The following is a 115,343-nucleotide window of genomic DNA, read 5'->3' as shown; positions in this document are numbered from 1 at the left end:
TCTGGAAAAAGAAGCGCCGCGCCTGGAAAACTGGTTAAATAAGAACCATCATGGCGCAATGGGCTATATGGCCAATCATTTCGATAAGCGCCTCGATCCCCGTAAACTCGTTGACGGTGCCAAAAGTGTTATCTCCGTTCTGCTCAATTACTATCCCGAAAACAAGCTGCCGGAAGGTCCGGAAGATCTTAAAATCTCCAAATATGCTTACGGGACGGATTATCATTTTGTATTAAAAGAAAAACTGGGCGCACTTTTGCAATCCATCCAGGAAGAGATCGGGGAGGTGAGCGGAAGAATATTTGTGGATTCTGCGCCGGTAATGGATAAAGTGTGGGCTGCAAAAAGCGGATTAGGCTGGGTAGGGAAGCATTCTAACCTGCTGAACCGGGATATGGGCAGTTTTTTCTTTATCGGGGAAATTATCTGTGACCTTGACCTGGCGTATGACGGCGCCGTTCAGGATTATTGCGGAACGTGTACAAGATGCCTCGATGCTTGTCCGACGGATGCAATCACCGAACCATTTGTTGTTGACGGCAGCAAATGCATCAGTTATTATACGATTGAATTAAAAGAGGCCATTCCGCAGGAAGCGCAGGGTAAGTTTGATAACTGGATGTTCGGCTGCGATATCTGCCAGGATGTGTGCCCATGGAACCGTTTTTCCAAGCCGCACACTACCAAGGAATTCACGTTGCCTGAAAGTCTGGCAGGTTTCACAAACAACGATTGGCAGGAAATTACAGAAGAGGTTTTTCGCGAGCTCTTCCGCCGTTCACCCATCAAACGCACAAAATTCGATGGTTTGAAGCGTAATATAGAATTTGTCATATCATCTAAATAAAAAGCACAACTAATTCCGAAACACCCTATATTTGAAATCGGGGGAGCTGCCCGGAGTTCCTGCCCTGGGGTGACCCCATGACTGAATAAAAGACTCAAACAAATGAGAAAACAATCTGTCAATCTTTGGGCCGTGCTTGTATGTGTGGTGTTAGGTCAAATTATACCGGCTTTGTGGTATGCCGCTTTTTCGGACCGCTGGATGGCTTTGAACGGCTTTACCGCGGAGCAGATCAAAGGGAATACGAGTCCCATTCCTTATCTCGTCAGCATCGTTTCATCTTCTTTTGTGGCTTATACGATGGCATGGGTTTTCACCAAGATTCCTGTTAAATCCTTGCCCTCAGGTTTGTTTACCGGCTTGCTTTTCGGCGTGGTTTTTGTGCTTTTTGAAATCATTGTTAAAGACATGTTCTCCATGCGGCCGCTCGCGCTGTCGCTGATCGATGGCGGCGTGCGTGTGCTCGTGTACGCAATTACGGGTTCCATTCTCGGTGCCTGGCGGAAGTACGATTAATTCTTCCTGTCAACAGCCTAATCCTTCTTGCAATAATACTAGTTCCGATGTACACCATCGGAGCTGGCAATGCTATACGCTCATTGCAAACGCTGCTTTCCTTCCCATCCATCTGATCCATAAATTCGGGATTTGACAAATTTCCAAAAACCGCCTCTGCTGCATTGTGTTTCGAGCACGCAAAAAAAACGCAGCAATATTAATAAATGTTAATCCGACAAATAATATTTCTTATTGAGCCGATATTGTCACTTTTATCACTTAGGATATGGAAAATGGCCGAATATTAGTTTAGTGCAATTAAATTTTGCCAAATAAATTGTTTGTGTTCTTTATTAATTATACATTTCATAAAAAATCAATAAACCCAAAGCTCAACCTATGAAAAGAGGTCTACAATACCTGCTGCTCACATTGCTCGTGGCGGCATTCTTTGTTTCACCATCCTATGCCCAGAACCGGCAAATAACCGGTAAGGTGAGTGATGAGAACGGCGCGGGGTTGCCCGGCGCCAATGTGCTGATAAAAGGGACTACGCGCGGGACCACTTCCGATGCCGACGGTGGTTTTTCTATCGGAGTTTCCGCCGGAGAATCCACCCTGATCATATCTTCCGTTGGCTACATGCCAAAAGAAGTAAGCATTACGCCTACAATGACAACATTGCAGATTAGTCTGGAACCGGACGTGAAAAATCTGGGTGAAGTGGTGGTAACTGCCCTTGGTATCGAAAGAAGCGCCAAGTCACTTACCTATGCAACGCAGCAAATCAGCGGGAAGCAGCTCACAGACGTCCGTGATGCCAACTTTGTTAATACACTATCAGGTAAAGTGGCTGGTATTGTAGTCACACAGGGTTCAAGCGGCCCGGGTTCTGCAACTCGTGTAGTGCTTCGCGGTAACCGTTCTATCAGTGGGAATAACAATGCATTGTTTGTGGTAGACGGTGTGCCTATTGATAACACGGTACAGGGCCAGGTTGGCAATGACTTTGGCGGAACAAACGGCAGTGACGGTGCGTCCAACATTAACCCGGACGATATCGAATCGATGAACGTATTGAAAGGCGCAGCTGCATCGGCACTTTACGGTAGCCGTGCTGCCAATGGTGTGGTAATGATTACTACTAAAAAAGGTAAAGCGGGTGCTGTGACTGCGAACATCAATTCAGGCGTTGTGGTTGAAAATCCTTTTCTTCTACCGGAGTTCCAAAATACCTATGGACAAGGCGCTGGTGGCGCTACTTCTACCGCTTATGGTAGCTGGGGCCCTGCTACAACCACTTTTCCTGATAATGTGAAGAATTTCTTCCGTACAGGTGTGTCCACCAATAACTCTTTCGGTATATCTGCCGGAACTGACAAAGTTCAGACTTATACCTCTTATGCTTACAATGCTGTACAGGGTATTATTCCAAATAACAGCTTGCAGCGCCACACATTCAATGTGCGCATCGGTACTCAGCTGACGAAACGTTTTTCAACAGATGCTAAAATCACTTATGTAAATCAGGATATTAAAAACAAGCCTAAATCGGGTGAGGAAAGTGGTCTTGTGATGAACGTATATAAGGTTCCGAGAAGTGTTGATCTGGACACTTACAAGACCTATGAGAATGAAGCAGGAGAGCCTGTTTACTGGACTTCCTCTTCCATCTACATGAATCCTTACTGGACCATGAACAAAACTTCGGACGACGAAAAACGTAACCGGATCACTGCGCTTGGTTCTGCAAAATACAATCTGACAGACTGGCTTAATGTTCAAGGCCGCATCAGTTACGACCGTTACGATGACCGTGTAAACAGAAGCTGGGCTAACCGTACATTGCTTTTCGCCGGCCCCGGTGGATCATACCAGGATTTCTCCGTTGCGATTCTTGAAAAAAACCTTGACGTAATCGTTTCAGGTAATAACAAAATCGGCGAGAACTTTGCCTTGACCTACAACTTCGGAGCGGGACAAACCTACAAGCGTTATTCACAAGTAGGTGCCAATGCAAATGGTTTGCTGGTTCCTAACAAGTTTGACCTTTCTTTTGCAGCAAGCTTGTCGCAGATTGCCAACTTTAACGAGAAAGAGCTGCATTACGTGTTCGGAACTGCTTCATTCTCATACAAGGATTTCTTCACAGTGGATGCAGCTGCAAGAAATGACTGGTCGTCTACATTGCCAAAGCCCTACTCCTTCTTCTATCCGTCATTCGGTGCTAACCTGATCCTTACCGAGGCATTCCAATTGCCGAATTTCATCAGTTTTGCTAAAATCCGCGGGTCGTGGGCGCAGGTGGGTAATGATACTGATCCTTATCTGTTGTCGCAAACGTATACATTCACCCAGGGCGGCACAGGAGGTTATGTTTATCGTGACCCAACTCAGCCTGCTACTAACCTGAAACCGGAGATTTCGTCTTCCACGGAATTCGGACTTGACCTTCGTATGTTCGGCGGTAAGCTTGGGCTTGACCTTACTTACTACAACTCAAATACCGTAAACCAATTACTTTCACTTTCACTGGCACCCGCTTCCGGGTTCTCTCAGCAGTTTATTAATGCAGGAAAGATCAATAATAAAGGATTTGAGCTTTCTGTTACCGCTAAGGCTGCGAAAACTGACAATTTCAGCTGGGACGTAACGTTGAATCTGGCCAGAAACAAAAACACAATTGTAAGACTTGATCCTAATGTAAAACGTGCATTCCTGGGCGGCGGATTTGGCCGGACAGCAACGCCGATCGTAGAGGAAGGCGGTTCTTACGGTGATATGATCGCGCAGCGCTGGATGAGAGATGATCAGGGAAGATTTGTAGTAACGACACCGGATTCGGCGGGCAACAATGGTGGAAAGCCTGTGGTAAGCAAGGAATTTGAGCACATCGGAAATTTCAACCCTAAGTTCACTGCAGGTTTGAACAACTCGTTCTCGTACAAACGCTTCACAGCGAGCTTCCTGATCGACGGCCGTTTTGGTGGCGTGATGACTTCCGGAACAGCTGCCAACCTTGCATTTGACGGAACAGGCGACTTCACTACGGATCACCGCGAAGGTGGCTGGGTGCTACCGGGTGTAACTTCAACCGGAGAGGCTAACACGACACCGATCAATGCGGAAACGTTCTGGACAACAGTATCAGGCGGACGTTATTCATGGGGTGAGTTCTTTACTTACTCAGCGACTAATGTTCGTTTAAGAGAGCTGAGCGTCGGTTACGACATTCCCACGGGACAAGGTTTCTTCATTAAGTCAGCAAGATTGTCTTTCATCGCACGTAACCTGTTCTTTATTTACAGAGGTTCGTCAACGCTTGACATTCCTGGCGAGAAAAAACGCAAGCTGCCATTTGACCCGGATGTGAATTTGGGTGCAGGTAACTTTCAGGGTATTGAGTATGGAAACCTTCCTTCTACAAGGACAGTTGGATTGAATCTTAAACTAGGATTTTAGTAAAAACCACTTCTTTCGATAAAAAAATGAGCATTTTAAATAAATATAGAAAATTTGCCTTAGCGGGTATGGTACTCGGCTCAGCGGGTCTTATGCAGGCTTGTACCGGTGATTTCGAGGAGATGAACACGAGCAAGACCAAGCTCACCACGCTTACAGCTGCCGAGTTGCCGTTCCTCTTTTCCCGCGCTCAGCAGCAGGCATCGTACCAGAGCGGAACTTACCAGGTTGCGCAAAATCTTTTCGCTGACCTTTTCGCTCAGTATTTTGCGACTTCGGTTGCATACTTTCCCACGGACCGCTTTTTTATGCGTGACGACTGGTTGGTCAATCACTGGAACCCGATTTACACGCAGGTTGTGCCTCAGTTAAAAACAATTTTAGAACAAACTGAAGCGAACACCGCCGAAAACGCGCTGGCCAATGTAATGTGGGTTTATGCATTTCACAGGTTAACGGATTACTATGGTCCTGTTCCGTATTCTGATGCAGGTATTCCGGCCATCAGCGTAAAATATGATTCTCAGGAATCCATCTATCGCGACTTTTTTGTTCGTCTGGATGCAGCTAACACCGTTTTGAAGGCTAATGCAGCTGCAAAGCCTTATGGTACTTTTGATTTGATCTATGCAGGTGATGTTAACAAATGGATCAAGTTTACCAACACATTACGTCTGCGTCTGGCATTGCGTATTTCAAAAGTGGATCCTGCCGAAGCTAAAAAACAGGCTGAGGCTGCTGTTGCAGCTGGTGTGATGACAGAAGTTGCTGACGATGCCTACATGGTTAAAAAACTTGTCGGTGATGATGGAAATGGATTAGCGCGTATCGCGGTATGGAATGAGTTCCGCATGAGTGCTTCTATGGAGTCTGTATTAAAGGGTTATTCGGATCCGCGGATCGGGATTTACTATCAGCCGGCAACAAATACCAAAACGTACGATGGTTTGCGTAACGGACTTACTCCTACACAATTGGGTCTGCCTAAGAATTCAAGTGATGACAACTCAAATGTTGGAACGCGCTGGGTAACCGGATCGGGAGCTGCGTGGAATACCAACTTTGAAACACCACAGGATATCATGCATACAGCCGAAGCATATTTCCTGCGTGCAGAAGGTGCCTTGAACGGTTGGAACATGGGTGGTACTGCAAAGGATTTGTATGAAAAAGGGATCACAGCATCGATGGCCCAATGGGGTCTGACAGGGGCGGCGGTGACTACATACATTAACAGTTCAGCAAAACCTGTTGCTCCCGGCGATCAGCAGAACTCACCTGCATTGTCTGACGTATCCATCAAATGGGAGGAAGGCGCGACAGACGCGCAGAAACGCGAAAAGATTGGTACGCAGAAATGGCTTGCATTATATCCTGACGGTATGGAAGCCTGGGCGGAATACAGAAGAACACGTCTTCCTAAGCTTTATCCGGTAGTAAACTCTGATAATGCAGCTGTGCCTGCAGGAAAAGTTTTAAGGCGGATCCCATTCATTCTTTCAGAAAAAGAAACAAACGGAGCAGCCGTTGACGAAGCTGTCAAATTATTGGGCGGACCTGACAACGCTGCAACGCCATTATGGTGGGATAAAAACTAATCCGACAAATGTGTTAATATGAAGCAAAGAGGCGGGCGATATGCCTGCCTCTTTGTTATAGAAAAGTAATCCTTTCTTTTGTAATCCAATCAGTATGAATTATTAATGAAAAATAGCTGCGCCTTCCTCTTTCTGATATTGCTGATGGCCTCATGCCAATCAAGAGACACGCTATTCACTTTACTTAAATCAGGTGAAACGGGGATCGACTTTAATAATTTTATTGACGAGGACTCTACCAATAATGTGCTCGAATATGGTTATTTCTACAATGGCGGCGGCGTTGCAGCGGCGGATTTCAATAACGATGGCCTCGTTGATCTGTACTTTACCGGAAACATGGTAGCCAATAAATTATATCTTAATAAGGGAGATTTTGAGTTTGACGATATTTCCGAAAAGTCAGGAACAGCCCTGAACGAGGGCTGGAAAACGGGAGTTTCGGTTGTGGACATTAACGACGACGGATGGATCGACATCTTTGTATCACGCGCCGGCGCGCAGGATCCGCGGCTAAGGAGCAAGTTGCTTTACATTAATAATGGTAAAACTGCCGACGGCATTCCAACATTTACCGAAAAGGCAGCTGAGTATGGGCTGGACGACAAATCTTACACAACCCAAACAGTATTTTTTGACTACGACCGCGATGGCGACACAGATTGTTTTTTGTTAAATCACTCTGTTCAGAAATACGCAGGTTTTAGTAATCTTCTTGCCAGTTACCGTGCGCAGCGCAACGATGCATATGGCAATAAACTGCTCCGCAACGACGGTGGCAGGTTTAGCAATGTAACGGATTCGTCCGGCATTATTTCAAATGTTCTGAGCTTTGGATTGGGGGTGAATGTGTCTGATTTTGACAATGACGGCTGGCAGGATATATACATTTCCAATGATTACAATGAGAACGACTATTTGTATCTCAATCAAAAAAACGGAACATTCAAGGAGGTGATCAGGGAGGCAACGGGTCATGTTTCACTTTATTCGATGGGGACCGATGCGGCCGATCTGAACAACGACGGCCTTACTGACCTGCTCACACTCGACATGCTGCCTGCATCCAACGAACGCATTAAGCTGACGTCAGGCGATGACAATTACGATAAATATCAGCAGCTGCTCAATGCTGGCTTCCATGACCAGACCATGCGTAACATGCTCCAAATCAACAACGGCGTGAACACGAACGGCGTGCCCGTTTTCAGCGAAATAGGCCAGTTAGCAGGCGTTTCGAACACCGATTGGAGCTGGGCGGCGCTTATGGGCGATTTCGATAATGATGGCTGGAAGGACATTTTCGTGTCCAATGGCTATGCCCGCGATTATACCAATATGGAGTTTCTGAAATACTCAACGGATGTGCAGGTGAAGGCAGTGCAAGGCGGAAAGACGCCCACACAAATGGAAATTATCGCTGAAATGCCTCCTATTGACGAACCAGACTATATTTTCCAGAATCAGAAAGGATTGACATTCACCAAAAAAATCAAGGAATGGGGTTTTGAAAAGGCAAATCAATCCAACGGCGCAATCTACGCGGACCTGGATAATGACGGTGACCTGGACATTGTCACAAATAATGTGAACCAACCGGCATTTGTTTATAAAAACAATGCAGAAACCAAGCTAAAATCCAACTATCTCAAAGTAAAACTGGAATCGCCCAGGTACGCATTCCTGGCCGGGACAAAACTGACGCTCTATTCCGATTCACTCACACAAACACAACATTTCATGCCCGTCCGCGGCTTCCAGTCTGCGCAATGGGATCAGGTACATTTTGGTCTAAGAAATGAAAGCAGGGTCGATTCGCTGGTTATAGCCTGGGCAGACGGCAGTAGGCAGACATTGAAAAATCCGGCAGCGAACAAGTCCTTGATTGTGAAGTATAGCGATGCTAAAAAGCTTCCCGAGGCGCCAGTTGTCAGACCATTCACTTACTGGGAGCCGGTTGACGGAGTTGACTTCACACACATGGAGGATGCGAGAAATGATTTCCGGATACAGACTTTGCTGCCGAATATGCTCAGTTACCAGGGCCCGAAAATCGCTCAAAAGGACATTAACGGCGACGGAACAGATGATTTTTACATTGGCGGCGCAAGAGGGCAGGGCGGAAGTTTGTTCATCAGTAAAAATGGAAAATTCGTCCAGTCGCCACAGCCTGAATTTGCAGGCAGGGAAGGATATGAGGATGCCGAAGCCGTATTTTTGGACGCAGACCGGGATGGAGATCAGGATTTGTTGGTTGTGAGTGCAGGTTATGAACTTAATCGGGAGGATAGAATGGCTATGCCCCGGTTGTATACCAATGTAAACGGCACATTTGTAAGGACTTACTTCCCAAACCTCGCAGGCAATGCCGGGACGATAGCCGTTTCGGATATCGATAGCGACGGCGATCTGGATGTTTTTGTGGGCGTCCGCGTTACGCCCGGAAGGTTTCCTGAAAGTGCAGGTGGTTTCCTGTATACGAACAATGGAAAAGGCTATTTCACAGATCAAACAGAGCTTCTGGCGCCTCAGCTCGCGAGAGCGGGTATGGTAACCGATGCTGTTTTTGAAGATCTGAACAAAGATGGCTATCCCGAGCTGATCCTCACCGCCGACTGGAAACCGATCCAGGTTTTCAGCAACAAAGCCGGCCGGTTAACTGACGCCAGCACAATGTACGGAACCGCTGGCACAAACGGTTGCTGGAATGTCATCAAGCCAGCGGACCTCGATAATGACGGCGACATGGATTTTGTGGTTGGCAATATGGGGACAAACTGGCAATGGAACCTCACTTCCCCCGACAGCCTATCTTTATATGCAGCTGATTACGATAATTTGCAACGGATTGTCCCGGTCATCACCGTCACGCAGGACGGTCGGGAAGCGCCTTATGCGAGCCGGGATGAATTATTGGATCAGATCCCGTCGCTGAAAAAGAAATACACCGACTACGTTTCCTATTCCAAAGCCAGCCTCTCGGACATGCTGCCAGCAGAAAAATTAAAAAATGCACAAAAGCTGACGGCAAAGATTTATAAGAGCGGCATTCTCGAAAACAAAAACGGAAAGCTGGTTTTCCATCCCCTGCCCATTGAAGCACAGTTTTCTCCTGTTTATGCCATTTCACTTTTTGATATGAATGCGGATGGCAAGTCGGACATCATCCTGGGTGGTAACCTCAAACAAACGCGTGTCCGGATCGGGAAAAGCGACGCCAGTTACATTCAGGTTTTTCTTAACAAAGGCAATCTTTCTTTTCAATATCTTCCCCAATACCAGAGCGGATTTTTCACAACCGGCGAAGTCCGTGACCTGGCGCTTGTCTCGTCCGGGCAGGAAACCCGGCTACTGGCAGCTTTGAATAATGCGAAGCTGGTTACTTATCAACTCCGCAAGCCAGCCTCAAAAAAATAATTGGTTTTGCTTCCCAACCCAGCATACTTACGGGCACCTACACTTATGACAAAAGAGTTATTAAAATGTATCATTTCAACATTAACTTAACATTAAAAAAATAAAAATCTATTAATGCTTTCTTAAAATTATTTAATTAGCTTAGAACTTAGGATATTTGCCGAATGATGAGACCGAGCGTTTAATCTTCGGCCGATACATGTTTTAACCTAATTTTGGTCTATTAATTTATCCTAACTATGAAAGAAAAGCTATTAAAAAGTTGTTCAGGGGGATTTATTCCACTTGTCGTTTTTTTACTTTTTGCTTCATTATCTGTCTTCGCACAAGGAAGAACGGTAACGGGCAAGGTGACTGACGAGAAAGATGGGGGGCTTCCCGGAGCATCTGTGACGGTAAAGGGTTCCACGAGGGGAACGAACTCGGATGCAGAAGGAAACTTCTCCATTTCGGGCGTGCAGGATACGGACGTGTTGGTTTTTAGCTCCATTGGTTTTTTGAAGCAAGAGATCAGCATCGGTAACAAATCCGTAGTGGATGTGAAAATGACACCTGACGTGGCGAACCTGGAAGAAGTGGTTGTGACGGCTTTGGGTATTTCCAAAGAAGCCAGAAAACTGGGCTATTCAGTAACAACGATCGGTGGCGAAGTGATGACAAGAGCTCGTGAAACGAACGTAGCCAACTCACTGGCAGGACGTGTGGCCGGTTTGAACGTAAAAGGAACAAGCGGCGGCCCCGGTGGAACAGCTAAAATCCTTATGCGCGGTATGCCAAGTATGAACTCGGGTGGTTCACCATTGATCGTCATCAACGGCGTTCCGATGGATAACACGCAGCGTGGAAGTGCAGGAGAATGGGGTGGTGCTGACGGCGGAGACGGAATTGGTAACCTTAACCCGGACGATATCGAGTCAATGACCGTTCTGAAAGGTCAGGCTGCATCCGCTTTGTTTGGTGCGCGCGCGTCCAACGGGGTTATTTTGGTTAAAACAAAAGCAGGGAAAAAAGGCGATTTCTCCGTGGATTACAATTTGAACTATTCCATGGATGAGCCCCGCAACATGACTGATTTTCAATATGAATTCGGTCAGGGAGATGCAGGTATGAAACCGACTACTGCTGTGGCAGCGCAGCAAACTGCACGCCAGGCATGGGGTGCAAGACTGGATGGCTCACAAGCGATCCAGTTTGACGGTAAAAACTATGCTTACTCTGCTCAGAAAGACAATATCAAGAATTTCTATCGCATGGGTTCCAACTTCACAAACAGTGTTGCAGTAACCAAAGGCGGCGATAACGGATCATTCCGTTTATCACTTGCAAATCTTGATACGAAATCAATCATTGAAAACAGCGGATTGGGCAGAAAAACGATCAACCTTACAGCTGATCAGAACATTACCAAGAGGCTGAGCATTAATGTAATGGCCAATTACATTGACGAAAAAATCAAAGGCAAGCCTGTATTGAGCGATGGTCCGATGAATGCCAACAACGGTATTTTCCTTGCACCAAACATTGATCAGCGTATTCTTGCGCCGGGCTTCAATCCTGAAACTGGAAAAGAGATCGTTTTCAGTGATGACGAATATGTTACAAACCCATATTTTGTTGTTAACCAGTTTGTTAATGACGTAAAACGGAAACGTTTGATCTCTGCTGTTGCAGTGAAATATCAGTTCGCTGACTGGATCTATGCACAGGGAAGAGTTGGTTATGACAATGCGAATGACCGTATTTTCAAAGTAACTCCTTGGGGAACAGGTTTTTCTCAGAATGGTAAAGGTGCACTGGATGAGCTTTCCAATGCACAGCGTACAGAAATCAACGTAGATGGATTGTTGGGCGTTACCAAAAGCTTCGGCGAAGATTTCACCGTAGACGCGATCCTGGGTGCTAACCTTCGTAAAAATCAGTACGAGAAAGTGCAGATCGGCGGTGGCCCGTTTGTTCTTCCTTATTTGTACAGCTGGAACAACGTGGTGAATTTCAACAGGAACTATGAAGTTCAGAACAGCGAAGTTCAGTCGGCTTATTACAGTGTTGATCTTGGATACAAAGGCATCCTGAATTTGAGCACAACCGGCCGGTATGACTCTTACTCAACCCTGCCAAACAGTGCAAGAAGCATTTTTACACCTTCTGTGACAGGTTCATTCATTTTTACGGATCTTCTGAACTCATCTGCACTTAGCTTCGGTAAGGTTCGCGCTTCTTACGCCCGTACGAGCGGAGAGCCTGCAACGCCTTATGGAACAGCTATTTACTATGGTGTAGGAAACTCCTTCAATGGCGTTCCGACAGGTAATTTCAGCGATGAGCTTCCAAACTTATTCCTGAAACCATTTACCAAAAGCGAAGTTGAAGTAGGGCTTGAAATGAAATTCTTCGGAAGCCGTCTTGGATTGGATGTTTCTTACTACGATCAGAAAACGAAAAACGAAATCATGCCCGCAACATACAGCAGCGCAACAGGTTACGTAAGAGGTGTGGTAGGAACAGGTTCAGTTCAAAACAGAGGTCTGGAAGTAATGTTGACAGGCTCGCCTGTAAGAACTTCGAAATTCGAATGGAATGTATCTTTCAACCTGACATCAGTTAAAAACAAAATCCTGAGCACAGACCAGGACAACCTGGACATTAACCTGGGTTCCAACCGTGCAACATTGGGTAATGCAGTAACGGCGTTCGTAGTAGGAGAGGCTGGTCCGCAGATCCGTGCATATGATTACAAGTATCACGCAAATGGCCAGATCATTGTAGATGCTTCGGGTTTGCCTGTTCGCGATGACAAGTTGACGAGCTTCGGATCGGTGTTGCCAACATTGTATGGCGGACTTAACAACGACATCCGGTTGGGCGACTTCAATTTTGGTGTTTTGGTTGATTACAACTATGGCAACAAAATCCTTTCTGCAACAGAAAACTACACTTACAGAAACGGTTTGAACAAAGCGACTCTGGTAGGCCGCGAAGGCGGTGTGACAACAGGCGTTACGGAAACAGGTGCACCTAACACGGTTACAGCCACTGCAAAAGCTTATTACACAGCCCTTGCAAACAATGTGACGGGAATAAGCGTTGTAGATGGTGACTTTATCAAACTTCGCCAGCTTACATTAGGTTACAACCTGCCCGCGAAAATGGTAGAAAAATGGCCATTGATCCGTGCCGTGAACATTTCCCTGGTTGGTCGGAATTTGCTGTATTTCTCAAGAGAAACCAAAAACATCGATCCGGAAGCTACTTTCGGTGCTAACCTGAGATACGCGGGTATCGAAGGAACCAGTTTACCTGCAACGCGCAATTATGGTGTGAACGTAAACTTCAAGTTTAAATGAAAATCGACATGAAAAAGAGTATTATAAGTATGATCATTCTGGCAGGGCTGCTTCCTTTGTCCTGTACAGATAGCTTTGACGAGCTGAACACCGACCCGACAAAAGCAACCGGCGAATCCTTCGATGCCAACCTGCTGCTGCCATCGGTTCAGTATAATTATGTGAATGCCACGGCAGGTTATAATGGCGGGATCCTGTTCCAGAGCATGTGGGTGCAGGTTCTTGCATCAACAACTTCCGGCGCAGCCAACTATTATTCCAACGGTGACAAATACGGGATTTCGAGTAACACCAACTCCTACCTGTCAAGCACATGGAACACGGGTTTCCGTGCAGCCAGCCTTGCCTATGAAATGGAGCAGCTTTCGAAAGACAAGCCTGCACTCGTGAACTTGATGAACATTGCGATCATTATGCAGGTGCAGAGCATTGCAACAATCTCCGACACTTACGGAGATGTGCCTTACACAGAGGCTTTGCAAGCAAAAACCGGCATTACATTGCCAGCATATGACACGCAGGAAGCGGTTTACAAGTCATTGCTGACCAAACTGGAAACAGCTTTGGGTGCTTTGAATGCAGATGCAGCCATTCCAACCAACGATTCTTTCGAGGGTTATGAAGGAAGCATTGTTAAATGGAAAAAGTATGGTTACTCGCTGATGTTGAAACTGGCGATGCGTTTGACAAAGGCAGATCCGGCAACAGCGAAGACTTATGCAGAGAAAGCAGCCGCCGGCGGCACGTTCGCAAGCGTTGCGGATGATGCCTATATCATTATGGACGAAGCCAATGGCTATAACAATGGTAACGGAGCAGCATTGTCTACACCAGCTGACATTTATCAGGTAAGATGGAGCAAGACAATGATTGATTATCTGAAAGCCACAAATGATCCGCGCTTAGGCCGGATTGCAGAAGTTCCTGCGGCTGGATTGACGGCTAATCAGGCACTGACTTCCTCTGGCAGCAGCGCTCCCGAAGTTCAGTTGGGTCTTCCAAATGGTTATGACCTGAATGGCGGCGCAACCGATATCTCTAAAAGCGCAGGTTATCCTGGCGGCACCGGAGCAGGCGCAAACGTAACGCCAATCGGCCGTTATTCCCGTCCTACTTCCATTTATCGGACCAGAAGTGCACCGCTTTTCGTACTTACTTATGCAGAAACAGAATTGTTGCTGGCAGAGGCTGTAACAAGAGGTTATGCAGTTGGCGGAACGGCAGCAGCGCATTATAAAAATGGCGTATCTGCCGGTATTCAGTCGCTTGGCAAATATGGCGAAGGTGCTGTGATCACGGCTGCGGTAGCTGATGCTTACGCAACGGCTCACCCGCTTGTGCCTGCCAATGCTTTGAAGCAGATCAATGAGCAGATATGGGCTACAACCGGTATTTTGTTCAACTTTACAGAATCATGGAACAACTGGAAGCGTTCCGGTTTCCCTGAGTTGAAACCTGTAAATTATGTAGGTAACTTCTCAGGAGGAGCAATTCCAAGAAGACAGCCTTACCCAACTACGGAGGCTGCTCAGAACGGAGCTAATTATAGCGAAGCAGTAGGCAGACTTTTCAGCGGAGACAACTGGGTTTCACGCATCTGGTGGGATAAGTAATAAATAAAATTAAAGCGGTAAGAAATGTAAATTTTCTTACCGCTTTCCAAAAATTGATTGCACTAAGTTTTAACTTCAACCTTTCGTTGAAGTTTTTTATTTTACAACATATCTTCCTCTTTTTAAACAGTCACAATAGATTAATGCATACAAAAAGGCTCCATCGTTACCTGATTTTTGCATTGTTTCTGACTCTTCATTTTGCTGCGGTCAGAGCGCAGCAGCCTTTGTTCCAATTGCTTCCTGCCAAACAAACCGGCATCAACTTCATCAACACCATTACCGAGGATGAAGGCCAGAATGTGATGTCGTACGAATATTTTTACAATGGCGGCGGCGTGGCAGTCGGCGACATTAATAACGATGGTTTCGAAGATCTTTTCTTTACCTCAAACATGGGGCCGAACAAGCTTTACCTCAATCTTGGCGCGACGAAAGGGCAGGCTTTAAAATTCAAGGACATTACCAATGCAGCAGGAAAAGGTTTGGAAGGCCGTAAAGACGGCTGGAAAACGGGTGTTACCATGGCCGATGTGAACGGCGACGGCCTGCTGGACATTTACATTTGCTACTCAGGTAAAGTGGCCGATGAAAAACGAAAAAATCAGCTTTTCATCAATCAGGGAAATCTTAAATTCCTCGAACAGGCCGCTCAATATGGCCTGGATAATATCAGTTATAGCACACAAGCAGCATTTTTTGACTACGACAACGACGGTGACCTGGATATGATGCTTTTGAACCATAGCATCAAGAAAATCGACAATATGGAGCTTGCGAAGGCCAAGCAAGAAACAGACATGCTCGCAGGAAATAAGTTATTTGAAAATCAGAAAAATCAATTCAAAGAAGTTACGCAAAAAGCTGGCATTCATCAGTATCCGCTCACATTCGGACTGGGTATGGCCATTGCAGACGTGAACCAGGACGGCTGGCAGGATATTTACGTGACCAACGATTACAACGAGTCGGATTATTTATATATCAACAATCAGGACGGGACATTCTCGGATGTTACCCAGCAGTATTTCAGGCATTTAGCTCAATTCTCTATGGGAATTGACATTGCTGATCTCAACAATGACGGCTTGCCTGATGTGATGTCGCTGGATATGCTTCCGGAAGATAATCAGCGTCAGAAACTATTGCAGTTACAGGAAAATTACGAAGCTTTTGAGCTTATGATGAACCAGAAGCTGCACAAGCAGTATATGCGAAACATGTTGCAGCTCAACAATGGCGACGGCACATTCAGCGAGATAGCCCAGTTCTCCGGCGTTTCCAATACAGACTGGAGCTGGAGCCCGCTGCTGGCGGATTTTGACAATGACGGTTACAAGGATCTTTTCGTTTCCAATGGCTATTTAAGGGATTACACCAATAAAGATTTTCTCAAATACTGGGGCGATTACAAGGTCAGAAGGGCCGTAGACAAGGAGCCTTTCTTGCTGATGGACCTGATCCGGGCGATGCCTTCGACCAAGCTGGCCAACTATATTTTTAAGAATAATAAGGATCTGACATTCAGTAAAATGCAGGAGCCGTGGGGACTGGCGCAGCCTGCGGTTTCCAGCGGTGCGGTTTATGCGGATCTGGACAATGATGGCGACCTGGACCTGGTTGTGAACAACATTAATGATCCGGCATTTGTATACCAGAATATGCAACAGGAGCAAACCGGCAACGCCTGGTTTCAGGTTAAGCTCAAAGACAATGCTGCCAACAAAAATGCGGTAGGAGCGAAAGTTTACATTTATACAAAAGGCACACAACAATATCAGGAAGTAAATCCCAACCGGGGTTATCTGTCGTGCACACCCACCCGGCTGCATTTTGGGTTAGGGGAAACGACCACCATTGATTCTGTGAAAGTGATCTGGCCTGGCGGAGCTGTTGAGTTATTACAAAACGTAAAAGCAAACCAATTACTGGTTATCGAGAAGGCGGGCAAAGCCAATGCAAAGCCATTAGCGGCTAAAACCAATGCGCCTGTTTTTCAAAAACAAAACAGCAGCATTACATATCAGCACGAAGGTTTTAATGAAAATGATTTCAAGCGTCAGCCATTAATGTTATCCATGTATTCCCAAACCGGCCCGATTGTGGCGAAGGGGGATCTGAATAAGGATGGTTTGGACGATGTTTTTGTAAGTGGCGATCAGAATAAGCAGGCGAAAATCTGGTTGCAGCAAAAAGACGGAACATTCAGTGAAATGCCTGATTTTGCCGTTGGCGACGAGAATATTTCCGCAGCCACTTCCGCCATCTTCTTTGATGCGAACGGCGATGGTTTTGACGATCTGTATGTGGCCAAAGGCGGCTATTCCATGTTTGAGCCGAACACGATTTCCTTACAGGATGAAATGTATCTCAATGACGGGAAAGGCAAGCTCAACCTGTCGGTTTTATCACTGCCCAACCTCAAATCCAGCAGTAAATCCTGCGTTCGCGCATTTGATTTTGATAAAGATGGTGATCAGGACCTTTTCGTCGGCGGCCGCATCATTCCGGGCCGCTATCCCGAAACGCCGGTTTCCTACTTGCTGATCAATGACGGAAAGGGCAATTACAAAGTCAAAGATTCGCCGTTTTTCAAAATAGGCATGGTTACCGACGCGCAATGGGCGGATCTGGACGCGGACGGAAATGTTGAGCTCGTTATTTGCGGCGAAATGATGGCAATAAAAGTCTTTTCTTTCAGTAATAATGATTTCACAGACAATACATTAAAGTTCTTCAAACGGGAGGAATCCGGATTCTGGTCATCGCTTTTCATCGGCGATCTGGATCAGGATGGTAAGCTGGACATTGTGGCTGGCAATATGGGCCTTAACACGCAGATCAAAGCATCCGAAAAGGAACCGGCAGAACTCTATTATGCGGATTTTGACAAAAACGGCTCCATCGATCCCTTTTTCAGTTTTTATGTTCAGGGTAAATCCTATCCCTTCGTCAGCCGCGATGAACTGAATGATCAGATTTATCCTATGCGTAAGAAATTTCCTTACTATAAAGATTATGCAAATGCTTCCATCACCAATGTGTTTTCGAATGAGGAACTTAGCAACGCAACCAGGCTGGAAGCAACGGAAATGCGTTCCGTGTGCTTTTTGAATAAGAACGGAACATTTGAAAAACAACCTTTGCCCGTGCAGGCGCAGTTTGCACCTGTGACCATGATCGCATCCGGTGATTATAACCAGGATGGGAAGACAGACCTGCTTTTAATGGGGAACAAGACCGATAACCGGCTGAAAATCGGCAGTATGGATGCAAATTACGGCTGTCTGCTAGTAGGGGACGGCAAAGGTGGTTTCGCTTACATTCCACAGCCGCTTTCGGGTTTATCGGTGACGGGCGACGTGAAATCCTGCATTCAAATTGACATTAATAAAGCGCCTTGTCTGGTTGTGGGTGCATTTAATGAGTCATTACAATTTTACAAAAGAACAAAGTGATCCGGGTATTTTTCATATTGGCATTACTGGTGAGCCAGGCCGCAGTGGCACAAAAGACAAAAGCTGAGCTACGGACACACTTGCAGCCTGCCGTTTTTTCGGTCACAATGGTGATGATCCATGATGTGGTTAACCCGCCGGCGGCGAGCCGTTTTTACACTTATTGCCTCATGGGCGCTTATGACATTGTAGCGCAGCACAACAAGCAGATCGTGCCGCCCACCAAATTCATCCCGGGCATTCAACCCGCGAGCATTACGGCCGCACCTGGCTATAATTACCAGATCGCCGCGCTTTACTGCATTCTCGAAACAGGCAGGCTTATTCTTCCATCGGGTTATATGCTGGAAGAGAACCAGAAAAAGCTCATTATAGCGTTGCTCCGGCAGGGACATGCTCAAAAAACCATTGATCAGGCAATTGCCGTTGCCCAGGAAGTAGCCAAACAAACCGTTGCCTACGCCAACACAGATGGTTATTTGAAATTAAGCACCAGGCTGCGCTACCGTCCGAAAAAAGGCGAGGCATACTGGTATCCGACGCCCCCGGGATATATGGAAGGCATCGAGCCGCACTGGAAAACCATCCGCACGATGATGATCGACTCGTGCAATCAGTTTTTGCCAAAGCCGCCGGTTGCGTTCAGTAAGGATAGCACCAGTGAATTTTACCGGCTTTCCAAAGAAGTGTATGACGTAGGCCGGAACATGACCGAAAAAGAGCGTTTTATCGCTTCCTATTGGGATTGTAACCCGTTCGCGATCAACACTTCGGGTCATATGTCCATTGGTTTTAAAAAAATAAGCCCGGGCGGGCACTGGATGAACATTACGAGCATTGCCACCACAAAAGCAGGTCTGGATCTGGATAAAGGCATTATGGTGCATGCATTGACGGCGGCGACGCTGCTGGATTCTTTCATCAGCTGCTGGGACGAAAAATACCGGAGCAGCCGCGTCCGCCCCGAAACCGTGATCACCCGCTACATCGACCAGAAGTGGCAACCGCTGCTGCAAACGCCGCCTTTTCCCGAATACACAAGCGGCCACAGCGTAATTTCCACAGCCGTGGCGGAAACATTAACCTATCTTTTGGGTGATAATTTTTCTTTCAGGGACGATACAGAAGTGATTTTTGACCTGCCCACACGTGATTTCAGATCATTCAGGCAAGCTGCCGAGGAAGCGGCCATTTCCAGGTTGTACGGCGGCATACATTACCGCGATGCGATTGAAAACGGCCAGAGCCAGGGCAAAGCGATTGGCGATTTTATTGTGGATAAATTAAAAGCAAACGGCATAAAACCCGCCATTTGACAAATATCAGAATCCCAACCTCCCGACTTTCCTGCTAAATCAGTAGTTTTGGGAACTGTGTTTCAGGTCTACTCACGTAATGAAAAACATAACAATCATTTTGCTGCTGCTCATTTGCCTACCCTGTATGCCTCTCTGTGCGCAGGAAACGGTGAAAAATGAGGTAGAGACAGCGGACAGCAAATGGAAGTTTGGTGTCAATGGCGGTTATGGACAACGCGTTTTCCGATCCCGGCCCATTTTCGACAACGACCGGAAGCGTTACGTGAAAGATTTCAAATCCGGTATTTCCTATGGGGGCGAAGTGGCTTACTTTCCCTGGAAAAAGGTGGGTTTTGGTGTTAAATACGACCGTTACCAAAGCAAAGCCAGCCAAGGCAATGTCATGACAGAAGATGTTGCAATCCAGTTTCTGGGCGGTGAAGTCATTCATAAGGCGATCATGAAAAACCCCAAAAATGCCATCTTAACCTCATTATTACTTGGTTACCAGCCATATCGCAACCATACCCAGGTTGGAGACAATGCATTTACATTCAACGGCAAAACAATGGGCTGGGGCGTGAGTGTAGGGGCGGAGCATCGTTTCAGCCGGAAATTTGCGCTCAACCTCACCGGTTCTGCCATGATGGGCGCAGTGTTCCGTCTGCAGCGCAAGACGGACATTAATACAGAGACACTTCATTTGTCAAAAGACGACAGCGTGGACCTTTCCAGGTTCTCTGTTTCACTGGGATTCAGCTTTTTTTAAAGTTGTATGAAAAAGTAAGGGAAAAATTGGATGAAACAGTCTTCATTAGAAAGACAGTAGTTTCTTCCGTATTTTACGTTATATCCTGACAGTCCCACTTTGATCCTAAAACTCTTTACCATGAATGTACGTAAGCGTTGCTTCGTTCTCTGCGCTTTGTTGTTTGGCGTTTTGCTGCACATTAACACAACATTTGCCCAATCCACTACTAAAAATAGAAAGCCGGTTGTCGTGTTTGTAACAGGCGACCATGAGTACAGCGGCGAAGAAACGCTGCCGATCATTGCCGCCGAACTTGAAAAGAACTACGGTATGAAAGCCATTGTCCTCAAAGCTTATCCCGGGCCCAACAGTGAGAATGACATTCCAGGCCTGGAAGCGTTGAAGGATGCCGATCTTGCCGTTTTTTATCTTCGCTGGCGGCAGCTTCCCAAAGAACAACTGGCGCACATTGATGCCTATCTCAAATCGAAAAAGCCATTAATGGGCTTCCGGACAACCACCCATGCATTTAATTATCCTAAGGGAAATGAAAATGAGAAGTGGAATGCATTCGGGGAGTTTGCGCTGAATTCGCCTCCGGGCTGGGGCGGCGCTGCCAAGCATACCCATTACGGCCATAATAGCAGCACGGATGTAACAACCATTCCGGATCAGGCCAAGAATCCGATTTTAACAGGTGTTACAACACCATTTCACGCAAGATCCTGGTTGTACAGGGTCCTTCCTGATTATCCTACCAAAGGTTCAACATTGCTTTTAATGGGCAAATCTGTTGACCCGGATAAGGAAGCAATTGAAAATCCGGTTGCCTGGACCGGGACCAATTCATTTGGTGCAAAGATCTTCATGACCACATTAGGCCATCCCGACGATTTTAAGATTGAATCTTTCCAAAGGCTGGTTATTAACGCCATACATTGGGAATTAGGCATGAAAATCCCAAAATGGAAAGGTAAAATGGACATTAATGTGCAGTATAGAGAAGCAAAATAATTGAAATAATACATCCTAAATCCCCACTTAAAGCTTATCAACCGAAATGTCTAAACCCAAAAGAATCAGTATATACACATCGCTCATTGTGTTCGGACTGATCATTATCGCATTTAGTGCCTTTCAATTCAATAGATCAGCATCATTAACCATTAAAAAGGGCTCCCGCATTGTATTGCTGGGGAACAACCTGGGTTCGCGGATGATGAATTACGATAATTTCGAAACGGAGCTGCACGTGCGGTATCCCGAGGAAATGCTCTACATCCGCAATATGTGCGATGGTGGCGACACCCCTGGTTTCCGGCCGCACGCAAGCCGTAACCTGCCATGGGCCTTTCCGGGAGCTGAAAAGTTCCAGACTGAACTGGCCAACCCATCGCAAAGTGAGGGACATCTGGACACGCCGGATCAGTGGCTCACGCGCCTGAGACCGGACGTGATCATTGCATTCTTTGGCTATAACGAGTCATTTCAGGGAAAAGAGGGACTTGAAAATTACAAGGCTGAGCTGGACGCATTTATCAAACATACATTAAGCCAGAAATACAACGGAGCCGCAGCGCCTCAGCTGGCCATCGTCTCGCCGATCGCTTTCGAAGATCTTTCAGCCAAATTCGACCTTCCTAATGGCAAAAAGGAAAATGAGAACCTGGCGCTTTATGCAAAAGGAATGAAGGAAATCGCGGCAAAAAACAATGTGCTTTTTGTTGACGCATTTGCGCCTTCGAAGCAATGGTATGCCGATAGCAAAGAGGATCTGACCATTGACGGCTCGCAATTGAATGAGGCTGGCTATAAAAAACTGGGTGTCCTGCTTGCAGACCAGGTTTTTGGCAAAGCATCACCAAAAGCAGAGGCCAACCGGAAAATGGTGAAGGACGCTGTGGATGAGAAGAACTGGATGTGGCACAATGATTTCAAGATCCCGAATGGTGTCCACGTTTATGGCCGTCGTTACAATCCTTTCGGTCCTGATAATTATCCTGCTGAAATAGAGAAAATCCGTGAAATGACGGATATCCGGGACAAGGCGATCTGGCTGGCAGCATCGAAAGGCCAGAAAACGGACCTTGCGGCGGCAGATAAAAACACGAAACCCCTGCCTCCGGTCAAAACGAATTTTAATCCTGAGAAAAACGGAAGCCTTCAATATTTGTATGGGAAAGATGCTCTTGCCAAGCTGAAAGTGCCGGAAGGGTATAAAATCGAGCTTTTCGCTTCGGAAGAGGAATTTCCGGATCTGGCAAAGCCTATGCAGATGTCATTTGACAACAAAGGCCGTCTGTGGATCGCGACCATGCCAAGTTACCCGCATTACAAGCCGGGCGATTCAAAACCGAATGACAAGATCATTATCCTGGAAGATACCAATGGCGACGGAAAAGCGGATAAGCAAACCGTTTTTGCAGATGGGCTGCATTTGCCGCTTGGTTTTGAGATCGCTCCGGAAGGCGTCTACATTTCGCAGGGAACAAATCTGAAATTGTACACAGATACGAATGGCGACGACAAAGCGGATAAAAGTGAAATCCTGCTCAGCGGATTCGACGATCACGATACGCACCATAACAGCCACGCTTTTACGGTTGACCCTTCGGGCGCTATTTATTCAGGTGAAGGGGTGTTTTTGCATACCAATGTTGAAACTTCTTACGGGCCGGTGCGGGCGACGAATGGTGGATTTTACAGATATGCGCCGCAACTAAGGAAACTGGAACGCACCGCGCAGCTTTCGATCCCAAATCCCTGGGGCATTGCATTTGATGACTGGGGACAGCCGTTTTTCGCTGAAACTTCCAGTCCGGATGTGCGATGGATGTTGCCGGGCTCCATTTTGCCCCGCTACGGAGAAGCCAACCATAAATCGGTTCAGCTGATAGAAGAAAAACACAGGGTAAGGCCCACTTCAGGTCTGGAATTCGTTTCCAGCCGCCATTTCCCGGATGAATTGCAAGGCGACTTTCTGATCAATAACACGATTGGTTTTTTGGGGACAAAAGAGCATACATTAAAGGACGATGGCACGGGATACAAAAGCACGCACCGCATGGACCTGATCGTAAGCGAAGACCGCAATTTCCGTCCGGTGGACATGGAATTCGCCCCCGACGGCTCCCTTTACCTTATCGACTGGCACAATATCCTCATCGGTCACATGCAGCACAATGCCCGCGATCCTTTGCGCGATCACTCGCACGGCCGCGTTTACCGTGTTACGTATCCTTCGCGCCCGTTGGTAACGCCAGCAAAAGTGGATGGCGCCAGCATTGATGAGCTTTTGGAAAACCTGAAATTGCCAGAATACCGCACGCGATACAGGACCAGACGTGAACTCAGAGGCCGTAATGCTTCGGAAGTGCTGCCAAAAATTACCAAGTGGGTTGCCGGACTGGATAAAAATGATCCAAGATACGAACACCACCTGCTGGAAGGATTATGGGTAACATGGGGCCTTAATAAAGTGGATCAGAAGCTGTTGAAGCAGGTTTTGAAGGCAAAGGATTATCATGCAAGGGCCGCGGCCGTACAAGTTGTGCGTTACACGGGCCATCAGGTGCCGGATCAGGCCGACCTGCTGATGCAGGCTGCACGGGACGAAAACAGCCGGGTTAGGCTTGTGGCCATTGTCGCTGCTTCCTGGATCGAAAAAGAGAAAGGGCTTGCTGTGCTGGCAGAGGCGAAAAAGTTGCCGCTCGATGACTGGACGATCCATGCATACGAAGGCGCGCTCGCCCACCTTAATGGTGAGAACATGAAAAAAGAAAAGCAGGAAGTGACGCAAACGGCACTGAAAGGCAAAGCGCTCGAATTGTATACATTAGGCAAAACTATTTATGCAAAAGAAGGATATTGTGCAACTTGCCATCAGCCTGACGGAAAGGGGCTTACAGCGTCCGGGTTCCCGCCATTGGCAGGCACCCCTTGGGTGCTGGGCAGCGATGAGCGGTTGATCAAGCTGGCTTTGAAAGGATTGCTGGGGCCGATTGAGGTCAATGGACAGAAATATCCTGGTCAGGTGCCTATGACGCCATTTGCCGGCTTGCTGAATGATGATGAAATGGCTGCCGTGCTTACTTACGTCAGGAATTCATTTGGAAACAAAGGCCCCGCCATCATGCCTGAAAAAGTGAAGCAGGTAAGGGCCGCAACGGAGAGCAAAAAAGACTTTTATTCTCCTGACCAGTTGCTGAAAGAGCATCCGCTGGAAAAAATGTAGACTACATTGCTTTATACAAAAAGGCTATTTTCCGAAGGGGAAATAGCCTTTTTTTTGGTTTACGAATTCATCTGCGTTTCGTTTGTAACTCGGCGGTTATAGTATTATTTCATTTAATATTATTTAAAAATGAATAAAAAGCGATGCTATTTTGTAGAATTTCTTACATTTGAAAATCGAATAATTTGTAAATGTGGTGTTTGAAAATATGAGAAAACGTATATTCGTAAAATGGCAGGCTAGTACTCTTTTCTTCTCTCTTTCCCTTTTTGTTTCCCCGCTCGACTTATCAGCTCAGCAGCCCCGCTACTTCGCAGTTTCCATGGTCAATGAAAATGACAATGCGTCTTTGCCAACCATTCAGGCGGCGAAGGACATTGGATTCAATGCTGTGGCACTTACGGTGCAATGGGGAACTATTGAAGGAAAAATTTCCAGGATTCTGAAAGCCGAGAAAGGAGCCGATTACAATGTTTGGAAGCAGTATGATGACCAGATTTCCCTGGCCACTTCGCTGGGGATGAAAATAGCGCTTAACATTGCTGTCAGCACCGGCGATGATGTTACAAACAGCATTTCCGACCGCTATGGTGTGGATACGGGTGATGGATGGAAAAAAGAAGAGCGCATGCTGGTGGTTAACTATGAAGGGCAGGAAGCCGTTTTTCAAAAGCAAGGCGGTCCGATAAGGCCTAACATCAACCTGCAATTTGTAATGACTTCGCTTGCTGCGCAATCCACGCGTGACCGCATTTCCGGATTTGCAGCAAAGGTTATGCAGCGTTACAAATATTTGCAGGATCAGAACAATCTGCTGTATGTGAACCTGATATACTCACGCCAGGGTGAAGGTGAGTTTGATATGGGTTCTACAAAATATCACTATGAGCAGCAGCTCGATATGGTCAATGCGCTGACGGATTACTCGCAGCCCATGACCAATGCATACAGGAACTGGCTGAAAGGAAAATATGGACATATCGAATATCTGAATGCTGCCTGGGGCACGAATCATTCGTCATTCGACCAGGTTTCGCCAAAGCGGCCTTCCGGTTCCACATTCACCGGCCCCGACGGAACCGACTGGTTTACATTTCGGACGCTGATTTTAAAAGAGACTAATAATCTGTTCAAGAACGCGGTCAAAGGTGTAAGTCCTAATACAAAAGTGATCACGCACCACGGATCGGTTTACGATAAGATTGCTCGGTCGAGGGGCACGCTTCATTTTAACGAGATCGGTGCAGACCTGGATGGTATCAAGATCAATGATGAAGTATATTATGATCACCGTTTTGCGATAGATCTGGTGCGGTCCAATCTGCCGGGGAAACTCTACGTGAACGAAGCGGCCTATGTGACGGGAATGGAATCGGTGGAAAGCATTACAACGGAAAGTTTTACACACGGCGCCCATGTGGTAACCATGTTCTATCTCGAAAATGCCCTGAAGTCTCCCAGTGCGGTTAATGCATTGAAAACGCTCGCTTCCAATTGGGTAACCAACAAGACTGTGATCAATCCTGCACCCAGCAATTCAAACACCTTCACATTGTCCAGCATGATCGACAGTGATGGCTGCCGTACAGTACGCGATACTTACTGGAACGACTGCGACGCTTACATCCGGTGGAGAAACACTTTTGACAATGGTGGCGGAAGGCCCATCAACTTCACAATGCAAAATGATGTGGTGAAGCCGGGCTGCTTTTATAAAGATCTTTCACTTGCCGGCAACGGACAGCAGTCAGCCTCCATCATTCCGGACGGGAAATTCGTGCATATGACGGATGCAAACTGCAAGTTGATCTCCACCGTTAAAGGTTCCGGCCTCACGAACGGCACCAATAACTTTACAGCGAAAGTTGACATTGATAACCAGGTGAACTCGCACGACGGACAGCCTTATGTGCAACGCCATTTCAAACTGACTCCGGGCGGCACTAACCCAACAAGTGCCAACATTACGTTATATGTCAGCCAGGAAGAGCTTACGGCTTTCAATGCCATGAGTACAGTAAAGCTGCCTGAGAATGCAATGGATTCCGACCGGTTCCGGGCTAACCTCAGGATCCTGCAATGGCACGGCGACATGAAACCCGGCAACCCGGATTTTACGATCGACCCGAACGACGATGACATTCAGTGGGATGGCATACTCAATCTCTGGAGGATAAGATTTAACGTAAACGGATTTTCAACATTCTATATCTCAGCCGTTAATGCAGCACCACTGCCCGTGAACCTCATTAATTTCAATGGGAAGAAAGAAGAAAACGCGGTTTCGCTTCACTGGCAGACTTCCGAAGAAACCAACAGCGATCATTTTGAGATCCAGCATGGCGTGGACGGAAAGCAGTGGACAAAGATAGGAGAAGTGGACGCAGCGGCAGAAAGCAAGGTTTTGAAAAGCTACCATTTTGTCCATTCGTTTCCGGTGAATGGCAAAAACCTGTATCGCCTGAAAATGGTGGATCAGGACGACACGTTTGCTTATTCGCGGATCATTTCAGCCGCATTTGAAAATGCTGAGAAGCTAACGCTATATCCGAACCCTGTCACTTCGGGCACCATTTTTCTGCAATATTCCGGTGCGGCACCCACGGTGACGCTCACCGATATTACCGGCAGGACCGTTCCCGTAACCACCGAAAAAACCAGCCCGGATCAGCTGAATGTGAAGGCAAAAACGCGGTTAATACCCGGCTTGTACATTCTCAATGCAGATTATGGCACCAAGCAGGTTCGGCATAAAGTGGTTGTGGATTAATGCAAAAGAAACATTTGGAATCACTTGGAGCGGGCGTTATGCCCGCTCTTTTTTGTATTGCGCCAATCCGGTTTCCGCATTCGCCCGCGAGTAAAAAAGGCGTTGAAATTTAAGAATCCGGTTATAATGGTTTAGTTTTGAATTGATAAATGCTGGGTTTAAATAAATCAGGGCTACAAAATTCAATTCACTTTCCGGTTCATATGAAGTCACGATTTCTCTCGGGTGTCGTTATATGCTTGGTCATTCTTGTATACTTATTTTACAATTTTTATTATTCCGTCAACTTCCCCTACCAGGACGATTTTCTCTTAATCCAATTCATTGAAGTGGTTTCCCAGGGCGGGCTAGGTGTTCTTGGCCTGATCACGGAGCTCTTCCGAACATTCAATGACCATAAGGCAGTGGTGCCGAGGCTTATCGCCCTTATCGAATACACCATCACCGGGCATCTCAACTTCCGGTTTTATATCTTGCTTGTTTCGATTAATGTAACATTCATTTTCTATTTCATTTACCTGCAATACAAGAAGACCAGGCTGCCGCTTTATTATTTCATTCCTGCCGCTTTCCTGTATTTCCAGCCGCTTTATTACGATGTCTCTGGCTGGGCACTGAACGGAATGCAGCATTCGTTCCTGACGGCATTCACGGTCAGCGCTATTATACTGGCTTCCCGCCGCACCAATCTGTCGCTGTACGGCGCGATGCTTTGCTGCTTTCTGGCCACTTTTACACATGGGAACGGAATCTTATCTTTTCCTGCGATCATATTCTATTTCCTGTGTTTCAAGGACTTCAAGCGGGCCATTATTTCAGGCGGATTCATGATCCTTTGCCTGGTGATCTACCTGGCGGGTTACGAATCAGGGCAGGCCGTCAGCCTTCCTAAGGACCTGGGGGTGTTTTTCTCATCGCTTTTCGGATTTATTGGTTCGGCCATGTCGCTATGGGCGTTTCCGGAGCTATTGTCGGCAATTTGGGGCGCAGTTATCATTGCGTTTATGGTATACATTGTTTGGCGCGTGGCCGCAATCTATTTCAACAAGCCCGTCAATGTTAAACCCGGGACGGCTGAGCTGCTGGCGTTGTTCGCATTCATTTTTATAACAAGTCTGGTGATTGCGCTTTTCCGTTCGTGGGCGGGCAGCACCATAGCAAGCCGGTTCCAGATCTATGCGTCGCTGTCGACCGTGATGTTTTATATTCTGTTGCTGGATTACAGCTCATTCTTTCGCAGGAAAGCGGTTTTTTATACCATTACAGCGCTGAGCGTGTTCTATTGCGTTTATTCCTATTACAAATTTACAGGCACGGTTGCGATCAAAAGAACGACTTATCTCGCTGATGTATACAACTGGAAAACAAACCGCAATATGTTTTCGGTTGAAAAGACCATCATCAGGAATGGCAGCTTTTATCTGATACCAGGCTACGAAAAAGGATTTTTCCACTTGCCGGAAGCCGTCGTTCAGCGCGACGAGCTGGATTCCATGTTTAACGCGAACGCCACGGCTGCCAGAAATTACGCGCTTTATGTGGAGGACTGGGATATTGAAAGGGTCGTGCGGCAGGGCGTCGAACACCTTACCGCTTACTTCGTGGCAAGCAATGCTGCTCCCGGAGGAAAAGGCCTCGCCGGTGATCGCTTTTTGGTTTTGAGAGACCAGAAAACGCGTGTGATACATCTCTTGAATGCCAATCCGAAAATAGATTCGAGAAAGGAAATCATCACTAAAATGCACTATTACAAAGCAGGGTTCAACACTTTCCTGAGAGAGGACGACCTCGTTCCCGGAACTTATGACATGGGGATTCTGGACGTAAGCAACAACGGCCAAAAGACGTTTTACAAATTAGATAAATCCCTTTTTGCATCTGGCTCCGCATACAGCCTGAAATAGTATTTCGGATGTGATCCCAATGTTTTTTGTGCTAGGTTAAGCGGTAAAAAAATCGTATCTTTACGGGCTTAAAAAGCCTGAAAATGGTTCTTTTTATCCAAGTGTAAAACAAACTATATGTCAAACGAAGCAGTGATTGAAGTAAATAGTTATTCAGCCGAAAACATCCAGGTTCTTGAAGGTTTAGAGGCCGTTCGTAAGCGTCCGGCCATGTATATTGGTGACACTGGTTTTAAGGGGGTTCACCATTTGATTTGGGAGGTTGTCGACAACTCCATTGATGAAGCGATGGCTGGCTATTGCGACACCATCAATGTTACAATTGAGAAAAATAACTCCATTACTGTTCAGGACAATGGCCGGGGAATTCCAACCGGAATGCATACAAAAGAGAAAAGATCCGCGCTGGAAGTCGTTTTGACGGTTCTTCACGCCGGTGGTAAGTTTGATAAAGATACGTATAAGGTTTCCGGTGGTTTGCATGGTGTAGGGGTTTCCTGCGTAAATGCACTTTCAATTCATTTGAGAGCAGAGATCCATCGCGAAGGAAAAATATTCGAGCAGGAATACAGCGAAGGCAAGCCGCTTTACCCGGTTAGAGTGATCGGTGAATCCGAAAAAACAGGGACATTTATTCACTTCCTGCCGGATGCAACCATTTTCACAGTTACAGAATACAAATACGAAACCGTAGCAACACGTCTCCGGGAATTATCCTATTTGAATAAAAGAATCCGGATCACCCTGGAAGACAAACGTGAGGAAGATGAGGACGGCAAATTCAGAGGTGAAGAGTTCTATTCCGAGATCGGTCTGAACGAATTTGTGACTTACCTGGATGCAACCCGTCAGCCCTTGATTCCTGCGCCGATCCACATGGAAACGCTGAAAGGAACTGTTCCGGTGGAAGTGGCGATGATGTATAATACGTCTTACAGCGAGAATGTATTTTCTTATGTAAACAACATTAACACCATTGAAGGAGGAACGCACGTTTCCGGTTTCCGGGCGGCCTTGACAAGAACATTGAAAAATTACGCTGAGAAATCAGGGGTTCTTGCCAAAGAAAAAATCGAGATCAGTGGGGACGACTTCCGGGAAGGCTTAACTGCCGTAATCTCGATCAAAGTTCAGGAGCCTCAGTTTGAGGGCCAGACTAAAACGAAGCTTGGAAACTCTGAGGTGACCGGTGTAGTAAGTCAGGTGGTGTCGGAAATGCTTGATACATATCTGGACGAACATCCGAAAGAAGCACGTGTTATCATTGATAAGGTTATCCTGGCCGCCAAAGCACGTATCGCTGCTAAAAAAGCACGCGAAATGGTGCAGCGGAAAAATATCCTGACAGGAACCGGCTTACCTGGTAAGCTGTCCGACTGCTCCGAAACAGATCCGAATGTTTGCGAGTTGTACCTGGTCGAAGGGGACTCTGCGGGCGGAACTGCAAAACAAGGCCGTAACCGCGCATACCAGGCGATTTTGCCACTTCGTGGTAAGATCCTGAACGTGGAGAAAGCACAGGAATACCGGATTTACGAAAACGAGGAGATTAAAAATATGTTCACCGCAATGGGTGTGCAGATCGGAAAAGACGGAGATGAAAGAGCTTTGAACATTGACAAGCTTCGTTATCACAAGATCGTCATCATGACGGATGCGGATATTGACGGTAGCCACATTCGCACATTGATCCTGACCTTCTTCTTCCGCTATATGAAGATCCTGATCGACCACGGCTACATTTACATTGCGCAGCCGCCGCTTTACCTCGTGAAAAAAGGACGTGAAGAGCGTTATTGCTGGACAGAGGCACAAAGAGAGACTGCTATCCGGGAGATCGGTGCAGGTCGTGAGGAATCGGTTAACGTACAGCGTTACAAAGGTTTGGGAGAAATGAATGCGGAACAATTATGGGAAACAACCATGAATCCGGATAAAAGAAGCCTTAAACAGGTTTCCATTGAGTCAGCAGCAGAAGCAGATCATTTATTTTCTATGCTGATGGGCGACGAAGTGGCTCCTAGGCGTGATTTTATTGAGAAAAATGCCAAATATGCACGTGTGGACGTGTAGCTTTTGACCCCTATAAGTTTTGGAAACGGATGGCTGTCAATCGCAGCCATCCGTTTCTGTTTTTCGGACTAAGATTTAACAGAAACTTCATGTTAGGAGAAACATTAGATTCTTAGATTCGTTGAATTTTTAATAGCCATTTATAACACAACCCTTAAAGAATTCAAATATGTCCGGCTCAACCGATCCTATATATAGCAACGGAAAAAAGGGCAGATTAAATAATCTGTTTGCTTTTTTTAAAAGTACCAAAGGCACAGCTTCCCCCGAAGACAATAAGATCATCAGCCCGCCTACTGAAAAGACCAACACGCTGGTTCAGCAGAGTGACCTGATCAGCCGGGATCTGAGCTGGCTGAAATTCAATGACCGCGTGCTTGATCAGGCAACCAATGAGGAACGAAACCTTTTTGACCGCCTGAAATTTTTGGCTATCACATCTTCCAACCTGGACGAGTTTTTCACGATCCGCGTCGGGAGCCTTTATAATTATCTTGATTTTGGAAAAGAGCGGCTTGATTATTCCGGTCTGAGGGAAATCCCGTTCCGGAAGGTGCTCATGCGAGAAGCGCACGAGTTTGTCAGGAAGCAGAATGATTGTTATAAAAATCAGCTTTTACCGCTGTTTGAGCAACACGGTTTCAAGATCATCAAGCTGGATGCAGTCCATGACGACGAAAAAGCCGCTGTGGAAGAATATTTCGAGCGGACGGTATATCCGATGTTAACCCCGATGCTTTTTGATTATACCCACGCATTCCCGGTTTTACTCGCGAAAGTGCTTATTCTGGGTGTGATCACGCAGGTGAAAGGAACCAGCTCCGAGGAGGATCGGAAACTTTCATTTGTGCAGTTGCCGCTTAATCTGCCTCGTTTCTATGTGATCGATCGCGAGGATGAGCTGTTGTTCTTGCCTATTGAGGACATTGTCAGGGAATACATTCACAAGCTTTACCGCAATGTGGACATTGTTTCCACCAATCTGTTCAGGATCATCCGCAACGGTGATTTTTCACTGGAAGAAAGTGACGATGTAGAGTCGGATTTTATTGATGAAATCAAGCAAAAGATAAAAAGCAGGCGTCTGGGACGTGTTGTGCAGGTTTCCATCGAGCATGATACCAATCCTGATTTGCTGAATTTGTTCAAAAAGCGTTGGGAAATAGACGATTATAACATTTTCCCGATCGATGGTTTTATCGATTACACATCATTCTGGGGCATTATCAAGCATCCCGAATTCAAAGACCAGATTCCGGCGATCCACCCGCCTGTGCCTCCGCTTGGGCTGGACAGGGAACGTATTCCGGACATTTTTGAAGTAATGCGTGAGCGGGATATCTTGTTACACCACCCTTACAACAACTTTGAGCCGGTATTGCAGCTTTTGGAACAAGCAGCCGAGGATCCGAAGGTTTTGTCTATCAAACTGACCATTTACAGGTTAGCCAAAAATTCCAGAGTTACAGAAGCATTACTGCATGCGGCCGAAAATGGTAAGCACGTAGCCGTTCTGTTTGAGGTTAAGGCGCGTTTTGATGAAGAAAACAACATCAGGGAGGCGCAAAGGCTGCAAAAAGCGGGTTGCTTCGTAATCTACGGCATTGGCTTACTCAAAACCCATACAAAACTGCTGCTGATCGTTCGTAATGAGGGAAACCGCGTATTGCGTTACGCGCATTTGTCGAGCGGGAACTACAATGAGGACACTTCGAGGCTGTATACGGACACGGGTTTACTGACCTCCAATGAAAAATATACGGAAGATATTTCTGAGTTTTTCAATGTTATCACCGGACATTCGATTCCATCGGAATATCAGAACCTGATCACCGCGCCGCGTTATATGCGCGATAAGCTGGTGGAATTGATCCAGCAGGAAGCCAAGAATGCGCAGGCAGGCTTGAAAAGCGGTATTTGCATCAAGATCAACTCGCTGGAAGACAGGACAACCATTCTGGAACTTTACAAGGCATCCGAAGCAGGCGTTCCGATCAAGTTAATTGTGCGTGGAATGTGCTGCTTGCGTCCGCAAAGGGTGGGGTTGAGTGAGAATATCACGGTCAGGTCGCTGGTAGGGGACTTTTTGGAGCATTCGAGAATATTTTATTTCCATCAGAATGGCGATCCGGTGGTTTACGGCGGAAGCGCTGACGCTATGGTGCGCAGTTTCGACAAGCGCATTGAATCCCTCTTCAAGCTCGTGGACCCGCGCGTACGCCAGGAAGCGATCCACATTCTGTATTATAGCTTGCACGACAATGTGAATGCTTACGAAATGCAGGAAGACGGTAGTTATATCAAATGCGAAATTGAAGAAGGAACAGAGCCTCTTAACGTGCACGAGGCATTCTATACCGTAACGCTCGACCAGGTTATGGCCACGCATTTGTTTGAGGATGAGCCGGTTCGCCCATCCCGGCCGGAAGTCCCCGAAGCCATCGCAACAGGGGAGTTGACAGAAACGCCAGACGAAACGCAGGTTTAGTTATTCTTTATAAAAAACCCTTTTAACACGGTCCCCGATTCCTGTCAGGATTTCATAAGGGATCGTGTTTATTTGTTTGGAGAGTTCGATAATCGGCATTTCTTTTCCAAAAATAATCACTTCGTCGCCCTCGTTGACAGTGGCTCCCGTGACATCGATCATGGTCATATCCATGCAAATGTTGCCAATTGTAGGGCATAGCGTGCCATTTACCCACACTTTTCCTGCTCCATTTCCTAATCCGCGGTCATAGCCATCCGCATAGCCAATGGCCAGCGTGGCAATGGCGGCGTCGTGGTCCAGATGCCCGCGCCGGCTGTAACCGACTGTTTCACCTGCCGACAAATATTTGATTTGCGAGACAACTGTTTTCAATGTGCCCACCGACTGCAAGGCCTGCTGCTCCTGCCCGGTTGCTTCCACGCCATAAAGACCGATGCCCAAACGCACCATATCCAGCTTATAATCCGGAAAACGAACAATTCCAGCTGAATTCAGCATGTGCTTAATTGCAGTATAACCGAGTGCTGTTTCAATTTGCTGTGCGCCTTCATGGAAAAGCTCGAACTGCTGTTTTGAAAAAGCATTGTGAACACCTTCGTCCGCGCCGACAAGGTGGGAGAAAATAGAGGCGACCTTCATGTGGGGATTTGCCTTCAACATTTCAATCAGCCATTCCAGGTCATCTTTTACAAAACCCAGGCGGTGCATGCCTGTATCAAGCTTCAAATGCATTGCTGGGATCTCGGCGGTGAACTTATTCTTGTTTACAAATGCGATCCACTCGGTAAAAATGCGCTGGCTGTAAATTTCAGGTTCAAGTCTGTATTGCAGCAGCAGATCAAATGCCTGGGAAGTAGCATTCATCACCATAATCGGCAATGTAATGCCGCTTTGCCTTAATGCAACACCTTCGTCCGCATAGGCAACGCCCAGGTAATCCACGCGGTGAAATTGCAGGAGAGAAGCCACTTCGGAACTGCCGGTTCCATACGCAAATGCCTTCACCATCGCCATGATCTTGGTTTGCGCCCCGACTTTTGACCTGTAAAAATTCAAATTATGGGATAATGCATCCAGATTGATCTCTAAGACCGTCCCATGCGCTTTTTGCTGCAACCGCTGAACGATTTTTTCAAATGAGAATGGTCTGGCTCCTTTGATCAGTACAAGGCTGTCTGATAAGGAGTTGAAAGGAAATTCGTGCAGGAATGTGGCCGTATCGGCAAAAAAGTGGGTCATCTTAACGTCAAACAATGAAGCCTGACTCCCGATTTCGGGCCCTATGCCGATCAATTGATCAATTACCTTCTCTTTCAGAAGCCTGGCAACCGTTTTGTAAAGCTCTGCGGGCGTTTGTCCCGTTTGTAATACATCGGATAAAATGACCGTCTTTTTCTGGCGCTGTTCCTGCTGGGCGAGAAAGTTCAGTGCCATGGAAAGTCCCTGCAAATCATTGTTATAGGCATCATCAATAATGTAATTGTGATTGATGCCTTCTTTCAGTTCCAAACGCATGGAAACCGGTTTCAGCAGCCGGATGCCTTCCTGGATTGACGTATTTGAAAAACCAAAATCCAACAAAAACACGATGCAATGCGTGAGATTTTCAAGCGAAGCGTCATCGGTAAATGTGGTCTCAAACTTCTGGTTGCCGAATTTGCCAGTCAGTGAAATGGCCGTTTTGACTTTGTCTTTTTGATACGAAACAATGATATCGGCACCGGATGCCGGTTTTCCCCAGCTGATCGTCTGCAAAAAGGAGTTTACGGGTTTTAATATCAGGTTGATTTCTTCGTCGAGCTCCGTATAATCCTTGCGGTAAATGAGTTTTCTGACCTTCGTAAAAAGCCGGAGCTTTTCGGTGATCTTTTGCTTACGGCTTTTGAAACCATCGTCATGCGCAGGGCCGATATTGGTAAAAATGCCAATCGTTGGCTGCATAACCGGTTGCAGATATTCCATTTCGTGCGCGCGTGAAATGCCCGCTTCGAAAATGCCTAATGTATGTTGTTTTCCAATGTTCCAAACGGATAATGGAACACCGATCTGGGAGTTATAACTTTTCGGACTCGCCACGATGGTCGCCTGCGGAGAAGCAAGCTGGACGAGCCATTCCTTTACAATTGTTTTGCCATTACTGCCTGCTATGCCTACCACGGGAAGGTTGTACCGACGCCTTCTTTCCGCCACCAGCGACTGCAAAGCACGAATGCTGGAAGGCACAATCCATATGATGGCATCGTGCCAAACCGCTGTCTGCCAACGCAAAGACTCTGAATAAGCAGCTTCTTCAACCACAAATTCGCGCACACCGCTTGCATACAACGCCGGTAAAAACTGGTGACCATCATGACGGTCGCCCTTAATCGCGAAAAAGATACTCTGGCCAGGAAATGAGATCTGGCGGCTGTCCGTAAGCAGGTAAGCAGCGTCGGTAGTGATTGTTTGAAAGCTGTTTGCAGTAATGTTCATTCCAATGCGGTTTTCAGGCCACAAAGGTATCAAACCTTACATCCATTTCTTGGATTTGAAATAAAATATCAGCCCTGTCGTGACCGCGATCATCAATCCCCAAACATAATAATAACCGTTGTGCGCCCTCAGTTCGGGCATATTTTCGAAGTTCATGCCGTAAACGCCAACGATAAAGGTCAGGGGCATAAACACAGCAGAGAAGATGGTCAATGTTTTCATCACCGAATTCATCCGGTTGCTGATCGTAGACAAATGCACATCTGCAAGGCTGGCCACAAGTTCGCGGTAGGAGTCAATGGTGTCCAGAACCTGCATCACATGGTCGTAAAGATCTCGCAGATAAGGAATTGTATCTTTATTAATGAGCGGATTATCTTCACGGATCAACTGGTTGATCATGTCACGCAGCGGCCAGATGACCCTTCTGGCAATGGTTAGCTCCCGTTTCAGGGAATAGAGTTCTTTGAGCGACAACTCCTCTGTGCCCCGGATCACCTGATCTTCAACCGTATCCAGGCTGTCGCCCAGTTTTTCAAGCACGATGAAGTAATTGTCAATGACAATGTCCATTAAGGCAAACATCAGGTAATCAGCGCCGTTCCTGCGCGTTTTCCCAACGGATGCTTGCAAACGATCCAGCACCGGGGAAAAAATATCATTGGTTAGCTCTTCCTGAAAAGACACCAGGTAATTTTCCCCCAAAACAAAACTGACATGTTCCGAAGACAGGCAAATAGGCGATTCCGAATCAATATGCAGCATTTTCAATGTCAGGAACAGGTGGCCGCTGTCATATATTTCCAGTTTGGGCTTGTGTTCCGTATTCACCACATCTTCCAGCAGGAGCGGATGCAGCTTATATAGTTTGCCAAGTTTGGCGATCAATGCGGTTTCGTGAATGCCGTCGACGTCGAGCCAGGTGACGGCCTTTTCCGTCGCCGTGCCCGGGCTGCATTCCAGCAGAGATTTTACCTGTTCATCCTTGAAAATCTGATCATTATACACAATCTTCCTGATCTTGGTCTTTAACTCAACATCAGGGCCAATGTACGTGAGTGTGCCGGGAGAGGTGAGCAGATTTTTCTTGTATCGCTTCGGCTTCCTGTTGCGTGAAATCAGATGTTCAGGCTGAAAAGCCCTTGTATTCTCTGCCTTTTCCAATGTTTTTTATTTAAGGTGAAAAACGAGCAGCGGCACGTGAGTATCGATGATCAGCTTACGGGTAACGCTCGGATTGATCAAAAATTCTTCAATAAATGACCGCTCCCGCGCCGACATGATCAACAGATCCGCACCCACTTCGTCACAATAATCCTCTATGCCATCCAGCACGTGCCGGGCCTCGCGAAACACGATCGCATCTTCCGCAATGGCGAAGTTGGATTTGATTTCATCGATATACTGATGATCAGCCTGAATGTTTGGCTGTGAACCTGATTTGATTTTTAATAAGGTGAGATTAGCACCTAGGTGGTTCATTAGCACGTAAACTTCGCGGAGAATGTCAGTCTCATCATATTCAAACTGCGTGGCGTAAACGACTTTCTGGAATTTTTTCGGTGTGCTTTGCGGCGGGATCACGAGCACCGGGCAATTGGAATTTAAGCCAATACTTGTGGCCGAGCTGCCGATCAGCTTATCCAGAAACCCGCCTGTTCCGGTCCTTCCGATTATGACCAGATTTGGATTATGCGCTTCAATGGCTTCCGACACAGTGGATTGAACGCTGCCAATGGCCCAGATCGCTTCCGCCTGATAACCTTCCGCAATCACATCATCCACATACCTTTCCAGCCTTTTCTGATATTCTACTTCCAGCTCGCTGCTCATGGAGAGAAAATCGCTGCCGTCGATGCCGGGCAACACATTGCCGGGTGTTATGTTAACATCCGCTATATAAGGCTGATACGCATGCAGCACGAGCAACTTTGTAGCTTCTTTGTCCGCTATGATTTTTGCCGCAGCCAATGCATGTTCCGCGTTTTCAGAAAAGTCAATCGGGATAAGGATCTTGTTCATTGTCAGGGCTTGTTTTGAATGGAATGATGTAATTTCCGAACATATCAAATTTACAGACTCCAAACAAGGATTTCCGCCGCTTTTAAAACAAAGATAATCTATGGACTAATGTCACTTTGTCTGTGGCCTGGTGGTAAGGGATTTCAAATTTTCCAGACGGTTTTAAAAACCCGTCAAACCAATAATTATTTTATAAAGCGAGTGTTGTTTAGTACAATCATTAAATAATATTGTCCAATACATATAATTAATTTTGTGTTAGGGTTCAAATGCGGCTGTCCGGATAGTTGGCCTTAAATTGATTTTTTATATGTTTACCGTCGAAAAGAATTCCTCATTCCAATTTCCCGTATGAAGAGCAAAATTACCATCATCAACATTGTCCTAGTTACCATTGCTGCGATAGCCACCGTGCTGGATGCATACGATATTATCTCCATACCCGCCACTGTTTTAATGAGCCTTCGCTGGGCCGCTCTTGCCGGGCTGATCATTTTTGCGATCCTCAAAAAGAATCTGACCACATCTATCCTGATCTCCATGTTGGTAGGAACGGAAATCGGTTATGATTTTCCGAAAATGGGCACGGAGCTGCATTTCTTGCGGCAGATATTTTTACAAATGATTAAAACGGTGATTGCACCTTTGCTTTTTGCAACGCTTGTAACCGGGATAGCCGGGCATTCTGATTTGAAACAAGTGGGCAGAATGGGCTGGAAATCATTGCTTTACTTCGAAGTAGTAACCACATTCGCATTGCTCATCGGGCTGTTTTTTGCCAACTGGTTTAAACCCGGCGTCGGCATTATTCCTCCCGAGACATTGAATGCAACGTTGCCGAAAGTGGCTGAACAAACGTGGCAGGACATTGTTCTGCATTCATTCCCGGAGAACATTGCCAAGTCTATTTATCATGGAGAAGTGCTTCAAATCGTTGTTTTCAGCGTTTTGTTCGGGATAAGCCTTGCTTTGCTGCCAACCGTTAAGAAAGAGAAATTCGTCCATGGCGTGGAATTGCTGGCTGAGGTCATGTTTAAGCTTACCAAGATCATCATGCTTTTTGCGCCGATTGGCGTAGGTGCGGCCATTGCTGAAACGGTAGGGCATATGGGAATCGACGTGCTGAGGAACCTGGCATTGCTGCTTGCAACATTATACTGCGCACTGATTGTTTTTGTCCTCATCGTTTTTATCCCCATTGCATGGTTCGCAAGAATTCCAGTTGTGAAGTTTGCAAAGGCTATTTTTGAGCCGGTTTCCATTGCATTTGCCACTACAAGCTCCGAATCCGCGCTGCCAAAGGCGATGGAGAAAATGGAGAAATTTGGCGTCCCGCGGCAGATCGTTTCTTTCGTTATGCCCACCGGTTATAGTTTCAACCTCGATGGTTCGACTTTGTATCTGGCCTTGGCAACCGTTTTTGTGGCGCAGGCTACCGGAACAGAAATGTCTATCGGACAGCAGCTTACCATGGTTTTACTATTAATGTTGACCAGTAAAGGCGTTGCAGGGATCCCTAGGGCAACATTGGTAATCCTGCTGGGCGCCATCGCCAACTTTGGCATGCCGGAATGGCCCGTACTGCTCATTATGGGCATCGATGAGCTGATGGATATGGCCCGGACCTCGGTTAATGTAACAGGAAACTGCCTTGCAACGGCCGTTATCGCGCGCTGGGAAGGAGAATTGGATGATCTGAAAATGCACAATTCAGATCTCATCACGGAGGAGCCGGTGATAACAAAAAGTTAGATTTTATTGGTTAAATTATTTTTATGTTGACGGTTTACGGAATTCCCAATTGCGATACGGTAAAAAAAACGCGCACCTGGCTGGAAAAGCATCACATTGCATATACTTTTCATAACTACAAAACAGAGGGCATCAGCAACAACAAGATCAAGGCCTGGTTTAAAACGCTTCCCTGGGATAAGGTGGTCAATAAGGCAAGCACAACCTGGAAAGCACTTTCAGATGAAGAAAAAGCGCTGATAACTGACGAAAAAGCCGCTGCCAGGCTGATGATGGCGCACACGTCGGTCATAAAAAGACCGCTGATCGAAGACGCATCGGGCAGGGCAGTGACTATTGGCTTTTCGGAGAAGGAATATGAAGAGAAGTTCCTTTAAGACTCTGGTTTTACGGTAATTACAACTGCTTTCAGTTTATTGGAGAATGTGGTGGCGAAGAGATAATATTTGCCACCATCTTTCAACTTCCATTTCTTTCTCAATTCTTCGCTTTTGCCCGGGAAGTTGCGGACTGTCAAATGCGCCTTGTCGCCCTCCATGTGCTGCATAATTTCGCGAATGTCCGGCTTGCAAATCGCAACCACTTCAAAAGCACGGCCCGGAAAATCGGTTATCAGCTTTTCAGACGTATATAACTGACTGTTAATGGACAATTTGGCAAGCGCATAAGCACTGCATACGGTTCGGAAAGCACCCGCTTTAAGGATGGCAGCATGCGGTTCATACAGATATTTCAACGGTCGCGAGTAATCCACGCCGGTCAACCGCTCGGATTCACGGGTCAGGTCCAGCTGGCTGATCACCTTACCGGAGCCGTTGATAATGCGCACTTTTATGTCAAATGTGTCGGATATCCAGTCTTTTTTAAGCACAAAAAGCAGCTCTTTACATTCCCCTTCGTAACCGATTACGTGCACTTCTTTGACATTAACAAGCGTTTTCGCAGCAAGGTCGATGTCCAGGAGTGGTGACGTTTTGAGCAGAATATTGGGTGAACTTTCAAATAAAACGGACAGATTTTCGACGATATCGGGTGTGCAATCGGAAAGCAGCACCACTTTTTCCTGTCTGTCATTGCGTCTGGCGGGATCGGCGTAGATCCAGTCGGCATAGCCTTGCTCCGTTTTAAGCGTTTCAATTGAGTCCAGCACCTGCACTTCAATGTTGGTGACGCCCAGTTGCTTAAAGTTGAATTTTGCCGTTTCGGCCACCTCGGGCTGCTGCTCAAAATACCGCACATTTTTGAAATTCGGGTGCATATAGTAGCAATCCACACCCATGCCGCCCGTAATGTCAATCAGTTCATCGCCAGACATTAACGTTGCTTTATACCGCGCCGTAGCCTCGGAAGAACATTGTTCAACAGACAGGGCAGGCGGGAATATGAGGTTGGGATTAGCGGACCAGTCAGGCAGTTTCTTTGACGCCTTTTGCCTGGATTGAATTTGCGCCCCTAATTTCCGGACGTTAACGTTCTTGAAATGCTTGGCCCGTAACATGAGCTTGCTCACATCATCCCGCAAATGTTCCTGGATGAATTCGGTTTCTGCGTCGGTGAAAAACGTTTCAGCGGCAATGCGTTGTGATGTGATTTTATCCATGTGTATGTGATCGTTTATAATTTAACTTTTCGAAAATACGTCTTTTTGATCGTCTGTCACAGTTTTACGATGCTTTACGGTCAGCATTGCAGAATCTTGAAAAACCTGCTTATCAACATTGGACGGCTGGGCATTGATTATCAGCGTCATGCACATTCAGGGCTATTTTTTCTGCATTGTAATAAGTAGGACTAACCAAATGAAAATTATAAATTGTCCCCCTATATCCCTTAATCCTAAGTCTAACCTTTATTTATCATGAAAATTAAGACCTTTGAAGCGTATCAGGCTGCCTACAAACAAAGTGTAGACGATCCCGAAGGTTTCTGGGCAGAAGTGGCCCAACAGTTTCAATGGCGTAAACCATGGAAAAAAGTCCTGAGCTGGGACTTCAACGAAGCGAATATCAAGTGGTTTGAAGGCGGCGAGCTCAACATTACCGAAAATGCACTGGACAGGCATCTTGCCGAGCGCGGCGATCAGCCTGCCATTATTTGGGAATCCAATGATCCCGAGGACAAATCCGTAACCATTACTTACCGCGTTTTATACGACCGCGTCTGCCGTTTTGCCAATGTCCTGAAAAAGCATGGCGTGAAAAAGGGAGATCGTGTTTGTATTTATCTGCCCATGGTCCCCGAGCTGACGGTGGCCGTGCTGGCCTGCGCACGCATAGGAGCCATTCATTCGGTTGTTTTTGGTGGTTTTTCAGCCAAATCCATAGCCGACCGTATCAATGATGCTGAGTGTAATATGGTCATTACTTCCGACGGCGCATTCCGCGGCTCGAAAGTGATCCCGATGAAAGAAACGGTTGATGCCGCATTGGATCAATGCCATAGTGTAAAGCATGTGATCGTGATGACGCGCACGCGGACGCCGGTTTCCATGCTGAAAGGCAGGGATTTGTGGTGGGAAGAAGAAGTAAAACACGTCGATTCCGTATGTCCCGCCGAGCCCATGGATGCCGAGGATACATTGTTTATCCTTTACACTTCGGGTTCAACGGGCAAGCCCAAAGGCGTGGTGCACACCTGCGGCGGTTACATGGTTTATGCGACCTATACTTTTGCCAATGTGTTCCAGTATGAGCCGGGAGAAGTTCATTTCTGCACGGCTGACATCGGCTGGATCACGGGTCACAGCTACATTGTTTACGGTCCGCTTTGCTATGGAGCCACTTCGGTGATCTTCGAAGGCGTCCCGACTTATCCGGATGCAGGCCGTTTCTGGGAAATCGTTGCCAAGCATAAGGTTAACATTCTTTATACAGCACCAACCGCCATTCGCTCGCTTATGAGCTTTGGTTTGGATTTTGTTAAAAATCATGATCTTTCATCGCTTACCAAACTGGGTTCAGTAGGAGAGCCTATCAATGAAGAGGCGTGGCACTGGTTTAAAACCAACATTGGCCATGACCATTGTCCTTTGGTGGACACCTGGTGGCAGACCGAAACAGGCGGAATTATGATTTCCCCGCTGGCCGGCATCACGCCTGAAAAACCAACCTTTGCAACATTGCCATTACCCGGCATTCAGCCGGTGTTGGTGGATGAAAACGGCAAGGAACTGGAAGGGAATGGTGTCAGCGGTAACTTGTGCATCAAATTTCCCTGGCCGGGCATTGTCCGGACCACATATGGCGATCATGAACGTGCAAAACAAACCTATTTCTCAGCCTATCCGGGCATGTATTTTACCGGTGATGGATGTTTGCGCGATGAAGATGGTTATTACCGCATTACCGGCCGCGTGGATGATGTATTGAATGTTTCCGGTCACAGAATTGGCACCGCGGAAGTCGAAAATGCCATTAACATGCATTTGGGCGTGGTTGAATCGGCTGTTGTAGGTTATGCGCACGACATTAAGGGCCAGGGAATTTACGCTTACGTGATCGCGGAAAGTGAACCGGACGATCCTGAAATGTTCCGAAAAGACATTGCAGCCACCGTTTCCAGGATCATCGGCCCGATCGCTAAGCCGGATAAGGTTCAGTTCGTGACAGGATTGCCCAAGACGCGTTCCGGGAAGATCATGAGACGGATTTTGAGAAAGATTTCAGAAGGAGATATGAATAATTTAGGAGACACGTCCACATTGTTGGACCCGGCGGTTGTCGAGGACATCAAGAAGGGAGCGTTGTAGAATATAATGCTGATAAAAGAAAACGGGGAGCTCCAATTGGGCTCCCCGTTTTTATGCCTTAATGTTGTATATCATTGGTTTTTGGCAGTCATCGCTTTATCCGTTGCGCAACCGCACCCTTTCGCACATCCGCCGGCATTACGCTTGTCAAATGCCTTCCAGACGCGCCAGCCCATGAAACCGACTGCGGCAAGGAAAAGGATTAATATGATGATCTGTTGTCCCATGGTTTAGTAACAGCCGGTTTTTACCAATTGTTCCTGGCCGCGAGCTGAAATGCGTGCTGGTAATGATGTTCGCTGTGCCATGCGTAATTGGCGATGACTTCGTCGAGTCGGAACACGCGGCCGGTTGCGGGATGCGTGTAAGTTCTTGCCAAATCATTTTCATCCATTGAATTGAGCAGCAGCACCCAACGCAAGTGAACATAGCGAAGCAGCTGAATGGACAATTCAACCTGCGCCATTTTTGCATCCGGCAGCTCAGCCCAAAGTTGTTCTTCATACGGCTTTATCACCGGGTTATCCTCCGTCATCGCAAGCCTGCAACGCACGTAAGCATTCATATGGCTGTCGGCCACGTGGTGTACGAGCTGTCGCACGGTCCAGCCGTCGGGCCGGTAAGGTGTGTTGTATTTATCATCGTCCCAGCCGCCCAAAAGGTTAATAAATTTGGATGGTAATGCGCTGATGATCTGAATGTTGGATTTAACTTCTGCGGGTGTATAAAGCTCCTGGTGCTGAAATTTTCCGATCGGGTATTTGAGTTGTTCGATGTCCATTCTTAATGATTGAATGACTGAATGAGTAAATGAGTGAATGAGCGGGCTACGCTGCGATGAGTAAGCGTTGTTAACTAGAAGTTCTCTCTGATTACTTCAACTAGCTCTTTATGGCCTCCTGAGGCTGCAATGATGTCACCTCCAAAAAGATAGTTGTCGCCGCCATTGAAGTCGGTTACCTTTCCTCCGGCTTCTTTGATCATGAGCACGCCTGCTGCCATGTCCCAGGAATTGAGGTTATATTCGTAAAAACCGTCAAATCTTCCTGCTGCAACGTAAGCAAGGTCCACCGCTGCTGCGCCCATTCTCCGGATGCCGTGCGTTCTTTGCATGAGCAGTTCCAGAATGTACATATAGCGCTTTTGCTTCTCGAATTTATAATAAGGGAAACCCGTTGCGATGAGACTGTCGGCCAGTGATTCCACATTGGAAACCTTCATCGGCTTTCCATTGCACCAGGCACCGCCGCCTTGCCATGCGTAAAACATTTCGTTCAGGCTCGGCTCGTGGATCACGCCGACGAGCAGTTCCTTTCCTCTCGCTAGTCCTACGCTGACGCAGTAAACCGGGATTCCGTGGATGAAATTTGTCGTTCCATCGAGGGGGTCAATGATCCAGTTCAATGCGGTTGGATCGGGTTCCTGGCCGGTTGTGCCTTCTTCGGTGATGAAGCTTGCTTCGGGAAGCAGTGCATTAAGCCCTGCCACCAGCAGTTTTTCTGCTTCCTTATCGACGTAAGAAACCAGATTGTTCAGGTCTTTATATTCAATTTTGTCGCGTGAAAATAATGCCGCTTCCTGCTGAATGAAGGATGAAGCCTTTCTTACGATTTCTATGGTTTGTTGCGTGAGCTGTTCGAGATCCATTACTATACTATCCTTTCTCAGGAATTTTAGAGAGTGAATTATTCATGTAGTAAACCCGGATGACCAATGTCAAAATGATCGGGATCACAACGAAATTATGTTTTAACAGATTACCTGTTGCGCAAAGTAAGAGAAATCCGTAAAATATCAACAAGAACGAGAACCACGATGGTTTCTTCTTTTTAGAAATCTGAAAAATCAGCGGCATCCACAGTGGGAAGGCCCAAAGAATGTCGTAATTCCATTTGGTATCATTGTGCTCGGTAGCGAACCATAGCAGAGCGAGCAGCCAGCCTGCGAGACCTACAACTGAGAAAAGAATTTTGTCCAGAAGAAAATTAAGCTTCTCCTTCTTGATCTGCCAGTAAGTAATGGCTAATGTGATCACAGCAAGAGCCCAGAAAACGTTCATAGGGGTGAAAATGCCGGTGTAATTGCGCGGTTCGGCTTTGAAATACTCATTTGTACTCTTTACCAGCGGCATTAGCCCGGAAGCCGTTTTTACTTTTGCATCAGTAAATGCAATGGCCAGGTTATCAGGCAGGAAAGTAGCTTGCTCAGGCGTGGCAATCTCATCAGCAGGAGTTCCCAGGGCAAGGTCCATGCCAAAATCCGCCCAGGGATTCTGCTTGAATGCATAGCGGTCGATCCATTGCCTGAAACTCAGTTTTTCATGCGTATAACCTTTGTAAACCAGGCTGTCGCCGCAGGCTTCTTTCAAAGCAACGGCAAGTCGGCTCGCGCAGTTGTCGTAAAAAAATTTGTAGGAATAAACCCTGTTTTGCGGCAGATAATTGTTTTCCAGGTAATTATAAAGTTTCTGTTTTTGCGGGATGCTCAGGTTTAAGACCTGCTCGGAAATAGACCGGTTTTCGGCGCGGTAATATTCCAGTTGGGGCCCCAGCGGATGCACCGAAATGCTGTATGGCAGATAGCCGCGCATGAAATTGATGTAAAAATTACCCTGGTCAAAACTGAATGTGCCGTAACTGTAAGCATTGTCAATGTTCAGAACGGGGTCATACACCCATAGCACGCTGTGTCCGAAACCGGAGTATAGTTCGTCGCCGGGGCCGAATGTAACGAGGCTCACCTTCGCTTCGGGGCTTAATGTGGCAAATTGGGCGCTTGCGGTTGTTTTTGCCAGTAAAAAAATCGCTACAAATGCAATGAACCTGAAAATGCTAATCCTCATATTTATCTGATTTCTTTTTTTCTTCTGCTTTGCCTGCCAGGATGATCACGATTTCACCTTTGATGGTTTTCTCTGAAAAATAAGCGATGACTTCTTCCAGCGTCCCGCGAACATTTTCTTCATAAATTTTAGTCAGCTCCCGCGCAACAGAAACTTGTCTGTCGGCCCCAAAAAACTCAACGAATTGCTGCAATGCCTTGATCAAACGATGCGGCGATTCATAAAATATCATCGTCCTTTCTTCTGAAGCAAGATTTTGCAGACGCGTCTGACGGCCTTTTTTATGGGGTAAAAAACCTTCAAATGTGAACCGGTCACTCGGCAAGCCCGAGTTCACCAGCGCTGGCACAAAAGCAGTAGGCCCGGGCAGACATTCAACCTGAATGCCTTGCTTAATGCACTCCCTAACAAGCAGAAATCCGGGGTCAGACACAGCGGGCGTCCCGGCATCTGAAACGAGCGCCATACTTTCCCCTTTCAGGATCCGTTCCACCACCCGCGTAACCGTTTGGTGCTCATTATGAATATGGTAACTGTGCATGGGCTTGGAAATGCCCAGGTGTTTCAGCAGCGATCCCGATGTGCGGGTGTCTTCTGCCAGAACTACGTCCACACTTTTCAAAACATTGATGGCGCGAAGTGTAATATCTTCCAGGTTGCCGATGGGCGTGGGGACTATGTAAAGTTTCATTGAATGCAAATGGGCGCAAATGGGCCGGCCACACAGTTATTTTTTAGTTTTTTCAAAAATTTCGTCAATCGCAGCTGCGAGCTTCCGGTCTTTCTCGGTAACAATGTCGCCTGCGTCGTGGGTGTTTAATTCAAATGTCACTTTGTTATAAGTGTTGGTCCAGAACGGATGATGGTCCATTTCGTCCACGGTTTCCGCGATCTCGGTCATGAAGGCAAATGCCTCTTTGAAATCCTTGAAAGTGAAGCTTTTTTTGAGCTTATTATCGTCCTCTTTCCACATATCGTTTCGCGTTTATTTTATTAAAAACCTTTAAAACGGCATAATAAAACGAATATACGAGGTTTATGTATCTTTTTAAATTATTCGGTTAAATAGCCGAATCGGGTTTGATGGAGTATATTTGAACTTTGATCCGGTTCATATCCTTATTAAAGTATAACGGTCGGCAGCACATTACAAATCACTTGCGAAAGCAGTTTTTGCTGGCCTTGTGAACATTTACATTTAACCCAAGCTCCGCTTACAATCAGGAGTATTATTATGAAAGTAGAACTCGTTCGTGTTGATGATGCCTTTCATTTTGAAGGCAGTGGTTCCTCAGAAGTGAAAGTGCATACCGACGGCTCCCCGGAAATCGGCGGAAGCAACCAAGGTGTGCGGCCTATGGAATTATTATTGATGGGACTGGCCAGCTGCAGCGCCATCGACGTGGTACTGATCCTCAAAAAGCAACGCCAGGATATCACCGATTTTCGCGTTATCGCCGACGGCGACCGCACACAGGAAGAAGACACGCAGCGCAAGCCATTTACCAAGATACATCTGACATTCAAATTTGCTGGCAATCAGTTGGATGAAAGCAAAATCAACCGTGCTATCGGCTTGTCGATGGAAAAATATTGCTCGGCAACAGCCCAGCTGGAAGCGCTTGCAACGATCACTTATGACGTTGAGATCGCAACCGTTTAATTCAACATTACCTTCTTTTACAACGCATTAATTATATCGCAATGCAGCAATATCAGGATTTGTTACGCCATGTACTCAAACACGGAGTTCGTAAAACCGACCGAACCGGCACAGGAACGGTCAGTGTTTTTGGTTATCAAATGCGCTTCAACCTGAAAGACGGATTTCCTTTGGTTACCACCAAAAAAGTGCATACAAAATCGATCATTCACGAGCTTTTGTGGTTTCTGAAAGGCGATACCAACATTCAGTATCTGAAAGAGAACGGCGTCTCGATCTGGGACGAATGGGCGGATGAAAATGGCGATCTGGGTCCGGTGTACGGCAAGCAGTGGAGGAGTTGGGAGGGGCCTGACGGCAAGACTGTGGACCAGTTGCAGGAGGTGTTGAAGCAATTGAAAACTTCGCCGGATTCGCGCCGGATCATGGTTTCGGCATGGAATCCGTCGCAATTATCGGAAATGAAATTGCAGCCTTGTCATGCATTGTTCCAGTTTTACGTGGCACCTCCGGATGAAGATTCAGGTGAAACACGTGGGAAATTGTCTTGCCAGCTTTACCAGCGCAGCGCGGATGTTTTCCTGGGCGTGCCATTTAACATTGCCAGTTATGCGTTGCTTACCATGATGATCGCGCAGGAATGTGATCTCGATCTGGGTGATTTCATCTGGACCGGCGGCGATACGCACATTTACCTGAACCATTTGGAGCAAGTTGGCTTGCAACTGAGCCGCGAACCGCGTGCCCTTCCAAAAATGGTCATCAATCCGGATGTTAAGAGTGTTTTTGATTTCAAATTTGAAGATTTTGAATTGCAGGATTACAGTCCCTGGCCGGGCATCAAGGCCCCGGTTGCGGTTTAGCAATTTCGTGGGATGAGCATTCAGTATATTTTAGAGATCATCGGCACATTCGCTTTTGCTATTTCCGGCGCGCTGGCTGTGAAAGATCAGAAGCACCAGGACTGGTTTGGAGCGAGTTTCACGGCTTTTATTTCGTCCATTGGCGGAGGAACATTGCGCGACATTCTGCTGGGCAGTTACCCGCTCGTCTGGATCAGTGATATCACGATCATTTACGCCATTATGGCGGGGATTCTGGCTACATTTATTTTTTACAAATTCCTGCTCAGGCTTCGTAAAACGCTTTTTTTGTTCGATACTTTTGGGATAGCATTATTCACCATTATCGGCACAGAAAAAGCGTTGCATCTGGGCGTCCGGCCTGAGATAGCCGTCATTATGGGCATCTTCACAGCCACCATGGGCGGTGTAATCCGCGACATGATGACCAATGAGATTCCGATCATTTATCGGAAGGAAGTGTATGCAACCGCTTGTTTTGCAGGTGCTTGCAGTTATTTGCTGCTGGATAGCGTTGGGGCCGGGCGCAATGTTGCGTTTATTTCCGCCTCGCTCGTCATCATAGCCATCCGCATTCTAGCGGTAAAATACGGCTGGACCGTCCCGCGTTTTTTCCGCTAACGTGGGTTCCAGGGTGGCGTTACGAATGTTATTACATGCTCCGGCATTAAAATTCAACATTCTCGTATCCATTGCTACCAATATTATATGCCTCCGGCATTTGCTGGCAATATTGCGTTGCTACCAATATTTCATGCCTCCGGCATTTTGCTACCAATATTGCGCGTTGCTACCATGGGTTCCGGGGTGGCGCTACGAATGTCATTACATGCCTCCGGCATTAAAATTCAATATTCGCATATCCATTGCTACCAATATTATATGCCTCTGGCATTTGCTGGCGACATTGCGTCGCTACCACTATTACATGCCTCCGGCATTTGCTACCAATATTGCGTTGCTACCATGGGTTCCAGGGTGGCGTTACGAATGTCATTACATGCCTCCGGCATTAAAATTCAACATTCGCATATCCATTGCTACCAATATTATATGCCTCCGGCATTTGCTGGCAATGTTACGTCGCTACCAATATTTTATACCTCTGGCATTTGCTGGCAATATTGCGTTGCTACCAATATTTCATGTCTCTGGCATTTGCTGGCAATATTACGTCGCTACCTATATTTTATGCCTCTGGCATTTGCTGCGATATTACGTCGCTACCAATATTTCATGCCTCTGGCATTTATTACCAATATTGCGTCGCTACCAATATTTCATGCCTCTGGCATTTGCTGGCAATATTACGTCGCTACCTATATTTTATGCCTCTGGCATTTGCTGCGATATTACGTCGCTACCAATATTTCATGCCTCTGGCATTTATTACCAATATTGCGTCGCTACCGATATTTTATGCCTCCAGCGTTTGTTACCAATATTGCGTCGCTACCGATATTTCATGCCTCCGGCATTGTTACCAATATTGCGTCGCTCCGCGACTTGGCGTTGTTGCCAGCAAATGCCGGAGGCATGTAATATTGGTAGCAACGTGCGTGTGGGGATCTGAATCCCGGAGGGATGTAACGACTTCCAAAATGCAAAAAAAAGGATGCGACGAAATCTGCCGCATCCCATACTATCTGAACATTCTCTGTTAACTCTTCTTTTTCTTGCCTTTTACTGCCGGGGAAGCCTGCTTGGGCGCGGTCGAAACTTTGGATTGGATTTGCTTGATCCCGCTTTCGATTTGTCCTTTATAAAAACTTGAAAAAGCGACATCATTCGCAGCAGCTCCCAATGTCAATGCTTTCTGGGCAACCGGCAATGCTTCTGCATTCTTGCCCAGCTTACTTAAAATCTGGGCTTTGAGCCATAAATTGGAGTAAGATTCTTTCAGTGCGATCGCCTTATCAGCCAGCGAAAGCGCCACTTGCAGATCTCTGCCTTTGGACAACAAGTAACCTGCCGTGCTCTGTAAAGCCGCAACGTCCTCCGGTTTTTCTGCAACTGCCTTATTGAGGCCAGCCATCGTGAGTGACTCCGTATTTACAGCCAACGGAACAGGCACATTAACGGACGACCAGGCAATGTTCAGGAAGCCCGTGCTATCCGAGGTAGGTTCGATGCTGATCTTGAAGTTTTCGGTAAATTCAGCGGATGTAGGAACGACCATGACTCTTGCCACGTCTTCCGCTTCTTTATAATCCTGCGTTCCGCCCTGGTTGAAGTTTTTATTCAAAATCACAGTCCAGGAAGCGCCGGATGGGATGGAAAACAATGCGTATTTTCCTGCGGGGACTTTTTTGCCTCCGAATGAGAAATCTGTTCCGGCTTCTAATATGGTGGCCATGTTAGCGCCTGTGCGCCAGACCTGGTTATAGGGAGCCAATGCGGAGCTGTCGGCAAATACTTTTCTTCCTTTAAGGGCTGGACGTGAATATTTTAGAGTGAAATCGGTTACTCCAATGCTTTGCATTACCGTAGCGGCCTGACTGGCCTGTGGCGTGCGTTGACCGATGGCGGTTGTAGCCAATAATGCGGCAAGGGAAACCGATAATAAATACTTTTTCATTTCTTAATAAGGTGGTTTATTTCTTGAAGTATTAAACTTGTGGTGAAATTAGAATGAAAAAATCACATAGCCTACATGAAGCGGAATAGTTTGCTTACCCTCCTTGATGCATATACGCCGGAAGATGGAATTGAAAGAGAAATGTATCAGGACACGATTGCATTTGTGAAAATGCACCCGGATTGTTTCGAACGGTCACTGGAAATCGGGCATGTAACGGCTTCGGGACTAGTTCTTTCTACGGACGAGCAATCAGTCCTGCTCATGCATCATCAGAAACTGGGACGGTGGTTACAGCCAGGCGGACATTGTGATGGCGACTCTGACACAGAACGGGTTGCGCGTAAAGAAGTATGGGAAGAAACAGGGATCCAACATTTGGATCTGTATAAAAGCGGAATTTTTGATGTCGATATTCATCTGATTCCCGAGCGAAAAGGCCTTCCTGCACATAACCATTATGACATTCGGTTTGCTTTTAAGGCTGCGCCCGGCCAGGAAATCGTTGTGAATGATGAATCGCTGGATGTGCAGTGGATTCCGTTGCAGGAAGTGCAAAAGCTGAACGATTCCGAATCCGTGGTGCGGATGATCCGGAAGATTACTGCTTGATGAATTTAAGTGCTTTTTCGTGATTATCCACCCGGATGTTAACAAGATAAAGGCCTGCTGCCAATTGGTTTGTAGCGATGGGCTGTGTGCTGGTCAGTCTTGACTCTGAGATACTTAATGCCTTTCCATTTAATCCATATATACTAAGCGTAGCTTTTTTGCCGATCAAATGTGGCGGGATAGAAAGGCTTGCATTCTCCTGGACAGGGTTGGGCAACAGCACAATGGCTGTAAGCAGATCGTCCTCTGTACCAAGCGGCATAAATTCATCTTGAATGATCTGTTCAGCCTTAACCGTGCTTGGAACACCGTAGCCTAGCAAGTTATCAGGCGCGCTGGCCTGATGTCCCGATTTTTTGATTACATAAATGAGCTGCTGCGCGGTCAGATTAGGATAAGCCTGCCACAAAATGGTCGAAAAGCCAGCGATCAAAGGCGATGAAAATGATGTTCCGTTGCTGCTCGCCACATTACCCGACGTGTTACCGATCACCGAGCCCAGGCCCACGGCAGCAACATCCGGCTTTTGCTGGCCTGCCGCATTTGGCCCTACTGAACTTAATGCTGCATAAGCCCGCTCGTAATTGGTCGCGCCGACGGTTAAGACAGAATCCACATCCGCGGGAGCAGTGACATAGTGCCACGGCTTATTCCCTTCGTTACCGGCTGAGCACACCACCAGCATGCCGGTGCGGGTTGCATAGCGCGCGGCACGGCTTATAATGGTGGTTTTTCCATCCATATCTTCGTAGGTGTAATTGTATTCGGGTTTGTTAAATTCCGCGTCAAACTGGCTGTAACCCAAAGAGGAATTGATCACGTCCGCGCCCACGCTGTCTGCGCGTTCAGCTGCCATTAACCAGGCAATTTCTTCGTAGGGTGATTCCAGAAAGTCATTTTCTGTGCGATACAGGGCATAATTGGCTCTAAACGCAGCGCCTATCATCGTTCCTGGCTGGTTCGCCGCCATTGTGGACATTACGTGCAAACCGTGCGATCCATCATTATAAACATTGCTTTCGCGGCCCATGAAATCATAAGTATCCATGATTCTTTTTTCATCGCGGAGCGGTTTCAAAAAGCCGACTTGATCGGCATTCAAAAAGCCATTGTCGAGGATCGCGATCAGCATATTTTCTCCATGGAAACCCTTGGTTTGCAGCTGCGGGACGTCCATTAATGCAAGCTGCGCATTCATATTTCCATAGTTGAGATCTTCCTCCGCTTCCAGTTTCCGGTTCAATGCGCCCACGCGCTCTACGCCGGGGGATTGTCCGTTAATGTTGGCAACGGGCAGGTCGAATTCAATGCTTTTGTAAAATGCCAGCTTTTTAATGTTCGCCAACTGAGCAGCATTGGCTTCTACCACGGCGCCATTGAACCAGCGGGAAGTAAAAATGACCGACGCGCCCAGCTGTTTTATTGCAGCGGTGTAAGTTTGATTCACAGGGAAGTCACGCGTGGTAACCGGGATATTCTGCCGCTTCCTTCTTTCGATAGACCGGGCTGACAGAAACTCTGCCGGTTTGTCCGCGGAGAATGTTGTGTTGGTTTTATCCTTAAAAAGAACAAAATATCGTGGGTTGCTTTGTGCGAAACAAAGGTTCAGGCAAAAGAATGAAGCAATGAGTGTGGTTTGTATAGTTTTTATCATGTTCCTAAAAGGTTAAACCGTCTTTTCACCTGGAATCTTTCTGCCTCCCAGATGCGGACAATCGAGGAGCTCGCGAATGCCGGAATAGGGGACAATGGTTTTCATATAACCATAATTGTCTGCCAAAGTAATGGTTTTATTGAGATCGCCCATTGAAATATCAATATCATTCATTCCAAACTGGCAAGGATGCTCATAGCCCGTGGCGTGTGTGATTTCGATGATCTCTTTGGCCAGCGTGCTCATATAACTGTTGAAGCGCTCACTCTTTAATGTTGGATCAATGCCCGCTTCGAGCCATTTGTTGTTGGTGGCGATGCCGGTAGGGCAGCGGTTGGTATGACAGGTTTGTGCCTGAATGCAGCCGATTGACATCATTGCCTCGCGTGCCACATTGATGATGTCCGCACCCATAGAAAAAGCCATCACTGCCTGTGCCGGAAGGCCCAGCTTGCCCGAAGCAATAAACGTGATCTTGTCTGTTAGATTTCTCTTTTGAAATATTTTATAAACTGTGCTGAAAGCAAAAACCAAGGGCAACGAAACGTGATCGGCAAAAGACGGCGGTGCTGCACCCGTTCCGCCTTCACCGCCGTCAATGGCGATAAAGTCTGGGCCTTTGCCGGTTTCGACCATAATATCTGCTAATTCTTCCCACATATCGGTTTTCCCGACGGCTGATTTCAGCCCGACCGGCAAGCCCGTCGCGTCCGCCATGGCCTCGATAAAATCCACCATTTCCTTTACATTCGAAAATGCGCTGTGATAGGGTGGGGAAACCACGTCTTTGCCGATGGGTACGCCGCGGATCTCGGCAATCTCTGCCGTGATTTTACTCGCAGGAAGCACGCCGCCTTTTCCCGGTTTTGCACCTTGTGAAAGTTTAAGCTCGATCAATCGCACGAACGGGTTCTGCTGTGTCATTTTCACAAGCTTTTCCATCACAAAATTACCGTCATCATCCCGGACGCCGAAATAGGAGGTGCCCATGTTAAAAACCACATCTGCGCCAAACTTGTGGTAAGGAGACAGACCGCCTTCGCCGGTGTTATGGTAATTGCCAAATTGATACGAACCTTTATTCAATGATTCAATGGCCCGCGAGGAAAGCGAACCAAAGCTCATCGCGCTTACATTCACAATGGAGCGCGGGCGATAAGGGCGTTTCCGGTTATGGGATTGACCGATTACTTTGGCCGAAGGAATAGTATAATGATGCGGATCATTGCCATTCTTGATGTGATGGCTATGTGTAGTATCCAGCCGAAAAGGAAGCATTGCTGGTTTAATGAGCACATAACCAGGCTCTTGCATATTCTGGTCTGTGCCAAAACCCTGGTAATTATTTTCTTTTTTGGAAGAAGCGTAAATCCACGAACGCTGGCGCCTGTTAAAGGGCAGCTCTTCACGGTTGTTGGCCACAATATACTGCCGCAATTCCGGTCCGATCGTTTCCAGCATATAGCGGAAATGGCCTACCAATGGAAAATTATGCTGGATCGTATGCTTTCGCTGCAAAATGTCCCTGACGGCAATGATAACGGGAATCAGGATCAGGTATGCCCATATAGGGACAGCAGCAAAGAACGACGCAACGTTTTCCATGAATTGATGGGTTTAGTGAACGGAAGGTCAGACCTCTTCCCAGGTGGTTACCACCGCGAGATCCTTCCAGTAACCAGGATACGATTTTACGACCACACCCGGTTCTTCGATAATAATTGGCGAAACCATTCCGGCTGGCGCAAAAGCCATAGCCATTCGGTGGTCGTCATACGTGTGGATGGATGGCGTTTCTGCGGACTCAAAACCCGGAATCCGGGCGACTTCGTAGAGGTGGTCTTTTTCTATTTCCTTTAATGTGGCGCCCAGCTTCTGCAATTCCTGCTGTAAGGCAAAAACACGGTCTGTTTCCTTGATTTTGAGGCTTTCGATGCCGGTAAGGGACAAGGTGATGCCTTTAACGGCGCAACAAACTGCGACGGTTTGGGCAAGATCCGGGCAAGCGGTAAAATCCCAGCCTATGGATGCGGCAGGGGGAATTTTAGTTAAAAGAACCCCTCTTTCCGTGAAAACACTCTCGACGCCCAAATGACGCATAATGTCGACAATGGCGCTATCACCTTGCAAAGAATCTTTTTTCAGGCCCAGCAATTCCACTTCGGCATCATCAGCAAGCGCCACAATGCTATACCAGTAACTCGCTCCCGACCAGTCTGATTCGATGGCATAGGGATGCGGCTGATACTTGAACGGAGGAATTATAATGGTGTTTGTGTGCCAGTCTGCATGATAGTTGATACCAAAATGAGCCATTTGATTTAATGTCATTTCAATATAAGGCTTCGAACCAACTTCACCTTCCAGCTGTATTTTCAACCCACTGGGCAATCCCGGCGCTATTAACAGCAATGCTGAAATATACTGGCTGCTGACATCGCCGCGCATGTTGATTTCATTCTGACCGGAATAAGTGAAACCATTCAGTTTTAATGGCGGGTAACCTGTTTCTTTCTGATATTCAATGTCTGCACCTAAAATCCTTAACGCATCTACCAAAATGCCAATGGGTCTTTCACACATCCGCGGCGTGCCGGTCATGATTTTCGACTGACCCGTTACAGCAAAATAAGCCGTCAAAAAACGCATGGTCGTTCCCGCATCGATCACATCGGCAATGGGATCATTGGAGTTGAGCAATCTAAGCATGGTTTGTGAGTCCCTTGCTTCCGAAATGTTGGTGAGCTCGCATTCAAAACCGGTTAAGGCATTAATGATCAAAGCACGGTTGCATTCGCTTTTGGATGCTGCAAGCCGTATTTCTGCGCGTATGGATTTCTGGGGTGGGTGGACTAGAATGGATTTCACTATAAAGAATCAGATTAAGGAAAAATTGAAGGCATCGGCCTTCGGGTAATTCGGTAAGTATTAATATGTTTCCAGGACTTTCAGCTTATTCCTGCCGTTTATTTTGAGCGAGGAGAAAGTCAGTTTGTAGCAAACAAAACCTGCGGCAATGAACGCACCGCCCACAACAAGCGAAGATGCATCGGTTGTGAATCTTTTGTCATCAACGCCTTTGTTAAAAAAATCGGCACCCACATAAAGGAGGCCGGCCAGAGGCAGTAACGGTGCCAGCTGAGAAATGAACGGGATCCGTCGCGAAACCTTCATCAAACGAATATCTTTTAACAGGATTTCCTGATAATCCATCCTGCCAACTGCCTCATTGATAATGGCAATGCTAAAAGAGGAATCGCTGACGCTGGCTATGGTTTCGTTGAAACGGATGGTTTCATTGCGCATCCTGAACTTAATGTTGTCGCCGGGGAAAAAGCGGTATCTGTGAAAACCGCCGATTACCGGAGATGCATCCAGGACCAGATATTTTTGTCCGGGTGTGGCAATTACGCGGCTTGTATTGCCTTGTTTGATAAAAAGTTCTTCGCTTGAAAGTGCTTTTCTGGCATCATAATGGTCCTGCGACCATGCATGAAGACTCCCTGTGAGTAGAAAAATTGCGATAACGAAAAGCTGTCTCATAGCGTTAAAAGAATGTTTCAAATATAGGGAATCATTCTCTGAAACGGGCAAAAGTGTTGCATTGTTGCGCACATTTTAAGCGTAAACTAATCTTCGCCAGCGGTTTAAAATGCATTAATCTGCCCGTCTTACAGCACAGCTGAACAGATTTCCATGAAATATTGGACGATGCGAATTGAATTAGGATATTTGCGGACTTGAAAAGAAGTTCACTCATTTGACGTATATGTATCAGGCCAGTTATTTAAAACATTTCACGGAAGAAGTTTTTCTTGCCATCGGATGCTCGCCGGAAGAGGCGAAACTGGCTTCAACGGTTTTGGTAAGCGCCGATTTGCGTGGTGTTGACTCCCACGGCATTGCGCGTCTGGCAGGTTATGTGCGACTGTATGATCACGGAAGGCTTAATCCCACACCGGATGTAAAAGTTGTTTATGAAACCCCAAGCACAGCCGTTGTGGACGGCGATAGAGGCTTAGGTCTCGTTGTGGCCCCGAAAGCGATGGAAATTGCCATGGAAAAGGCCGAAAAAGTGGGTTCAGGCTGGGTTTCTGTCCGGAATTCAAACCACTTTGGCATTGCCGGATATCATGCGATGCTGGCTTTGGAAAAAGACATGATAGGCTGGACAATGACGAATGCTGCGCCGTTGGTAACGCCTACTTTTTCTTTGGATAAATTATTGGGGACCAATCCCATAGCCGTTGCTGTGCCTGCTCTGACGGAACCTGCATTTGTAGCAGATTTTGCTTCAACGGCCGTTGCTTACGGAAAATTTGAAATATTGCAGCGCAAAGGATTGCCTGCTCCGCTTGGTTGGGCGCAGGATGCGGAGGGGAACGCCACGACGGATTCCAATGCCGTGAAAAGTGGGGGCGGCTTGCTTCCGCTGGGCTCCGACCGCGAGCATGGAAGTCATAAAGGTTACGGACTTGGAGCCATTGTCGATATATTTTCGGGCGTGCTTTCGGGTGCTAATTTCGGCCCCTGGGTTCCGCCATTTGCAACTGCCGGATTCATGACTGCGCAGCAGGGTGTTGGTTTGGGAACCGGACATTTCCTGGGCGCCATGCGCGTGGATGGTTTCCGTCCTGCGGAGGAATTCAAGCACGATATGGACAAATGGATTAAAGCATTTCGCGGCGCCCGGGCTGTGGATGGACAAAAAGTGCTCATTCCCGGTGACCCTGAGCGTGAAAGTGAAGCGGAACGCAGCGTGAATGGCATTCATTTACTCGAACCCGTCGTTTTGTCATTACAGGAGTTGGCCAAAAGATTTGGCATACCCTTTGAAATCAATTTATAACATTAAACACAAAAGCCGACGGCCGCCTGCCGGAAGCCGATAGCCATATCACTTATGTCGCGTAATTTCAAAGTAGGGTTGTTTGTAACAATTGCCATTCTGACTACAACATTCACGTTTTATTTCTGGCAGATATTCAAAACGCCAAACCTGCAAGCGGATAAAGAGACAAGCTTTGCATTGCTTATTCCTGAAAACGGGACTTATAAAGGCGTGCTTGATTCGCTGAATAAGCATGACGTTATTAATGATCACATTTCATTTCAGTTTCTGGCAAAGCTTCTGAACTATCCTGACAAGGTAAAGCCGGGAAGATATGTCATTAAGCCGAAGTCAAGTAACTATACAGTGGTTAAAAAGCTTGCGGCGGGAAACCAGGATGCCGTGAAGTTGACTTTCAACAATATCAGGCTGAAAGAGGATCTTATCAAAAGAATCGGCAGTCGGTTTGAGTTTGGAGAAGAGGGTTTCAGAAAAGCATTGAACGATCCGGCCGTTTGCAATAAATACGGGCTGGATACACTGACGATCGTTTCCATGTTTTTACCAAACACTTATGAAATATACTGGACGACTGGCACGGAGAAATTCCTGGACAGGATGCACAGTGAGTATAAAAAATATTGGAATGAGGAAAGAACTGCAAAAGCAAAAGCCATCGGACTGACGCCTGAGCAGGTATCGATCCTGGCTTCCATTGTGGAAGAAGAACAAGCGCGGAAAGTAGACGAGCGGGCCAAAGTGGCAGGGCTTTACATGAACCGCCTGAACGCCCAGATGCCTTTGCAAGCCGACCCAACCATTAAATTTGCTTTGCAGGACTTCGCTATCAAACGGATTTTGAATGGGCAGCTTTCGATAAAATCTCCTTACAATACATATGTCAATGTGGGCTTGCCTCCCGGCCCGATCCGCGTTGCAGATCTTAATTCGCTGAATGCTGTGCTGAACTACGAAAAGCACGATTATGTATATATGTGTGCAAAGGCGGACCTTTCGGGTTACCATGCTTTTGCCACCAATTATTCGGACCACCTGAACAACGCAAGAATGTACCAGGCTGAGTTGAACCGACTCAAAATCATGAAATAATGTTCATTCACGAAGTTAAGGGCGTTCGGGTCCGGTATGCGGATACGGATCAGATGGGATATGTGTATTATGGAAATTATGCGCGCTATTACGAAATAGGAAGGGTGGAGGCATTGCGGAGCCTGGATTTTCATTATAAGGTGATGGAAGACGAAGGGGTTATGATGCCGGTTTACGAAAATCATTCTCGCTACATTAAACCCGCCCGCTATGACGATGAACTGAGTATCCGTGTTATTTTGCAGGAAATGCCGGGCATAAGGGTCGTTTTTCATTATGAGATCCGTAACCAGCTGAATGTGCTTCTTAATACGGGCGAAACGACACTGGTGTTTCAACGACGCGACAATGGAAAGCTTTGCGTGGCCCCGGAAAAGCTCCTGAATAAGCTGAAACCGTATTTTGCAATTTAAATAACTGCCTATGCTTGAGAAACTGTTGAAGAACCGTCATGTGAAGCGGCTAATTGTCTGGTTGCAGGAGACCGTTTTTCTGGGCGGGACAGTTTCTCTGTACGAAATTCTGGTGAACCTGGTAAGGAGCAACCGGAAATACGACATTGACCAGCGCGCTTCCGCGGTTGCTTACAGCCTTACGCTGGCGGCTTTCCCGGCCATTATCTTCCTTTTTACATTAATTCCGTACATTCCCATCGAGCACCTGGATCAGCAGATCATGGAGCTGCTGCGTGAAAATATTCCTAGCGGCATTTACGAAGATGCAGACCAGACGATCATGGACATTATCAGCAGGCCCCGGAAAGGCGTGCTTTCGTTCGGTTTTATTTTTGCCATGATCGCGTCGACGAATGGAATGATGTCTCTGATGCGGTCATTTGATATGGTGTATGATGACAATGATACGCGTGGTTTTCTGAAACTGCGCGGCATTGCTACACTGCTCACATTGCTTTTGATCCTCGTGCTTTTCCTGTCTGTAATCCTGCTGATCGTGGGCGATGCAGTGATGAATATTCTGAGCGATTGGAACATTTTGCGCGACACCTGGATGATCAGTTTGCTGAACATTACCCGTTATCTGATCAGTTTTGGCTCCCTGATGCTCACGATTTCGATGATTTACAGGTTTGCACCCTCGCATGGAAGGCAATTCAGCTTTATCAACGCCGGCGCTGTCATTGCTTCTGTGCTGATCCTTTTTGCTACTTACGGTTTTTCGTTTTATTTGTCCCGTTTCAGCTCCTATAACAAACTTTACGGCTCCATAGGAACCATGATTGCGTTAATGATCTGGCTCTATCTGCTAGCCTTCGTGATCATTCTCGGGTTTGAAATCAATGCGGGAATTAACACAGCAACCAGGGCCAAAGCCATCTCCAAACGCTGACCTACCGCAAACTAACTACTTTTCTGACATCGCCTCAATGTTGCTAGTTTTGTTCTTTACGGCTTCATTAAGAACTAAAAAAGTGGCTGAACGGCCTGAATTGCCCTTCGTGTTGAGATGAAAGAAAAGGAGAATCCATTGGTGACTGTTATCCTGACAGCCTATAATCAGGAAAAATACATTGGCGACACACTCGCATCGGTCTTTGACCAAACTTACCCCAACCTCGAACTAATTGTCATCGACAATGCCAGCGCCGACGATACGCTGGCGGTCATCCAGACTTTCAAAAACCCATCCCGGAATTTTTCATTGGTCAAAAACAGAAAAAATTCCGGCTTGTGCGCCGCCTTTAATTACGGGCTATCCATTGCAAAAGGTAAATATGTGATCGACCTTTCGGGAGACGATGTGCTGATGCCCGATCGCATTGAAAAACAGGTGGCAGCTTTTGAATTGCTGCCGGAGAATTATGCGGTGATTTTTTCCAATGCGCAATACATTGATCCAGCCGGAAAAAAGCTTGGTAATCATTATGCAGTGGATGCGCATGGCAGCGCGGTCAGGCCGATCCCCTCGGGTGATGTATATAAGAATGTACTGGAACGTTACTTCATCTGCACGCCTACCATGATGATGCGTACGAGCACGATGCTTGAACTCGGCGGCTATGATGAGACGCTTACATTTGAGGATTTCGACTTTTGGGTGCGCTCGGCTGCCAAATTCCAATACTTTTATCTGGATGAAATTCTTACCCAAAAGCGCATCGTGCCTTCATCCCTTTCTTCCATGGTTTATAAAAAAGGAAGCGGCATGTTAGCCTCCTATTACGCAGTCTGCAACAAAGCTTACGACCTGAACAGGGATCAGCAGGAATTCGATCTTTTGGCTGCACGCATCCGTACATTTATCAGAAAATGCTGGTATGCACAAGAATATGAACTTGCAGTTCGTTTTCGGGTTTTGCTGAACTACATTGAGAATCCGGGATGGCAAACCGAGCTTGTTGTTTTAATGTGCAGACTTCATCTTCCTGTTAATTTTGCCTATCTTTTTTATATCAAAAACTTAAAAAAAGCGCTTGGTCAGGAAGGTTTTAGCTTTTAGGATTGTTATTTTAAAAAGTTATTATTGCCTATGCCTGCTGAGTTTATAAAAATTTACCCGCAAAATCCTGACGAAAGAAGAATCCGCCAGGTCGTGGATGTGCTTAGAAATGGTGGTCTGGTGATTTATCCTACCGACACTGTCTACGGGCTCGGATGCGATATTTACAATTCCAGGGCCGTCGAGAAAATCGCCCGTATCAAAGGGATCAAGCCGCAGAAAAACGATTTTTCCTTTATCTGCTACGATCTGAGCCACATTTCAGATTTTGCCCGCGTCGATAATTCCGCATTCAAAATCATGAAGAGGGTTTTACCGGGTCCATACACATTCATTCTAGAAGCCACCAGCGCGGTTCCAAAACTTTTAAATACCAATAAAAAAACGGTTGGAATCCGTGTCCCGGACAACAACATTGCCCGCCTGATCGTGAAAGAGCTCGGTAATCCCATTGTCACGACTTCTATCAAAGACGACGATGAGATCATCGAATATTCTACTGATCCTGAGCTGATTTATGAGAAATTCCAGCACCAGGTGGACATTGTTATAGACGGCGGATATGGCGGGAACATTGCTTCGACGATCGTGAAATCGGACAGTGACGGATTCGAGATCATCCGGGAAGGGCTGGGCGATACGAGTATGTTTTTATAGGCCGAAATTGTAATGTTTTAAGTTCGTATGGTATAATGCTATCCGGGCAAAATATTTATTATAAATTTTTTGATAATATGGTGAGGCTTTAGCATATTTGATAGTGTCAGAAATTGAGAGTAACAGTAAGGAAATTAGCGGAATACGGATCGAGTTACAGTATTTGCCTTGTATAGCGTATTTTACAAGTTTATTAATGTACGACCGTATTTATATTGACATTGAGGAACGGTACGTAAAGCAGACCTATCGAAACAGATGCAGTGTACTAACTGCTAATAAAGTAGACCAGCTGACAGTTCCGGTTCAGAAGTACGAGACAGCCGCCCCCACGAAAGACATTAAGATCGACTACGGCCAGGATTGGCTCCGCCGTCACTTAGGCTGCCTGCAATCAGCTTACGGAAAATCACCGTTCTACGAGTTTTACGCCCCGGAGCTTTTGCAGATATACGACAAAAAATTAGCTTATCTCGTCGATTTGAATTATGAATTATTGACAATTTGTCTTAGATTGGTAGGAGTTAAAAAGGATTTACAGTACAATTTGTCAGGTTTGGAAATGGAGGAGAGCAGCGTTTTTAATGCTATTTCCCTCATTAACAATAAGAAAAGCGACTTTTCACCCGAATATTATAAGCCAGAGCATTATTACCAGACATTTGGGAATGATTTTGTAAGTAACTTGAGTATTATCGATTTACTATTTAATATGGGGCCGGAAGCAAGGAGTGTTTTGTTAAGATCCTGTAAGTTCCAGTAAAGCTATTTTGAACAAACGAGGATCAAGTAGCGTTTAGAATATTAAACACTTTTTATTGCTGCATAATGGAAGCAAAATTTTCGAATAGAGTGAAAGAAGTAATCACGATGAGCCGGGAAGAAGCCCTTCGCCTCGGTCATGATTACATTGGAGCAGAGCATTTGTTGTTAGGAATGATTCGTGAAGGAGACGGCGTGGCGATTGGCTTATTAAAGAAGCTTGGCGTTTCACTGGACGATGTCCGACAGACCATTGAGCAGGCAACAAAGGGCGCAGCGACCAATAACGTTAAGAATTTACAAAATATACCCCTGACAAGACAGTCGGAAAAAGTTTTGAAAATTACCTATCTGGAAGCCAAAATTTTTAAGAGTAATTTGATCGGGACAGAGCATTTGCTGCTTTCGATTTTGCGTGATGAAGATAATGTTGGCACCCAGATTCTTCATAAATTTAATGTTAACTACGAAGTCATCAAAGAAATGTTAGAATATCAATCATCAGGATCCAAACCTCACATGGGGCCGGAGACCGAAGACGGAGATGATGAAGCAAGAGGAGGCATGTTCGGAGGAGGAAGCGGCTCTGCATCTGGTAAAGAATCGAAAGGAGCAGAGAAATCACGGACTCCGGTGTTGGATAACTTTGGACGCGACCTGACCAAAATGGCTGAGGTTGGTAAACTGGATCCGATCGTTGGACGTGAAAAGGAGATCGAACGTGTAGCCCAGATCCTTAGCCGTCGTAAAAAGAATAACCCGATCCTTATCGGTGAGCCCGGTGTGGGTAAAACTGCGATTGCGGAAGGTCTTGCACTAAGAATTGTTCAGAAAAAAGTGTCGCGCGTGCTTTTCGGAAAACGCGTTGTTACATTGGATCTGGCTTCTCTGGTTGCAGGAACAAAATACCGCGGTCAGTTTGAGGAAAGAATGAAGGCTGTAATGAATGAACTGGAAAAATCCCCGGATGTGATCCTTTTCATTGATGAGTTGCACACGATTGTAGGCGCAGGTGGCGCTTCCGGTTCGCTGGATGCTTCCAACATGTTCAAGCCTGCATTGTCACGTGGAGAAATCCAGTGTATCGGTGCTACGACATTAGACGAATATCGCCAGTATATTGAGAAGGACGGTGCATTAGCACGTCGTTTCCAGATGGTGATGGTGGATGCCACTTCGATTGAAGAAACCATTCAGATCCTTGAAAACATTAAGGATAAATACGAAGATCACCACCATGTGAACTACACGCCTGAATCGATCAGCACGGCTGTTAAGCTTTCTGAAAGATACATTACAGATCGTTTCTTGCCGGATAAGGCGATCGACGTTCTGGACGAAGTAGGAGCTAGGGTTCACATTAGCAACATTACAGTTCCGGAAGACATTCTCGTTCTTGAAGAGCAGATTGAAAATATCAAGCAAGAAAAGAACAGGGTAGTTAAGAGCCAGAAATACGAAGAAGCGGCACAACTGAGAGATCGTGAGAAGAAATTGATCGATCAGCTTGACCGTGCGAAACTGGCTTGGGAAGAAGAAACCAAACAAAAGCGTTACACCGTAACCGAGCATAATGTAGCCGAAGTGGTAGCGATGATGACGGGCATTCCGGTAACGAACGTTTCCATGGACGAAGGCAAGAAATTGCTGAACATGGCTGACGAACTGAAAGCAAAAGTTATCGGCCAGAACCCGCCGATTGAAAAGCTTGTGAAAGCTATTCAGCGCACGAGGGTAGGTTTGAAAGATCCTAAGAAACCAATTGGATCATTCATCTTCCTAGGGCCAACGGGTGTAGGTAAAACCGAGCTTGCAAAAGTGCTTTCCACTTATCTGTTTGACAAAGATGATTCTTTGGTTCGGATCGATATGAGCGAATACATGGAGAAATTCAGCGTATCGCGTTTGGTAGGAGCCCCTCCGGGATATGTGGGTTATGAAGAAGGTGGTCAGTTAACTGAAAAGATCAGACGGAAACCTTATAGCGTAGTCCTGCTGGATGAGATCGAAAAAGCGCACCCGGATGTGTTCAACATTCTGCTGCAAGTGCTTGACGATGGAATCCTGACAGACGGTCTGGGACGCAGAGTGGATTTCAGAAATACGATCATTATCATGACTTCCAACATTGGAGCGCGTGACTTGAAGGATTTCGGATCCGGAATCGGTTTCTCTACGAAAGCAAAAACAGAAAATCAGGATGACATTATGAAAGGCACTATTCAAAGTGCACTTCGTAAAGCATTCTCTCCTGAGTTCCTGAACCGTTTGGATGATGTGATCGTGTTCAACTCACTGCAACGTGAAGATCTGCACAGAATCATCGACATTTCGCTGGGTAAATTGTTTAACCGTGTGAAAGGTTTGGGTTACGAAATAGAATTGACAATTCCTGCGAAGGACTTCCTGTCGGAAAAAGGTTACGATCCGCAATACGGAGCGCGTCCTTTGAACCGGGCGATCCAGAAATATCTCGAAGATCCCGTAGCAGAGGAAATATTGAAAGGCGATTTGCGCGAAGGCGATGTGCTGGTTGCCAATCACGAAGAGAACAGTGAACAACTTGTTATCAGTGTTCGTAAAAAAGAAGAAGAGCTTGCCAACTAATCGGCGGATCTTTTAAAGTAACAATGCTTGAAGAGGCGGGTCATTTGATCCGCCTCTTTTTTTGTTAACATTCATTATCAAGAATGAAATGCAGATTTTAGCAAATAGTCGTTATGATTTAGTTTATATTTAGCCCAAGAAAATTATCATATCAAATGACTTTCAAATTCCGGAATCAAGCAGTTCTAATTGTACTGGGCTTACTGCTGGGCTTTACCAATTTACAAGCGCAAAAGCTTGCTACCGGCCCGCAAGTCCTGACTTTCTTCTCAGACGCCGACGACACCGAGCAGCCATATGGCCTCTATCTCCCTAAAAATTTCGACGAAAACAAAAAATATCCGCTGCTAATTATGCTGCATGGCGCTGGTTCCAATCACCGTTTGGACTTGCGTCGTGTTTTTGGAAAAAGCAATGCAGAGGACGAGACAGATAAAGAAGCAACCCGCTATTTTCCTCAATGGGAAGATGTCGATTTCATTGTTGCTGCGCCATTTGCAAGAGGAACAGCAGGTTATCAGGGCATCCCGGAAGAGGACGTTTACGATGTGTTGGACGATGTAAAAAAGCGCTTTAAAATCGATGAAAATAAAACCTATCTCACGGGCTTGTCCATGGGTGGGGGAGGAACGCTTTGGCTCGGACTGACAAGGCCGGACATATGGGCAGCAATAGCGCCTGTTTGCCCTGCGCCGCCGAACGGAACGTTCGATCTGGCAGCCAATGCATTGAATTTTCCGATCCACTTTTTCCATGGCGATGCAGATCCCGTGGTTCCTGTTGCGGACACGCGGAAGTGGGTGCAGCATCTGCAGGATATTGGAGTGGAAGTGAGTTATAAAGAGTTTGTGGATGTCAAACATGACAGCTGGGTAAGTGCCTATGACAATGAATTTATCTTCGAATGGTTCGGCCACGCCGAACGTAATCCGTTTCCTGATCGAGTGAAGTTTGTCAGCAAGCAATACAAATACAATAAGGCATTCTGGGTTCAGTTTGATAAAATGAACCTGGGAACGCTGGCAGAGATCGACGCCAATCTGAACAAGCCCAATGCTGCAACTATTACCACGAAAAACCTTTCTGCATTTACGGTCAACCTGAAAGGGCACCCGAGATTTAATGCTGCAAGCAATGTAACGTTCAGCATCGATGGAAAAGCGCTTTCGGCGAAAGTGGACAGCTCGGTTTCATTCGTGAAAAACAATAATGTGTGGGCAGTGGCTACAAATCCCATTGCGACAGGCCTGGTTAAGAAAAAAGGAGCAGAAGGCCCGATATACGAAGCATTCTCAACCCCTCATATTTACGTGTATGGCACTGCTGACAATCCTTCACCCGAAGAGTTGAAGAAGCGCGTAGACGCTGCCACACAGGCCGCAAACTGGTCCTATTACAGAGGTGAGTTTGTAGGCAGGATTATGTTTTTCCCAAGGACTTTGTCTGATAAAAATGTGCGGCCAAGCGATATAGAGCATGGCAATTTGATTCTGTTCGGGACAAAAGAAACCAATTCGCTGATTGCAAAATATGCAGACCGGCTGCCGGTGCATTTGAATGCTGCCGATACGTCACATGGCCTTTTTTACATATTCCCTGTGGATAAGCATTATGTGGCGGTAAGCTCTGGTTTGCCGTGGTGGACTGGCGCGGATAATAAGGATGCTGCGTTCATATCCCCTGTGCACCGCAGGCTTCCGGAATTCAAGGACCTGTTTTTCTTTAAAGATTCTTCGACTAACACCATTGTGGACGGAAACTTTTCGGAAGACTGGAAAGTGACGGACGAAATGAAGACGAAGCTTTCCAATTCAGGAGCAATTACGATTACCAAATAAATATAACCAACCCCAATTTTCGACAGAAAACAAATGAATTACAACGAGAAGATTTCACGGAAATCATTCATGAAAGCGAGTGCTTTTATGTTGGCAGCTCCTATGCTTTCAAAACTTGATTTGACGGCTAAGGCATCCTCTAAGATCGGTTTGCAGCTTTACACGCTACGGACAGACCTTGCGAAGGATTTGGAGGGGACATTGAAAAAAGTTGCGGCGATCGGATATAAGGAAGTTGAGCTTTTTGGATATAACGACGGCAAATTTTTTGGAAAAACACCAAAAGAATTCAAAGCGATCCTGGACGGCCTGGGACTCAACCCGGTAAGCGGACATTATGGCGCAGGTGTTCAGATGAAAGATCAAAAAGGCACACTATCCAACGACTGGCAGCGTGCGGTTGACGACGCAGCTGCTATCGGGCAGAAATACGTGAACTGCGCTTATCTGACAGATGGTGAGCGTAAATCAATTGAAGATTATAAGAAATACGTTGACCTGTTTAACAAATCGGGAGAGGTTGCAAAGAAAGCAGGTTTGCAGTTTGGTTACCACAACCACGATTTTGAGTTCAAGAAAATGGACGGCCAGCTTCCTTACGATTTGATTGCAAGCACGGATCCTGACTTGGTTAAGCTTGAATTGGACTTGTACTGGATCGTAAAAGCAGGTCTTGACCCAGTTGATTTGTTCAAAAAATATCCGGGCCGTTTCCCATTGTGGCACGTGAAAGATATGGACAAAACCGATCAGTCCTTTGCAGAGGTAGGAACTGGTTCTATCGACTTCAAAAAGATCTTTGACGCGCGCAAAATCGCTGGTCTGCAGCATTTCTTCGTGGAGCAGGATGTAGCGAAGCGCCCGGCTTTGGAAGCGATCGACATCAGCTTCAAGAATGTTACGAAGATGAAAGTATAGCAACATTTGGACATAAAAAAAGACCTGGCCGCATAGCAGCCGGGTCTTCCAAATTATGCAGATAAAAATATCAGTTTACAAACTGTAATTTAAGCTCGTTCAAACGGCTTCTCAAAGATGCGTCGATCTGACGGTCATCGATTTTCAGCACATATCCACCGATCAGATTCGGATCGATTTTCTCGGCCAGCTGCACAGTGCGGCCGGTTTTTGCAGTAACCATGTCAGAGAATTGCTTGCGAAGCTCATCCGTAAGCGGGATAGTTGTGGTAACCGTCGCTCTCTGGATTCCCTGGTTCAGGTTATAGCTTTTGATAAATTCGTTTGCTATTTCGTCAAGGATTGCCTCCCTGTTTTTCTTGGTAATGATGGTGAAGATCGCGTAGGAAACCGAATTGACACGCGTTTCAAAAAGCGCTTTCAAAATATTCAGTTTCTTCTCGTGACGCACAACCGGGCTTTTCAATGCAAGCATTAAGCCCCTGTTTTTCTCAGCCGTATCCTTAAATAAAAGCATATCCTGATAAACCGCTTCCAGAACATTCTGTTCTTTGGCTAGCTCGATCAGCGACTTTGCATATCTGGAAGCAACTATACTTACTGACATTGATTTTTAATTTAAGGGACTAATTAGTTTAAGTGGGCAGAGGAAGCAAGGTCTGCGATCAGTTTTTCCTGTGCTTCTTTGTCTTTCAACTCGCGTTGTAAAACCTTCTCAGCAATTTCAAGGGAAAGAACAGCAACCTCTTTTCTGATTTTCGTAACGGACATTTGTTGTTCGTTACGGATCGCTTCACGTGCGCTGTCGATCATTTTTTGTGCTTCAACAGCTGCCTTATCTTTTGATTCAAGGATGGTGCGGTCAGCAGCGTCTTTCGCATCGCGCAGGATCTGATCACGAACGGCGTTTGCTTCTGCGATCAGTTTTTCGTTGTCTGATTTCAATTTAATCATTTCGGCTCTTGTTCTCTCTGCAAGATCAAGTGCGCCCTGGATTTCATTTTCACGGTCTTTAAGGCCTTTAATGATCGGTTTCCAGGCAAATTTGGCTAAGATGAAAACAACCAGCAAGAATACAACCAGCATCCAGAAAATAAGGCCTGGGTTTGGAGTAAGCAATGACATAGTATAATGAGTTTTGAGTGTAAGAACCGCTCTCTTTTATTTCTTAAAAAATCGTGGAAGCCTAATGCTCCCACGAAGAACTTCAGTGTTACCTCAGCCGCCTAATGCAAATGAAGTAAGGGCCCGGGGCCCAATGTTTTTTACTACAGCTTGAACGAAATCAGCAGACAGATAACCGCTGCGAAAAGTGCAACCGCCTCGATAAGAGCGGCGATGATAAGCATTGCAGTCTGGATAGCACCAGCAGCTTCTGGCTGACGAGCGATACCTTCAACAGCGCTTCCACCGATTCTACCAATACCAAGACCAGCACCGATAGCAGCAAGACCAGCGCCGATTGCAGCACCGAATACAGCTAGACCAGCACCACTTTGTTCTGCAGCTTGAAGCAAGATTTGAAACAACATAATTGTGTTTGTTAAAATATATAATTAATAAAAAAGAGATTCAATCAATGTCCGTGATCTGCGTGGCTGTGCTCTTCAATGGCACTTCCAATGTACATGGACGACAAAAGGGTAAAGATAAATGCCTGGATAAACGCCACCATGATCTCGATAAAGTTGAGGAACAAGGCGAAAAGCGAAATAACAGGAGCGATCACAATGCTTTGGAAAATAAAGATCAGACCGAAAAGACTCAAAAGGATAATGTGACCTGCTGTCATGTTTGCGAACAACCGAACCATGAGAGAGAAAGGCTTCATAAACACACCTACGATCTCAACCGGAATCATAATCAGCAACAATGGAATGGGAACGCCATCTGGCTTTACAAGGTGCTTATAATAATTGCCATTTGCATTCAGGTGAACTACGATGAATGTCAGAACGGCAAGCGTCATTGTAACAGCAATGTTACCTGTCACGTTGGCCGATCCCGGAAGCAAACCCAGAATGTTGTTGACCAATATAAAGAAGAACAATGTCAGCAGGTAGGGAAGGTATTTTTCGTATTTGGGGCCCACATTAGGCTTAACAACATCATCGCGGATGAAAAGGATAATAACCTCCATGGCGGATTGGAAACCTTTCGGTGCCTTGCCCTTGCTGTTTTTGTAGTAACCTGCAATGCTGGTGAAGATCAGGATCAGGATCACCGCGCTCAGCATCATGGATGCTACATTCTTGGTGATCGAGAAATCATAAACAACGCGGGACTCGTCAACAGGGACAATCGTCTCAGCATCACCGTGAACCAGGTGATAACCATTGTATTCGTGGTGCTCGTTGTGAAAGTTCGAAGATGAGAAAACTTCAATTCCGCGATCTGCTGAATAAAGAATTACAGGAAGCGGAAGAACCACGCCATGCGTGATTTCCCACTCATGGGAATCAGCAATGTGGTGCATGATCATCTGACCAATATTGAACTTCTCTTCCGACTCTTCAAGATTATGTTCAATTTTATGCTCTTGCTCATTAATGCCTTCAACCAACTTTTCAGCCTCGTGCTGGGTAGGTTCGTCCGCCCTTGCAGGAACATTCAAAAGGCAGGTTGCCGCAACCAGGGCAGTAGTAAAAAACAGTCTCAAATGGGTGTACATAAAGGCTTGAAATGCTATGCTTTGTCAATTGCGGCGCAAGTTACGATACAAACCATATATTTCAAAGCATGTATAAAATAAATAGAGTGCAAAAAAGTTGGTAATAAATAAGAATGAATCACTTAGCCCTTTGAACAAAAATAATGCAATGAAAATCAGGCTGAGAATGATCCTTCCGACGATGACTGCAATGTAAAAAGTGACAAATTTTTCACGATTGTTTCGAAACCCGATCTCCATCAGGCGATGGGCGAAAAACGAGAGCCCGAAGAAGAATACCAGAATGTACCATATATAAGGGTGCAAAAAGCGGTCGAAGTGAAAATGCTGAGCAAGGAAAAATGCAATTCCGATAATGATAGTAGCAGCAACTGTTCGTAACATGCGTGGCGCTTTAAGTGCAATCTATTTTTTTGTAAAACCTTTGATCAACATATATAATGAACCTGCAATCGACAGCAGCGACAGCACCAGCGTCCAGACCGGAACATCATTTTGCTGCCATTCGTCGAGCTTATAGCCCCCGTAAGTGAAGATCAGAATGGTGCCGAGCATTTGGGTGGCCATGCCGGAATATTTCAGGAAACCCGAAGATTGTTTTTGCAGCGTCCTTTTACGCTCTTCCTTTGCCGCATCATCATTGTTCGTTTCCATGTAGTTGCCGGATTATATGAGGCAAAATTGCTTCAAATTTTACAATTGCGCTTATCTTCGATACGTAATTATTTAAATTACCGTTTTAGATTTGCTTATAAGAAGACCAAAGACATCCCTAACTTCATATTTGTGACCAACCGTTTTGCCCTCTACATCTGCCGCACAGCCCTTTCACTAACCATGATCAGTTTGGTGGCAGGTTGTTCGCAGTTCAGTACAAAACCTGCCGCAGTCGGTTTCCACAATCTTTCCGGACATTACAATGCCTATTTCATCGCCGAGCAGGGTCTTGCCGAGGCAGAGTTTCAGATGAATAAGGCTTACAAAGAGAACTATAACGAATTGCTGCCCATTCTGCTGCCCATGGACTCCGTGCTTTCCCTGCCTGTAAAGCCGCAGTTGCAGGATGCCATTAAAAAAGCGTCCATAGTTGCCGAAAAGCACCAGAACAGTAAATGGGTTGACAACAGTTATATCGTTCTTGGCAAATCCAGATTATATCTCGGCGAATGGGCCGACGGGCTTGAAGCATTGCGCTATGTATATGCAAATGGCAAGGACGAAAATGACAAGAACAATGCGCTGATCCTGCTTATGCGGGCTTACATTATCAGAAAGGATTTTTCCAATGCACTGGGCGTGGCCGAATATTTGAGCCAGCAGCCGCTCAGCAAAGCATCGACCCGCGAATTTTATCTTACCAAAGCCTACCTGCACCAGCAAAACGGAGAATATCTGACTTCCGTGGCGATCCTGGAAGAGGCATTTCCGCTCCTTAAAAAATCTACCGAAACGGCCCGTATCCATTTCGCGGCCGCTCAGATGTACGACCGCCTGGGACAGTATGGACTGGCGAATAAGCATTATAAAAGTGTAAGTAAAAATCGTCCGGGCTATGATCTGGGTTTTTATTCTGCCATGAATTCGCTTCAAAATGAAGTTGTGCTGAACCCGAAGAAGGATTTGGACGATGTCGGTTTTGATAAAATGCTTCGTGATCGCAAGAATGCAGACCTGAACGACAAGATCTACTTCACGATGGGCTTGTTGGCTGAGCATAGAAAGCAGATCCCCGAGGCCATTAGTTATTTGCAAAAGGCCGTTGCAGCTTCAAAAGGAACAAATATGGAGCAGAAAGCTTACAGTTACCTGCAACTTGCGAGGATTAACTATGAGTCGTTGGAAAAATTTGAGTTGTCAAAAGCATATTATGACAGCGCACTTACCATTCTGCCGCAGCAAGCGCCTGAATACAAGCTTGTTTCAGAGAGAAAAAGGGCGCTGGATGAGTTTGTAAAGCATTATAGCGTTGTAAATACAGAAGACAGTCTGCAAAAGCTGGCGCAAATGAACCCTGCCGCGCTTGATAACCGGATAGATGCTATTATTGAAGCGCAGGAAGCCGCAAGAAAGGAGCAGGAAGCAAAAGAAAGAAAAGCAATGTTGGCCGCTCAGAACACGAATGTTCAAAGTGTGCAAAACCCGCTGATCAATGGTGGCGAACGCAGGTGGGAGCTTTACGATCCGGCACTGATTAATCAAGGACGGACAGAGTTTAAAAGAACCTGGGGTAACCGTCCTTTGGAAGACGACTGGCGCAGGAGCAGCCGGCAAATGCGCTCACTGGCCGGTAATGATACAAATGCACCCGACTCACTTGCTGCGCAAACAGAAGTCATAGCCGACAACAGCCTGAAAAAAGGCACACCGGAATGGGACGCTTTGCACGCATCTTTAAAACAAAATATCCCACTCACAGAAGGCCAGATGGCCGATTCTCAAAAGAAAAAAGAGGATGCACTTTATAACCTGGGCAAGATTTACAGGTTCGATTTGCAGGAATCGCAGCGGTCTATCAACACATTCGAGCGTGTTCTTACTGAATATCCCAAAACACAATACAAGGAAGAGCTCTATTATCTGCTTTATTTGACCTATGAGGCTGATAATGATAAAAATACATGGAAAAACAAGCTGTTCGACGAATATCCGACTTCTACCTATGCCCGGCTTGTTGGTAAGGCATCCGACAGTAACCTGGCCGGCTCGGGAAACCCGGTGAAGGAATATGAAGCTGCCTATGCCCTTTATTCAAAAGGTGATTATACAAAAGCACTTGATGATATTGAACAAAATCTGCCGGCTTATAAAGGCCACGCTATGGAGGACAAATTTGCGCTTTTACGCGTTTTCCTGATCGGCAAAGTGCGTGGCAAAGATGCTTACACACAGGCCATTGCTGAATTTATGAGGTTATATCCTTCCAGCATCTATCTTCCAAGGCTCAAAGAGATGCAAGAGCTGAATTCGCTTTCCATGGGAAAGAGATAATTGGCCGAAATTGTATATTTGTCTGTTTACAATTAATTAACTCCGTTTTATATGCTTGAATTCCAACCCGGAAAGTATCGCCGCACCATAATCCGTCTCTGGCGGACTATCGGAATTGGACTGGGTCTGTTTATACTTTACATTGTTGCCGTCAGCTTTAACTTTTTCTGGTTATTCGGCGGAATGCCCGATTTGAAAACACTTGAAAACCCAAAAAGTGAACTTGCATCCGAGCTGATCAGCGAAGATGGGAAGTCACTGGGTAAGTATTTCTTCGAAAACAGAACGCAGATTGATATTTCGCAGATTTCTCCCAATCTGATCGACGCGTTGGTTGCTACAGAGGATGCGCGTTTTGTGAACCATTCGGGGATAGATCCAAGAAGTTTGTTGCGGGTTTTCAAGGGTGTTGTTTCCGGAAATTCGAGCTCAGGCGGGGGAAGTACGCTCACGCAGCAGGTTGCCAAAAACTTGTTCAATACACGTTCAGAGGAATTTGAAGGCCTTTTAGGTAAAATACCCTTGGTAAGGATTGTGATTGCAAAGACCAAAGAGTGGATCCTGTCGGTGATCCTGGAAAGGAAGTATACCAAACAGGAGATCATGCAAATGTATCTCAACACAGTTTCCTTTGGTAATAACACCTACGGCATCAAGGTTGCTGCGAAGACATATTTCAATAAAGAGGCATGGGATCTGAATGTGACAGAAGCTGCATTGCTGGTTGGAATGCTGCAAAATCCGACGCTCTTCAACCCATTGCGCTTCCCTACCAATGCTATGAACCGCCGAAATACGGTTTTGGCGCAAATGACCAAATACGATTACATCCCGAGAGAAGATTTTGAGAGATATAAGGAAAAGCCCCTGGGCATCGATTTTAATGTAGAAGGCCATAATACAGGGTTAGCGCCTTATTTCCGGGAATCCATGCGGGGTTATCTGAAAAGCTGGGTGAAGATGTATAATGAGGAGCATGATATGAATTATGATCTGTATACCAGCGGTTTGCGCATTTATACGACCATTGATTCAAGAATGCAGCGTTACCAGGAGGACGCATTGACCGAGCATATGAAAGGGCAGCAAAAGCTCTTTGACGAACACTGGAAAGGTCGTAACCCCTGGTCATTTGATAACGGAAAAGAAATTCCGGGTTTCTTGACAACAGCCGCTCGGAGATCACCACATTTCATCTCATTAAAGCGTGATCTAGGCGAGGAAGAAGCGTGGAAAATAATGCGTAAGCCTTATAAAATGAAGGTTTTCTCATGGAATGGGGAAAAGGAAGTGATGATGAGCCCGATTGATTCCATCGCATATTACAAGCGGTTTTTAAGAGCTGGTATGATGTCAATGGATCCAAGAAACGGCCATGTTAAGGCTTGGGTAGGCGGCATCAATTTTAAGTATTTCAAATATGATCACGTTAAGCAGGGATCGCGGCAGCCGGGTTCTACATTCAAGCCTTTTGTATACGTTTCGGCATTGGACAAAAACTTCCTGACGCCTTGTGATCACGTAACGGATGCCCCGATTTATTTTGGTCCTTCCGACGGTGTGCCCGGCGGTTGGTCTCCTAAAAACTCCAACAATAAATACTCTTACCAGTCACTTTCACTGCGTCAGGCATTGGGTAAGTCTGTGAATACGGTCAGTGCTTATCTGATAAAAATGGTGAAGGCCAAAACCGTGGCTGAGTATGCGCATAAGCTGGGCATTACTAGCAAGTTGCAGGAAGTTCCTTCGCTTTGTCTTGGGATCAGTGATGTATCGGTTTTTGAAATGGTAGGCGCTTACAGTGCATTCGCCAACGGCGGCCACAGGACTGAGCCTATGACCATTCTCCGCATTGAGGACCGTTATGGCAATGTTTTGCAGGAATTTTTCCAAAAGCAAAATCAGGAAATCAGTGAGAATATGGCTTATAATATGCTGTATCTGATGCGTGGAGCCGTGGAAGATCCGGGTGGAACGGCTGGAAGGCTGAGACAATATGGCGTAACCGAAGGCAACGAGATCGCGGCTAAAACCGGAACAACTTCCAATTATTCGGACGGCTGGTTCATGGGCATGACACAACATTTGGTATCCGGAATCTGGGTAGGAGGAGAGGATCGCAGCATTCACTTCCGGACCATTGCTTACGGACAAGGTGGCCGCATTGCGATGCCGGCCTGGGGAATGTTTATGCAAAAGGTTTACAAAGATCCGACGCTGGTTCAATACAGAAAAGAGCCTTTCAAAAAACCTGAAAATTACGTGCGGGAATGCGGCGGCGTGTCCACCGACAGCACCGACACATATGTTCCACCTTCCCGCTCAGACGACGAAGGCGTGTTGTTTTAATGGGTTAATGCACTGATTGTGAACATTCTAGTTGCGCCTGACAAATTTCGCGGCTCTCTTGAAGCAATTGACGTTTGCAGGGCGATCGAAGCGGGTATTTTACTTGCTTACCCCGATGCGAATGTCACAACCATCCCGCTAGCTGATGGCGGCGAGGGAACAGCGCAAATCCTGACACGCCAAGCACGAGGTAAAACTATCCGCATTGAAGTAAGTGATCCGTTAGGGCGTTCAATTACAGCTTCTTACGGCCTGTCCGGTGACGGGCAAACTGCCTATATTGAAATGGCGGCTGCGTCTGGTTTGGCATTGCTGTCTCAGGAAGAGCGCAATCCGCTGCTAACCAGCACATACGGGACCGGCCAACTCATTAAAGATGCCTTGGACCGGGGTGTTCAGCAAATTATTCTAGGCATAGGCGGAAGCGCTACGACCGACGGCGGTATGGGCATGGCGGAAGCATTGGGCTATCATTTTTATGATAAAAACAATGTGCAATTGCCTGCAAAAGGTGAATCGATGCATGAGGTCGCGCGTATTGCCGATCCCGAAATGGATCGCCGTTTAAACGCAGTTTCCATCACCGTTGCCTGCGATGTTACCAACCCGCTTTACGGGCCAAATGGCGCTGCACACATTTACGGTCCGCAAAAAGGTGCCGATCCCGAAATGGTCGAATTGCTCGACAATGGCTTGAAAAATTTAAGTGAAATCGCTTCAAAAACTTTTGAAAAAAACATTAGTAACCATCCGGGCGCAGGTGCTGCGGGTGGCTTAGGTGCAGGTTGTCTCTGGTTTTTAAATGCAGTTTTGAAAGACGGCGTGAGCATTGTTATTGAGCAAACGCACATTGCAGAGCGCATTAAAGATGCCGATCTGGTTATCACCGGCGAGGGTAAGGTCGACGAGCAGACATTGGCAGGTAAAGTTGTCAAAGGACTGGCCGATTTTTGCAGCATAAACCAGGTTCCGCTGGCTGTGGTTTGCGGCACTTTGCAGATTACACCCGAGCAAGTGCGTGATGCTGGCATAACTTATGCAGTGTCCGTTTTGAACCGGCCTATGGATCTTAACCAGGCCCAGGCAGATGCTTTTGAGTTGGTTAAGGACGCAACTTTTCATCTTGTGCGGTTGTTTTTTTCAAATAGATAAGGTCCAGAAATTTATTCAATGTCTGAATTCAATTATAAAGAAGAACTTTCAAAAATTCCGCTTGATCCAGGTGTATATCGCTATTTTGATGAAACCGGGGAAGTAATATATGTGGGTAAGGCAAAAAGCCTCAGAAGCCGGGTTTCGAGCTATTTCCTGAAATCCAATCAGCACGACCGTAAAACCAAACGGCTCGTAAGTCAGATCCGCCGCATTGAATACACGATCGTTCACAGTGAATGGGATGCATTATTGCTTGAAAATCAGCTTATCAAGCAGTTACAGCCGAAATTTAACATTCTCCTCAAAGACGATAAAACATACCCTTTCATATGCGTCACGCAGGAGCGCTTTCCGCGTGTGTACGTGACGCGCAACCTGGACAGAACCAAGGGCACTTTTTACGGGCCTTTTGCCAGTTTGCGGACCATGCACACGCTGCTTGATATGTTCAGATCGCTTTACACGATCCGTTCGTGCCAGTTGCCGCTTTCGCAGGCGAACATTGAAGCTGGGAAATTTAAAGTTTGTCTAGAATACCACATTGGCAACTGCAAAGGCCCGTGCGAAGGGTTGCAGGACGAAGCCGAGTACAATGCGGAAATCGAACAGGTCCATAATATCCTGAAAGGCAATTTATCGCTGCCGCAACAATATTTTAAAGACAAAATGTTGAAAGCTGCCGAGCAAATGGAATTTGAAAAAGCACATTCCTGGAAAACGAAAATCGAAAGCCTTTCTAATTTCCAAAGCAAAGCCACTGTTACGAATCCGAAAATCGGGAACATTGATGTGCTGACCATTGTGTCCGATGAAGAAGCTGCGTATCTCAATTTTATGAAAATAAAACAGGGATATATGGTTGCTACACAGACCATTGAGGTGAAAAAAAAGCTTGATGAAAGCGATGCGGAGATCCTCGCATTAATGATCGTCGAAATGCGTTCCAAGTTTGGGGCCGAAGCCAAAGAGCTGATCTCGAACATTAAGCCCGATCTGGAAATGCGCCTGGAACTGACTGTCCCTCAGATAGGTGATAAAAAGAAGCTGCTCGATATGTCCATGAAGAATGTGATGTATTTCCGCCGTGATAAGGCCGAGCGCAGGGAAGTCGAAGCATCTGCGACTTCGTCCAAAAAAGACAGGATTCTGATCCGTTTAAAGGCAGATTTGCAACTAAAAACGCTCCCTAGACACATTGAATGCTTCGATAACTCCAACATTCAGGGCACGAACCCGGTTGCTGCCATGGTTTGTTTTAAGGACGGAAAGCCTTCTAAAAAGGACTACCGGCATTTCAACATTAAAACCGTTATCGGCCCCAATGACTTTGCGTCCATGAACGAGGTGGTAGGAAGGCGTTATCTCAGGCTGATTGCAGAAGAGCAGCCGCTCCCGGACTTAATAGTGGTGGATGGTGGAAAAGGTCAGCTTGGCGCTGCCTGTGATGCATTGAAAAACCTGGGTATATATGGCCAGGTGCCCATTATCGGCATTGCTAAAAGGTTGGAAGAAATCTACTTTCCGGAAGATTCCCTGCCGCTTTACATTGATAAAAAGTCTGAATCATTGAAGCTCATTCAGCAGATCCGCGATGAAGCGCACCGGTTCGGGATCACGTTTCACAGGGATAAGAGAAGCAAAGCCAGCCTGATCAGTGAACTGGACGGTGTGGACGGCGTAGGTAAGGTGACGGCTGCGAAATTGCTGAAATTCTTCGGGTCTGTTCGTGGTATCCGTGAAAGTTCATTGGAGCAGTTGGCGGGGCTCGTAGGGCTTGACCGGGCGAAGAAGGTAAGGGCTTACTTCGATGCTATGGCAGACAATGTTGAGTGACCGGCCAGGTTTTTGCCGGCAATGTATCCGGTTGTCCAGGCATTTTGAAAATTGAATCCGCCTGTAATGCCATCAATGTCAAGCACTTCTCCTGCGAAATATAAACCTGGGACTGCTTTGCTTTCTAGTGTTTCATGATCAATGTCGTTCAGGGAAATTCCACCGCATGTCACGAACTCTTCCTTAAATGTTGTCTTTCCTTTTACGTCAAACTGACTGTTTGTCAGTAACTCCGTAAGCCGGTTCAATGCTTTGTTCGTCGCATCCGACCAGCGCAGCTCGTCCGGAATCTCTGATTTTGCAACGAACGCTTTCCATAACCGCGCGGGAATGCCCAGCCTTGCGTGCGAGGAGATTTGCTGTTTCGGCGTTTTGGCTTTTTCACCCATCAAAAATTCCCTGACCTGCTGCTCATTCATTTGCGGAGCCCAATTGATCTTGCAAATAAAATTGTAATCCTTTTCCGCAAGATCGCGTGCGCCCCAGGCCGAAAGTTTCAGAACGGCAGGGCCACTAAAACCCCAATGTGTTATCAGCAGCGGGCCTTGCCATTCATGTTTGGTTCCCGAAATTTTCACAAGAGCATCCTGAACTGAGACACCGGCCAGCGGCAGAAGATAATTGCCGGGCGTGTTAAATGTAAAAAGAGATGGAAGCGGGTTAATGATCGTGTGATCATGCGTTTGAAGCCAATCAAATCCGCTCGCCTTCGGATAGCCGCCGGTTGCAATCAGCAGTTTATCCGCATAAAGTTTTTCATCATCATTTAGCTGAACCGAAAAACCTTCCCGGCCTTCCCCTGTAATTTTAGAAAATGACTGAACAGACGTGCCCGTTCTGATCTCAATGTTGAGGTTACGAGCCGTTCTGATCATGCATTCAATAATCGTTTGTGAAGAATCTGTAACCGGGAACATTCTGCCATCGGGCTCGGTCTTCAATTTTACACCCTTATTCTCAAACCAACTGACGGTGTCCTTCGCATCGAAATGATGCAGCATTTTCCGAAGCAACTTTTCACCACGGGGATAATTTTTAATAAAAAAACGCAGATCGGACGGGTTATGCGTCACATTGCAGCGGCCACCGCCCGACACCCGGACTTTGTTCAAAACCGTCTTATTCTTCTCCAAAATCACAATTTTCGCGTCCGGGTTCTCTTCTGCTGCCGTTATAGCAGCCATAAACCCGGAGGCGCCTCCACCCACAATGACAATCTGCATAGCACTTCTATTCATCATACAAAAATGACATGTAAGTTTTAAAAACTGCTATTTCTTTTCATATCTTTCTCCACAGCTAAAATATTTACAACCTAAATGTTTGACTATACATGCAAAAAATCCTCGTTATCGGTCTCGGAAAAGTGGGGTCTCTCGTCGGGACCTTATTGAGTAAAAAATTCAATGTTACCGGGGTTGATAAAACCCAACCTGCTGTGCTGCTTCCATTTCCGGTAATCCCCGGCGACATTAGCAATCCGGAATTTCTGGAACAAACGCTTGCCGGGTTTGATGCAGTTGTATCCTGCATGCCTTATAATCTCAACTTACCCATCGCGCGCAAAGCCTGCGAGCAGGGAATACATTATTTCGATCTGACCGAAGACGTTGCCACGACCGCCGCAATACGGGAAATGGCAAAGGAAAGCAGGAGCGTGCTTGCACCGCAATGTGGCCTGGCGCCTGGCTTTATTGGCATAGTAGGAATGGATCTGGCCAAACGTTTTACCAAATTACGCGACATCGAACTGCGCGTAGGTGCTTTGCCACGCTATCCGAATGGCTTGATGGGTTATTCTTTTACATGGTCTCCGGCGGGTGTCGTGAATGAGTATATCAATGATGCCGAAGTGATCCACAATGGCGTCAGGAAGATGGTTCCTTCATTAGAAGGCATTGAAATGATCAATATAGAAGGGCAGGAGTTTGAAGCTTTCATCACCTCCGGAGGTTTAGGGACCATGTGTGAAACATTGGAAGGAAAGCTGGATACGCTGAATTACAAGACGATACGATATCCCGGACATTGCAGTCTGATGCGTTTCATGCTTTACGAACTTTGCTTGAAGGATAAGCGCGAATTGATCGAGCAAATATTGACAGAGGCAAAACCGCCTGTGCAGCAGGATGTTGTTTACGTTTATGCAGTTGTTGAAGGCTGGAAAGAAAACCGGTTGGAAAGGGAAGAGTTTTACCGGGCATACCATCCCATTGAGATCGACGGGCAACATTGGCGCGCTATTTCCTGGACAACTGCCGCCTCCATTGCTTCGGTTGTAGAGATGGTTGCAAATGGCGGATTACCCAGTAAGGGTTTCATTCGTCAGGAAGATATTTTATTGCAAGATTTCCTTCAAACGCAAAATGGTTCGTTTTTTAATTGAGAAGGAACATTACACACAAAAGACTGATTAATGGAAAATATACAAACCGTCCTGGATGCGCTAGGCATTCAGCAGCTTAATAATGGTGTTAGTACAGGCAAGGTTCATCAGGCCGGAAATGGAGGGATTTTGGAAGCCGTTTCGCCGGTTGACGGCAAAAGAATAGCGCAGGCAAACCAGGCTGATCGCTCTGATTATGATTTCGTGGTGCAGAAAGCGGTAGAAGCATTTAAAATTTGGAAACAGATCCCTGCACCAAAACGCGGTGAGATCGTGCGCCAGATGGGTGATCAGCTTCGGAAATTCAAAACGGAGCTTGGTACACTGGTAAGCTATGAAATGGGCAAAAGCTTGCAGGAAGGATTGGGAGAAGTGCAGGAAATGATCGATATCTGCGATTTTGCAGTGGGTCTTTCGCGCCAGCTTTACGGATTAAGCATGCATAGCGAACGCCCGCAACACCGGATGTATGAGCAATGGCATCCGATCGGTGTCGTCGGCATTATATCTGCATTTAATTTTCCGGTTGCCGTCTGGTCGTGGAATGCCATGCTGGCGTGGGTTTGCGGGGATGTTTGTATCTGGAAACCTTCGGAAAAAACGCCGCTAACGGCATTGGCATCACAAAACATTATCAAAACAGTGCTTGAAGAAAACGATGTGCCGGAAGGCGTGTCGTGTATTTTAACGGGCGGCCGCGAAGTAGGAGCATGGCTGGCAAATGATCCGCGGATTGCATTGGTTTCGGCAACGGGAAGCACACGGATGGGGAAGGCTGTGGGTGAAGCTGTGGCTAGGCGGCTGGGTAAAAGCTTGCTTGAACTGGGCGGTAACAATGCCATCATCATCACGCCGTCGGCCGACCTGCACGTTGCTATCCCCGGCATCGTATTCGGGGCAGTAGGAACAGCTGGCCAGCGATGCACATCTACCCGAAGGATCATTGTCCAGGCTGAGATTTATGAAGAGGTGAAGCAGCGGCTGGTCAAAGCATACGCGCAACTGCGCATTGGAAATCCCCTTGATGCCAACATGCACGTCGGTCCATTGATCGATAAGGATGCTGTTTCTCAATATCAGCTTGCCGTAGAAAAAGTGATAGACGCCGGTGGCACTTTTATTGTCGAGCCGCAAGTGCTGAATGGGCCAGAATTTTCGTCTGGATGTTACGTTGCGCCTTGTATTGCGGAGGTTCAAAATAGATATGCAATTGTGCAACATGAGACCTTCGCGCCCATTCTTTATTTGATCAAATACAATGATATGGAAGAAGCCATCGCCATTCAGAATGACGTTCCGCAAGGATTATCATCTGCTATTTTTACGCTAAATATCAGAGAATCAGAGCTGTTCCTTTCTCATGCAGGATCCGATTGCGGGATTGCTAATGTAAACATTGGCACTTCGGGAGCGGAGATTGGCGGGGCATTTGGCGGAGAAAAAGAAACGGGCGGCGGTCGTGAATCGGGTTCGGATGCCTGGAAAGTTTATATGCGCAGGCAGACAAACACGATCAATTACGGAACGGCACTCCCGCTGGCGCAGGGAATAAAGTTTGAGATTGAGTAATTAAAATTTTTAACTTTGTACAAATCAAAACACATTATATAACATCAGAATAGCCCCTCATGAATAAATACCAACTTACCTCAGACCAGATTAGCTCCAAAGTAGCCGGCGAAACAGTCATACTCAATCACAGCAAAGGTGCTTATTACGGACTGAATGAAGTAGGAATGCTTGTCTGGGATAATCTGGAAAAAGGCCCGCAAACCATTGATTCTCTTTGTGATGCAGTGATCAGCGAATATGAGATTGATGCTGAAACTTGTAAAAATGACATAGATTTTTTGCTGAAAGACCTTATTTCTGAAAAACTGGTGGAGGTAACTAATTAGGGACGATTGGGACGATTTAAGCACCATATTGCCAAATGGAACGGTTTATCGCATGAAGGAAAGCTCATTTTTCTGAAAGCGGCTGTGAGTCTGGTGCTTATCAAAACGGGTCTGGCGATTTTACCCTTTGGCACATTCAGGAAAATATTCCATTGGCTTTGCAAAAGTGAACACACCGGTGAAATATCCCAGGAAAGAATCGATCAGACTGTCTGGGCCGTGGATACTGCTTCTCATATGCTGCCATTAGAATTGCTATGTCTCCCGCGCGCGCTGGCAACCAAATATCTGCTCCGTAAAGTGCCCGCATTAACATTAGAAATAGGCATCGAAGTAAATCCTGCCAAGCAATTTGAGGCGCATGCGTGGGTGGAAAAAAACGGCTTCGTCATTATGGGTAACTGGCCGGAATCAGTTCTTTATCAGCGAATTTGGGTTTGGAAATGATTTTACCATAATATACATGCATTATTATAAAGCCTTTGGGTTAAATATCCTTTCCGAAATACAACTTCCCGAATTAAGTGACGGAGACGCTAAATCCGATCCCGATTTATATATCAAATCAGCAGCATTCGAATTGCCTGCTCTGGGCAAAACACAATTATATCGAAGAGGCGTGCGGGCATCATTCGGGAAAGATGCTGACGAGAATCTTTATCTGCATTGGGATAATATAGCATCGTTTAAAGCCACAAATGGCAATTATTTGTATGTTAATGCATTAACTAATGACGGTAATCTGATAAGCCTGTTTACAGTAAGTGAGGCTATTGGTTTAATCCTGTTTCAACGCGGGTTGTTTCTCCTGCATGCAAGCTCGGTGCAGGTTGGCAATGAAGGCTGGTGTTTCATGGGAACGCCGGGAGCCGGAAAGTCAACAACGGCAGCTGCGTTTATTAAGGCAGGTTGCAAATTACTAAGCGACGATTTAACCGCCATCGCCTTCCATGAAGATGGATCAGCTTACATTGTTCCTGCATATCCACAGCTTAAAATCTGGGACAAGACGGTCGCCGGCCTGCACTACTCGGAATCCGAATTACATCCGGTGAGCGAAGGTGTCAACAAATTCTCTTATGAGCCGAAATCAGATTTTTCACATGAGCCAGTGCCATTAAAGGAGGTGTTTTTTTTGCATAGAGCGCGCAATAGGAAGCCGCTGGCAGCGCTGTCTGCTGCTGAGATCCCTACCGAGACATTGAAGCACTTCCCGCTGCCCAGCCAGCTGCTTACCAGGGACGTTTTGAAAAGACTTTTTTTACAGAGCTTTCAATGCAGCAAATCCGCGAAGCTGTGGAAGAAGAAACGTCCGGACGGATTTGAAAACCTGGAAAAATGGGTCAGTGAATGCATTCCGGAACAATTAATAGCCGGATAATATGCCAGACCTGAAAATTTCGCCCGAACTGGCCCTGCTGATTGAAGCTGCGCTCGGAGGGAAATCAAAACTGCCATTCCAAATACATCAACGCGAGGTAATCTGGCCAAAATTCACAAGGCTGGCCAACTGGCATCAGGTGAGACCATTATTGCTGGATCATTTGCAAAATGGGGCAGAACAGCCTGAAATTCCTGTTAAACATTTAGCGGCTTTGAAAGAATTCGCGATGGGGCAGGCCGTGACAAATATGGCGTTTTTAGGAATTTCCGTGCGCTTATATCAGCAGCTTATTGCGGCTGACGTCAAAGCTTTTTTAATGAAAGGTGCATTGTGGGCCTGGCTGTTGTATGACAAGCCCAATCAGCGGGAATTCGGCGATATTGACTTTTTTGTCAAGGAAGAAGATGTTCCGCAAAGTCTTGACACATTAAAATCAAGTGGCTTTGCACCAGACGCTTACCGCAGGTATTTATTAAGTAAGGATGCATTGAGACAGGCCTATCTGGATACGGATTATCAGCTTCCTTTGGAACCGGTCGGGGAACATACATTGCAGTCGCTGGAAGTCCAGTGGAGGCCGAGTTACCCGCGTTACTGCTATGATCTGACCTGGGAAGAACTTTCAAAGGATATGATTGAGGTGCAAATGGCTGGTGCTGCTATCCATATTCCCCGCATGGAAAACCAATTGCTCCTGATGGTCATTCATCATGGCGGCATCGAGCAGTGGGACAAGCTGAAATACATGGGCGATTTCGTAAGACTTTTACGGAAACATGCGGGTGAACTTGATTGGGATTACATTCAGAATATGACCATAAAGAAAGGTTTCAACCGGCTGCTCATGGAATCGCTGGCGATGGCCCATATGCTTACTGGTGAAACCTTTTCAAGCCCGAACATGGCAGATACTGTGAACGCTCCTTCCGAACATTTTAGAAATGCAATTCTTACGCATTGGGAAAACGAACGTCCGGTATTGAAGTCAAAATCGTGGCGCATATTTACTTATAATATGCGCCATAGAGATAATTTGAGCATTAAATGTGCAATTATCGCTGCCCATTTACGCTATCTCACTCACTGGAAGTTGCTCTGGCATAAGGCTTTTTGGTACAAGCAACACCGCTCTTAAACCAGCGTAAGCGTAATGGAGCCGGAAATGCTCTTTCCATGCGCAAGAATGTTAAGCCCTTCGCCGGAATTGAATGAATCCACATTTGCTGTTAATGGCTCAATAGCCACACAATCGCGCGCAGGCGGAGTGTATACGACCAGATAATTAAACTTGCCTTCTCCGGTTTCCTGTTTGATCCGCAATGTAATATCCTGATTCTCTGAAATCAGCTCAGTTGTAACACTGTCAGACGCAGCATTTACCACGAAGCAATTATCAAAAGCTTTCTGATATATTTTGGTCGGCTTTTCTACAAGAAACGGCTTTCTGCCAACCGGAATCTGGTTATTGTCAAAATCTACAATTTCATCAGATGGAATGTTGATCTTCCATGCGTCGGCCTGCTCATTACCAAGAACGAAATACGGATGCCATCCAAACATTGCCGGAGCCGGCTCATTACCTTGATTAATCGCCTCATAAGTTAATACAAACCGCCCGTCTGCGTGCAATGTATAGAGCACAGAGAAATCCACGGCAAATGGATAGCCTTCGGGATTATTGATCGAATAGGAGAGTTTCACCGAAGCCCTGTCGGCCTGAATGTCCTGCTCCTCAATGTTGAATGATTGTTTTCTCACCAATCCATGTATAGCATTCAGGTTGCCGGTTTCATTTTTAACCAACTGATATTCTTTACCCAGAAACTTATATTTCCCATCCGGAATCCTGCTGGCAAACGGAAAGAGGAGTTCGCTAGCGCTCTTTGTATCCGCAAGGAGGCTGTCGGGAGTAGGCGGCGTCTTTAACAGAGAAAATAAAGTAATGCCTTTTCTTAGTGATAACTGGCGAACAATGCCGCCTAACTCAGGAATAATAACACAGCGATTTCCAGTTGTTGATTCCTGGATTACAAGTTCAGTAAGCTCGCCAAATTGTTGTTCAATTATTTCAAAAGACATTTGTTGCGGGGTTTGGGATGGATGTTTGTTACAAAAATAATAGCCGGACAATGTGATTGCCCGGCTATATATATCATTATGAAGTCAAAGCGCCTTATTCGTTTGAAACGTCTTTACCTGCTTCTGCCAATTCTTCTTCTTTGTTGTCTTTTTCCAATGTATGTTTTACAACTTCCTCATGGATCGCTGCTTCTTCATTGGAACGACGGTTAATGTAGGCCTGATAGCTCGTTTCCTTCTCGTAAGGACGTTTTCCAATCAGTTTTTCAAGATCACTCTGGAATAAAATTTCTTTTTCCAAAAGCTCTTTCGCCAACACTTCCAATTTGTCCCGCTTCTCGAATAAAAGATTTTTAACAAACTGGTATGCCTGATCGATCAGCTTTCTAACTTCTTCATCAATAGCTTGTGACGTTGATTCGGAATATGGCTTCGTGAATGCGTAGTCGCTTTGTTTGGAATCGTAGTAAGAAATGTTTCCGATACGCTCGTTCATTCCGTACATAGTTACCATGCTATACGCCACTTTCGTAACGCGTTCAAGGTCACTTAATGCACCGGTAGAGATCTTGCCGAAAACCACATCTTCCGCAGCGCGACCGCCTAATGTCATGCACATTTCGTCAAACAGCTGTTCTGTACGATACAAATACTGTTCTCTCGGCAGATACTGGGCGTAACCTAATGCAGCAACACCACGGGGAACGATCGATACTTTAACCAATGGATCAGCATGTTCCAGGAACCAGCCTGCAACTGCGTGACCTGCTTCATGGTAAGCAACGATTTCCTTTTCCTCAGGGGAGATCAGTTTGTTTTTCTTTTCCAAACCACCGATAACCCGGTCCATTGCATCCTGGAAATCCTGCATAGTTACTTCCTCACGGTTACGACGGGCTGCAATTAATGCTGCTTCGTTACAAACGTTCGCAATTTCAGCTCCCGCAAAACCGGGCGTCTGAGATGATAGTTTTTGAATGTTAACGTCAGTCGACAATTTCAAAGGTTTCAAATGCACTTTGAAAATCGCTTCACGACCGATAACATCCGGCTTATCAACTGAGATCTGACGGTCAAAACGGCCTGGACGAAGCAAAGCTGGGTCCAAAACGTCAGGACGGTTGGTTGCTGCTACGATAATGATACCGGAATCGGTAGCAAAACCATCCATTTCAACCAGCAGCGAGTTCAATGTATTTTCGCGTTCATCATTGGAACCTGGCATTGCACCACGTCCACGTGAACGGCCAACTGCGTCGATCTCATCAATAAAGATGATACAAGGCGCTTTTTCTTTTGCTTGCTTGAAAAGGTCACGAACACGCGCCGCACCCACACCCACGAACATTTCAACAAAGTCTGAACCGGACAGGGAGAAGAATGGAACGCCAGCTTCACCGGCAACTGCCTTGGCCAACAATGTTTTACCCGTTCCCGGAGGTCCTACAAGCAATGCACCTTTTGGAATTTTAGCACCCAGCTTCTTGAATTTGTCCGGGCTTTGCAGATATTCAACGATCTCTTTGATCTCTTCTTTCGCTTCGTCAAGGCCTGCAACGTCGTTAAAAGTAATTTTAACTTTGTTTTCAGCATCGAACAATGTAGCACGTGAACGACCAATGTTAAAGATCTGACCACCCGGCCCAACGCCGCCGGACATTCTGCCCAGAATGAAGTACATCACCAGGATCATGACAATGAAAAAGCCCCAGGTTCCGAGGAAGCTGGTCCAGTCGTTGCGCGTATCTACAACAAAAGGCACCTTGTCATCGTCAGGAATGCCTTCCTGCATCTTGTCGAAATCTTTCTTAAATGTTTCAGCGGACGTTACCTGGAATTGGTAATGAGAAACTGTCTCACCACCGAAGTAGTTATTCTCCTTTGCAACAACCTTGTATTTATCTTGTTTCAGGGCCTCTGGTTTCAGCGTTACCTCAACAGACTTGTCATTAACAATCGTTACCCGTTCGACTTCTTTGTCAGCCATCATTTTCTCGAAACGCTTTTGCGTCGTCTCGCGAATGGTTGAGGTCCGGTTTAGATATGTTATTCCAAGTATAGTGGCAATCAGAGCAGCGATAATCCAGCCCTGATATCCTTTTTGGGGACTTTTAGGACTGAGAGGCCCTCTTTTGTTATCGTTTTCGGACATTCTGTGTTTTTAATTAAGAGGAAATATAATAAACAACATTCCGGTCCAGGCGAATGTTCACCTGCCGGTCATTTATACCATGGAATCTTCCAGGTATGTCACCTCTGCATCTCCCCAAAGTTCTTCCAGATCATAATGCTTGCGGCGATCTTTGTTGAATATGTGTGCGACAACGTCGACATAATCAATCAAGATCCACTCTCCATTCGCCTTTCCTTCCTTCTGCCAGGGTTCTGTTTTGGACATTTTATAAACTTCGTCTTCAACCGAATTGGCCAAAGCATCTATCTGCGTGTCGGAGTTACCCGAACAAATTACAAAAAAATCAGTGATTGAGTTTTTTACATTTCTGAGGTCAAGTATTGCGATGTCCAGGCCCTTCTTTTCTATCATTCCTTTTGCTACCAGCTCAGAGAGATCTTTTGAGGATAGTTCTTTATTTTTGCGTTCTTTCATTCGTAGTTAATTCCTTTTCTAAACCCTAAAGTAAAACAAAAAAATTGTACAACTCTATACAGGATACCTTAATAATTGGTAAAAAAGTTATATATCTGCCAACTTGTCACTCTACAAACGACATAGCGGCTGAAATAGTGCACGCAGGGTTGTTCGACGAAGGGACTATTGTCATAACCGACAATCAGGTAAAAGGGAGGGGGCAGCGAGGGACCGAATGGGTGGCCGATCCGGGTCAGAATCTCACATTCTCGGTCATTTTAACCCCCGGTTTCCTGCCGGTAGGAGACCAGTTTTTATTAAGCCAGACAGTTGCTTTGGGAATCCGTGCTTATGCTGCATTATACGTAAATAACGCCAAAGTGAAATGGCCAAATGATGTGCATGTGAATGGCAAAAAAGTAAGCGGCGTCCTGATCGAAAATTCCATTCAGGGAAGCAGAATTGCCAGCTCGATCATAGGCATAGGCGCTAACATTAACCAGGCAGCCTTTGCGAATTCTTACGCAACATCTATTGGCAGGGAAACAGGCCGGCAGTTTGTGCTCAGCGAAGAGTTTCACAAGCTGCTTCGCTGCCTCGATCATTCCTACGCTGATTTGAAATCCAGAACATTAAATGATCGTATCCGTAAAGATTATTTGACAAACCTGTTCGGATACAATCACGCTGTTCGGTTTAAATATCAGGACCGCGTTCTTGAAGGCACGGTAAGCCATGTTACTTTGCAGGGCAAGCTGGTTTTGAAATTGCTTTCCGAAAGCGGCATGCTGGAAGTCGGGCTGAAAGAAATAGAATGGCTGAAAGATTAGATCAGCCCCATTTGCCTATCACAATCATCACAATCGTGCAGATTCCCAAGCCGAGCGACTCTCTTGCCAATTCAATGTTGAGGCTTCGCATGGCAGTTTCTCCAAAGAATACCCCTTCAAATTCCGGCGGCCATTGCAGCACAGCCGCAGCCAGATATCCCGCACCAAGCGCATAAAACACCCAGCTAGGCCCCAGTTCACGAATGCTCATAAAACAGGCAAGCGCTGCAAAACTGTAAATAGCAATCCATAAGCCCGAATCGGGGTCGTTAAGCTGTAAATAAGCAAAAGCGATGAAAAGTATTCCGGAAGCAATCTTAAAAAGTCTCATATCGAAGTGGGGTTAGATTGGTTTTATTTACAAAATTGCGCCAGCGCATTGGCAGCATCCGAGTAACCAACATTAAGGGCTTGTTTCAGATTCGTACAACCCAAATCCTTTTCACCATCATTCCATTGCGCAAGGCCGAGCCCATAAAATGCTTTGCCATAAGCTGCGTCCAAACGTACGGTCTGGCGAAAGGCCAGCGTGGCTTTCTTGTAGTCTTTGTTGCGATAGTAGGTATTTCCGAGGTTATACCAGGCCATTTTGTTGTTGTCATCCAGTTTGGTGGCTTTCTCAAAGTCAGCGATAGCTTCGGTGGGTCTTTCCATTAACACCAATAACTGACCGCGGTTAAGGAAGACGTCGGCGGTGTCCGGCGCGAGTTCGGCTGATTTGTTGTAATCTGCAAATGCGGAATCCAGCTTGTTCTCATCTGTGTAAAGCAGCGCACGGTTAAAATAGGGTCGGTAGGAGGTTGGTTTTATTTTGATTGCCTGGCCAAAGTCGAGGAGTGCGCTTGGGTATTCTTTCAGTTCGTAATAAGCAACGCCCCGTAAATTGAATGCATCAGCGTTCGCATCGTCTTTTTCAATGGCTTTGTTGATGAACTCAATGGCTTCACGGGTCTTGCCCTGTTGCATTAATTCTTTCCCTTTTTGCAAAAAAGCATCAGAAGATTGGGCACATGAAACACATAAATAGAGGAAAAATAAAAAAAAATAACGCGGCATAACTGTTCATTTCTAATTGATTCGCACAAAAGTAAGCCCAAACGTTAAATGAATGTTTTCTTTTTGTCAATAAAATGTCTTTATCTTTGCACCTGGCAAATCGGAACTACCAGCTCCTTCCGAATCCCCCAGGTCCTGACGGAAGCAAGGGTAGGTGGTCGATGCGGTGAGATTCTCGGTTTGCCTTTTTTTATGTCCTTTCGGTTCTATTCTCCTCTTTCTTTTTGCTTTTGACCAGGGTTTTCTACTTTTGTGGAATATTCTAACCAATAAATTCCCGTTATGAAATTTTTTATTGATACTGCTAACCTGGCAGAGATTCAGGAAGCACAGGCACTTGGTGTTTTGGACGGCGTTACTACCAACCCATCGTTAATGGCTAAGGAAGGAATTACGGGCAGGGATAACATCATGCGCCACTACAAAGCAATCTGCGACATCGTAGAAGGAGATGTAAGTGCAGAGGTTATTTCAATCGATTTGGCTGGAATGATCCGTGAAGGTGAAGAATTGATCGAGATCGACGACAAGATCGTTGTGAAGATCCCTATGACGAAAGAAGGCGTTAAAGCTTTGAAATATTTCTCTGGAAAAGGTGTTCGTACCAACTGTACATTGATTTTCTCAGCAGGACAGGCTCTTTTGGCTGCAAAAGCAGGTGCTACATATGTTTCTCCATTCATCGGTCGTCTGGACGATATTTCAACAGACGGTATCGCGTTGATCGAGCAAATCCTTTTGATTTACAGAAACTACGGTTTTGATACACAAGTTCTGGCAGCATCTGTTCGTCACCCAATGCACATTATCCAATGCGCAGAAGTTGGTGCAGATGTAATGACTGGTCCTTTGAGCGCGATGGAAGCATTGCTGAAACACCCGCTTACGGATATCGGACTGGAAAAATTCCTTGCTGATTACAAAAAGGGAAATCCAAATACCTAATTTTTTATGACGGAGTCAACAGAGCCAATTATCATACTGGATCGGGCAGATATTTATCAGGGTGAGCGGCCTGTTTTAAACGATGTACATTTTGAAATAAAAAACGGTGAGTTCGTCTACATGATCGGACGGACCGGAAGCGGAAAAAGTTCTCTTTTGAAGACGTTGTACGCGGACTTGTGGCTGCACACAGGATCTGCCAAAGTAGTTGGTTACGAGCTGCACAACATTAAAAGATCTGATATTCCGTTTCTCCGCCGTAAAATAGGCATTGTTTTTCAGGACTTTCAGTTGCTTTCCGATCGCTCTGTTGAGGATAACCTGTCATTTGTTTTAAAAGCAACTGGCTGGGACGATAAGGGCAAAATCTCAAAGCGCATTGCTGAGGTTTTAATGCAGGTAGGACTTGGAACTGCACAGAAAAGAATGCCTCACCAGCTTTCGGGCGGTGAGCAGCAGCGGGTCGTAATTGCCCGCGCCATGCTGAACGAGCCGCGGATACTGATCGCCGATGAGCCCACGGGTAATCTGGATCCGGAAGTAGCGGAGCAGATTATGCAGGTTTTTAAGACGATCAACAACGCTGGCGTCGCTATTCTGATGGCAACCCATAACCACGAATTCCTGAGGAAATTCCCGGCGCGTGTTTTGAAATGCGAGAACGGAAGTGTTATAGAAGGCTGATTGAAATAAGCCTGGAAAAGGAAAAGCATCCTGTCGAGCGACGGGATGCTTTTCCTTTTTTTATATGAACCTTAAATCACTTTGCAGTTAAATCAATGATCGGAATAATCATTTCTTCCAGCGACACGCCTCCGTGCTGGAATGTATCCCGGTACAAATTCACGTATTGATTATAGTTGTTCGGGTACGCAAAGAAATAATCTTCCTTGGTAAACACATAAGATGTAGAAACGTGTGGTTTTGGAAGGAAAATTCTTTCAGGCTTGCGGCACACCATCAGGTTTTTATCATCAAAGCCCAAATTCTTTCCGTGTTTGTAACGGAGGTTCGTATTCGTTTCACGATAACCAATGATTTTTACCGGTTTCTGAACGCGGATCATGCCGTGGTCCGTAGTCAGGATCAATCTGCATTTTTTCTCCGCCACCTTTTTAATGAAGTCCAAAAGTGGTGAATGCTGGAACCAGGATTTGGTAATAGACCTGTAAGCAGCCTCATCCGGCGCCAGTTCTTTTATCATCTGAACGTCCGTCCGTGCATGCGATAGCATATCCACAAAGTTGTAAACCACCACATTCAGCTGGTTATTCAGCATGTTGTTGAAGTTGTCAATCAATGCTTTACCCTGGTTGGCGTTCAGGATTTTGTGATAGGAGCTTTTTACGTTATTAAGGTGGTTCATTTCCAGCTGCTTTTGCAGGAAGTCATGCTCGTGATTGTTCAATCCCTCTTCACCTTCGGGCGTATTTTCGTCACTTACCCACCATTGCGGATGCTTACGCTCCATTTCGCTCGGCATAAGGCCTGAGAAAATCGCATTACGGGCATATCCGGTCGTTGTAGGCAGGATCGAGTAGTAGGAAGACTCTTCCTCAATGTTGAAATATTCCTGCAAAATCGGCTGGATCATTTTCCATTGGTCATAACGGAAATTATCAATCAGCAGGAAAAACAATGGTTCATCCGATCCCTTAAGATGCGGGAAAACCTTTTGTTTCATCAATTGATGTGACAAAATAGGCTTATCCGAACGCGGATCGTTCAGCCATTCCTCGTATTCGTCTTCAATGAATTTGCAGAAATTAGCATTCGCCTCGCTTTTTTGCATGCTGAAAACCTCCGCCATACCTTGGTCTTCGGAGCTTTCCAGTTCCAACTCCCAGTAAATCAGCTTTTTATAAATATCCGCCCATTCTTCATGTCCAATCCGGTCCTGATATTGCATTGCCAGGTTCCGGAATTCCTGCTGGTAACTTAATGTCGTTTTTTCAGTAACGAGTCTTTTATTGTCCAGGATCTTCTTTACAGAAAGTAATATTTGGTTGGGATTCAGTGGTTTGATCAAGTAGTCATCGATTTTGGAACCGATGGCATCTTCCATAATATGCTCTTCCTCACTCTTTGTAATCATCACAACAGGCAAATTCGGCTGTTGCTGTTTTATTTGTGCCAATGTTTCGAGGCCGGTCATACCCGGCATCATTTCGTCCAGAAAAACAATGTCAAACCGGTCATTTTCAATGCGGTCCAGTGCATCGGCGCCGCTGTTAACAGGCGTAACACTATAACCTTTATTGGTCAAAAACATGATATGTGGTTTGAGAAGATCTATTTCGTCATCTGCCCAAAGAATGTTATATTGCATAGATACGTTTTTTCAATTGTTGTTAATAAAATCACTACAAGGGTAACGCCCCAGTTTGAACGGGTCGTATAAAAATACCCATTTTAACGTTTTTTAAGAGAATAAAATCTGAAAGCGCGCTGCCTAAAAAGTTACAAATAGCGTTCCAGATGCCGGTATTTAAAGCAAAAACTTTCTGCTTACGCGAATCAGGTCCTCAGGCGTATCTACGCCATGAGAGTCGTCAGAAGTGATCACCGCTTTGATTGCATAACCATTTTCCAGCCACCGAAGTTGCTCCAGTGCTTCTGCTTTTTCGAGCGAGGAAACGGGTAATTTAGTGATTTCCGCAAGGACGTCCGCCCGGTAAGCGTAGATGCCTATATGTTTGTAAAATGTATGAGCGCCAAGCCATTGGCCCGATTCCGGGTTGCGTAAATAAGGGATTGTTTGCCTGCTGAAATACAGGACTTCGTTGCGTTTGTTCAGAACGGCTTTGGGTACATTGTGATTGAAAAGGATTTCATCGCTGTCAATCACTTTGACAAGCGTTGCGAGTTCCACTTCACCATTCAATGCTTCTGCCAGATTATCAATGGGTTCGGGGCTGATAAATGGCTCGTCGCCCTGGATGTTGATCACATATTCGTATATGCCATCCGTTTTGGAAAGTGCTTCGAAACACCGGTCTGTCCCGCTCTGGTGAGCGCTGTCCGTCATAATGGCCTTGCCGCCGAAATCCACAACATGGTTAAAGATTCTTTCGTCATCCGTGGCAACAATTACCTGATCGAGTTGTGTAGCTTTGGACGATTGTTCATAAACCCGCTGGATCATGCTTTTTCCGCCTATATCAACCAGTGCTTTGGCTGGAAAACGGGTGGAAGCGTAGCGGGCAGGGATTATTCCTAATATTCGCACGAGGTCGGTTGGTCTATATTTTTGTTGAATTTTGTTTCAAAATAAAGCTAAAAAATTGCAAAAGGTCTTTTCTCAACGGTTTTTACAAAATATCTGGCGGATTTTACCCAACGCCGATCCCGACAGCGATCTCTGGGTGGTAGAGTTGCGCGACACGACATTGAAAAAAGTATCATTTTGTGTCATTGATACGGCACAAATGACACAGCTGTGGCATCATTCGCCCGACGAAGCTGATTGGTGGAGTTCCCTGACCGCATTTTCCCAGAACAGCATTTTCCTGCACAATTATCGCTATCCGGATATTCCCGAACCCACCGACTTGCTGGCATTCTCAGCCACCGACGGGCATTTTCGGTGGGCCTTACCCGGACATTTAATGGTAAGGCAGCTGGATTCCAGGCATATAGAAGTCGCAACCAAGTCGGGAGAGCAGTTTATTCATAAAGAATGTAATGTGGAGACAGCTGCAACCGCGTCGCTGAAAGAAAATTATGGGCCGCAAATGGAAAAAGTAATTTTACAGGAACCGGTTCGTTACAGGAAGGACAGCGTTTATTTCCAAAAGCTGGCCTCATTTATCCGTGAAATAACCAACGGGCATGAAGCCGTAACGATTGATTATTTGGAGAAAAGACCCTATATAATGTTTTCTTATTATATTTACGATCGGGATAAATCAGTTCAATACCTCCTCATTGTGACGGATCAAAGGCAGTTGGTTTTACATGAACAACTATCTGAAGAACGCGAAGGAATGGGCCGCTCAACGATGATGTTAAAAGCATCTACATTGGTTTATCTTAAAAATAACAACGAGTTTTCGAGTCTAACACTTTCATAATAAATGAAATACATTTTTTGCCTGACCATTTTGTTAGGTTTGTTGACAGGTATGAGTGAGGCCCGGTCAAACGGGAGTTATAAGGTTGACTCCGTTGGGGTCGAAAGAGTGGGAGGTAAGATTTTCGTTCTGCATAGGGTAAACCAGGGGCAGACCATGTTTGCGGTGGTCCGTCAGTATGGCACTTCCATTCAGGCGCTTCGCGAGGCTAATCCCGGTATGGCTGATCAGATCCAGTCGGGACAAACGATAAGGGTGCCTTACACGCCGAAAACCAGCAAGAAGGATTCGAAAAAGGAAGACAAGAAAGAGGATAAAAAAGAAGCAAAAGCTGAGGCGAAGGAGGTAAAACCGACTGTAACCACACCGGCTGCTGCCACACCTGCTCCCACAGCACCCGCCGCTGTAACACCCGCTGCACCGGCACCCACAACAACATCTGCACCAACTGCCAGCGCAACCGTCGCTGCGCCAGCCAACGGCATACACAAAGTTGAACCAGGTGAAACGCTTTACCGTGTTGCAGTAAAATACGGCGTATTAATGGCCGATCTGAGAAAGTGGAACAACCTGGCCGACGACAATCTGAAAGACGGACAGGAGCTGATTGTCAGCGAGAAAGCACCAGAAAAGCCGGCTCCGACGGTTGCTGCGCCTGCGCCAAAGGTTACTACTACAACCACTGTGGTAAAGGATTCTGTAAAGGCAAAAGCCATTGTTCCTGAGAAAGTAGTAAAGCCGGTTGAAGAAGTTGCGCCTCCAAAAGTCGTAAAGGGCAAGAAGAAATCAGAATCCGGTCTTGCGGAAGTGATCGAGACGGATGAAAGCACCAGCAAATTTCTGGGCTTGCACCGCACCGCTCCTGTGGGCGCTTTGGTGGAGGTTTTGAATGAATATAATCAGGAAAAAATCATTGTACGCATCATTGGCCGTATTCCCGATACGAGCATTAACGATGATATTGTAATCAAGTTATCTTCAAGGGCTTTTGAAAAAGTTTCGCCTAACAGCAAACGATTCCGGGCAGTTGTGAGTTATCTTGAATAAGCATCCCACATCAACATTATGAAGCATTTACCTCAATTTCGTTCAAAAAGAGAAGAGGAGCGAGCAGCACTGAAAAACACAACCGGCTATAAATTATGGAGCGTGATGTTCACGATTCTCTATCCGTTTATTGCCATCTTTACCTTCTTGTTTTCGGGCATCATTATGTTTTTTTCGGGTATTTCAAAAGTTTTGGCTTACCTGTTCGGAGGAAGCCATGCACGGCACTGAGGTTATCATCCCTACATTTTCATCATTCGTCACGGATTTACTGGAAGAAAAGGCTGAGCAATATAATCAGCCCGCATTCATTCCTATGGACCCGATCAGCATTCCGCATTCATTTTCTGTAAAACAGGACATTGAGATTATGGGCTTTTGGGCGGCTGTGCTTGCCTGGGGACAACGAAAAACGATTATTAATAAATGTCACGAATTGTCTGCGCTGATGGATGGCGCACCTTACGACTTCGTTCTGAATCACACAGAAAGCGACCTAAAACCATTCCTGCATTTTAAACACCGCACATTCAACTCGACGGATACGCTTTATTTCCTGCATTTTTTCCAACAGTATTACCGCCAGCATGAATCGCTTGAATTTGCATTCAGCAGCCATATGCAGGAAGGCGAAGAAACTATTGAAAACGCATTAATAGGTTTTCATAATTTATTCCGCGACTCGGAGGACTTCCCAACCAGAACGGCCAAACACATTGCCACACCACTAAGAAAATCCTCCTGCAAGCGCCTGAACATGTTCCTGCGCTGGATGGTCAGGAAAGACGACAAAGGCGTAGACTTTGGCATCTGGAACACCATTAAACCATCCCAGCTAGTCTGCCCCTGCGACGTCCACGTGGACCGCGTCGCACGACTGCTAGGCCTCATCAAACGCCCGCTCACCGACTGGCAAACCGCCAAAGAGCTCACCGCATCATTAAAGCAACTAAGCCCGGAAGATCCCGTGAAGTATGATTTCGCGCTTTTTGGGTTAGGGATTGAGGGATTTGCGAAGTGATTTTTTCCTGTACAAAATAAAAAAATGCTGGCTCCATCTCGAAGCCAGCATTTTTTATTTAAATCAACATCAAAACCTTACATCGCTGCGCTATCGAACTTTATCCATTCGATTCCGAAAAGCGGTTTCGGGCCTGCTGAGGAGTTTCTGAACACGAAAAATAGCTTGTGCATCTTGTTGTCTGCCGGCGCTTTAATAGCAATGTTGATGGTTTCGGCCTTATCAACCTTTCCTTCGCCAACTTTTGGTCCGGCAACACCATCGAGGTGAATTTCAAGTATTCCGCCTGCTGTCCGTTCCGCAACCGAAGTAACGGCCACCGACAGATTTGAAATTCCACTCAGATCAATGTCATCAAATGTGATGAAACTGCCGTTTTTTGTTCCAATGACCATTTCACCGCTCTTTTCATTTTTGAATTTGAAAATGTTGCTGGTGCTGTCTGCCGCGTTCGCCAGCAATGTTGCAGGACGCAATGCAATCGTTTTTGAGCCGGTTAATGGTCCCATGGCTGCGCTCCCCTTGTCGGTATAGCTGGCCGTGAAAATGTACGAACCGTCTTTTTTCTTGGCTTCGGTCACATAACTGCTTTTGAGCGGCTTTTTATCCACCACTTTTTCCTTCGCCAGGGAAAGAATGTATTTCACCATTTCTTCCGCTTCTTCCGGCTTATGCTGCGGATGCGCTGCCATAGCCTGCTCTCCCCAAACACCGCCACCGCCTCTGATCACCTTGTCAGCCAGTGTTTTAACCGAGTTGCGTTCTTTTTCATAGCGTTTTGCTACTTCTATGTAAGCCGGTCCGATCGATTTCTTATCAATCGAATGGCAAGCCTTGCAATCGCTCAGCTCGATCAGCCGTTTGCCCGTTTCAAAACCTGTATTCGCAACGTGGCCCTGTGCCAATTGCGTTTTATCAAAGCCTTCCAGATAATTGATGGTCAATGTTACCTCATCTTCCGGAATCTTCTTGTCGGCCAGGCTTCCGTCTTCCTTATCCGCAACGGAAACTTCGTAGTTTACAGGTTTATCATTCCAATAGAAAGTCTTGTTTCCCTTGATGGCCACATCCACTTTTGGAATCGCATTGCCAGCTTTCACAGTTACTTCAGAAGTGTTCGAATTGCCGGCGCTGTCCGTCACTTTCAAAATCGCGATGTACTCACCTGGTTTTGCATAAGTGAAGCTTGGATTGGCAACCGTGCTTTTTGGAAATCCTTTACCAAACGTCCATTCATATTTCACCGCATCGCCGTCATGATCGATAGAGCCTTTTGACGAGAAATTAACTTTTAAAGGAACCGCTCCCACTGTATTTGTAGCAGTTGCTAATGCAACCGGAACGCGGTTTCCTGCATTGTAAGTAATGTGCGACAAGCTCGCCTCATCATTTTGTGCAAACCAGTTCGGGCCGTATTCCAATGTATACAATGAGCCGTCATTAGCAAACTGCATATCAATCGGGTGACTGAATTTCGTATTAGGCAGGAAGCGCTCAATGTTCTGCAAATCACCCTGCTCATTCATGGTTACAACATTAATGTAATCACGGATCCAGTCGTAAGAGAAGAATTTGCCACTATAATAACCAGGGAATTTGCTCTTGCTATCCTGAAAATCAGCAGCATAGTAAACAGGGCCAGCCATTGCATTACGGCCGCCTTTGCCTACAATAGCGCCAAAGTCAGGTGAATCGGCATATGGGTAGTAAATGTATGCAGGCTGCGCAGGCGGAAGTTCCTGTAAACCAGTGTTATGCGGTGAATTGTTGATAGGCTTAGCCGGATCGAACGGTTTTCCCGACGTGCTGTCCGCAAAATTGAATTCGACGTATGGCTTATTGTCAGCAATAAACAGCGGATAACCGAAGTAGCCTGCTTTTCTTGCCTGGTTAACCTCGTCATAACCGCGCGGGCCGCGTTTTGGATCATCATTGGATGCATCCGGGCCTACGTCACCCCAATACAAATAACCGGTATGCTGATCCACTGAAATACGATACGGGTTTCTCGTTCCCATAACATAAATCTCTGGTCTGGCTTTCGGGTCTCCGGGAGGAAACAGGTTTCCTTCCGGAATGTCGTACAAGTTGGTCCCGCCCGGCATGTTCGCACGACGATCGCCATATCTTGGCTTGATCCTGAGCACCTTACCACGCAAGGAATTCGTGTTTGACGAGGTATGGCGACCATCCCAGCCTTCACGTCCCGGCCGTCCGTCGATTGGTCCATAACCATTTGATTGGAAGGGGTTTACGTCATCACCCGTAGACAAATACAGATTGCCCTTTGCATCCCAGGCGATAGAACCTCCCGTATGGCAGCAATCATTTCTTTTCACAGGCACAGTCAGCAAAACTTCCTCGGTTGAAAGCAGCAATGTGTCTTTTACATCATCGTATTTGAAGCGCGACAAATGCTGAGCAGTGTCTTTTTCAGTTGAAGGCGGCGAATAGTAAAGGTAAACCAGCTTGTTGGTCTTGAAATTAGGATCAATGTTTAATCCCATTAAGCCATATTCTTGTTTGATATAAACCGGAACATCAGCGACAACCTTGATCTTACCTGTTTTCGGATTATAAAGTTTAAGCTTCCCTTTACGCTCACTTAACAAAACGCGTTGATCGTCAAGCACAACAAGCTCGGTTGGCTCGTCCAGTTTTGTTGCCAGCACTTTCTTGGTGAAGCGGTTTTCTTCGGGACGGGATTTTGAATAATCCAGCTTGGAAGCCATGACGTAATTCAAGCCGCCGGTTAAATGTTTTACAAAAACGGGGTTAACGAATGTTGCGTCCTCATGGCCGAAATTGGTATAAAATGCCTTTCCACCGTCGTATTCGTGGTACCATGACATGGGATGGTCATCGCCCATTTTGCCGTCTTTGTAAGACTTTTCATCGATCTTAACCAGCACATTCACTTTCGGATTGAAGTTTTTGAAATCATAAAACTCATCCTTAATCTTCCATTTTTTAGGAAAATCGGTCATGGATTCGTGCTTGTCATTCACCACATAAGCCTCACCTTCCTGCACATTCGGATTGCCCGGATGGCTCAGGAATTGCGCGCCTGCCAGCTTGTTATACCACGGCCATTCATATTCTGTGTCCGTAGACGCGTGAATGCCCAGATAACCACCGCCAGCCTGAATGTAACGTTCAAATGCATCCTGCTGCTTGTCGTTCAGGATGTCGCCTGTTGTATTCAGGAAAACGACAGCGCTGTATTTTTGCAAGTTTTTTTCATTGAAAACAGAGGAATTCTCTGTTGTATCCACTGCAAAGCCCTTCTCTTTGCCCAGCTTAATAAGCGCCGTCCGTCCGGCCGGGATCGATGCATGTCGGAAGCCTGCCGTTTTTGAGAAAACAAGCACCCGCTTTTCAGGGGTCACCGTTTGCGCGGTTGCATTTACACAAAAACAGGCCATAGCCACAATGCCAATCTTCCGCAGCTGTTTTGGTAAAATTTGATTTAAAAAATTACTCATTCTTAGAGTCATAATGGGGTTAACTGATATAGCAAAAAAACCTATCTTCCATAAGGAAAATAGGTTTTCAATATACTTGTGAAGTCGACAATTAAAGTCCTAACACCTTGCGGTTGAATGCCTCATCGGCACCGGTTCCGGCAAAATCGTCAAATGCTTTGGTTGTAACTTCAATAATATGGCTCTCAATAAACGGTGCGCCTTCCGCAGCTCCCTGAACGGGTGACTTAATGCAGCATTCCCATTCCAAAACCGCCCAGCTATCATAATCATACTGAGATAATTTCGAGAAAATGCTGTTAAAATCAACCTGACCATCGCCTAATGAGCGGAAACGTCCCGCACGATCGGCCCAGCCAGCAAAACCGCTGTAAACGCCTTGCTTACCGGTTGGATTGAATTCCGCGTCTTTTACGTGGAACGCTTTGATGCGGTCGTGGTAAAGGTCGATGAATTGCAGATAATCCAATTGCTGCAAGACAAAATGGCTTGGATCATAGTTAATGTTGGCGCGCGTATGGCCGTCCAGATAGTCAACAAACATTTCGAATGTTGAGCCATCGAACAAGTCCTCGCCCGGGTGCAGCTCATAGCATACATCCACGCCGTTCTCGTCATAAACATCCAGGATCGGTTTCCAGCGCGCTGCCAGTTCTTTAAATGCAGTCTCAACCAAACCGGCAGGGCGTTGCGGCCATGGGTAAAGGAATGGCCACGCCAATGCGCCTGAGAATGTTGCACTGGCTTTCAAACCCAGGTTTGCGCTCGCTTTGGCAACATATTTCAAATGCTGCGTTGCCCATTCTGCACGTGCTTTTGGGTTATTCCGAACTTCCGGAACCGCAAAACCGTCATACATTTCATCATACACCGGGTGCGAAGCAACCAATTGTCCGATAATGTGAGACGCCAGTTCAGTGATTTCCAAGCCTTTATCAGCCAGCTTTCCTTTCAGCTCATCCGCATAGGTCTGCGATTCAGCAGCCTGCTTCACATCAATCACACGCGGATCCCAGGTAGGAAGCTGCAAGCCTTTATAGCCCAACCCCGCCATGTAATCAGCGATAGAATCCAATGAATTAAACGGAGCCTCATCGCCCAAAAACTGGGCAAGAAAGATTCCAGGTCCTTTTATTGTTTTCATAATGTTATTGATTCAAAATTAAATAGTTACCCAAGCCTGTGCTTTGTTGCTTTCCAGGATTTTTTCGCAGATCAGCAGTTCGCGGTAGCCGTCTGCGAAGGTTGGGAATGTTGGTTTTTCTGGTTGTTTGCCTTCTGCGATGGCGGCGTACACTTCTTTGAACATTTGTTTTGAAGTGTCCGGGAAGCCTTCGTTGTGTCCGCCCGGGAAAGTGATGGTGGAGCGAACGTCTTCATTCACCAGAGACGGGTCCCGCATCAGGATTTCATTGGCTTTGTCACGGTTTCCGATCCACATTTCGTTGGGAGATTCTGAGCACCAGCTGAATGTTTTCTTCGAACCGGAAATTTCCAGGCTCATGCGGTTTTTACGGCCGGCGGAAACTTGTGAAACGGTGATAACCCCTTTGTTACCATTATCAAAACGAAGCAAAACGTTCGCATGATCTTCGGTTGTAATGGGGACGTCTGCGTAATCTTCCGGCTGTAACATTTTGCCTGAATAAGTTTCAACGGCTTTAAGCGGTTTTTTACGCGTTTTATGAACGGTGTTGAAATCGGCCATAACGGCAACGGTTTTCAATCCCGTAATGTATTCGAGAATATCCATTAAGTGCGAGCCAATGTCGGCAATCGCGCGGGAATCGCCGGATTTGTCCGGTTCAAGGCGCCAGTTGTAATCGGTTTGGTAAAACAGCCAGTCTTGCAGGTAAGAACCGATGAAAGAATAAATTTCCCCCAATTCCCCTTTTTCACGCATGGATTTCATCTGGCGCGCCAGAGGGTAATAACGCAAATTAAAGTGAACTGCATTAACCAAGCCAGTTTCAGCAGCCAGTTTTACCAGTTCCTCTGCTTCATGCAGGTCCTTAGCAAGTGGTTTTTCACAAATAACATGTTTCCCGGCAAGCAATGCGGCTTTTGACTGGGAATAGTGAAGAAAGTTTGGTGTACAAATGTGAATGGCCTGAATGTCATCTTGTTTCAGTAATTCATCAAATGTGTAGGAACGGGCGATTCCGAGTCCATCTGCTTTTTCTTTTGCAAGCTCAGCGGTTACTTCGCAAAGTGCAGCAACTTCTACATTGGGAAGACGTCTCAAAGCTTCGATGTGTGCGGGCCCAATGAAGCCGGTTCCGACAACGCCAACTTTAATTTTGTTCATAAAACGGGTATTGAATGAAAAGGTGAAAAAAGATTAGATCAGAAATTTGTCCATTTGGTATCCGAAGCATTTGATGCTATGACGGCATCAATGAACTTCATACCCCTAAGGCCATCCTGTGCCGACGGGAAATCATAAACGGGATCAGCTTTGCCGCCTTCCCAGTATGCTCTCAAATGGATGGCAAAATTGCGGTATAGGTTCGCAAATGCCTCAAAATAGCCTTCCGGGTGACCTGCGGGAATGCGGGTGTGCACCTGAGCGGCTTTGGATAAGTTACCTACACCGGTGCGGATGATCCGTGCGCCCTGGTTGGTTTTGTGGATCAATGTGTTCGGATCCAGCTGCTTCCATTGCAAGCCTCCTGTTTCGCCGTAAACACGAATGTTCAAGTCATTTTCTTCGCCGTTGGCAATCTGGCTGTTTTGCAGAATTCCTTTTGCACCATTGTCGAAACGCAGCAGTACATGCGCATCGTCGTCCAGTAAGCGGCCTTCCACGAAAATCGTCAGATCGGCACAAACCTGAGTGATTTTCAGCCCGGTAATGTATTCGGCCAGGTTTTCGGCATGTGTTCCAATGTCGCCTAAGCCGCCTGCAGCGCCTGAGCGTTTTGGGTCAGTTCTCCATGCAGCCTGCTTGTTACCAGTCACTTCCACCAATGTTGCCAGCCAGCCTTGCGGATATTCCACAATCACTTTCCGGATCTTGCCGATAGCACCCGAAGCGATCATATGTTTCGCCTCTTTGACCATAGGATAACCTGTATAATTGTGGGTAAGGCAGAAAATCAAGCCAGTTTTTTCAACCAATGCTGTAATTTCCTCCGCTTCCTCCGTATTTAATGTAATTGGCTTATCGCAAACGACGTGAAAACCGTTTTCAAGGGCTAGTTTAGTAGGGGCCTTGTGCATGTGGTTGGGCGTTACAATGGCCACAAAATCCATGCGTTCTCCTTCGGGAAGCTCTTTTTCTTTGAGGATCATCTCCTCGAAATCGTTGTATAATCTATCCTCCGGCAAATATAAGGCTCTGCCCGTCTCTTTCGATTTGGAAGGATCGGAACTGAACACACCACAAACCAGCTCTATTTCTCCATCCATAATAGCAGCACGGCGATGGACGCCGCCTATAAAGGCATCAAGCGATCCGCCCACCATACCCATCCTAATCTTTCTTGACATTCCAGTTGGTTTAAAGTTTTGAAAAGATTTATAACATGTTAAAGAGTAGTATAGATGACTCTTACTTCTTACAAATATAATTTTAACACTTAAAAAACACTTCCCGGGCATAACTAAATGCAGTAGAAAAAGCGTTTATTTGTTTTTTCTGTGAAATTCTTACATAAAAACAGCAGTCTCCATAAGGTTAATCATCCATTTAAATAACAAACCCTTTTAGTCTCATGACTCAAACAATTAATAGCGACAGGCTTTTTAATGCTAGTTGTTTTGCTCTTATTACCACCGCTTTTTCTTTCAGTATCCGGGCGGGTATTCTTCCACAGCTGGGGGATGAATTTGGCCTGACTGCGGAGCAGCTTGGGTTTATTAACCTTATGTTTTTCCTCGGTTTTCCCTTGTCCATGATCATTGGCGGACTTGTTTACCACACAGTGGGCCCAAAAATCATCATGCAGATTGCATTTGTCTGCCACGTAATCGGCATTCTTCTTACCATATATGCAGGCGGTTATACCGGCCTTTTGATCTCGACATTTTTTATTGGAATTGGAAACGGGTGTACGGAAGCGGCCTGTAACCCAATGATAGCGGACACTTACGAAGGTTTGAAAATGAATAAGATGCTCAACCGTTTCCACATGTGGTTCCCGGGCGGAATCGTTGTAGGAAGCTTGATATCTAAATTTATGACCGATGCGAACCTGGGATGGCAGGCGCAAATCTGGGTGATTATGATCCCGGCTGTGATTTATGCATTCTTGTTCTGGGGACAGGCATTTCCTAGACCTCACGTTGCAGGTGTAACTTCTATCGGCGAAAACCTGAAAGCAATGGCCTCGCCTTTGTTCATATTTATATTCCTTTGCATGATGCTAACGGCTATTTCTGAGTTCGGGCCACAGCAATGGACTGGTTTGATCATGAGCAAAAGCGGCGCAAGTCCAATGCTTATTCTTGCGCTCGTAACAGGCTTAATGGCTTTGATCCGCTTCTTCGCTGCGCCAATCGTGAAAGTACTTGGCGCAACAGGGATCCTTTGGGGCTCGTCTGTCCTGGCGGCTATCGGAATCTATTTGTTCAGCACGGTAACAGGCGGAGCGGCTTATGCGGCAGCGGTTATCTTCGCGATGGGCGTGGGCCTTTTCTGGCCAACAATGATTGGTTTTATTGCACAGAATGTTCCGCTTAGCGGCGCGTTGGGAATGTCCATCGTAGGTGGTGTGGGTATGTTCTCAACTGCGATCTGGCAGCCTGTTATCGGTAAATGGCTTGATGATGCGAAAGCTGAAAAAATTGCAGCAGGTCTTACAGGTGATGAAATGGAACTGGCAGCCGGTCAGGCGACGCTTAGCACCATGATCATTTTCCCTGCGATTTTGATCGTTGCATTCGGGATTTTGTTCTTCTGGATGAAAGGCAGACGTTCAACAACCACAACTACGGCGGCTGCAGCACATTAATTTTGCTGGGCTTATAAAATAGGAGAGGGTGCCGGAAGGCACCCTCTTTTTGTTGCTATGCTGTCAATAAACGCTATTTCAACTTCACAATGGTAACACCCGCCCCGCCGCGGTCCGGATGCTCGTCCTGCATGCCGGAAACTTGCGAGTAACCCCTCAAATGGTTCCTGACCAACGTCCTGAGTATTCCGTCGCCTTTACCGTGTACGATGCGCAGTTCGTCGTAGCCGAGCATGATGGCGTTGTCCATGAATTGGTCCACAAGCCCCAATGCTTCTTCCCCGCGTTTGCCGCGCATATCCAGATTGAAACTGAAATTGAGCATACGCTCATTCAAATCAACGCCCTTAGCACTGGTTTTCAACTTCTTTTCGCCTGTTGTGGCTTTGTAAGTTTTGTTGGAAACCTTTTCCAATCGATTCAGCTTAATGGTAGATTTCAGGTCACCGATCCGCACTTCGGCGTCTTTTCCTCTTAATCCAATGACCTCACCAATAGCCGTTTGGCCCACAATCCGGACATAACTGCCAGGGATAATGTCGCCGCTTTCGGGTTCGAAAATGTCCTCTGCCGGTGCCGGTTCGGTCACTTGTTCCAGTTCGAGGTTTTTCTTGCCAAATTTTTCAAGCTCGACCCTTACTGTCTTTGTTTTTTCCTTTTCGGCCTTATTTTCTTTAATCTCCCGGATCGTGTTTTCAATCAGCTGGTTAGCGTCAGAAATGAGCGTTTTAGCTTTTTGCTTTGCCTCGTTAACGATCTTTTTCTCATTGTTATCCAGCTTTTCTTTCAGTGCCGTGTAGTCGGCAAGTTGTTTGGCCAGCTTGCGCTCCTTAATGCCGACTTCAATGTTCTTTTCGGCGAAAACCCGTCTTTCAATGTCGAGCTCTTTCAACAGTTTTTCAAAATTCACCTGCTGCGTTCCCAGCTTTTCCTTCGCCCGGTCAACCACAGCATTCGGCAGCCCTATTTTGGAAGCGATTTCAAATGCAAAAGAACTGCCGGGCCTTCCTATTTCGAGTTGATAAAGCGGCTCCAAGTGCTCACCGTCAAAACGCATGGCACCATTCACAAGGCCTTCGGTTTTGTCCGCGAGCACTTTCAGGTTGGTATAATGCGTATTGATGACGCCATATGCACCTGATTTGGTCAGGTTTTCCAGGATTGCTTCCGCTATTGCTCCGCCTAGTCCCGGCTCCGTTCCGGTTCCGAATTCATCGATCAGGAAAAGCGTGCGCCTGTTGGCCATGGCCAGGAAATGGCGCATGTTTGTAAGATGTGAACTGTATGTACTCAGGTCATTTTCAAGTGATTGCTCATCACCGATATCAATGAAAATGTTTTGGAAAAAACCCATTGTAGAACCTTCTGCAACCGGCACCAGCAAGCCGCATTGGAACATATATTGGATCAAACCCACTGTTTTCAACGACACCGATTTTCCACCTGCATTTGGCCCGGAAACAATGAGTATGCGTTGCTTTTCCTGCAATTCAATGTTAAGCGGAACCACTTTCTTGCCTTGTTTTTGGAAAGAAAGATGTAATAACGGGTGCCTTGCATCGCGCCAGTCTATGAACTGCTTATTAAAAAAGGGCGGGTTAATCGCACTCATTTCAGCAGCGAGCTTTGCTTTGGCCCTCAGGAAATCCATCAGCCCCAAAAAGCCATAGGCCTTTTGCAGATCCGGGACGTAAGGACGGAGCTGTGCCGTAAGTTCGAGTAGAATCCGGTTAATCTCGCGGCGTTCCTCGTATTCCAGTTCACGGATCTCGTTATTGGATTCGAAAACATCCGTTGGTTCAATGAATACGGTTTGCCCGGTGGCCGACTCGTCGTGCACGAATCCCCGCAGCTTACGCTTGTGCTCAGCAGCAACCGGAATAACCATCCGGCCATTGCGTATGGTGAGTGAAACATCGTCGCCAACCCAGCCATTGCTCCGTGCCGATTTCAGGATCGTATCCAGCTTCTTGCGAATGCCCGCCTGTTCGGATATAAGCCTTTTTCTGATGCGCGATAATTCCGATGAAGCCGAATCGCGGATCTGCCCCCGATCATCAATAATGCGGTCAATGGCGTCCGTAATGGCCTTGTCGACGCGGATTGTTTTGGCATACTCACCCAGGATCGGGTAAGCTTCCGGCTCTTCATTTGCGAAAAAGCGAAGGCAAAGTCTGATAGTGAGCAGCGAAACTTTAATATCAGAAAATTCGGCCTGCGTGAGCAGCATTCCCTCAATGGCCGCGCGTTTCAGAAAGGAAGTGGCGTCAATGTAATTTTGAGAAGGGAAATTTTCACCGATCTGCATAATCTTCTGCATTTCAGCAGTTTGGCTTACCAGTTTTTCGACAAGCCCGAAATTTTCCGAAAACTTGATTTTCTCAACGTAACTTTGTCCGAGCGGGCTTATGCAAGCTTCTTTGAGCCGCTCCCGCAGCTTGTCGAAGCCTAATTTTTGTTCTAATGTATTGGGATAAAGCATTTTTTATGGCTATCAGCCTGCGGTAATCCGCTTTCGGCCTGAAATATTGTAAAACATAACGCAATCCGACAGCCATGACCCGACAGCCGGTTGCTTTTTAAAATAAAGTCCTGATTTCTTCTTTCAAGACCTTTAATGCATGTGCCGAAGGCTGCACTTCTCTCTCGATCACGTGCGAAAATATTTTTTTTGCAAGATCCGCAGGAGGAGAGTCCGCAGCCACTTCCGTAGAAGCCTGGTTAATAACTGCAACCATTTCATTCATAGCGTTCGTGACCTGTTCCCATGCATTGCTGCTGATGTACATTTGCTGCGCAACATTATGATTGTATTCTTCGCGGATCTCGTGCAGCAGGATCTGTTGCAATTCCAGGGCGCTCATTGCCGAGGGCACCAGTCTTATCAACAAATTATTAGGTGCGATCCGTTCTAGAAAGAGGCACATGCGTTCGTAAGCCTGCAACCTTAACGGAAGTGTAATGTCGGTATGTTTGCCGCGGATTTCCCATCTTTGCTTATCCGACAACTTGGATGCTACGGTTGTAATGGTTGCATAAATGCCGAAGATTATGGCAAGGCCAAGCACGAGAATAACAAGCAGTGAATAATATTCCATCGTTTTTAGAATGCTGATTTTGATCAATAAACCGCAAAATTAAAGGAATAACTGCATTAAGCAGAGAATTATTTGAAAGAGCGAATGGATTAACAGCCTTTCGTGTTCATGGAGATACTTAACACAACATTGCATCAGATTTCAAATGGAAAGCCCTGTTCAGCTTACAGAAAAGGCCAAAACGGAAATAAGGACAACATTAGCCGCCAATAAAATTCCAGATACTTACGGATTAAGGGTCGGACTCAAAGGCGGCGCATGCAGCGGTTCATTTCTGCTGGGTTTTGACACCGCAACCGAGCATGACCAGACTTATGTGGTGGACGATATCAAGATCTTTGTAGACAGGCGACACCTTATGTACGTAATCGGTTTGTCTGTCGATTTCGAGGAAGGAGCGAACGGCACTGGTTATACGGTTTCTACCGAGGAAAAAGTGTAATTAAGTATTTGCTTTAATCTTCAATGGTTACATGTTTCCAGTTTTCTCCTGAACGAATCCTGTTAAGCTGCGTATGCGTGATCCCAAACTGCTTTGCAATCATTTTTAAGCGGTTATTGTCGTTCTTCAACAGCTTCTTAATGATCCTTACCTTGCTTTCTGTCAGTTTATAATTTTTAGTCCTTCTTGGAATAACACGGTTGATAAATGCAGGGTTTTCCCGGTTGTGGTCGATCATTTCAGCTTTTGTAACCCATTTCAGGTTCTCGAAATGGTTGTTTTGTTTTTCAAAATCCGAGTGGATCACGAAGATGTGCTCATCGCTTGGTTTGTCAACAAAATGCTCCGCTACGAGCTTGTGCACGTATCTGTTGATCGTCTTTCCACCTGTTACCCTTATATTTAATGATCTGTAACCTTGTATTACAGAGCCTTTTATCACTGCGCCTTCTTTTGGATTATTCTGAAAGCTCTTTAATCTGCCGTAATTTGATACTTCGTAATGAGGAGCGTTCTCGATTTCGTCGAAGATAATTTTTGCCCACTTTTCGTTCCAGAAACTCCGACCTACATTTGACTCATTCATTTTGATACAATATATAATAGTTTTTAAAGCTGATTTTAGTACTCACTCACACGATCTGTTGTCTTGGAAACGATTTTGCATCTTTTCGATGTTAATGAGCAAGGAATATGATTCCATTTGTTCACTAAATCTAAAAGTATGAAGCGCACGCTTATCCTCGGAGCAACCTCAAATCCCACCAGATACGCTTATCTGGCTGCACAAAAACTCAGAACCTACGGACATCCGATTTTGCTCCTTGGCCGGAGAAAGGGAACTGCATTAGGTGAAGAAATTCATTTGGACAAACAAGATTGGAAGGATGTAGATACGGTGACGTTATACATTAATCCAACCCATCAGCCCGAATATTACGATTATATCCTTTCTTTAAACCCTAAACGCGTCATCTTCAATCCCGGTACAGAGAATCCTGAATTTAAAAGCATCCTTAAAGATAAAAATATCATACCAATAGAGGGATGCACGCTAGTAATGCTTTCAGTTGGCCAATATTAGGCTATTTACCACCTGATCAGCGCAGAAGCCCACGTAAACCCGCTTCCGAAAGCAGCCAGACAAATCAGGTTTCCATCTTGTAACCGCCCCTGCTCCCAGGCTTCCGCCATGGCGATGGGGATGGAGGCTGCTGTGGTGTTACCGAAACGTTGAATATTATTAACTACCTGTGTCTCAGACAGCCCTAATTGCTGGCGGACATAGTCGCTGATGCGGATATTGGCCTGGTGCGGAACCAGTAAATCAAGATCGCTTTGCTGAAATCCATTCGCTTCCAGGGCCTCATTGATCACCTCTCCAAAACGGACGATTGCGTGCTTGAAAACCGCATTTCCATTCATATGAACATTGAAACCACCCTCGTCGAGCATTTCTTTTGTGGCAGCCCGGCCAGGGCGGCTGCTGCCTGGTTCTTTTACATATAAATCTTCTGCAAAACGCCCGTCTGCGTGAAGGTGTGTAGATAATATACAATGTTGGGGATCTTCAGTGGCGGTAAGAACCGCTGCCCCAGCGCCGTCTCCGAAGATTACAGCGGTGTTTCTGCCGGCCGTGGTCTTGTCAATCCAGGAAGATTGGATCTCGCTGCCAATCACCAGTGCTGTCTTATACATGCCGGAGCGGATGAATTGATCAGCAATGGAAAGCGCATATACAAACCCGGAACATTGCTGACGGATATCGATCACCGGCTTCCCGTCCATGCCGAGCTCGCGCTGCATTAAGAAGGCAGAGCCGGGAAAGAAATAGTCGGGTGTAATGGTGGCGTAAACGATAACGTCGATGTCGTTGGGCTCCAAACCTGCGCGTTCCAGTGCCTGCCGGGACGCTGCGGCGGCCATGCTGTAATTGGTGTCTTTTCCATGCTCAAAGTAGCGCCGTTCGCAGATTCCGGTCCTTTCCTGGATCCATTCATCCGAAGTCTCCATCCATTTGGTCAGGTCATTATTGGTGACAATGTTATCAGGCACGTAATAGCCAAGACCGGTTATTTTAGAGAAAGCCATACTTTTTTTGCGAAGAATTACTTGAAAACACCCGTGACAAAGTTGCAATAAAAACTAAATGTTACCAATTGATCTATCCTTTTTCGTGACATTATCCACCACTGAAAGCAGGATGTAAAGAATGATAATGGCGGGCACTGCAAGGATTTTAAGCGTCAGGATCAGGATCACCGTCGATGCGATCAGCAAAAACCGGAATTCATTCCCTTTCCAGCCGAAATGCTTGAATTTCAATGCGATCAATGGCATTTCCATGACCAGCATGAACGACATTACAACGGATAAGATGAGGAGATTGGTGGTGTTGACAATAATGTCTTTCCAGAACGGATCTTTGGTCAACAGGATAACCGGAAGCGATGCGATCAGCATTGCGTTGGCTGGAGTGGGCAGGCCAATGAAGGAATCGCTCTGGCGGGGATCATTGTTAAACTTCGCCAGCCTTAGCGCTGAGAATATGGCAATGATAAACGCAGGATAAGCTTTCCATATGCCGAGCAGGTCAGGAATGCTTTGCATCAGGAGCTGATAAACGATAATGGCAGGCAGCAATCCGAATGTTACCATGTCGGCCAGCGAGTCAAGATCTTTTCCGATGGCAGAACTCACTTTCAATAGCCTCGCCAAAAAGCCGTCAAAAAAATCAAAAATAAGTGCTGCCCCTATTAAAATGCAGGAAATAACCAGATTATTGTGAAACGCTTCTACGACGCCTATGCACCCGCATAGCAGGTTTGCACAGGTGAGGGCGTTGGGAATGTTGCGGCGGATCATGGGTTATTTGAAAAAAGGGTTGTTCTTCTTCTCGAAACCAATGGTCGTTGCCTGCATATGGCCTGCGTAAACCTTATAGTCATCAGGCAATGTAAACATTTTGGTGCGAATGCTGTTGATTAAAATCTCATGGTTTCCTCCCGGCAGATCCGAACGCCCGATGCTCATGTAAAACAGTACGTCACCGCCAATTACGAAATGATCAGCATGGCTTACAAATGCAACGTGTCCGGGAGCGTGGCCGGGGACAAAAATGACTTCCAGCTCAGTTGTACCGAATTTCACAATTTCTCCTTCTGTCAGATAACGGTCAATTTCGGGCTCGTCAAACTGGTAAAAGCCATAATTTGAAGCGTAAGTTTTAACGGCTCGCAGGTAAGGTTCATCGATCTGGTGCAACGCGAAGGGAATGTTATATTTCCGTTTTACAGCTGCAACGCCCAGCACATGGTCAATGTGTGCATGCGTGTTGATGATCGCGACCGGTTTCAGACCATTTTTTTCAATAAAACCATATAATTCCTCGTATTCATCTTTCTCCACACAGCCCGGATCAATGATGACCGCCTCGCCCGTTTCGTCATAAAGCACGTAGGTATTTTCCTGAAATGGGTTGAATGTGAAAGTCTGAACGGTCGTCATTTTATATGGATAAGAGCTGCAATAGTTTCGGACGAAGTTACAAAACACTTTGCAAACAGACCTGAAAGATGCCCTGAATGTGCCAAAAACAAAAAGCGCCGCTACATTAAAAATGCAGCAGCGCTTTAAATCATAAGTTGCAGGGAACCGTTATTGCGCAGATATAAATGCTTTGACCCGGTCGTAATAAACGGTGTTGAGACCTTCATAACCGGAATCAACGCCCACAAAGAGCCAAATCTCACCATTCTCGTTCGCCTTCACGGCAAATGGTTTCGTGTTGGACTTTTTGGTGAGCCTGAATGCGCTCTGAGTGCTTTCGTTGGTTGCGTTTCCAAGGATAACCGCATCAACGCCTTCCTCCGACTGGGCTCCCTTGTCAAGATTGAATTCGTATGTTCCACTTA

At 46.2% G+C, this 115,343-nt stretch carries 94 protein-coding genes (2 of these 94 running past the window's edge); 54 read left to right on the top strand and 40 right to left on the bottom strand.

All coding sequences use genetic code 11. From position 1 onward, the window contains the following. The 16 genes from queG to ppk1 all read left to right on the top strand — a co-directional run. A protein-coding gene (queG, locus tag NFI80_RS12400; RefSeq protein WP_233795679.1) for a tRNA epoxyqueuosine(34) reductase QueG crosses the window boundary here: on the top strand, positions 1-847 show its 3' portion. Its footprint begins 101 nt before the window's first position; 847 of the gene's 948 nt are visible here — the last part of the coding sequence; its start codon lies beyond the left edge, outside the window; its stop codon occupies positions 845-847. A gap of 102 nt (positions 848-949) precedes the next feature. Beyond that, a complete protein-coding gene (locus NFI80_RS12395; RefSeq protein WP_233795680.1) occupies positions 950-1,363 on the top strand; it encodes a DUF1761 domain-containing protein in 414 nt (137 codons plus the stop codon). A gap of 381 nt (positions 1,364-1,744) precedes the next feature. Next, the gene (locus NFI80_RS12390; protein WP_235162883.1) at positions 1,745-4,807 is read left to right on the top strand and encodes a SusC/RagA family TonB-linked outer membrane protein; all 3,063 of its coding nucleotides are present in this window, start codon (positions 1,745-1,747) and stop codon (positions 4,805-4,807) included. Between the two features lie 26 nt (positions 4,808-4,833). Beyond that, the gene (locus NFI80_RS12385; protein WP_235158280.1) at positions 4,834-6,405 is read left to right on the top strand and encodes a SusD/RagB family nutrient-binding outer membrane lipoprotein; all 1,572 of its coding nucleotides are present in this window, start codon (positions 4,834-4,836) and stop codon (positions 6,403-6,405) included. Positions 6,406-6,510: 105 nt separating this feature from the next. Further along, complete coding sequence (locus tag NFI80_RS12380; RefSeq protein ID WP_235162885.1) at positions 6,511-9,822, top strand: VCBS repeat-containing protein; 3,312 nt, start codon at positions 6,511-6,513, stop codon at positions 9,820-9,822. 239 nt (positions 9,823-10,061) lie between these two features. Further along, on the top strand, positions 10,062-13,166 hold the full coding sequence (locus tag NFI80_RS12375) for a SusC/RagA family TonB-linked outer membrane protein (RefSeq protein WP_235158282.1): 3,105 nt from the start codon (positions 10,062-10,064) through the stop codon (positions 13,164-13,166). A gap of 8 nt (positions 13,167-13,174) precedes the next feature. After that, on the top strand, positions 13,175-14,779 hold the full coding sequence (locus NFI80_RS12370; protein ID WP_235162886.1) for a SusD/RagB family nutrient-binding outer membrane lipoprotein: 1,605 nt from the start codon (positions 13,175-13,177) through the stop codon (positions 14,777-14,779). A 143-nt stretch (positions 14,780-14,922) separates the two neighbouring features. Beyond that, complete coding sequence (locus NFI80_RS12365; RefSeq protein WP_235162887.1) at positions 14,923-18,237, top strand: VCBS repeat-containing protein; 3,315 nt, start codon at positions 14,923-14,925, stop codon at positions 18,235-18,237. Next, complete coding sequence (locus NFI80_RS12360) at positions 18,234-19,553, top strand: vanadium-dependent haloperoxidase (protein WP_310587984.1); 1,320 nt, start codon at positions 18,234-18,236, stop codon at positions 19,551-19,553. The genes NFI80_RS12365 and NFI80_RS12360 overlap by 4 nt, the downstream gene beginning before the upstream one ends. Positions 19,554-19,632: 79 nt before the next feature. Continuing rightward, positions 19,633-20,304, top strand: a complete 672-nt coding sequence (locus NFI80_RS12355) for an outer membrane beta-barrel protein (protein WP_235162888.1) — start codon at positions 19,633-19,635, stop codon at positions 20,302-20,304. A gap of 120 nt (positions 20,305-20,424) precedes the next feature. Further along, positions 20,425-21,300 (top strand): ThuA domain-containing protein, encoded by an 876-nt coding sequence (locus NFI80_RS12350; protein WP_235162889.1) that lies wholly within the window; start codon positions 20,425-20,427, stop codon positions 21,298-21,300. Positions 21,301-21,346: 46 nt separating this feature from the next. Further along, a complete protein-coding gene (locus NFI80_RS12345; RefSeq protein ID WP_235162890.1) occupies positions 21,347-24,520 on the top strand; it encodes a PVC-type heme-binding CxxCH protein in 3,174 nt (1,057 codons plus the stop codon). Between the two features lie 208 nt (positions 24,521-24,728). Beyond that, the gene (locus NFI80_RS12340) at positions 24,729-27,290 is read left to right on the top strand and encodes a beta-galactosidase (protein ID WP_235162891.1); all 2,562 of its coding nucleotides are present in this window, start codon (positions 24,729-24,731) and stop codon (positions 27,288-27,290) included. 203 nt (positions 27,291-27,493) lie between these two features. Beyond that, positions 27,494-29,194, top strand: a complete 1,701-nt coding sequence (locus tag NFI80_RS12335) for a hypothetical protein (protein WP_235162892.1) — start codon at positions 27,494-27,496, stop codon at positions 29,192-29,194. 117 nt (positions 29,195-29,311) lie between these two features. Beyond that, entirely contained in the window at positions 29,312-31,267 is a 1,956-nt protein-coding gene (gene gyrB / locus NFI80_RS12330; protein ID WP_233795692.1) for a DNA topoisomerase (ATP-hydrolyzing) subunit B, read from the top strand. A 169-nt stretch (positions 31,268-31,436) separates the two neighbouring features. Beyond that, on the top strand, positions 31,437-33,755 hold the full coding sequence (ppk1, locus tag NFI80_RS12325) for a polyphosphate kinase 1 (protein ID WP_235162893.1): 2,319 nt from the start codon (positions 31,437-31,439) through the stop codon (positions 33,753-33,755). Here ppk1 and NFI80_RS12320 read toward each other — a convergent pair whose 3' ends face one another. Genes NFI80_RS12320 through NFI80_RS12310 form a run of 3 tightly spaced genes read right to left on the bottom strand, consistent with a single transcriptional unit; the run spans position 33,756 to position 38,252 of the window. Beyond that, entirely contained in the window at positions 33,756-36,230 is a 2,475-nt protein-coding gene (locus tag NFI80_RS12320) for a bifunctional UDP-N-acetylmuramoyl-tripeptide:D-alanyl-D-alanine ligase/alanine racemase (protein ID WP_235162894.1), read from the bottom strand. It lies immediately after the preceding gene. Between the two features lie 36 nt (positions 36,231-36,266). Continuing rightward, positions 36,267-37,349: a magnesium/cobalt transporter CorA gene (gene corA / locus NFI80_RS12315; protein ID WP_374759197.1), complete on the bottom strand. Its 1,083-nt coding sequence runs from the start codon at positions 37,347-37,349 to the stop codon at positions 36,267-36,269. A gap of 51 nt (positions 37,350-37,400) precedes the next feature. Continuing rightward, positions 37,401-38,252 (bottom strand): universal stress protein, encoded by an 852-nt coding sequence (locus NFI80_RS12310; protein ID WP_235162895.1) that lies wholly within the window; start codon positions 38,250-38,252, stop codon positions 37,401-37,403. Positions 38,253-38,603: 351 nt separating this feature from the next. Here NFI80_RS12310 and NFI80_RS12305 point away from each other — a divergent pair, with 351 nt between their 5' ends. Continuing rightward, the gene (locus NFI80_RS12305; RefSeq protein ID WP_026630844.1) at positions 38,604-40,004 is read left to right on the top strand and encodes a dicarboxylate/amino acid:cation symporter; all 1,401 of its coding nucleotides are present in this window, start codon (positions 38,604-38,606) and stop codon (positions 40,002-40,004) included. Between the two features lie 23 nt (positions 40,005-40,027). Beyond that, entirely contained in the window at positions 40,028-40,381 is a 354-nt protein-coding gene (locus tag NFI80_RS12300; RefSeq protein WP_235162896.1) for an ArsC family reductase, read from the top strand. Here NFI80_RS12300 and NFI80_RS12295 read toward each other — a convergent pair. After that, a complete protein-coding gene (locus NFI80_RS12295) occupies positions 40,378-41,604 on the bottom strand; it encodes a THUMP-like domain-containing protein (protein WP_235162897.1) in 1,227 nt (408 codons plus the stop codon). The genes NFI80_RS12300 and NFI80_RS12295 overlap by 4 nt on opposite strands. 258 nt (positions 41,605-41,862) lie before the next feature. Between NFI80_RS12295 and acs the strand changes: the two genes are divergently transcribed. Beyond that, on the top strand, positions 41,863-43,752 hold the full coding sequence (acs, locus tag NFI80_RS12290) for an acetate--CoA ligase (RefSeq protein WP_235162898.1): 1,890 nt from the start codon (positions 41,863-41,865) through the stop codon (positions 43,750-43,752). A gap of 71 nt (positions 43,753-43,823) precedes the next feature. Here acs and NFI80_RS12285 read toward each other — a convergent pair whose 3' ends face one another. From NFI80_RS12285 to NFI80_RS12260, 6 genes are all read right to left on the bottom strand, one after another. Further along, positions 43,824-43,979 carry a FeoB-associated Cys-rich membrane protein gene (locus NFI80_RS12285; protein WP_235162899.1) on the bottom strand — a complete coding sequence of 52 codons (156 nt, stop codon included), beginning with the start codon at positions 43,977-43,979 and terminating at the stop codon, positions 43,824-43,826. A gap of 20 nt (positions 43,980-43,999) precedes the next feature. Then, complete coding sequence (locus tag NFI80_RS12280) at positions 44,000-44,533, bottom strand: YfiT family bacillithiol transferase (protein ID WP_235158297.1); 534 nt, start codon at positions 44,531-44,533, stop codon at positions 44,000-44,002. Between the two features lie 74 nt (positions 44,534-44,607). Next, positions 44,608-45,399, bottom strand: coding sequence for an inositol monophosphatase family protein (locus tag NFI80_RS12275; RefSeq protein ID WP_235158298.1), 792 nt, complete (start codon positions 45,397-45,399; stop codon positions 44,608-44,610). Between the two features lie 7 nt (positions 45,400-45,406). Beyond that, positions 45,407-46,594, bottom strand: a complete 1,188-nt coding sequence (locus tag NFI80_RS12270) for a lipoprotein N-acyltransferase Lnb domain-containing protein (protein WP_235162900.1) — start codon at positions 46,592-46,594, stop codon at positions 45,407-45,409. Then, entirely contained in the window at positions 46,584-47,285 is a 702-nt protein-coding gene (gene rsmI / locus NFI80_RS12265) for a 16S rRNA (cytidine(1402)-2'-O)-methyltransferase (protein ID WP_233795704.1), read from the bottom strand. The genes NFI80_RS12270 and rsmI overlap by 11 nt, the downstream gene beginning before the upstream one ends. 36 nt (positions 47,286-47,321) lie before the next feature. After that, positions 47,322-47,567: a 4a-hydroxytetrahydrobiopterin dehydratase gene (locus NFI80_RS12260; protein WP_235162901.1), complete on the bottom strand. Its 246-nt coding sequence runs from the start codon at positions 47,565-47,567 to the stop codon at positions 47,322-47,324. 261 nt (positions 47,568-47,828) lie between these two features. On the opposite strand from NFI80_RS12260, the gene NFI80_RS12255 reads away from it, so the two are divergent. From NFI80_RS12255 to NFI80_RS12240, 4 genes are all read left to right on the top strand, one after another. Further along, complete coding sequence (locus tag NFI80_RS12255) at positions 47,829-48,257, top strand: OsmC family protein (protein WP_233795706.1); 429 nt, start codon at positions 47,829-47,831, stop codon at positions 48,255-48,257. 41 nt (positions 48,258-48,298) lie between these two features. After that, the gene (locus NFI80_RS12250) at positions 48,299-49,120 is read left to right on the top strand and encodes a thymidylate synthase (protein ID WP_235158301.1); all 822 of its coding nucleotides are present in this window, start codon (positions 48,299-48,301) and stop codon (positions 49,118-49,120) included. A 12-nt stretch (positions 49,121-49,132) separates the two neighbouring features. Then, entirely contained in the window at positions 49,133-49,741 is a 609-nt protein-coding gene (locus NFI80_RS12245; RefSeq protein WP_233795708.1) for a trimeric intracellular cation channel family protein, read from the top strand. Between the two features lie 87 nt (positions 49,742-49,828). Further along, positions 49,829-50,662 (top strand): hypothetical protein, encoded by an 834-nt coding sequence (locus NFI80_RS12240; RefSeq protein ID WP_235158303.1) that lies wholly within the window; start codon positions 49,829-49,831, stop codon positions 50,660-50,662. A gap of 118 nt (positions 50,663-50,780) precedes the next feature. Here the strand turns inward: NFI80_RS12240 and NFI80_RS12235 are convergent, their stop codons facing one another. Beyond that, positions 50,781-51,698, bottom strand: a complete 918-nt coding sequence (locus NFI80_RS12235; protein WP_235158304.1) for a DUF2911 domain-containing protein — start codon at positions 51,696-51,698, stop codon at positions 50,781-50,783. Positions 51,699-51,773: 75 nt separating this feature from the next. On the opposite strand from NFI80_RS12235, the gene NFI80_RS12230 reads away from it, so the two are divergent. Beyond that, positions 51,774-52,310, top strand: coding sequence for an NUDIX hydrolase (locus NFI80_RS12230; protein WP_235158305.1), 537 nt, complete (start codon positions 51,774-51,776; stop codon positions 52,308-52,310). On the opposite strand, the gene NFI80_RS12225 is transcribed toward NFI80_RS12230, so the two are convergent. Genes NFI80_RS12225 through NFI80_RS12210 form a run of 4 tightly spaced genes read right to left on the bottom strand, consistent with a single transcriptional unit; the run spans position 52,300 to position 57,507 of the window. Beyond that, complete coding sequence (locus NFI80_RS12225) at positions 52,300-53,964, bottom strand: S8 family peptidase (RefSeq protein ID WP_235162902.1); 1,665 nt, start codon at positions 53,962-53,964, stop codon at positions 52,300-52,302. The genes NFI80_RS12230 and NFI80_RS12225 overlap by 11 nt on opposite strands. Positions 53,965-53,976: 12 nt before the next feature. Further along, on the bottom strand, positions 53,977-55,569 hold the full coding sequence (locus tag NFI80_RS12220) for an FMN-binding glutamate synthase family protein (protein ID WP_235162903.1): 1,593 nt from the start codon (positions 55,567-55,569) through the stop codon (positions 53,977-53,979). 27 nt (positions 55,570-55,596) lie between these two features. After that, positions 55,597-56,832, bottom strand: a complete 1,236-nt coding sequence (locus tag NFI80_RS12215) for a 3-phosphoshikimate 1-carboxyvinyltransferase (protein ID WP_235162904.1) — start codon at positions 56,830-56,832, stop codon at positions 55,597-55,599. Between the two features lie 60 nt (positions 56,833-56,892). Beyond that, positions 56,893-57,507 carry a hypothetical protein gene (locus NFI80_RS12210; protein ID WP_235158309.1) on the bottom strand — a complete coding sequence of 205 codons (615 nt, stop codon included), beginning with the start codon at positions 57,505-57,507 and terminating at the stop codon, positions 56,893-56,895. Between the two features lie 226 nt (positions 57,508-57,733). Here NFI80_RS12210 and NFI80_RS12205 point away from each other — a divergent pair, with 226 nt between their 5' ends. The 10 genes from NFI80_RS12205 (at position 57,734) to NFI80_RS12160 (ending at position 69,144) form a co-directional block, all read left to right on the top strand. Further along, positions 57,734-58,813, top strand: a complete 1,080-nt coding sequence (locus NFI80_RS12205) for an Ldh family oxidoreductase (protein WP_235162905.1) — start codon at positions 57,734-57,736, stop codon at positions 58,811-58,813. A 54-nt stretch (positions 58,814-58,867) separates the two neighbouring features. Continuing rightward, positions 58,868-59,905, top strand: a complete 1,038-nt coding sequence (mltG, locus tag NFI80_RS12200; RefSeq protein WP_235158310.1) for an endolytic transglycosylase MltG — start codon at positions 58,868-58,870, stop codon at positions 59,903-59,905. Further along, complete coding sequence (locus NFI80_RS12195; protein WP_233795717.1) at positions 59,905-60,318, top strand: acyl-CoA thioesterase; 414 nt, start codon at positions 59,905-59,907, stop codon at positions 60,316-60,318. Before mltG ends, NFI80_RS12195 begins: the two co-directional genes overlap by 1 nt. 10 nt (positions 60,319-60,328) lie before the next feature. Then, the gene (locus NFI80_RS12190; protein WP_235162906.1) at positions 60,329-61,252 is read left to right on the top strand and encodes a YihY/virulence factor BrkB family protein; all 924 of its coding nucleotides are present in this window, start codon (positions 60,329-60,331) and stop codon (positions 61,250-61,252) included. 117 nt (positions 61,253-61,369) lie between these two features. Then, positions 61,370-62,362, top strand: a complete 993-nt coding sequence (locus NFI80_RS12185) for a glycosyltransferase (protein ID WP_235162907.1) — start codon at positions 61,370-61,372, stop codon at positions 62,360-62,362. Positions 62,363-62,392: 30 nt separating this feature from the next. Further along, positions 62,393-63,019 (top strand): L-threonylcarbamoyladenylate synthase, encoded by a 627-nt coding sequence (locus tag NFI80_RS12180; protein ID WP_235158314.1) that lies wholly within the window; start codon positions 62,393-62,395, stop codon positions 63,017-63,019. A 103-nt stretch (positions 63,020-63,122) separates the two neighbouring features. Next, positions 63,123-63,782, top strand: coding sequence for a WbqC family protein (locus tag NFI80_RS12175; protein WP_256565290.1), 660 nt, complete (start codon positions 63,123-63,125; stop codon positions 63,780-63,782). Between the two features lie 65 nt (positions 63,783-63,847). After that, the gene (locus tag NFI80_RS12170) at positions 63,848-66,388 is read left to right on the top strand and encodes an ATP-dependent Clp protease ATP-binding subunit (protein WP_235158316.1); all 2,541 of its coding nucleotides are present in this window, start codon (positions 63,848-63,850) and stop codon (positions 66,386-66,388) included. A gap of 155 nt (positions 66,389-66,543) precedes the next feature. Then, on the top strand, positions 66,544-68,226 hold the full coding sequence (locus tag NFI80_RS12165; RefSeq protein WP_235162909.1) for a carboxylesterase family protein: 1,683 nt from the start codon (positions 66,544-66,546) through the stop codon (positions 68,224-68,226). A 33-nt stretch (positions 68,227-68,259) separates the two neighbouring features. After that, complete coding sequence (locus NFI80_RS12160; protein ID WP_026630870.1) at positions 68,260-69,144, top strand: sugar phosphate isomerase/epimerase family protein; 885 nt, start codon at positions 68,260-68,262, stop codon at positions 69,142-69,144. 70 nt (positions 69,145-69,214) lie between these two features. On the opposite strand, the gene atpH is transcribed toward NFI80_RS12160, so the two are convergent. The 6 genes from atpH to NFI80_RS12130 form a co-directional block, all read right to left on the bottom strand. Continuing rightward, positions 69,215-69,751 carry an ATP synthase F1 subunit delta gene (atpH, locus tag NFI80_RS12155; RefSeq protein ID WP_235158318.1) on the bottom strand — a complete coding sequence of 179 codons (537 nt, stop codon included), beginning with the start codon at positions 69,749-69,751 and terminating at the stop codon, positions 69,215-69,217. A gap of 23 nt (positions 69,752-69,774) precedes the next feature. Further along, entirely contained in the window at positions 69,775-70,269 is a 495-nt protein-coding gene (gene atpF / locus NFI80_RS12150) for a F0F1 ATP synthase subunit B (protein WP_235162910.1), read from the bottom strand. 143 nt (positions 70,270-70,412) lie between these two features. Then, a complete protein-coding gene (gene atpE, locus NFI80_RS12145) occupies positions 70,413-70,676 on the bottom strand; it encodes an ATP synthase F0 subunit C (RefSeq protein WP_026630873.1) in 264 nt (87 codons plus the stop codon). A gap of 44 nt (positions 70,677-70,720) precedes the next feature. After that, positions 70,721-71,815 carry a F0F1 ATP synthase subunit A gene (gene atpB, locus NFI80_RS12140; RefSeq protein WP_235162911.1) on the bottom strand — a complete coding sequence of 365 codons (1,095 nt, stop codon included), beginning with the start codon at positions 71,813-71,815 and terminating at the stop codon, positions 70,721-70,723. A gap of 24 nt (positions 71,816-71,839) precedes the next feature. Next, positions 71,840-72,199, bottom strand: coding sequence for a hypothetical protein (locus NFI80_RS12135; protein WP_233795728.1), 360 nt, complete (start codon positions 72,197-72,199; stop codon positions 71,840-71,842). Between the two features lie 21 nt (positions 72,200-72,220). Beyond that, positions 72,221-72,469: an AtpZ/AtpI family protein gene (locus NFI80_RS12130; protein WP_233795729.1), complete on the bottom strand. Its 249-nt coding sequence runs from the start codon at positions 72,467-72,469 to the stop codon at positions 72,221-72,223. 132 nt (positions 72,470-72,601) lie between these two features. On the opposite strand from NFI80_RS12130, the gene porW reads away from it, so the two are divergent. The 4 genes from porW to uvrC are packed head-to-tail and all read left to right on the top strand — an operon-like array spanning position 72,602 to position 80,140. Continuing rightward, positions 72,602-74,803, top strand: a complete 2,202-nt coding sequence (gene porW / locus NFI80_RS12125; RefSeq protein ID WP_235162912.1) for a type IX secretion system periplasmic lipoprotein PorW/SprE — start codon at positions 72,602-72,604, stop codon at positions 74,801-74,803. 51 nt (positions 74,804-74,854) lie between these two features. Beyond that, positions 74,855-77,152, top strand: coding sequence for a penicillin-binding protein 1A (locus NFI80_RS12120; protein ID WP_235162913.1), 2,298 nt, complete (start codon positions 74,855-74,857; stop codon positions 77,150-77,152). An 18-nt stretch (positions 77,153-77,170) separates the two neighbouring features. Then, positions 77,171-78,304 carry a glycerate kinase gene (locus NFI80_RS12115; RefSeq protein WP_235162914.1) on the top strand — a complete coding sequence of 378 codons (1,134 nt, stop codon included), beginning with the start codon at positions 77,171-77,173 and terminating at the stop codon, positions 78,302-78,304. Positions 78,305-78,322: 18 nt separating this feature from the next. Further along, the gene (gene uvrC, locus NFI80_RS12110) at positions 78,323-80,140 is read left to right on the top strand and encodes an excinuclease ABC subunit UvrC (protein WP_233795733.1); all 1,818 of its coding nucleotides are present in this window, start codon (positions 78,323-78,325) and stop codon (positions 80,138-80,140) included. On the opposite strand, the gene NFI80_RS12105 is transcribed toward uvrC, so the two are convergent. Beyond that, positions 80,107-81,381 carry a BaiN/RdsA family NAD(P)/FAD-dependent oxidoreductase gene (locus tag NFI80_RS12105; RefSeq protein ID WP_235162915.1) on the bottom strand — a complete coding sequence of 425 codons (1,275 nt, stop codon included), beginning with the start codon at positions 81,379-81,381 and terminating at the stop codon, positions 80,107-80,109. The genes uvrC and NFI80_RS12105 overlap by 34 nt on opposite strands. A gap of 92 nt (positions 81,382-81,473) precedes the next feature. Between NFI80_RS12105 and NFI80_RS12100 the strand changes: the two genes are divergently transcribed. From NFI80_RS12100 to NFI80_RS12075, 6 genes are read left to right on the top strand one after another with little or no spacing between them, the layout of a single operon-like run. Continuing rightward, a complete protein-coding gene (locus NFI80_RS12100; protein WP_235162916.1) occupies positions 81,474-82,526 on the top strand; it encodes a saccharopine dehydrogenase family protein in 1,053 nt (350 codons plus the stop codon). A 30-nt stretch (positions 82,527-82,556) separates the two neighbouring features. Continuing rightward, on the top strand, positions 82,557-84,095 hold the full coding sequence (amaB, locus tag NFI80_RS12095) for an L-piperidine-6-carboxylate dehydrogenase (protein ID WP_235162917.1): 1,539 nt from the start codon (positions 82,557-82,559) through the stop codon (positions 84,093-84,095). A 59-nt stretch (positions 84,096-84,154) separates the two neighbouring features. Next, positions 84,155-84,424 (top strand): PqqD family protein, encoded by a 270-nt coding sequence (locus tag NFI80_RS12090; protein ID WP_235162918.1) that lies wholly within the window; start codon positions 84,155-84,157, stop codon positions 84,422-84,424. A 6-nt stretch (positions 84,425-84,430) separates the two neighbouring features. Beyond that, complete coding sequence (locus tag NFI80_RS12085) at positions 84,431-84,871, top strand: lasso peptide biosynthesis B2 protein (RefSeq protein WP_235162919.1); 441 nt, start codon at positions 84,431-84,433, stop codon at positions 84,869-84,871. Between the two features lie 16 nt (positions 84,872-84,887). Continuing rightward, positions 84,888-85,805, top strand: a complete 918-nt coding sequence (locus NFI80_RS12080; protein WP_235162920.1) for a phosphoenolpyruvate carboxykinase (ATP) — start codon at positions 84,888-84,890, stop codon at positions 85,803-85,805. A gap of 1 nt (position 85,806) precedes the next feature. Next, positions 85,807-86,943 carry a nucleotidyltransferase domain-containing protein gene (locus tag NFI80_RS12075; RefSeq protein ID WP_235162921.1) on the top strand — a complete coding sequence of 379 codons (1,137 nt, stop codon included), beginning with the start codon at positions 85,807-85,809 and terminating at the stop codon, positions 86,941-86,943. Here NFI80_RS12075 and NFI80_RS12070 read toward each other — a convergent pair. The 3 genes from NFI80_RS12070 to rsfS form a co-directional block, all read right to left on the bottom strand. After that, positions 86,940-87,887, bottom strand: a complete 948-nt coding sequence (locus NFI80_RS12070) for an aldose 1-epimerase (protein WP_235162922.1) — start codon at positions 87,885-87,887, stop codon at positions 86,940-86,942. The two genes, NFI80_RS12075 and NFI80_RS12070, sit on opposite strands and share 4 nt — an antisense overlap. Positions 87,888-87,981: 94 nt before the next feature. Next, positions 87,982-90,039 carry an ATP-dependent zinc metalloprotease FtsH gene (gene ftsH, locus NFI80_RS12065; RefSeq protein ID WP_233795742.1) on the bottom strand — a complete coding sequence of 686 codons (2,058 nt, stop codon included), beginning with the start codon at positions 90,037-90,039 and terminating at the stop codon, positions 87,982-87,984. 72 nt (positions 90,040-90,111) lie between these two features. After that, positions 90,112-90,495 (bottom strand): ribosome silencing factor, encoded by a 384-nt coding sequence (rsfS, locus tag NFI80_RS12060; RefSeq protein WP_026630890.1) that lies wholly within the window; start codon positions 90,493-90,495, stop codon positions 90,112-90,114. Positions 90,496-90,539: 44 nt separating this feature from the next. Here rsfS and NFI80_RS12055 point away from each other — a divergent pair, with 44 nt between their 5' ends. Continuing rightward, a complete protein-coding gene (locus NFI80_RS12055; RefSeq protein WP_235162923.1) occupies positions 90,540-91,307 on the top strand; it encodes a biotin--[acetyl-CoA-carboxylase] ligase in 768 nt (255 codons plus the stop codon). Between the two features lies 1 nt (position 91,308). Here the strand turns inward: NFI80_RS12055 and NFI80_RS12050 are convergent, their stop codons facing one another. After that, the gene (locus tag NFI80_RS12050; RefSeq protein WP_235162924.1) at positions 91,309-91,638 is read right to left on the bottom strand and encodes a transmembrane 220 family protein; all 330 of its coding nucleotides are present in this window, start codon (positions 91,636-91,638) and stop codon (positions 91,309-91,311) included. Positions 91,639-91,661: 23 nt separating this feature from the next. Continuing rightward, the gene (locus tag NFI80_RS12045; protein ID WP_255703301.1) at positions 91,662-92,363 is read right to left on the bottom strand and encodes a tetratricopeptide repeat protein; all 702 of its coding nucleotides are present in this window, start codon (positions 92,361-92,363) and stop codon (positions 91,662-91,664) included. Positions 92,364-92,645: 282 nt separating this feature from the next. On the opposite strand from NFI80_RS12045, the gene fsa reads away from it, so the two are divergent. Further along, positions 92,646-93,308 carry a fructose-6-phosphate aldolase gene (fsa, locus tag NFI80_RS12040; protein ID WP_233795746.1) on the top strand — a complete coding sequence of 221 codons (663 nt, stop codon included), beginning with the start codon at positions 92,646-92,648 and terminating at the stop codon, positions 93,306-93,308. Between the two features lie 27 nt (positions 93,309-93,335). Beyond that, on the top strand, positions 93,336-93,992 hold the full coding sequence (locus tag NFI80_RS12035) for a cell division ATP-binding protein FtsE (protein ID WP_409013383.1): 657 nt from the start codon (positions 93,336-93,338) through the stop codon (positions 93,990-93,992). A gap of 76 nt (positions 93,993-94,068) precedes the next feature. Here the strand turns inward: NFI80_RS12035 and porX are convergent, their stop codons facing one another. After that, on the bottom strand, positions 94,069-95,637 hold the full coding sequence (porX, locus tag NFI80_RS12030; protein ID WP_026630896.1) for a T9SS response regulator signal transducer PorX: 1,569 nt from the start codon (positions 95,635-95,637) through the stop codon (positions 94,069-94,071). 159 nt (positions 95,638-95,796) lie between these two features. Beyond that, the gene (kdsB, locus tag NFI80_RS12025; protein ID WP_233795748.1) at positions 95,797-96,537 is read right to left on the bottom strand and encodes a 3-deoxy-manno-octulosonate cytidylyltransferase; all 741 of its coding nucleotides are present in this window, start codon (positions 96,535-96,537) and stop codon (positions 95,797-95,799) included. A 55-nt stretch (positions 96,538-96,592) separates the two neighbouring features. Here kdsB and NFI80_RS12020 point away from each other — a divergent pair, with 55 nt between their 5' ends. From NFI80_RS12020 to NFI80_RS12005, 4 genes are read left to right on the top strand one after another with little or no spacing between them, the layout of a single operon-like run. Further along, complete coding sequence (locus tag NFI80_RS12020) at positions 96,593-97,381, top strand: DUF4905 domain-containing protein (RefSeq protein ID WP_235162926.1); 789 nt, start codon at positions 96,593-96,595, stop codon at positions 97,379-97,381. Positions 97,382-97,384: 3 nt separating this feature from the next. Then, complete coding sequence (locus tag NFI80_RS12015) at positions 97,385-98,428, top strand: LysM peptidoglycan-binding domain-containing protein (protein WP_235162927.1); 1,044 nt, start codon at positions 97,385-97,387, stop codon at positions 98,426-98,428. Between the two features lie 18 nt (positions 98,429-98,446). After that, complete coding sequence (locus NFI80_RS12010) at positions 98,447-98,659, top strand: hypothetical protein (protein WP_035361453.1); 213 nt, start codon at positions 98,447-98,449, stop codon at positions 98,657-98,659. After that, complete coding sequence (locus NFI80_RS12005; RefSeq protein ID WP_235158335.1) at positions 98,646-99,449, top strand: TIGR02757 family protein; 804 nt, start codon at positions 98,646-98,648, stop codon at positions 99,447-99,449. The genes NFI80_RS12010 and NFI80_RS12005 overlap by 14 nt, the downstream gene beginning before the upstream one ends. 77 nt (positions 99,450-99,526) lie before the next feature. On the opposite strand, the gene NFI80_RS12000 is transcribed toward NFI80_RS12005, so the two are convergent. From NFI80_RS12000 to NFI80_RS11985, 4 genes are all read right to left on the bottom strand, one after another. Further along, the gene (locus tag NFI80_RS12000; RefSeq protein ID WP_235162928.1) at positions 99,527-102,934 is read right to left on the bottom strand and encodes a ThuA domain-containing protein; all 3,408 of its coding nucleotides are present in this window, start codon (positions 102,932-102,934) and stop codon (positions 99,527-99,529) included. 91 nt (positions 102,935-103,025) lie between these two features. Further along, complete coding sequence (locus NFI80_RS11995) at positions 103,026-104,078, bottom strand: sugar phosphate isomerase/epimerase family protein (RefSeq protein ID WP_026630903.1); 1,053 nt, start codon at positions 104,076-104,078, stop codon at positions 103,026-103,028. Positions 104,079-104,096: 18 nt separating this feature from the next. Continuing rightward, positions 104,097-105,242: a Gfo/Idh/MocA family protein gene (locus NFI80_RS11990; RefSeq protein WP_026630904.1), complete on the bottom strand. Its 1,146-nt coding sequence runs from the start codon at positions 105,240-105,242 to the stop codon at positions 104,097-104,099. A gap of 38 nt (positions 105,243-105,280) precedes the next feature. After that, positions 105,281-106,408: a Gfo/Idh/MocA family protein gene (locus tag NFI80_RS11985; protein ID WP_233796334.1), complete on the bottom strand. Its 1,128-nt coding sequence runs from the start codon at positions 106,406-106,408 to the stop codon at positions 105,281-105,283. Between the two features lie 242 nt (positions 106,409-106,650). On the opposite strand from NFI80_RS11985, the gene NFI80_RS11980 reads away from it, so the two are divergent. Further along, on the top strand, positions 106,651-107,889 hold the full coding sequence (locus NFI80_RS11980) for an MFS transporter (RefSeq protein WP_235158337.1): 1,239 nt from the start codon (positions 106,651-106,653) through the stop codon (positions 107,887-107,889). A 73-nt stretch (positions 107,890-107,962) separates the two neighbouring features. On the opposite strand, the gene NFI80_RS11975 is transcribed toward NFI80_RS11980, so the two are convergent. Both NFI80_RS11975 and NFI80_RS11970 read right to left on the bottom strand, forming a co-directional pair. Next, positions 107,963-110,371: an endonuclease MutS2 gene (locus NFI80_RS11975; RefSeq protein ID WP_235162929.1), complete on the bottom strand. Its 2,409-nt coding sequence runs from the start codon at positions 110,369-110,371 to the stop codon at positions 107,963-107,965. 97 nt (positions 110,372-110,468) lie between these two features. Then, positions 110,469-110,987 carry a DUF7935 family protein gene (locus NFI80_RS11970; RefSeq protein ID WP_252172118.1) on the bottom strand — a complete coding sequence of 173 codons (519 nt, stop codon included), beginning with the start codon at positions 110,985-110,987 and terminating at the stop codon, positions 110,469-110,471. Between the two features lie 145 nt (positions 110,988-111,132). Here NFI80_RS11970 and NFI80_RS11965 point away from each other — a divergent pair, with 145 nt between their 5' ends. After that, positions 111,133-111,429 carry a HesB/IscA family protein gene (locus NFI80_RS11965; RefSeq protein ID WP_233795757.1) on the top strand — a complete coding sequence of 99 codons (297 nt, stop codon included), beginning with the start codon at positions 111,133-111,135 and terminating at the stop codon, positions 111,427-111,429. A 13-nt stretch (positions 111,430-111,442) separates the two neighbouring features. On the opposite strand, the gene NFI80_RS11960 is transcribed toward NFI80_RS11965, so the two are convergent. Then, positions 111,443-112,015 carry an NUMOD4 domain-containing protein gene (locus NFI80_RS11960; protein ID WP_026630910.1) on the bottom strand — a complete coding sequence of 191 codons (573 nt, stop codon included), beginning with the start codon at positions 112,013-112,015 and terminating at the stop codon, positions 111,443-111,445. 138 nt (positions 112,016-112,153) lie between these two features. On the opposite strand from NFI80_RS11960, the gene NFI80_RS11955 reads away from it, so the two are divergent. Next, on the top strand, positions 112,154-112,513 hold the full coding sequence (locus NFI80_RS11955) for a CoA-binding protein (RefSeq protein ID WP_235158340.1): 360 nt from the start codon (positions 112,154-112,156) through the stop codon (positions 112,511-112,513). A 5-nt stretch (positions 112,514-112,518) separates the two neighbouring features. Here the strand turns inward: NFI80_RS11955 and NFI80_RS11950 are convergent, their stop codons facing one another. From NFI80_RS11950 to NFI80_RS11935, 4 genes are all read right to left on the bottom strand, one after another. Continuing rightward, positions 112,519-113,520 carry a 3-oxoacyl-ACP synthase III family protein gene (locus NFI80_RS11950; protein WP_235162931.1) on the bottom strand — a complete coding sequence of 334 codons (1,002 nt, stop codon included), beginning with the start codon at positions 113,518-113,520 and terminating at the stop codon, positions 112,519-112,521. Positions 113,521-113,574: 54 nt separating this feature from the next. Further along, complete coding sequence (gene pssA, locus NFI80_RS11945; protein WP_235162932.1) at positions 113,575-114,294, bottom strand: CDP-diacylglycerol--serine O-phosphatidyltransferase; 720 nt, start codon at positions 114,292-114,294, stop codon at positions 113,575-113,577. Between the two features lie 3 nt (positions 114,295-114,297). After that, positions 114,298-114,936, bottom strand: a complete 639-nt coding sequence (locus NFI80_RS11940) for an MBL fold metallo-hydrolase (protein WP_235158343.1) — start codon at positions 114,934-114,936, stop codon at positions 114,298-114,300. A 150-nt stretch (positions 114,937-115,086) separates the two neighbouring features. Beyond that, positions 115,087-115,343 carry the 3' portion of a hypothetical protein gene (locus NFI80_RS11935; protein ID WP_235158344.1) on the bottom strand. The gene runs 445 nt beyond the window's last position, so the window shows 257 of its 702 coding nt (coding positions 446-702); its start codon lies off the right edge, out of view; the stop codon is at positions 115,087-115,089.

The sequence above is a fragment of the Dyadobacter chenhuakuii genome, from assembly GCF_023821985.2.
Lineage (GTDB): Bacteria > Bacteroidota > Bacteroidia > Cytophagales > Spirosomataceae > Dyadobacter > Dyadobacter chenhuakuii.
This window is presented reverse-complemented; position numbering and strand designations above follow the sequence as displayed.

Excerpts from the sequence above, each read along its gene's own strand:
- ppk1 (WP_235162893.1), top strand. The coding sequence starts at position 31,437 with ATGTCCGGCTCAACCGATCCTATATATAGCAACGGAAAAAAGGGCAGA.
- NFI80_RS11940 (WP_235158343.1), bottom strand. The coding sequence starts at position 114,936 with ATGACGACCGTTCAGACTTTCACATTCAACCCATTTCAGGAAAATACC.
- NFI80_RS12230 (WP_235158305.1), top strand. The coding sequence starts at position 51,774 with ATGAAGCGGAATAGTTTGCTTACCCTCCTTGATGCATATACGCCGGAA.
- NFI80_RS12170 (WP_235158316.1), top strand. The coding sequence starts at position 63,848 with ATGGAAGCAAAATTTTCGAATAGAGTGAAAGAAGTAATCACGATGAGC.
- atpE (WP_026630873.1), bottom strand. The coding sequence starts at position 70,676 with ATGTTGTTTCAAATCTTGCTTCAAGCTGCAGAACAAAGTGGTGCTGGT.
- NFI80_RS11970 (WP_252172118.1), bottom strand. The coding sequence starts at position 110,987 with ATGGAATATTATTCACTGCTTGTTATTCTCGTGCTTGGCCTTGCCATA.
- NFI80_RS12105 (WP_235162915.1), bottom strand. The coding sequence starts at position 81,381 with ATGATGAATAGAAGTGCTATGCAGATTGTCATTGTGGGTGGAGGCGCC.
- NFI80_RS12220 (WP_235162903.1), bottom strand. The coding sequence starts at position 55,569 with ATGGAAAACGTTGCGTCGTTCTTTGCTGCTGTCCCTATATGGGCATAC.
- NFI80_RS12165 (WP_235162909.1), top strand. The coding sequence starts at position 66,544 with ATGACTTTCAAATTCCGGAATCAAGCAGTTCTAATTGTACTGGGCTTA.
- NFI80_RS12195 (WP_233795717.1), top strand. The coding sequence starts at position 59,905 with ATGTTCATTCACGAAGTTAAGGGCGTTCGGGTCCGGTATGCGGATACG.
- NFI80_RS12070 (WP_235162922.1), bottom strand. The coding sequence starts at position 87,887 with ATGTCTTTTGAAATAATTGAACAACAATTTGGCGAGCTTACTGAACTT.
- NFI80_RS12295 (WP_235162897.1), bottom strand. The coding sequence starts at position 41,604 with ATGGATAAAATCACATCACAACGCATTGCCGCTGAAACGTTTTTCACC.
- NFI80_RS12205 (WP_235162905.1), top strand. The coding sequence starts at position 57,734 with ATGTATCAGGCCAGTTATTTAAAACATTTCACGGAAGAAGTTTTTCTT.
- NFI80_RS11960 (WP_026630910.1), bottom strand. The coding sequence starts at position 112,015 with ATGAATGAGTCAAATGTAGGTCGGAGTTTCTGGAACGAAAAGTGGGCA.
- NFI80_RS12010 (WP_035361453.1), top strand. The coding sequence starts at position 98,447 with ATGAAGCATTTACCTCAATTTCGTTCAAAAAGAGAAGAGGAGCGAGCA.
- rsfS (WP_026630890.1), bottom strand. The coding sequence starts at position 90,495 with ATGAAAGAACGCAAAAATAAAGAACTATCCTCAAAAGATCTCTCTGAG.
- uvrC (WP_233795733.1), top strand. The coding sequence starts at position 78,323 with ATGTCTGAATTCAATTATAAAGAAGAACTTTCAAAAATTCCGCTTGAT.
- NFI80_RS12090 (WP_235162918.1), top strand. The coding sequence starts at position 84,155 with ATGAATAAATACCAACTTACCTCAGACCAGATTAGCTCCAAAGTAGCC.
- atpH (WP_235158318.1), bottom strand. The coding sequence starts at position 69,751 with ATGTCAGTAAGTATAGTTGCTTCCAGATATGCAAAGTCGCTGATCGAG.
- NFI80_RS12255 (WP_233795706.1), top strand. The coding sequence starts at position 47,829 with ATGAAAGTAGAACTCGTTCGTGTTGATGATGCCTTTCATTTTGAAGGC.
- porX (WP_026630896.1), bottom strand. The coding sequence starts at position 95,637 with ATGCAATATAACATTCTTTGGGCAGATGACGAAATAGATCTTCTCAAA.
- NFI80_RS12320 (WP_235162894.1), bottom strand. The coding sequence starts at position 36,230 with ATGAACATTACTGCAAACAGCTTTCAAACAATCACTACCGACGCTGCT.
- NFI80_RS12190 (WP_235162906.1), top strand. The coding sequence starts at position 60,329 with ATGCTTGAGAAACTGTTGAAGAACCGTCATGTGAAGCGGCTAATTGTC.
- NFI80_RS12235 (WP_235158304.1), bottom strand. The coding sequence starts at position 51,698 with ATGAAAAAGTATTTATTATCGGTTTCCCTTGCCGCATTATTGGCTACA.
- NFI80_RS12100 (WP_235162916.1), top strand. The coding sequence starts at position 81,474 with ATGCAAAAAATCCTCGTTATCGGTCTCGGAAAAGTGGGGTCTCTCGTC.
- NFI80_RS12130 (WP_233795729.1), bottom strand. The coding sequence starts at position 72,469 with ATGGAAACGAACAATGATGATGCGGCAAAGGAAGAGCGTAAAAGGACG.
- NFI80_RS12345 (WP_235162890.1), top strand. The coding sequence starts at position 21,347 with ATGTCTAAACCCAAAAGAATCAGTATATACACATCGCTCATTGTGTTC.
- NFI80_RS12310 (WP_235162895.1), bottom strand. The coding sequence starts at position 38,252 with ATGAACAAGATCCTTATCCCGATTGACTTTTCTGAAAACGCGGAACAT.
- amaB (WP_235162917.1), top strand. The coding sequence starts at position 82,557 with ATGGAAAATATACAAACCGTCCTGGATGCGCTAGGCATTCAGCAGCTT.
- NFI80_RS11965 (WP_233795757.1), top strand. The coding sequence starts at position 111,133 with ATGGAAAGCCCTGTTCAGCTTACAGAAAAGGCCAAAACGGAAATAAGG.
- ftsH (WP_233795742.1), bottom strand. The coding sequence starts at position 90,039 with ATGTCCGAAAACGATAACAAAAGAGGGCCTCTCAGTCCTAAAAGTCCC.
- NFI80_RS12340 (WP_235162891.1), top strand. The coding sequence starts at position 24,729 with ATGAGAAAACGTATATTCGTAAAATGGCAGGCTAGTACTCTTTTCTTC.
- NFI80_RS12015 (WP_235162927.1), top strand. The coding sequence starts at position 97,385 with ATGAAATACATTTTTTGCCTGACCATTTTGTTAGGTTTGTTGACAGGT.
- NFI80_RS12365 (WP_235162887.1), top strand. The coding sequence starts at position 14,923 with ATGCATACAAAAAGGCTCCATCGTTACCTGATTTTTGCATTGTTTCTG.
- NFI80_RS12270 (WP_235162900.1), bottom strand. The coding sequence starts at position 46,594 with ATGAGGATTAGCATTTTCAGGTTCATTGCATTTGTAGCGATTTTTTTA.
- rsmI (WP_233795704.1), bottom strand. The coding sequence starts at position 47,285 with ATGAAACTTTACATAGTCCCCACGCCCATCGGCAACCTGGAAGATATT.
- NFI80_RS11950 (WP_235162931.1), bottom strand. The coding sequence starts at position 113,520 with ATGGCTTTCTCTAAAATAACCGGTCTTGGCTATTACGTGCCTGATAAC.
- gyrB (WP_233795692.1), top strand. The coding sequence starts at position 29,312 with ATGTCAAACGAAGCAGTGATTGAAGTAAATAGTTATTCAGCCGAAAAC.
- NFI80_RS12120 (WP_235162913.1), top strand. The coding sequence starts at position 74,855 with ATGCTTGAATTCCAACCCGGAAAGTATCGCCGCACCATAATCCGTCTC.
- NFI80_RS12260 (WP_235162901.1), bottom strand. The coding sequence starts at position 47,567 with ATGTGGAAAGAGGACGATAATAAGCTCAAAAAAAGCTTCACTTTCAAG.
- NFI80_RS12305 (WP_026630844.1), top strand. The coding sequence starts at position 38,604 with ATGAAGAGCAAAATTACCATCATCAACATTGTCCTAGTTACCATTGCT.
- NFI80_RS12210 (WP_235158309.1), bottom strand. The coding sequence starts at position 57,507 with ATGAGACAGCTTTTCGTTATCGCAATTTTTCTACTCACAGGGAGTCTT.
- NFI80_RS12185 (WP_235162907.1), top strand. The coding sequence starts at position 61,370 with ATGAAAGAAAAGGAGAATCCATTGGTGACTGTTATCCTGACAGCCTAT.
- NFI80_RS12275 (WP_235158298.1), bottom strand. The coding sequence starts at position 45,399 with ATGGATCTCGAACAGCTCACGCAACAAACCATAGAAATCGTAAGAAAG.
- NFI80_RS11990 (WP_026630904.1), bottom strand. The coding sequence starts at position 105,242 with ATGAACAAAATTAAAGTTGGCGTTGTCGGAACCGGCTTCATTGGGCCC.
- NFI80_RS11975 (WP_235162929.1), bottom strand. The coding sequence starts at position 110,371 with ATGCTTTATCCCAATACATTAGAACAAAAATTAGGCTTCGACAAGCTG.
- acs (WP_235162898.1), top strand. The coding sequence starts at position 41,863 with ATGAAAATTAAGACCTTTGAAGCGTATCAGGCTGCCTACAAACAAAGT.
- NFI80_RS12005 (WP_235158335.1), top strand. The coding sequence starts at position 98,646 with ATGCACGGCACTGAGGTTATCATCCCTACATTTTCATCATTCGTCACG.
- NFI80_RS12390 (WP_235162883.1), top strand. The coding sequence starts at position 1,745 with ATGAAAAGAGGTCTACAATACCTGCTGCTCACATTGCTCGTGGCGGCA.
- NFI80_RS12335 (WP_235162892.1), top strand. The coding sequence starts at position 27,494 with ATGAAGTCACGATTTCTCTCGGGTGTCGTTATATGCTTGGTCATTCTT.
- NFI80_RS11985 (WP_233796334.1), bottom strand. The coding sequence starts at position 106,408 with ATGGGTATGGTGGGCGGATCGCTTGATGCCTTTATAGGCGGCGTCCAT.
- mltG (WP_235158310.1), top strand. The coding sequence starts at position 58,868 with ATGTCGCGTAATTTCAAAGTAGGGTTGTTTGTAACAATTGCCATTCTG.
- NFI80_RS12250 (WP_235158301.1), top strand. The coding sequence starts at position 48,299 with ATGCAGCAATATCAGGATTTGTTACGCCATGTACTCAAACACGGAGTT.
- NFI80_RS12380 (WP_235162885.1), top strand. The coding sequence starts at position 6,511 with ATGAAAAATAGCTGCGCCTTCCTCTTTCTGATATTGCTGATGGCCTCA.
- pssA (WP_235162932.1), bottom strand. The coding sequence starts at position 114,294 with ATGATCCGCCGCAACATTCCCAACGCCCTCACCTGTGCAAACCTGCTA.
- NFI80_RS12135 (WP_233795728.1), bottom strand. The coding sequence starts at position 72,199 with ATGTTACGAACAGTTGCTGCTACTATCATTATCGGAATTGCATTTTTC.
- NFI80_RS12285 (WP_235162899.1), bottom strand. The coding sequence starts at position 43,979 with ATGGGACAACAGATCATCATATTAATCCTTTTCCTTGCCGCAGTCGGT.
- NFI80_RS11980 (WP_235158337.1), top strand. The coding sequence starts at position 106,651 with ATGACTCAAACAATTAATAGCGACAGGCTTTTTAATGCTAGTTGTTTT.
- fsa (WP_233795746.1), top strand. The coding sequence starts at position 92,646 with ATGAAATTTTTTATTGATACTGCTAACCTGGCAGAGATTCAGGAAGCA.
- NFI80_RS12050 (WP_235162924.1), bottom strand. The coding sequence starts at position 91,638 with ATGAGACTTTTTAAGATTGCTTCCGGAATACTTTTCATCGCTTTTGCT.
- NFI80_RS12280 (WP_235158297.1), bottom strand. The coding sequence starts at position 44,533 with ATGGACATCGAACAACTCAAATACCCGATCGGAAAATTTCAGCACCAG.
- NFI80_RS12350 (WP_235162889.1), top strand. The coding sequence starts at position 20,425 with ATGAATGTACGTAAGCGTTGCTTCGTTCTCTGCGCTTTGTTGTTTGGC.
- NFI80_RS11955 (WP_235158340.1), top strand. The coding sequence starts at position 112,154 with ATGAAGCGCACGCTTATCCTCGGAGCAACCTCAAATCCCACCAGATAC.
- NFI80_RS11995 (WP_026630903.1), bottom strand. The coding sequence starts at position 104,078 with ATGAAAACAATAAAAGGACCTGGAATCTTTCTTGCCCAGTTTTTGGGC.
- NFI80_RS12160 (WP_026630870.1), top strand. The coding sequence starts at position 68,260 with ATGAATTACAACGAGAAGATTTCACGGAAATCATTCATGAAAGCGAGT.
- NFI80_RS12385 (WP_235158280.1), top strand. The coding sequence starts at position 4,834 with ATGAGCATTTTAAATAAATATAGAAAATTTGCCTTAGCGGGTATGGTA.
- atpB (WP_235162911.1), bottom strand. The coding sequence starts at position 71,815 with ATGTACACCCATTTGAGACTGTTTTTTACTACTGCCCTGGTTGCGGCA.
- atpF (WP_235162910.1), bottom strand. The coding sequence starts at position 70,269 with ATGTCATTGCTTACTCCAAACCCAGGCCTTATTTTCTGGATGCTGGTT.
- NFI80_RS12045 (WP_255703301.1), bottom strand. The coding sequence starts at position 92,363 with ATGCCGCGTTATTTTTTTTTATTTTTCCTCTATTTATGTGTTTCATGT.
- NFI80_RS12375 (WP_235158282.1), top strand. The coding sequence starts at position 10,062 with ATGAAAGAAAAGCTATTAAAAAGTTGTTCAGGGGGATTTATTCCACTT.
- NFI80_RS12370 (WP_235162886.1), top strand. The coding sequence starts at position 13,175 with ATGAAAAAGAGTATTATAAGTATGATCATTCTGGCAGGGCTGCTTCCT.
- NFI80_RS12000 (WP_235162928.1), bottom strand. The coding sequence starts at position 102,934 with ATGAGTAATTTTTTAAATCAAATTTTACCAAAACAGCTGCGGAAGATT.
- NFI80_RS12395 (WP_233795680.1), top strand. The coding sequence starts at position 950 with ATGAGAAAACAATCTGTCAATCTTTGGGCCGTGCTTGTATGTGTGGTG.
- NFI80_RS12080 (WP_235162920.1), top strand. The coding sequence starts at position 84,888 with ATGCATTATTATAAAGCCTTTGGGTTAAATATCCTTTCCGAAATACAA.
- NFI80_RS12240 (WP_235158303.1), top strand. The coding sequence starts at position 49,829 with ATGCCTCCGGCATTTGCTGGCAATATTGCGTTGCTACCAATATTTCAT.
- NFI80_RS12300 (WP_235162896.1), top strand. The coding sequence starts at position 40,028 with ATGTTGACGGTTTACGGAATTCCCAATTGCGATACGGTAAAAAAAACG.
- NFI80_RS12075 (WP_235162921.1), top strand. The coding sequence starts at position 85,807 with ATGCCAGACCTGAAAATTTCGCCCGAACTGGCCCTGCTGATTGAAGCT.
- NFI80_RS12180 (WP_235158314.1), top strand. The coding sequence starts at position 62,393 with ATGCCTGCTGAGTTTATAAAAATTTACCCGCAAAATCCTGACGAAAGA.
- NFI80_RS12225 (WP_235162902.1), bottom strand. The coding sequence starts at position 53,964 with ATGATAAAAACTATACAAACCACACTCATTGCTTCATTCTTTTGCCTG.
- NFI80_RS12245 (WP_233795708.1), top strand. The coding sequence starts at position 49,133 with ATGAGCATTCAGTATATTTTAGAGATCATCGGCACATTCGCTTTTGCT.
- NFI80_RS12355 (WP_235162888.1), top strand. The coding sequence starts at position 19,633 with ATGAAAAACATAACAATCATTTTGCTGCTGCTCATTTGCCTACCCTGT.